We start from the raw sequence: 115,343 nt of genomic DNA, 5'->3' as shown, positions 1-115,343 counted from the left end.
GTGTGATCCGAATGGTGGTTTGCGGAATTTTTTTGCGAATGAAGTGTTTATCCACTTCAATCAGGCCCGCTTCTTCCAATTTGGACAGGTGGCACGACAGGTTTCCTTTTGTCAGCCCGGTCAGTTCCTGCAAAAACAGGAACTCGGCTATTGTACAGGCATACAGAGCGGACATGATAGCCAATCGAGCAGGTTCGTGAACGGTTTTATCCAAACGCGCCAGTTCCTTGAAGGGCATCACGGGGGATCACCTCAGAATAAATGGAAGATCTTAGTTTCATCATAAAAGACAGATCAATTCATTTCAACAACCGGTTTACGATACAAACCAAATGCGAAAAACAATCGGGCTGAAAGCCCGTGATTTCTCATACTTTGATATAATCAAAGCGGACGCATGCTCAATCGACAAAACGAATCCGATCCAGTTGTTGTCGGAGCTGTCCGCGGATCGATTGCAAATAGGCCTGGCGAAGTTGGGTTTGTTCACGCTTTTCTTCCGGGGTTAGGCCTTCGTTTTTTTGTTTGCGGGCCAATTCGTTGATGCGTTGAATCATTTCTTTGGTAATCACGACACTCACTCCTCTTTACACACTTTACCGAAAGTCGCGATGGATGGCAACCCATGAGAAGAAAACCGTGTACATAGAGAAAGGATGATGATCAATATGGTTCAATGGGAACTGTTTCGCGAACTGACACAAACACCTGCGGCGCCCGGTTTTGAACAGGGCTTACGCCGGGTGATTCGCAAACACTTGGAGCCGCTGGCCGATGAGTTGGTGCAGGACCGGTTGGGCAGCTTGTTCGGCGTCAAACGAGGTAACGGAGAACATCCGCGGGTGATGGTGGCTGGACATATGGATGAGGTAGCCATGATGATCACGCGTATTACCGAAGACGGCTTTCTCAAATTTCAGCCGTTGGGCGGATGGTGGAGCCAAGTGATGTTGGCGCAACGGGTGGAGGTCATCAATGAAAGAAGCGAGCGGATCCCAGGAGTGATTGGTTCCGTGCCGCCTCATCTTCTGGACGCGGAAGCACGTAAAAAGCCGGTGGAGATTCAGAAAATGTTTATCGACATTGGTGCACGCGACAAGGATGAAGTGGAATCGCTGGGCATTCAGCCTGGAGACGCAGCCGTTCCTGTTTGCCCTTATGTGGAAATGGCCACTGGCAAACGGATCATGACCAAAGCATGGGACAACCGCTTCGGTTGCGGGATGGCGATCGAGCTGTTGCGGGAACTGAAAGGCACCTCCCATCCCAATACCGTTTATGCGGGTGCCACCGTTCTGGAAGAGGTGGGCGCCCGTGGAGCGAAAACTTCTGCCCAGATGATTGAACCGGATGTGTTTTTTGCCGTAGATGCCGGTCCGGCCGGGGATACACCCGGAATTCGTGACGGGTTCGGAAAACTCGGCAAAGGGGTGGTCATCCGTATCTTTGACCGGACGATGGTCACGCTTCCCGGCATGCGGGAGTTTTTGTTGGATACGGCGGAGTCAGAAGGGATTCCGTACCAGTTTTTCGTCTCCCAAGGGGGAACGGATGCCGGTCAAGCACACCTGACAGGTAAAGGCGTGCCCTCAGCGGCGGTGGGAATCGTTGCCCGTTACATCCATTCCCATGCGTCCGTGGTGGATAAAGAGGATGTGGAAGCGGCCAAGCAATTTTTGGTGGCCCTCGTCAAACGCTTAGACAAGTCTGCGCTGGAGTCAATTCGTGGGCATTGACAACGATAGATACCGGTTCACTCCTAGGAAATTCGAAAAGGGTTACAGGGATTTGGCAATCTCTGGAGAACCCTACAGATAAGTTCCCCCGTTGCCGATTCGGACTGTCCGGAAAGGAGATGAATCGGTTGTCGTTGATCAAGGTGTTGTTGGTGGCGTTTGGGATGACGATCGTACTGTCCCCGATGGTCATCCCTATCCTTCGCCGTTTGAAATTCGGCCAAAGCATTCGGGAAGAAGGACCTCAGGGGCACCTGAAAAAGGCGGGAACCCCGACGATGGGTGGCGTGATCTTTCTAACGTCGATCGTGCTGACCGTCATCCCGTTCGGTCAGCATTGGCTGAAGAGATTGGTTAACGCCGATGTGTTTTTTCTTATATTCGCCACCTTGGGTTACGGCATTTTGGGGTTTCTGGATGATTACATCAAAGTGGTGATGAAACGCAATTTGGGGTTGACCGCTCGACAAAAATTATTGGGTCAGCTTTTCATCGGATTGGTGTTGTTTTGGGTACTGTTAGAAGTGCGTGTATTTCACCCCAACACGATCGGGTACATATTTTCCGTTGGCATACCGGGGACGGACTGGATCATCCACTTGAACTGGCTGTATCTGCCGCTGTTGTTGTTTATCATGATCGCCACTTCCAACGCTGTTAATCTGACGGACGGTCTGGATGGACTGCTGGCGGGAACTGCTGTGGCAGCGTACACCGCTTATGCCGTAATCGGCTGGGTGCAAAGCAATCTTTCTGTCGTCCTGTTTTCAGTGGCTGTGATCGGGGCGTTGCTCGGATTTTTGGTGTTTAATGCGCACCCGGCCAAAGTGTTTATGGGAGACACGGGCTCGTTGGCGCTGGGAGGAGGATTGGCGGCATTGTCCGTCATCACCAAGACGGAACTGCTGTTACCGATCATCGGTGCGGTTTTTGTGGCGGAAGCCTTGTCCGTTATTTTGCAGGTGATTTCGTTCAAATGGCGGGGCCGGCGCATTTTCCGCATGAGTCCGTTACACCACCATTTTGAGCTTTGTGGTTGGTCCGAGTGGAAGGTGGTGGTCGTTTTCTGGATGGCTGGATGGTTGTTCGCGGTGGTGGGGGTGTATCTGGAGGTGTTTGTGAGATAAATGCTTTACCACCGGGATATCGGGTCTGGCATGCCGATCCTGATGTTGCACGGATTCGGTCTGGATCATCAATCGATGATGGGATATATGGAGCCGTTGTTTCAGAAACGGAGCGGTTGGCGCAGAATCTATGCGGATTTGCCGGGAATGGGGAGAACTGGGGAGCTGAACGGGATCGAATGTGCGGATGACATGTTGGGCACCATTTTATCGTTGATCGATGACACCATCGGGAACCAATCTTTTCTGATCGTGGGAGAGTCCTGCGGTGGTTATCTGGCACGGGGCGTTTTGGCCAAAAGGATCTCTCAAGTGGCGGGGATGCTCCTTGTGTGTCCGGTTGTTCAACCGGACAAAAGCAAACGAACCCTGCCAGAGCGTACCGTCTTATATCGCGACGAACCATTTGTGGCCACGTTGACGGACGAGGAGAAGGAGACGTGGGAGTCCATTGCCGTGATACAGGATCGAAGACATTGGGAGATGGTGAAACGAGAAATTCTTCCAGGTGAAAAACTATCCCGTTCACACACTCGTTTTTTGGCCAAGATCAAACGAAACTACGCATTCACATTCAACCCGGACTTGTTGGATTCCCCTTTCCAACACCCGGTGCTGATCGTGACCGGCCGTCAAGATCACATTACCGGGTTCCAAGACGCTTGGTCCCTGGTGGAAATGTATCCGCGAGCCAGTTTTGCCGTGCTCGACGGCGCAGGTCACAATTTGTCCATTGAGCAGCGAGGGACGTTAAGCGCACTGATTGGAGATTGGTTGGATCGGGTGAGAGGATTATGAATGATCAACCTGACATGATGGAAACAATTAACGAAACCCCCCCAATGATTTGGGGATCATTGGGGGGGGGAGGTAAGTTAATGTTTGGCAGAAATTGACGGCCCCCGTTTTCCGTGTTCAAGCAAAAAGGTCAGGAGCAATGCCAACATCAGCATCGTACCGATCATGGAAATGACGCCGTCCCAACCGAATCGGCTCCAGAAGAGACCGCCGCTGGTACCCATCACACTGGAACCGAGATAGTAGAATAACAGATACAACGACATCGCCTGCGTTTTGTATCGGTGTGCCTGTTTTCCCACCCAGCTGCTCACAACCGAGTGGCTGCCAAAGAAACCGAACGTGAATAAGGCTACACCGATGATTTTTACAACCAAATGTTGGTTGATGGTTACGATGGCACCCAATAACATGATGCCAATCCCGTACCATAATACGGTGGATCGCCGGAATCGGTCTGCCAATTGCCCCATCCACGCGGAGCTGAACGTACCGACTAGATAGACGATAAAGATCAAACCGACACTGGTTTGGCTCAAATCATAGGGTGGGGCCATCAACGGATAACCGATGTAGTTGTATAGGGTAACAAAACCACCCATCAGCAAAAAACCGATACCATAAAGACAGATAAGTGCAGGATCTTTTAAGTTACGTAACAATGACGACCCCAATCGACGCCAATTGGTCCGTTTTGGAGAAAAATGGTGCGAATCCGGCAAGTTGTGCCAAAACCACAAACTGATCAGTATACCGATTACACCCATGGTGCCCAGTGCCACATGCCAAGAAAACTGTTCTGTCAGCCAACCTACCACCAGACGACCAGTCAACCCTCCCAATGCACTGCCACCGACATAGATGCCCATCACGCGCCCCATAAATTTGGGGTGAAATTCCTCATTTACATAGACCATGGCGATGGCAGGGAAACCGGCAAGTACGATCCCCTGCAACGCACGAATCACTAATAACAGCGAAAAGCTGGGGCTGAATGCGGCGAGGATCGACAAAACCGAGGAGAGCATCAGCGAAACCGTCATGATGGGTTTGCGCCCTTTCGATTCCGATACCAATGAGATGATCAACATGCACACTGCAAGGGCACCGGTCGTCAGTGACAACGACAGGCTGGCTGATGCGGGTGAGACGTGAAACTGTTTCGCCAACAGTGGAATCAATGGCTGTGTACTATATAATGATGCAAATGTCACAAAGCTACCTAAAAATAGAGCGGAAATCGCTTTTCCATAAACGTTGCTTCCTCTTTCAATATAGTCATCCACTGCGTGTCATCCCTTCCAACGACTCTAAATCATGATCGGATTCACTGTATCATCTTACGCTTGACAGCTCATATTGTCCAATTTATTATTTGCATGAGTTTCATGCGTTTTGGTTATGGAACGGAGGGGATGTACATGGAGTGGCAACAACTTGAATACTTCCAAACGGTTGCACGAGAGCAGCATTTTACCCGGGCCGCAAAAAAGCTTGCCATTTCCCAACCGGCACTGAGCCGTTCGATCGCCCGGTTGGAAGATGAATTGGGTGTGCCGCTGTTTGAGAGATCCGGACGTTCCATTCGCCTCAATCGTTATGGAGAGATGTTTTTGGAGCAAGTGGATGCCGCTCTCGGTCTGATTAACGAAGGTGTGCAAAAACTGCGAGACATGGTGGACCCTGAGCGGGGCACTGTTTCGCTTGCGTTCCTGCATACATTGGGAACACATTTGGTGCCTGATTTATTGGGTTCTTTCCGAAAGAAACACCCGCATATTCAGTTCCAATTGTTTCAGGACGCCTCCTCCGATCTGTTTGAGCGGTTAAAGGCAGGGGAATTGGATTTGTGCCTGTCGTCCGGACCCGTAAAAATGTCGGGTGTGGTGTGGGAGGAATTGTTTCGGGACGAGTTGTACGTGATTGTTCCCGAACACCATCCATTGGCCGATCGGGATGAAATCAACCTGTGGGAGATTGCGGACGAACCGTTTATCTCCCTGAAAAAGGGATACGGCTTGCGCGCGTTGACCGACCGCTTGTGCCGACAAGCGGGGTTTACGCCGAATATCACGTTTGAGGGAGAAGAGGTGACCACTGTGGCTGGCCTGGTTTCCGCAGGATTGGGGGTGGCACTCATCCCGGAAACCGGAGGGGAAGATATGCGCCAAATCCGGCGATTACATGTGAGATCCCCCCATTGTCAGCGTGTGATCGGCATCGCATGGGTGGAAGGGAGGTACCTGTCTCCGGCGGCGAAATTGTTTCGTCAGTTTGTGTTGGACCACTTTCGATGAAGGATGGTCGGGCAAGAGAGCTGAAAGCCATAATTTCTGTGGTAGATGATTGGAGTATCCTTCTTCGAATCGTTCCATAAGCCTTAGTACGCCTCAGGTTATTCGACCATATACTATCCCGACATCCAAATAACGGGAGATGATCTAAATGTACCCCTATGTTTATCATCCATCGATTTGGCATCCTAGATCGATGCGTGCCTACACGTTAGGAGAATGGGGAAGCTCCGGGGAAGACCCAACTTTGATCCAAGACATCGCCAAAGCGATCAGCGGTCAATACAACGCGATCTCTTGTTACGAGAAATTGGCCCGGTTGGCTCCTACGGAGGAAGAGCGGCGACAGATCATGGAGATTCGTCAGGACGAGATCAACCATTACCGGGAATTTTGTCAGATCTACATTCGTCTGACCGGAAAGCAACCTCAGATCACGGCGGAACCCTGTCCGGATGACTACCAGGAAGGACTGGAATTCGCCCTGAAAGACGAACAGAAAACAGTGGACTTTTATCTCGATATCGCCGACAAAACCCGGGACCCTTCCATCAAAAAAGCGTTTACCCGAGCCGCCCATGACGAACAAAACCATGCCGTCTGGTTCCTTTATTTCTGGACAAAACATGGCCGCTGCAGGTGCAAGCAAACGTAACAAAAAACCTCTGTCGGGTCGACAGGGGTGCTTTATTTTTTAATAGGGGTGGAGGGAGTGAAAACGATTATTTTTTGGATAAGCAGAAAGGTGAGCTGATAAATGAGTGTAACAAAGAAAGGAACATTGCAAGTGCCTGGATCCAACCTCTACTACGAGGTGCGCGGAACCGGTCCCGTCCTTCTGATGATCCATGGCGGAGGTGGTGAAGCCGACAAGTTCCTTCATGTCGCTAACCATCTTGCTGACCGGTACACAGTTGTTACCTATGACCGTCGGGGCCACTCGCGAAGCAATCTCACCAATCCGACAGTGGAGACACACAGTGACGACGCTCACCGCCTGTTGGCAAAACTGACCGATGAACCGGCGTGCGTATTCGGAAGCAGCTCCGGCGCATGCATCGGACTCGATCTGTCCATCCGCCACCCCGAGCAGGTACGAGTTCTGATCCCACACGAGCCGATCTTCAGCGATGAGCAGGTACAGGCTAGACAAAGCTTGAAGGACCTGCAAGAAAATATTCTTCGTGAGGGTGTTCTTTCCGCTTTCATGAAGTTTTCGTCAAATCTAAGTATGAACTCCGGCAATCAATCCGATCAATCCAATGATGAGCGAATGGAGCGGATCGTCGTCAATCTAACGTATTTCATCACGTATGAAATCCCGGGAATCCGCAGCCATACATGGGATCCCGATACATTGAGTCCCCCTCAGAGTCATTCTATTTTTTCCAATTAATCGAATACATAAATTATTAATCAATTTAAAATGAGCAGAACAGATTGACAACTGAAATAAACTATTCTACAATACCAGTACGTACTGGTATCAATCAGGGAGTGATCGATCGTGCAACCTTTACTCTTCACCACCAAGATGCCGCAACATGCTCGGGACAAGATCCTGTTTGCCGCTCTGCAGCTCTTTACTTCCAAAGGTTTTCAGGAATCGTCCATCCTGGAAGTGGTGGAGACGGCGCGGGTCTCGAAAACCACCTTTTACAACTTTTTCCGCAACAAAGAGGATCTCCTCGTTCGCCTGTTCGAGCAGCTGGCAGAGGAGATCCTGGATGAGGTGCAACGGGCTGTCCGGGAGGAGAAACAGGCCACCTACAAAGGGTTTGCCGGTATTCGTCGGTACCTGCAATTGTGCACAGAACGAGATTCCGTGGCCCGTCTGTTGTTGATCACATCCGCCGGTGTGAGCGGGGAAGTTGAGGCGGTTCGGCGGAAGGCACATGCCCGTTTTGCTCGCCTGTTTCAACAGACGGCACAGGAGGTCATGCCGGAAAGGGTATCAGAAGCGGAAATCCAGGTGGTGTCTAAGGCGATGGTTGGGGCGATCAATGAAGTGGTGATCCAGCGGGTGGCCGATGGATCGGAAGAGATGGACATCGATCATCTGGCTCGGCTGTTGAATCGGATCGTGGTGAGCTCCTTCACGAATCTGACCGCGGGGCTTTCCATTCCGTCGAGCTAATCGGATTTTTCCCTGATGCGTACCGGTACGCTGGAGAATCTGGAAGGAGGCGTGACCATGTTTACCCGGCAGGGACAGCAGTCTTCCTTGTGTTTTCAACTTTCCCCGGAACAGGAAGAGTTGCGTAAGTGGGCGCACGGATTTGCAGAAAAGGAGATTCGCCCCGTGGCTGCGGAGTACGATGAACGGGAAGAGTTTCCCATGGAAGTGTTCAGAAAGGCAGCCAAAGCAGGCCTGACCAGTTTTGCCTGCCCCGAAGAATACGGCGGCGGCGGGTTGACCAGTGTGATGGCCGCTTGCCTCATTAATGAGGAGCTGTTCTGGGGATGTGCCGGCATCGCCACCTCCATCTCGGCGATCGGGCTTGCAGGTCTTCCCATCTACTACATGGGGACAGAAGAGCAAAAGAAGAAGTGGCTGCCCTATCTCTGTGATCCGGAAAACCCCCGTCTGGGCGCCATGGCGCTGACGGAGCCGGGGGCTGGCTCAGATGTGAAGGCCATCCAGACAAGGGCGGTGTTGGACGGAGACGAGTGGGTTCTCAACGGTCGTAAATGTTTTATCACGAACGGTGGAATCGCCGATCTCTACGTGGTTTTCGCCAAAACCGACCCGGATGCGGGCTACCACGGGGTATCTGCCTTCATCGTTCCCGGAGACACGCCGGGGCTGTCGGGAGGCAAGAAGGAGCGGAAGATGGGGATTCGCGCTTCCCACACCGGCGATGTCATTCTGGAGGATGTCAGGGTGCCACGGGAAAACCTGCTTGGCGAGGAAAACATGGCCTTCTTCGGGGCGATGAAAATGCTGGAGTATTCCCGTCCGGCAGTGGCCGCGGCAGCGGTCGGTGTCGCCCGTGCCGCATACGAGTATGCGTTGGAGTATGCCAAACAGCGGGTACAGTTTGGTCGCCCGATCATTAAAAACCAAGCTATCGCCTTCATGTTGGCGGATATGAAAACCAAGATCGATGCTGCTCGTCTGCTGACGTGGAGAGCGGCAGATCTGGCTGATCGTGGAGAGTCTTGTGCTGTGGAGGGAAGCATGGCCAAAGCTTTTGCGGCGGAGACGGCCATGGAGGTAACCACCAACGCGGTGCAAATCCTGGGCGGATACGGTTACATGCGGGATTATCCGGTGGAAAAATGGATGCGGGATGCCAAGATTCTGTCCATCTATGAAGGTACAACTCAGATTCAGAAAAAAGTGATTTCCGCAGGATTATAAAATATTATTATTAATAAAAAAAGGAGGAATTCATGATGAGCAATCGTTACAGTGCCGACATGAAAACTGCCGAGGTGTTTCAGGAAATTGAAAAACGGATCAATGAGAATCCCAAACCGGTTGAAGGTATTGAAAGCGTTTACCAGTTTGAGCTGAGTGGGGATGACGGAGCCACTTACCAGCTGCACCTGTCCAACGGTAACGCCAAAGTGGTGGAGGGGGAAGCGGCCGCTGCCGATTGTACGTTGCAAATGGATGCCAAGGATTTTAAAGACATGCTGCTGGGAAATCTGAACGGCACGGCGGCATTCATGACCGGAAAACTGAAGATCAAAGGCGATATGAGCAAGGCGATTAAACTGCAGACCATTCTCAGCAAATACGAAGTATGACGACGGGAGCGGGGTGAGGGAGAAGCCGTACGAGGTTCACGATGGGAGGCCGGTGTCCATGAAGCCGAAAAATCTATTGGACATGGTACGGCGAACGGTAAACAGCTATCCGGACAAAACGGCATTGATGTACAAAACCGACGGGTTGTACAAAGGCATCACCTACCGCCAACTATGGAAACAGGTGCGGGATACAGCAGCAGGGCTGGTCCGTCTCGGATTGCGGAGCGGGGATAAAGTGGCCCTCATCTCCGAGAACCATCCCTTTTGGCCTGTGACAGATCTGGCCGTAGCCAGTATGAGAGGGGTAAGCGTTCCGGTGTATCCGACGCTGCCCCCCGATCAAGTGGCTTTTATCCTGAAAAACGCGGATTGCCGGATGGCTGTGGTGGAGGACGAACATCAGCTGGAAAAAGTCCGGGAAGGCGGAGCGGAACTGTCGCATATTGTGGTGATGAAACCGGGTGCGGGTGTCACCGGGGAGAAAGGAATTCTCTCATTTGATACCTTACTGAAGGAAGGCGCCGCACATCCCCTGGAGAATTGGGAGGAAGAGTTGAATCGGATCGACCGCGACCAGCTGGTCACGATCATTCACACTTCCGGTACGACCGGCCGCCCCAAAGGTGTGATGCTTACTCACGGCAATTTTTTGGCCAACATGGAGGGGATTCATTTCTGGTGCCTGGAAGTGCTTCCGGATGATGTTTTCCTCTCCTATTTGCCCTTGTCTCACGTCTTTGAGCGGTTGGCGGGACAATTCGTTCCTCTTTCCGTGGGTGCGACGATCGCTTATGCGGAAAGCACTGACACCATTCAAGAGAACTTGGTGGAAGTCAAACCCACGGTGATGACCAGTGTGCCCCGTTTGTTTGAGAAGGTGTATGCCCGAGTGCAAGAACAGGTCGATGCGGGGACGCCTTTGCGTCGCAAGATTTTCGATTGGGCAATCCGGGTGGGGATGGAGCGGTATGAATACTATCTGCGCACTCCGATCGACGAACTCCTGTTGGGGGGCGGCATGCCTCCCAAATTGAAACTGCGTTGGAAGATTGCCGATCGCCTTGTCTACCGCAAGGTGAAAGAGCGTCTCGGCGGTCGGATCAGGGGGATGGTCTCCGGTGGAGCGCCGCTGAATCCGGAGATCGCCCAATTCTTTTGGGCGATCAACTTGCCGGTATTGGAAGGGTATGGTATGACAGAGGCGGCTCCGGTGATCGCGACCAATCCGATGGTTCGTACGAAGATTGGAACGGTGGGCAAACCGCTGCCCAACGTGGAGGTACGTATCGCTGACGATGGAGAAGTGCTGGTCAAGGGGCCCAACGTGATGAAGGGATACTACAAAAACCCGGAAGCCACCAACGAACAGCTTCGGGACGGGTGGTTGTACACAGGGGATCTGGGGGAGCTGGACGAGGATGGGTACCTGAAAATCATTGACCGTAAGAAAAACCTGATCATCCTGTCCACAGGAAAAAATCTCGCTCCTCAACCCATCGAAAACGCCATTAACAATAGTCCCTACATCGCCCAGTCCGTCCTGATCGGCCACGGGCGCAAATACGTGATCGCTTTGGTGGTGCCCGACTTTGAGAATCTGGCGCCTTGGGCCCGAAAACGGGGATGGTCCACCGAATCCCGGGAGGAGTTGGTCCGCCGCGCCGAGGTGAAAGAGTTGCTACAACGAGAGGTACAACGGCTGACTGCCGGTTTTGCCTCCTACGAGCAGCCGAAAAAAGTGCTCGTGGCGGAAAAGGAATGGACCGTCGAAGACGGTGAGCTCACACCTACCCTCAAGGTGCGGATGAGGGAAATTGAGAAGCGGTACCGAGAAGCCATCGAGCGGGCTTACGACGAAGGAACGCCGTCGAAAACGGAAATGTCCACGGTACACGTATAAATGATTGATTATTCATTCAGTAGATGGGAGGGATGATGGATGACGTATTCGCTGGCAGGGAAGGTGGCACTGGTGACGGGCGCTTCCAGGGGACTGGGCCGTGCGGATGCGCTCGCCTTGGCTCGGGCGGGAGCCGACGTGGTGATTACGGATATCCTTTTGGAAAGTGAAAATAACGAAGAAGTCGCCGAAACATACGGTCCGATCAGTCAGGTGATGCAATCCGCCGGTGTCGTTTATGCTGAAAAAACGGCGGAAGAGATCCGAAACATGGGACGGCGTTCCATGGCCATCCGAATGGATGTGACCGATCGGAAGCAAGTGGAGGAAGTGTTCCGACTCGTAAAGGAGGAGATGGGGGGGATCCACATCCTTGTCAACAACGCGGGGACCTTGGATCACGTCTCCCAGATCGAACACCAGAATGACGCCTTTTGGGAACGGGATCTGAAAGTGAATCTGACCGGCGCCTACAACACCACCAAGGCCGTCTGGCCGATCATGAAGGAGCAAAAATGGGGGCGAATCATCAACATGGCTTCCGTGGCCGGCACGCTGGGTGGTTTCGGTCAGGCAAGCTACTCCACCACCAAGGCGGGTATTTTGGGTTTCACCAAGAGCATGGCTTTGGAAGGGGCCCGCTATAACATCACCGTAAATGCCATTGTTCCTGGGGTTATCAATACAGAGGCCTTTCAGATGATTAATCCCAAGATGAAGGAGCGGATGATCCAGCGCACCGCTTTCAAACGGCCGGGGGAACCGGAGGATATCGCGAATGCCATCTGTTTCCTGGCCTCGGATCACGCTCGCTACATCACGGGGATCGAACTGAACGTCTCCGGCGGAATCGAATTGTTCACCTTTTAGGAGGGATCGGGATGAAGCAGGACAGGGACGCCGTGATCCTGGATGCCGTCCGGACGCCGATGGGACGAAAAAAGGGAATGCTGAGCCGGACGCGGCCCGATGAGATGGCGGCGCACGTATTATCCGGAATCGTCGAACGGAACGGAATCGACCCGGGGGCGGTGGAGGATGTCAAAATGGGCTGTGTCACCCAGATCGGCGAACAGGGTTACAACATCGGCCGCCTCGCCGCACTGATCGCCGGGTTTCCGGTGGAGGTGTGTGGTGTCAGTTCCAATCGGATGTGCGGTTCCAGTCTGGAGACACTGAATCAGGCCGCACACGAAGTGATGGCGGGGATGGGGGACCTGTTCATTGCCGCCGGGGTGGAAAGTATGAGCCGTGTTCCCATGGGGAGCGACGGAGGCAACTTCAGTGAAAAACTGACTGACCGGTATACGATCATCCCTCAGGGATTTTCCGCAGAGATGATCGCCTCCCGTTGGGCGTTGTCCAGGGAGGAACTGGATTCTTTTTCCTATGAAAGTCACCAAAAAGCGATAAAGGCCAGACGAGAAGGGCGTTTCGACAACGAAATCCTACCCATCGAAGTGGAGGATGAAAACGGAAACATCCGACGCATGGAGATGGACGAGACTCCCCGGGAGGATACGGATCTGCAAAAGATGGCCACATTGCAACCTTCGTTTCAGGCTGACGGCGTCGTCACCCCGGGTAACTCCAGCCAGATTTCCGACGGTGCAGCCGCCGTTCTCATCGCCTCCCGCAAAAAGGCGAAGGAGCTGGGCATCCGCCCCAGGGCCCGCATTGTGGCCACTGCCACTGCGGGGGTGGATCCGACGATCATGCTGACCGGCGTGATCCCCGCGACGGAGAAGGTGTTGAAAAAGGCGGGACTTCGGATGGAGGACATCGATCTCTTCGAAGTGAATGAAGCTTTCGCCTCCGTAGTGCTGGCCTGGCAACGCGAAACCGGTGCCCCGTGGGAAAAAGTGAATGTCAACGGTGGAGCGATCGCCCTGGGCCACCCCCTCGGGGCCAGCGGAGCCCGGATCACGGCCACGTTGGTCAATGAGATGGAGCGACGGAAATCCCGTTTCGGCCTGATTACCATGTGCATCGGCTTTGGGATGGCCATCGCCACCATCCTGGAACGGGAGGAGTGAGGGTTATGTGGAAACATTTTCTGGTAGAGAACAGAGATTTCGTCACCACGGTCACCATCAACCGCCCTCCCTATAACACCCTGAGTTTGGGCACGTTAGAGGAGTTGGGCCGGATTCTGGACGACCTGGAAGAGGATGAGGCGACACGGGTCATGCTGCTGACAGGGAGCGGCGATCGTGCATTTTCCGCTGGAGCTGATATGACGGAGTTCGGTCAAGCGGAAGGGGGGCCCGAGGCAACCATCCGCAAAGTACACACTCTGTTCCAGCGCATCGAACACTTTCCGAAACCGATTATCGCCGTCATCAACGGCTACGCGCTGGGCGGGGGATGCGAGCTGCAAATGGCCTGCCATCTGGCAGTGGCTTCGGATCAGGCACGGCTGGGGCTCCCGGAAGTCAAAAGGGGCATTCTCCCCGGTTACGGCGGGACCCAGCGTATGGCGCGGCTGATAGGAAAAAGACGCGCTCTCTATTACATGCTGCGGGGGCAACACATCTCTGCCGAAGAGGCGAAAGCATGCGGTCTGATCAATGAAATTTTCCCTCACGAACAACTCCGTGAAAAGGCCTTTGAACTGGCCGCTTCCATGGCACGGGGCTCCGCACCATTGGCAATGCGAGGGATTATTCGGGCTGTGGGGCGGGGATTGGAACAATCCCTGGAGGAAGGCTTGAACTTGGAAACAGAAGAAATGATGAAGGTGGTCGTCTCCGAGGATGCCGCCGAAGGGATTCAAGCATTCTTCAGTAAACGGGAACCGGCGTTCAGGGGAAGGTAATCCTTCCCTAACGTTACGAAAATACAATGTTTCCTCAAGCTAGATCAAAATCCTTTATGATTACTGATTTATATGATCCGCCAGGCTCTTTATCGACGACGAGTCGAGAAAAGATACCGCGGATCATTTCTTTTCGTTCCTGTCGTGAAGCTCGTTTCCATACATATCGAAGGTTCTTTAATGCTTCTATTAACTCATCACGCGATATCCGGGGTGGTGCTGCTGTTTGCGGGATCAATTCTAATTCCGCTTTTAGCAGTTCCTCTCGCTCCCTGTCTTCCTGGGTTCTTTCCCTTAATTCCTCCAAAGTGATGACATCATTTGCAAACGCCTCTTGCCATTTCCTGCGCCGTTTTTTTATCCGTTTAATTTCCGCTTCAATCTCCTTGATTCGATACTTGGCGTTTCGGGTTCCGGTGGTTTCAGCGGCGGCACTTCTTGGATAATGTATTGCAGTTTCCTCAAATAATGCTTTTTCTACTTTCCCCTCGGACATATCCGGGAGATCACAAATACCATGAGTCAGAAAATCAAGCTGGCCGATCGTTAATATTTTGATCGGTCATTTGGCAACCTTTTGGCACCAATTGGCTATTTTCCCGTGTTAGGATGGTATTGGGGGTTGATGCGACTCACATCGCAATATGTAGGTGGTTGGAGCGGGACCAAAAATGGCTCTGTCGATCCGGAGGGTTGCGTGTCACGCGACTTATTGAGGTAGGTGAGGTGGGGCCGTAAGGGCTAATGTATCTTTAACATCGACCGGATGGGTCGATTATCAGGATACATCGTCTACCAGGGTTCGGAGTTGACCCGGACGAGAGGGTAACCGGGTAAACAACCCTTCTCCCAGGGCCACGTGCCCAACGATCACGGGTTCGATTCCCGTGCAACCACCAAAATGATACCGATAGAGATAAAAAAGCCGGTCGACAATAGATCAAAAAAACCTTACCGAGATGGTAGGGGCCGAGGGTTGTCGTTATAAGACATACAACAGGATATGTAACAGTCTAATCCTGTTGACAAAAATGGGCTGAAAAGTTTACCCCCGCCCCATCGGGCAGGGGTTCCGCCTTTGCATCGAGGCCTTAGTAATTTTGGCCTCATTAATGTCTTGACCAAATTAACAGAAAAAATTCATTAGCTACAGGCGAAAAAAACCGATCGTCTGATCGGTTAATTGAAGAGCTACAGGGAAGCACCTGGAGCTGACAAGCCAGTTTTACTATTTCCTAAAAAATCCAAGAAACCTCTTACATATATTCCATATCGGTTGGATGTTTTTCCAAAGACCCATTATCGATTGAATCGCTTTTGGCATGGGAATGAAATTCAACAATTGTGTCATTAAACCACGGATATTAATTCCTCTCAAAGTAGGTAAAGAATTGGTGGACATTTTTTTAAAACTCCCCTTTCATTTTCTGAGGATAAGTTATTCCAATGTTCTTTTTTGTGGAAGGGCAATAGTTTACAGTCATATGTGCATTTTTTTGAAAAGGTAAATATCCCAAACGTAATTATGTACCTTGACTATGACATTAGCGGTTTCCTAAAGATAAGGGGACAAATAAAGTGATTTGTTATAGGGCAACTTTTGGCAACTTTTTGGCACCATTTGACCGTTTTTCGGTGTTACTATGGTATCAAGGATGGTAGCGAACATCGCAATATGTAGGTGTTTGGAGTGGGGACAAAAATATACAACGGAGGTGAATTTCCTCCGTCACTCGCTCATCTATCCCGCTCCATACACTTATCAGGTAACGGGAAGTCTGCGATGTAGGCCCACTATGGGTCTGCCGAAAGGCTGGCAGGCCCAAAGGTTCGGAGTTAGTCCGAACCCCCCGGATGAGGGTGTCACGGGTGACCAACACCCTCGTACACCCTCATTTGCTTCTTTAAAATTACTCGTTTATATTGTCTTAATCCTCAAAGTGGTCAGTGGGTTGGATGATTGTTTCACAGACAGGGCATTGGATTAAGCTGTTAAGATTAAGATACTGTTTTTTGTCGACTTGAAATACATTACCACATTGACATGCTATGGTTACGATTTCATCCAATGGCTTCACCCACCTTACTCTTGCTTTAGTTTTTGGTCTCTTTAGAGTGGGAAGCATAAGATAACCGTTTGATAAAATTGATAATGCCTTTTTTTGTTTGTGGATCTAGGTACTTCTCATATAAATTGATATTAACCGGATAATTATGACGCTCATCTCTGTTGTTTGAATAATTTATTTTTTTAGCTTCCATAATCGTGTCCTCCTTTGAAGTAATATAAAAGTGTATAAGCGATGTATCTAATTAGACGCGAAAATCCTTTTTCCTTCTTCGTTCATGAACACTTTGTTAATCCAATGTAATCCAAATATATTAAAAAATTATCATTTTAATAAGAGATTAGATATGCGCGCTAGCCTGAGAGTGAGTAGGGGGATTCGATCCGCATAAGGCGCTCGTGGATCGAATCCGCTACAACCCGGATGAGAGGGCAACCGGGATAACAACCCTCTCCCAGGGCCAAAGGCCCAAAAAATTACACCGTAACGTTCTCAAACGACCGCCTTTATTTCGTCGTTCGCTTCCTTTTGGATGACAAGGAGTGGGTAGCCCACAAGACCGAGCCATTATTCGCATTCCTGGGAGTGATTCTTCTGCCGCCAACAGACCCAACAGGGGTCTTTTTTTATTGCCATCCTGGGTTGTATGGTGGGGGCCTAAGTGCCCAACGATCACGGGTTCGATTCCCGTGCAACTCACCAATCCTTTTCTAGCGGTATGTCATGCAGCCTCTTTATCAACAGGAGAAACATGCTCTATCCGATTTTGACATGTGGCGTGTGGAGGATGCCCTTTCTTGTCTTATCAGAAGGTTGATTTACCCTGAAAGACCATGTGGAGAAAAGCAGTAGTCGATCGACTGTGGAAACAAAGTTTCTCGGTTTTAGCTTTATATTTAGAAGAAGAATGCCATGTGTCTGTGAAAAACAATGTAGGAGGGGTTAGTTACCCCTTCTACTGGATTTTTTCTTTAAATCAAGAAGGCTACCGACCTTTCGTTAGATCAGGCAGCCTTCTGACGTTCCGGGTTGGAACTGATTCAAAATGTTGATTAAGGAACGAATATGGAAATAATGGCAGTCTAAAAGAAATGAATCCGAAGAGAGGGATTCAGACGTGCCGGATTGGATTGAAGTCCTATTACGAACCCTTACAACCGTCGTGGTGCTACTGATCTTCACCCGGCTAATCGGTAAAAGACAACTTTCCCAACTCTCTCTGTTTGAATACATCACCGGGATCACGATTGGAAGCATCGCCTCGTATGTTTCATTGGAATTGGACGCCAAGTGGTATTTGGGAATTGTTTCTTTAGCTGTCTGGACGGCTGTAGCCATCGGAATTGAGTATATGCAGCTGAAAGGCAAAACCCTCCGGAGTTGGCTAGACGGACGGGCAACCGTTCTCATCAAGGACGGAAAGATCCTTGAAGACAATTTGAAAAAGGAACGGATTACAACGGACGAGTTGTTGGAGCAGTTGAGAAAGAAGAATATCTTTAAGGCGGCCGACGTGGAGTTTTTGCGATTATGGAAACAAACGGAGAAATCAATGTTCTCCTGAAAAAGGAAAACCAACCTATCACCCCCAAACACCTCGGGATCAAGGTGAGTCCGGAACAAGCACCGCAAGCGGTGATCATGGACGGGAAAATCCTGGACGAGCCTCTCACCGTACTTGGATTAAACCGGAAATGGCTTCACACTGAACTGGAAAAATTAGGGGTCGCGCCAGGTGTGTTCAAGCTGGCTGACGAGAAGAAGAAAAAACTGACACCCGTACAGCAGGAATATCAACAGCTTGCCAAAAGCAAAGAGCCACCCCGGCCAATATTCAAAAATTGTTTCCGTGCCTTCATCGCGGGAGGAACTATTTGCTTGGTCGAACAGGGGCAGCGATCGAATTTTCCTTTATCTCTTCATTGTTCGTCAAGCCAAAGGGATAACAGGATCGAAAAAGACACACGAGCAGACGATGTGGCAACAATATTATGATATTGGTTTGGATCAAAGGATAATACTATTCAAACCAATTAAATACATCAGATTTGTTTTCAAAGGGCTACAAGATAAATGGGAAGTATTGGGGCAGTTTTCCATCGAAATGACACAAACGTTCAAATTTCAATTTCATGAGTCGCCAGATCCTCAGTGTATAGGAACGGACAAAAAAACCAAAATGGTGGTTCAATCGATCCCGCCGATCCGGATGAAACCGGGTAACCAACCCTCTTCCAGGGCCACAGGCCCAAAATACTACGCCGATTTCTCTTGATAACGACTACGTGCCATCGGTTTCCTCCTCTTGGGTGACGGCGGTTGAGGATGTACGCAAAACCACAAAGGGCGAGCCATGATCCGCTGACCCATTAGGGTCTTTTTTTATTATGGGGAGGGGCCTAAGTGCCCAACGATCACGGGTTCGATTCCCGTGCAACCCACCAAAATGATACCGATAGAGATAAAAAAGCCGGTCGACAATAGATCAAAAAAACCTTACCGAGATGGTAGGGGCCGAGGGTTGTCGTTATAAGACATACAACAGGATATGTAACAGTCTAACCTGTTGACAAAAATGGGCTGAAAAGGTACCCCCGCCCCATCGGGCAGGGGTTCCGCCTTTGCATCGAGGCCTTAGTAATTTTAGCCTCATTAATGTCTTGACCAAAATTAACAGAAAAAATTCATTAGCTACAGTCGAAAAAAACCGATCGTCTGATCGGCTAATGTGAAGCTCATAGGGAAGCACCGGGATTACTAACCCTGAGAATAAAGTATTCATCCTATGCTCTGATTAGTACAGAGCTGTGTATAAAATGTGAATAATTTGTGGATAAAGCCCACCTTAAAGTGAGCAAAAAGGGGTGTTAGGCATGTGACAATATTATGTTGGTTTGGATCAAGGGGTGATAAAAATTGGCTTATCCTAAGGTATAAAAATAGCTGACGAGGCCACACATTAGTGTAGTCTCGTCCTCAAGAGGGTGATACGTGGACGCTACCTAGGATTGGTGGGTAACCTAGGTGTGCATTATCATAAACGTTTTAACCCCCGTTCAACCAAGGCTGGTATCGATATACTAGAGAAAACCAGTGGGTGAAAGCATTAGAAGAAAGGGCTTAGGATTCAGCGTTTTTTGCTATAACGTTGAATGGCTGGTTATGCAGCCAGTAGCCAATAATCGCAAAAAAGAGTGAGAAGAGTGGGAGCAGCACCGAAAAACGCGCCTGTTGTCAAAAATAAAAAGCCGTCTTTTCGCAGGAAGGTGGAGAGTATTCTCCGTGAATACCCTGTCCTAAAAGCGGCAATTGAAAATGAACGACAATTGGAGCGGGGGGGGCTTGGGAATCTGTTCCCTTCTTGCACTCCACTATATGAGGAGTCGGTGAGTCGTGGATTTAGTGCGTACCAATCCACTACAGAACGATATGCCATCATCCGGGCCACTAAGATAGTTAGACTCCAACAGATTGAGTGAGCATTGTTAGTGTTGAATCTGGACGAGCGGTTTTTAATCGAAAATCGGTACTTGAATCAATCTCCTGTGGACGACATGATTGTTTGTGATGAGCTTGGGTGGAGTAAACGTACCTATTACCGGATCAAAAAGCGAGCGCTGTACAAGTTGGCAATGGCGTTGAATTTAATATAAGATAAAAGCCTCCTTAGACCCCCATTGGTCTATAAGTTATAAGCCCGCTGATGGTTTTTAACGACCAGTATGGGGTACTTCGTCATTCGATCACGGTAAAAACTTCAACTCTCTGATTGGCGTATCGATCACATCAGGATCATTCAGCGGCGACCATAAGATAAACTGTGTAGCGTCTCCGGAGTTGACTACGGGCGTATTGTTTTTTTGAATAGAGTCTTGCTGCAAGAGCACGTTCACAACGGAGGAATTGACCTCTCCACCGGACGAAACATTGTTCACCTTGACAATTAAAGGAATGATCATGCGTACATCCCCTTTATACGTTCATTTGGTTTGGCTTCTCCCCAACCATAATAGTCGTTTGATAAAAAAATGGTTCCAACCATTTGGCATCGGTATTTAGCCTAGACCAAATGCCTCTATTTGGCAACTTTCGGCAATCGCGACTTATTGATGTAGGTGAGATGGGGCCGGAAGGGTTCGGAGTTAGTCCGAACGACCCGGATGAGGGGCAACCGGGTAAACAACACCCTCCCAGGGCCACAGGCCAAAAAAAACCAAGCCGATTCCTTTTGATAACGACCTGCCATCGGTTTCCCCCTCTCCTTTTGATGACGGCGGTTTAGGATGTACGCAAAACCACAAAGGGCGAGCCATGATCGCTGACCCGTATGGGTCTTTTTTTATTATGGGTTGCTTGGTAGGGGCTAAAGATGCCCAACGATCTCGGGTTCGATTCACGAGCATTGTTTCACAAACGAAACCAACTATTTTTTCCTCTCCACGAAGGAGTGGCCGTCATGCTTGGATCGTGGGTGCTGTTTCGATTTGACGGCAGGGTTCGGTTGGGGTATGTGGATAGAATGTATATGGATTCGGTTTGGATTTATGAACCGGAATGTGGTTGGCATCATACAAGAGCTAGGAAAGGATGTGGCGCTTGCTCCTGACATTCTGCACGACGAAGATCGCGCAGCGTTGATTGATATAGCTTTGGATATGAAAGACCGGGAATGGTTCTATTCCCTGGTCAAGTGAGGGGGTTTCCTCATGGAGTTTCTGTTGAGCTTTGTTTATTTTGGTTTGGCTGCTCATATGCTTGATGCTTTCCGTCATTATTGGCGGGAAGGTGAAATATTTTCAGCTGGTTGGAATCTAGCATGGGGAGCAACAATATTATTAATCGGATTGGCCATTTGATTGAGAGAGTGGTGACATTGTGTTCTGGTTTGGACTGATGATCGGGTTTATGTTCGGTTTCTCTATTGCAGTGTTTGGGGTGTTAGCTTTTTGGATTTATGCTGTGACTCATAGGGGTTGAGGTTGAGGTGGTGGCTATGTAATGGGTAAACGCGGGAAGAAAATCGACGATAAAACCCGTGAGGAAATCAGGGCCTATTATGCAGCGTGTGGGAGTAAAAAGGAGACGGCACGGAAATTTGGGGTATCTCCTTCCACGGTAAAGAGGGTGAGGAGATAGATTCGGAAGAGTTGGAAAAACTTCGAACCCAAAAAATAGCCGATCACATCGATCAGGCCTGGGAGATCATCAATCTATACATGTATCATCTGAAGAAAACGGAAACGCTGCAAAAGGCCACACCACATTCCGCTGCCGTGGTCATCAGGACCATGTGGGACAAGATCCATAAGAAGCGTAAACTTGATCTGAAGGAACAGGAGAACGAGATCAGGCGGCGTGAATTGGAGCGCAAGGAACGGGGATTGTCGGACGAAGCGGTCGAGAAGGTGGTCGATCAGTTTGTCCGTGCTTTGGGCGTTGATCCATCCGATGTGTGGGAGGGAATCGAGAACGAGCGGCCACCGGAGGAAACAGCAGAAGAAACTAAGTAAAAAAAAGAGCGGGGTGAGTCCCCGCAATTACCTGAGAAGAGAGACCTGAAAACGAGGGCAAGGGGATGTTCAGAGCCATGTGAAGACATCCGTCGCCACCAATAGCTCGATGCACTTTTTTATTATAAGTCGAACGCGAAAACTATATCAATGAACAATCTTTGAAATAGATACGCGGTGGCCAACTGACTAGCTGGTCAACTTCCGAGAATCCCAATTGCAGGTATTCAACTAATCGAATCTGGGCCGTTACCTTAAGACGGTGATCTCTTTGATATCTCTTCATAGCTTCTTCCAAGCCAGCTTCAAAAAATCCATCCATTGGTCCATGATAGTATCCAGCCGCTCGCGGCGGTTTTGATCCAAGAGGACCAATGATCCTCGATCTCTACGAACCAGTGTTTTCGGAAGCCCCTCACCCAGACTCAGAATAGGACCTTCAATGTATACCCGGGTTCCCAGAGGAACTTTAGGAAACAGCGTCTTGATATCCCTATTCAGTAAGCGAATACAACAGTGGCTGGCGTGACGGTCGATGGAAAGGGGCCGGTTTGTTGTTGATCGTCAATGACAATACATTGCTGAACCATGGATGGAATTTGGCCGCTTCTTTCATCATAGATGGTTTACGGATAATATACCTCAGGGTAACCGATCGGTTTCCCGAACTGATTCAGCCGTCCACCTACCTGAAGGGGTTTTAAGAGCGTGTTCAAGAGAAGCAGTGTATACGGGTTAAAAACAATGTATTAATCTCGCAGTTGTATGACAATACTAACTGATCGAAAGCACCTAAAAAGCTTGTCCGGGAGATGGCTATATGAAAGTAACATACAAGTATGAAACAGGAGAGTTCAACTTTGTTACAGGGGATAGAGTAAAGATTGTTGTAATCTTCGATGCTCGAGAAGGACAGAACCCAATTTCATACCATGGAGAGATAACAAAGGTTGGGAAAGACGGGTTCTGGGCTGTATTGGACGATGCCAACCCGTGAGCAATTTTTTGCTTTTGTAGAAGTCGAGGGGGTAGGAAGCGAAAATTCGCTAAACTAAAAATTAATTATGGTTGGGTTCCGAATAATCGTCTTTGGGTACGACCGCGGGCACCACGGCGGTCGTCCAACTGTTAGGGAAAATCGTAGCCGGGGCGACCGCTTACGCATCATACTGGGATTGTTACTACTATACGGAAAATCCTGTAATCCGCATCACGAATTTTTCTGCGTTTTGCAAATGTAATTCAGCATAATCCTGCCAGCGTATGATGTTTTCAATAAACGGCTTGTAAGAAGCAACGGCGGCATCCCTCATAACATTTAAACCGGTACGAACGCTACGATCTCTCCGTTTGGCGTTTTGTATGCAGGCGATTAGGGTTTTCAATATTGATGCTTCACGCTCTCCGTTCAGCAACCTTTGCGCTGATCCGGCCGCCGTAATACGATGGTAGGACGCTGGAACAAGATGCGAATGCATTTCTGTATTTCCTTTTAAATCTTTCGTTTCGGGAATATGAAACAATTGTGTGCTCATAGAACAAACCATCTGTTCGCTGTAAAGGCTACTGTACATCTCATCCACAACAGGTTGCCACTTTTCATTTTGTCTCAATAATATTTGCCTCAATAATAACGCCCTCCCAAAAACTAAGATTCGTCCGTAAGATGTTTCAAAAGTTACAAAGGTGAAGTAATCCCGCTAGCACATCTTGTTTCTGTGTTTCCCGATAATACAAACAGTTTATATAGATACCTTAATTGAATACTCATTAGGCACAGAGTAGCGAAGCTCGATTTTGGTATCTCTTACTAAAAAATGGAAAACGACATCAGAAAAGTTCCTAGAAGTATAAGGGGTATAACAATGATTTAGAGTCACTATAGGAAATATTGGGACAAATCGTTGCCGTACCCCTTATACGTTATGATACATTAGAATGAAAAACGAAAAACCAGCTCCTCGAACCCCCCCATAACCTAAGTCGTTCTAATGTAACACAATGAAATGTAGGGGAGGTGCGTTCTTAACCTTCGTGATTAGGTGGTTCTTCGAACCGAGGGCTCTCCGAGGCAGAAGGGGATGGACGGGGAGAGTTCCGGACATCACGAACCTTCTGTGCCTGTTCTGAATAATGGGCACCATCATTACGTTTGTCTAATTTCATTTTCTCTTGTACGAATTTATAAATCTGGTCATAATCTACCGCTTGTTCTAATGCATTGGTTATCGCTTTCTTCAGATCAGAGTCTTTAATGTTATTCATTTCAAAAGCGTCACTTACGATAGCTTGGAAATCAGGTTTCAATTCGTTTTTATTGTTAGATATAGAGGCAGCACCAAGGTATGAGCTGCTAGAAGAGCTGTCCCATGTAGGATGATGTCTTCTTTGTTTCCGTCGATAATAGTAGATTATCTGCGGATTCACCATGTTAGAATCCATATGCCACCATGGGTAATACAAAGCCTTCACTCCTTTTGGTTTTGATGGTTAAACCCGACATTGGTATTGTATGCCCGTCTATCCGCAGAGTCACTGGTGCAAAAGCCCGTTTTTCCATCATACAGGCGTGCACCCAAACCTTACCTGGCTTCTTCTGAAACGGCAAAAGGAACGCTTCGGCTTTGAAAGACGTATCGCTGGATGCTGGATACCTGACGAGTCCAATTTGCCATGTCTTGAAAGAGCAAGGGATGTTTGTCGTCATCGACCACCGACGTTTCCACTCTCAAAAAGGATTGTTTCACAAATGGCATTTCAAGTACGACGCTGAGTCGTGACGTATACATATGTCCGGGAAAACACGAACTGACTTACCGAACCACTAACCGCTAGGAATACCGGGAATACAAATCCGATTCGCAAACATGCCGGGATTGCCCGTTTTTATCCCGGTGCACGCGTTCGAAGAACCATGTGAAAACCATCACATGTCACGTATGGTAAGATGCTAGGGAGAGGATTCACCAAAACCGGTTAAGCGAGCGGGGAAAAGCGATCTACAAGCGAAGGAAAGAAACGATCGAGCGGAGTTTTGCAGCTGCAAAGGAACTACACGGACTTCGATACGCACGGATGAGGGGGCTTGCCAGAGTAACGGAGCAATGCCTCCTTACTGCCGTGTGCCAAAACATCAAGAAAATGGCCTTCCTCCTCTCTGTCCGATTTTCTCTATTTTCTTCCAATCCCCATACAAAATCCAGCGGTTTTTCCGCTGGGTTTGTCAATAACCACCGGGAATTACCCTCCCGGTTATTTTTTTATGTTCGTAAGTGCCCGTATGGCTTCCCTGTTTTCAAGGGTTTTCTTCAAAGCAAAATGTGTTTCTTCTTCCAACCGCTTAAAGTTGGCTTCGATGTCCGCAAGTTTGGCGTCTATCCCATCAAACCGGGCTTCAAATTTCCTTTCAATGCCGTCAAGTCGTGCATCCAGCTTTTGGACGGCTTCCAATATGGCGTTCAACATTTCTTTTTCGCTCATATCGGTTTCCTCCTCGTGTCCCCTCAGTTATTCCATTCTACATGATCATTCATTTATCCCGCCACTTTTCCAAAATTCAATTCTCCCTGCATCAACCGACGAGCATACCGGCTACAGCACGTAACATACACCGTGGCCGGGTGAACAGCGATGATTCGGGAACATTTGACGCATTGGTATTGGATCATGCCTTTCATCTTCTACCCTCCTTAGGAAGCTCCTTTCAATTCACGCAACGCGTTGCGGGCGTGATTCTCCCGGCAACCTGCGATACGTTGGAGTGTCGGTCTACCTGGCCATTTGCCATTTTTCCGGTAAAACTCCTTTGCCTTCTCCTTCACGTATTCCAAATCAGGATTATCTTTCACCAGTTGAAGGTGACGTTTCTTTTTCTCACCACCAGTTTTGGTGGTGTCACCAGTTTTGCTGTTGGTGTTGATGTCACCACCAGCTTTCCTGGCATCACCAGTTTGACTGGTGGAACTGGTGCTGGTGGCGCTGGTGGTGATGGTGGTGTTATCACCAGCGTTGGTTCTGGTGGCGAATGCTTCCTTATTCTCTGTCATCCAGCTTAACAATAACTTGATACAGAGGAGAGGGAACACAGGGGCGCTACCCGCAATGATCCCTTCCTTTCCATCATTCCAGCAAGCGCGCACGTTTGACCACTCAGTAAAGGCGAACCCAAACGCAAAACAAAACCAAACGGGAATCCCGACTTTGATTTGACGAGTGATAGCATTGGATATCACCAGACTGGAGACCGCGAAAAGCGTGTCCACTCCGATCACTGCCATGTGAGCAAACAGGCCGAGAAAACCGACCATTCCTTGAAAAAACTCCAACGTGATGATACGAGATCGCCATGTTGCAAAAGAAAATTATGTAAGCACTGATTACGATAGTGCGGTATAATACCAAGGAAAGACCTCCTTTCATTTTCCATATGAGTCCATATATATGAAGAGCCGGTACGCGACCGGCTCTATTTAACTATTCACTTACTCAGTTTGATTGCTGCCGTTTCACCGGAGAGGAAACCGCCTTGGCCGATAAAGGTAAAGGACTCAACGGGTTTTTCCGGTACATCAAACACGATTTTTCCCGTTTTCGTAGCGTGTGGGTTGATCGGTTTGAGGAAGAACCCGAGCGCATCACCGCCCGTTCCATTAACCCATGTATCCGCTGTCGGATCAGCTTCATATTCCGCACCGTCTTGATCTTTCAACTTAGTCAATGCGGCATCCATCGTGATTTTTTCCTTACCGTTGTTTTTCACTTCCACTTCAACGACTAAGTATTGGCCTGCGCCCGGTTTGTATTCACCGCCCATTGGATCTTTGATTACTTTTTTGGACTCAACGCTGACGACTCGGTATGAAAGATCGCCCGCATTCACGACATCCCCAATTTTCGCCGCCGCTTTCTTTTCACTTATGTTTCCGGTTGAGTCAACCGGATCACCGGTTTGCGCAACCGGAGTTGTATTTGTTCCCGATCCGTCGCCACCGATAGCGGTCACACATGCACCCACCAACAGGAAAAGACCGAAAACAGAACCACAACCAATCATAAGTTTTTTCATAGTTGTTCCTCCTCTGATTCTTCTTGCACTTCCTTGATCATTTCTTCCAAATTCGATTCATAAACATGCCAAATTCTCGAAACTTTAACGCCTTTTAAACGCCCCTCCCGAAGCCACTTTTTGACGGTCACGAGGCTAACAGACAATTGTTCCGCAACTTCATTTGGTTTTAATAACCTTCCTTTTGTCACCCTTCCCCCTCCTATTTAATCGCCACGGTATGAATTTATTAGAGGCCTAATAAACGGTCAAAGCCCTCATATGGATACATATCTGTACATATGAGGGCTTTTCTATCTCGATTTTCCTTATATGGGAGAGGGAAATCAAAGTCTAAATTTGTTGTTTTATAACGATGAGCTTCCTTTTATTCATTCAAACGAAACAACACGTTTCTCCCGATGGCTCCTTATGGCACATTCTATTACCTTGATCACGTCACGGGCTTCCTCAGCGGTGACGGGTGCCGGTTTTTCCGACCGTATGGCCTCGGCGATCCCTTCATAATACGCGTGATAGGTTCCCGGCAGGGTTTCTACCCGTCCTTTTACCGATAACCCGCCAAGCTCCACGGTGAGTTCCCCGTCATACTCTTTCTGACCTATTCCATATCCCGGCTCCCCGGGGACCATTCCCTGTTTCAACTGATCTTCCTGCGGGTCCAGTCCGTATTTGATGAAACTTCCTTTTTCCCCGTGAATCTGAAAGCGCGGACCTTCTCCTCTGACCAGCGATCCGGAATGGAGAACGACCTTTAAACGTCCATAATCCAACACAAGGTGGAAATAATCCACAGTTTGGGCACCTGTCCGTTGCGCCGCCAAGTCGGCCCAGACGGTTCGTGGCGGTCCGAAGAGAACCAATGCTTGGTCGATCAGGTGGGAACCGAGGTCGTACAATGTACCCGCGCCCGGAATGTCGTGCTCACGCCAGCGGTCACGCACTTTCGGCCGATAACGGTCATAGTGAGCCTCATACAAAGCGAGTTCTCCCAGGCACTCCGACTCGATTAACCGCCGTACGGTGAGGAAATCATTATCCCAGCGACGGTTATGGTACACGCTGAGCAGAACGCGGTGTTTTCGTGCCAAATCGATCAGTTCGTCCGCCTCTTCCGTGGTAATGGTAAAGGGCTTTTCCACCACCACATGTTTGCCTGCCGTTATCGCTGCTTTGGCGTACGGATGATGGAGGGTGTTGGGGGTGGCGACCACAACTAAGTCGATGTCCTGTCGTGCTAACAGCTGATCCGTCGTGGAAACGACGTCCACATCCGGAAGATCGCGCAGTACTTTGTCCGGATTGGAGGAAACGACGGCAGCCAGCTCCAACTCTTTTACCTGTCGGATCAACGGGGCATGAAACACCTTGCCCGATAAACCGTAACCGATTAAGCCTACTCGAATGGTCATCCGTTTTCTCCTCCCGTTGCGATCAAAATTTGTACGTCGTGTTGTTCCAATATGTTTCGAAACGCATCGTCCGGCTGTTGTTCCGTCACGATGATGTCGATGTCTTCCCAGGAACAAACGGAGTGGAACAGGGTCTTACCAAACTTGGTGGCGTCCGCCAACACTACGGTTCGGTCCGCACGCCGGATCATTTCCCGTTTGACGAATGCTTCTTCCGGATTTGAACTGGTCAATCCCTCTTCCGTCAATCCGCATGCGCCGAGAAACACCCAATCTACCCGGTATTGGCGAAGCATCTCCACGGTTTGCGTACCGACGATGTTTCGGTGCCAGGGATTCAGTTTTCCGCCTAGCAGATAGACGGTGGCTTGATCACTTTTGCCCAGTGCATCGGCAATATCGATCGAATTGGTCACGGCAACCAAGTCACGGACATAAATTTCTTCCGCTGCGCATTTTACGGTAGTGGACGCATCAAACAACACATAATCACCGTCACGGATCAAAGTGGCAGCCGTACGACCGATCGCCCGCTTGGCTTCATGATGGACACGGTCTTCATAGCGAATAGCCTCACGGGTCAATGTCGGGCGGATGGCGCCTCCCCGTACACGGACGATCAGGCGCTCTTCTTCCAACTTGACCAGATCGCGCCTGGCTGTGTCACGCGATACGCCGAATCGTTCACAGATTTGCTCAATACTGATCTTCCCATGATGTTTCAGGTGTTCCAGAATCGCCAACAACCGCTCTTCCTGTGTCAAATGCATCCCCTTTCATTAAAATCACGTACGTCATTATAAGTGTAATCCTTAATCAATCAGTGTACAAGTCTGCAAATCTAGTTGTTAAATGCACGACGGTTGGCTTGATTATGCAAACGGGCCCTACGCACACCTCCGAACCATCGACAGGGGATCTCATTTTCCTGAAGAAGAGAACTAATATTGCCGATTATAATTCAAAGTAATTGACAAATAGGAATTATCCCTTTATATTGTGAAGTAACATACAGAAACATAAATAAACATTAACAAACATCTTCTATGTTACTTTTTCACATTGACTTTGGGCAGGAGGATCACTCATGTTGTCCGCCGAACGCAGGCAGAAGATCATGCAGATCATCGAGCAGGAGGGCGTGGTGGAAATCAACCGTCTCGCCGAGGAATTCGGCGTTTCGACGATGACGATCCGCCGCGATCTCGATTGTCTGGAAGCTGAACAAAAGATTATTCGCACCCACGGCGGCGCCATGTTGCGTCAGGACAACCTGCGCGAACATCCTTTCGGTTGGAAGGATGAACGAAACGTGGCCCAGAAGGAGGCGATTGCCCGACTGGCTGTCACCCTGATCGGGGAAGGACAGAGCATCATTCTCGATGCGGGATCGACAACGTTGCGTCTGGCTCGGGAATTAAAGCGCTTTCAAGATTTGTTTCTCATCACCAACGATATCAAAATCGCTTCCGAGGTGGTGGATACACCGGGAATCCGAGTCTTGTTGACGGGTGGGGAACTGAAGCCGCAAATCTACAGTTTGGAAGGTCATTTCAGCTTGTCGATGTTGTCTCAGTTACATGTGGATACAGCGTTTATCGGTTGTGACGCGTTCGATGCGGAAAAGGGGGCGATGAGCAACAGTTTGTCCAAGGTGGCGATCAAACAGGCCATGCTGAATTGCGCCCGCCGACGCATCCTGCTGGCGGATGCGAGCAAGTGCGGTCAACGGGCTCTGGCTACTTTTGCTGAATGGGATCAATTCCATGCGATCGTCACTGATGAAAATCTTCCTGTGGAGTTTCAGGAACAGTGCCAACAGTGGGGAATCGAGGTTCTTATAGCCGGAAACGGGGGGAAAGTTCATGCGGAAACTCGTGGTGATCGCGGATGACATCACCGGCGGCAATGCTACCGGCGTGCTGTTGGCCAAACTAGGGTGGAAGGTGTTGACTGTACCGGATCACCAAGTTTCCATCACTGGTTCGCTTGAAGGGCACGACGCCGTCGTGTGGAACGCGGCTACCCGATTGCTACCGGCGGAAGAGGCCGGATTGCGTGTACGCCGCATGACAGAACTGGTCCTCAGTCACGAAAGTCGTCCGCTCTTGGCCAAGCGGATCGACAGCACCCTGCGCGGTTCGATCGGCAGGGAGACGGAAGCTGTATTGCATATGATGCCGCCGGAGACGATCGCTGCCGTGGTCCCCGCATTTCCTGAATCCGGACGTTTTACCAGAGGAGGTGAACTTTTCGTTTACGGTGTGCCGGTACACCAAACCGAGGCCGGACGCGACCCGTTCACGCCGGTGAGGACATCCCGTGTGGTGGACTGGATCCAATCGCAGACATCTCTACCGGTGGGATTGCTGGAGACGGGAAAATACACCATCCAAACGGATTTGCGAAGGGAACTTGACCGTTTGATTGCACTCGGCCACAAGCTGATCGTCTGCGATGCCGAGTCGGATGAGGAAATCGAGAAGCTCGCCGAAGTATGGGCAGGGTTGGATATTCCGGTTCTGCCGGTGGACCCCGGTCCATTCACAGCAGCCTATGCTGCGGCCAAAAACGCGGAGAGAAAACGGATACTGCTCGTCTCCGGAAGTCTGGCGGAAACCGCGCGCAAACAATTGGACTATCTCGAGCAATCCTTTCCGGTCGGAATGATGACGGTAAACGTGGACCGATTGACGGACGGTGCCCAGGACTACATAGCGGAAGTGGTTCACCGTGTAAAAGAGCTGACGGAACAGTTCCAAGTCGTCGGGTTGCGAACCGACGGAGCGCCGACGAACCGGTGTGACGGACACACTGTATCCCAAGCGGTTGCCCGATTGGTGATGAAACTGATTCATCGTTATCCGTTTGACGGGCTGTATTTGTCCGGTGGAGAAGTGGCCTTCACAACTCTTCAAGCCATGGAGGTAAAAGGTTTGCAGTTGATGGGAGAGGTTCTTCCACTTTGTGTGATGGCCAAACTGGTCGGAGGTCCTTTTCAGGGCATGCATATCATCACCAAAGGGGGCTCCGTCGGGGATGAAGCGGCCATTTTGACAAGTGTGAAAGCGCTTTTACGACAGGGAGGAGAAATAAAATGGAACAGAAACGACCCATATTGGGCATTACCATCGGAGATCCGGCGGGTATCGGGCCGGAAATCACACTAAAAGCGTTGCAGGAGAAAGAATTTTACGAGACAGCCAAACCTCTCGTCATTGGGTCCATCCCCGTGTTGGAGATGATACGGGAACGAATCGGAAGTTCGTTGCGCTTCCACCGGGTTCAACATCCCGGAGAAGGGGTGTACACACACGGTACCGTCGATGTATTGGATCTGGACAACATACAGATTGACCGGTTGAGGCTGGGGGAAGTGCAAGCAGATTGCGGACAGGCGGCGTACGAGTACATCCGCAAAGCAACCGAATTGGCCTTGGGAGGAGAAATCGATGCGGTGGTAACGGCACCGATCAACAAGGAAGCACTGAAGGCGGCAGGGGTACCGTATATCGGGCATACGGAAATGTTGGCCGATTTGACCGGTGCGAAACAGGAGATGACGATGTTTTCGGTTGAGAACGTCAAAATCTTCTTTCTCACGCGTCACCTGTCGTTAGTGGAAGCTTGCCGGAAAATCGGGGATCCGGATTTTGTCCTGAGTGGCATCCGGCGATCCTATGCATCCTTGTCCCGCCTCACAGGCGGAACCCCCAAGTTGGCCGTTGCAGGACTCAATCCCCACGCAGGTGAAGGGGGGTTGTTGGGCAGGGAGGAGATTGACGCCATCCAACCAGCGGTGAAACAGGCGCAAGCGGAGGGGATGGATGTTGTCGGGCCGATTCCTGCCGACTCGGTGTTCCATTTTGCCCGGCAAGGTGCGTATGACGCGGTTTTGTCCCTGTACCATGATCAAGGGCATATTGCAGCCAAAATGATCGACTTTGAAAAAACGGTCTCCATCACATTGGGATTGCCCATCCTGCGAACCAGTGTGGACCACGGTACCGCTTTTGATATCGCCGGTCAGAATCTGGCCTCGCCAGTTTCGATGAAGGAAGCGATTCGGGCAGCAGTCGCATACGCAGGCCGATATCAAAACGTGTGAAGGGGGAACTCCCCCTTTCGCTACCTCTTGTTGAAAGCGTTGTCAATCCAGATCGGGAGGGATCATGATGCACGTGTCAAAGTGGATACGGATCATTCCCGTTGCGTTTGTCATGTACATGTTGGCGTACATGGACCGGATCAATGTCGGCGTCTTGCTGCCGGCCATGCAGAAGGACTTGCACCTGTCCGCTTCGGCTGCAGGGGACATCGCCGGTATTTTCTTCTGGGGTTACATGATCTTGCAGATCCCCGGCGGTATTTTGGCCACTCGTTGGTCGGCGAGAAAACTGATTTTCATTCTGATGTTGCTGTGGGGATGTGCGGCGACGGCATCCGGTCTTGTACAAACGGAAGCGCAATTGAAATGGGCGCGCTTCTTGCTCGGTGTGGCCGAAGGAGGGGTATGGCCGGCCGTGCTGGTCCTGTTGGCTTCTTGGTTCACCAACCGGGAACGGGCACGGGCGAACGCCATATGGATGTCCTGTCTTCCGGTATCAGCAATGTTGATGGCACCCTTATCCGGTATATTATTGGAGTATTTTGACTGGCGAACCGTCTTTGTGATCGAAGGACTGCCCCCACTGATCTGGGCTTTCGTCTGGTTGGCGGTCATTAAAGATCGTCCGACCGAAGCAAAATGGATGAATGAAGACGAGCGGAAACAGTTGATGGAAGCGTTGGAAAGGGAGCAAAAGCAAGTCCCAACCAAATCGGGTGGTTTCAGCGATGCCCTACGCAGTCCGTTGGTGTGGGGTTTGGTGTTGATGTACTTCTTGTGGATCACCGGTTTTTACGGTTACACGATGTGGGTACCCAGCGTGGTTGGTACGTTTGCAAAAGATCCTGCTACCATGGGGTGGTTGACGGCAATCCCGTTCGTCTGTGCATTGGTCGCCATGGTGGTGAACTCTCACTGGTCCGACCGACGGATGAATCGGATTCAGCATGTGACGATCCCCTTGCTGATTGCATCTGCTGCAATGATCGCGGGACAATGGGTGGAATTCCCCTTATGGCAGATGGTGCTGCTGTCCATCACGGCCATGGGCGTATATGCTCCCTACGGACCGCTGTGGGCCATTCCCACGGCCGCGTTTCCCGTTTCCGTAGCAGGGGCGGCGATGGGTCTGCAAAATGCGGTCGGCAATTTGGGCGGTTATTTTGGTCCCAAGTTCGTGGGAATGTTGAAGGACGCAACCGGGAATTACCATGCGGGCTTTTATTTCCTGGCAGTTTCCCTCTTGCTTGCTGCCTTGACCACATGGGTGATGGTAAGGGCATCCAAACCCGGCGCCCGACAAACAAAAGAAACATCCATTTGAGACTCCACAAGCCTGAAGGCGTGGGATTCTTGGGTAGTTAGCGCCCTCAGTCCATTTCTGTTTCGGGCAACTCCCAAGTTCAGGGCTGTCTCATCAGCCCGTCCCATGCAGTTAGAAATGTACCCACATGGGCGGCGTACCTGTTACCAGTACGCTAGTTTCTTTATCTCACTCTCATGGTTTTACCCAGCAGGAGAGATTAATTCGCTACTGGAACCCCATACCATGACGTTTTTAAGGAACGAACTAACCCACTACCAGTGGGATGAGCACCGCTCATACGTTCGATTATACCTTCTATTGGTTGTTCTTTCCACCCCAAAAAGGGGTGTCGAGCAACGCCGCCTTTCATCCCACGATTAAAACCGTGGGCTTTCAGGCGGCAGTTCCTGTAAAATGGAACCAGCTCATTTGAAAGGATTGAGTGGCCGATGTGATTCACGTGTGCCCATCCGAACAACGAAATAAAGAAGGAGGGCAAACGTGAACCGGCGATCGTTCCATTGGTTGTGGATCGGTCAATCCTCAGCCAATTTGGGGGATGCGTTTTATACGCTGGCGGTGGTTTCCCACCTATATGAACTGACACACTCAGCAACTTTCGCCGCGATGGTTCCACTCTTGCGGGTAGGCGCGATGTTGGCGGGCGGACTGGTCGCTCCGCTCGTCATGGCCCGTTTCTCTCTCAAAGGAATTTTGTTTTCCTCCCAATGGGGGCAAACGGGCTTGTTGGTCATTTTGTATGGCGCGATATCCGTTTCGGTTTCACACGTCACCGAGATCATGGCGATTTTCGCCGTCATTCTGATGATGGCGTTTTTGGACGGATGGACGGTACCCACCCGCAATGCATTGGTTCCCCGCTTGGTTCCCGAAAACCAGTGGGTCAAGGCGAACGGTTGGTTGCTGACGAGTGACCAGATCGTCCAATTGGTCGGGTGGATCGCGGGAGGAATGTTGTCGGCGGAGTGGGGCGCGAGGGAATTGGTCGGATGGACCTTGGGGATTTTCCTTTTCTCTTCCGTCTCTCTGTGGTGGGTGAAAGATACCGGACAGCCCCGGGAAAGTTTCGACAAGCTTCCCAAGCGGGAGCAATGGCAAATTGGATGGAAAACCCTCTGGACGCGTCGCATCCTGCGTCGTTTGGTGATGGCAGACATATTGGATACGACTGCGGGAAGCGTGTGGGTCGGGGCACTGACTCTCGTGTTTGTCCGGGAAATCCTGCATCGGGGGCCGGAATGGTGGGGATGGATCAACGGCAGTTACTTCTCCGGCATGATTCTCGGGGGTGTGATTGTCGTGCACCTCTCCCGTCACCTGGAGCACAACCTGATCCGGGCGATGGGATGGGGATCATTCCTCGCCGGCGGATTGGTTTTCATCTATGCGTGGAACAGACATCCCGGCGTCGCGCTGGGCCTCTGTCTGCTGATGGGCCTGCCGTATCAACTGCGCGAAACGGCGCGACGCACCCTGTTGCAAAAAAGTGTGGATGAGACGTTGTTGCCGCATGTATTGGCGGCACATGGCAGTCTCATCTACGCGGCGTTTGGATTGTCCGTGTTGGGCATGAGTTTGGCGGCAGATCTGTGGGGAATCCAGACGCCGTACCTCATCAGCGGTCTGATGCTGACAGGAGCGGCGGTCATCGCTCTGACCACCTGTACAAACGAATGAGAGACGATCCAAAGCCGTTTCCGCATGGGAAACGGCTCATTTTATGGACAAGGGACGTGATCTCCGATCTCCCATTCGGCGTCTGCGGCTGTTGCTCGCAACGCGGTTCCGCTACCATCCCGGCGTACTCTCCCATGGAGGAAACTCGCCTGGGAATCGTCAGACACGTGTTGGACTGCGCTGTCAGCAGTCCCAGCGGTTTCCTTCGTATAGACATTTGATATACTATTTTCAAATGAAGAAGAAAGGGTGAGGGGAAGATTGTCATCGGATACGTATCGGTCTATTATGGAAAAAAGTTTCGGTCCTCTGGAAACACGGGTGATGGAAGTATTATGGAGCAAACGGACGGCCACCGTTCAAGAGGTAGTCGATGAGCTGAATGATGAGAAAAACTATGCCTACACCACCATCCTGACCATCCTTACACGTTTGACACGCAAAGGTGTACTGATCCGCATCAAAGAAGGGAGGATGTACCGGTACCAGCCTCGGTATACGAAGGAAGAGTGGGTAAAAAAGGTGACCTCCCAGGCCGTTGAAGGATTGCTCTCCGATTTCGGGGAACTGGCGATCGCCCAGTTCGTGGATACCGTGGGCAACACACCGGATCAGCTGGAAAAATTGAAACGCCTGATTCGGGAGTTGGAGGGGAGAGAGGAGGATTGACCAAAAACGCTTTTGCCTCTCTGCTTCAAATCAGTACGGTTGTCGGAACAACACTGCTGACGGTATGGGTATTGTCGACCGATGCTGTTATCCGAACAGCTATCGATTGGGTTCACCGATGTTGTGGTGTCATCTTTAGGAGCGGGCAGATCCCTGAGATTTATTATCTGTTCACATCGTTGTTTGTGGTGTGGGTGTTTCTTTTCATCTGGCGCGTCCGAACCATGGTCCGCCAAACCCGACTCTTTTTGGACACACTCCTCCCCTTGAAAGTGAATCATCCGGTCCATCCGGTGTTGGTTTTTTTCCAGCAAAAGTATGGAGTTCCGGTCATTGTGTTCGACCATACCCGACCATTGGCGTTTTCTTACGGATGGAAGCGTCCAAATATCGGGATCAGCACGGGGTTGATCCAACTGTTGAGCCCACTAGAGTTGGAAGCCGTGTTGGAACATGAATATCATCACTGTCTGGCGCGTGATCCGCTGAAAATGTTGTTTGCGGCGGGAGCGGCCACAGCTTTCTTTTTTCTGCCGGTCGTATACCGTCTCTGTCAGCGTTATTGTTTGGAAAAAGAGATTGAGGCTGATCGTCGGGCAGCTGAAAAAGTGGGCGCCAAAGCGGTGGCTGCCGCTTTATACAAAATCACCGCTTTTTCGAGTGGGGGACTTTCCGTCATACCGCGGTTTGACCAGGAAGGACAAAACGTCCTACGTGTAAAGGCATTGCTTTCCGGAAAACCCGATTTCCCCAAAATTTCGATAGCGGATTGGATGTGGTCCGGGATCAGTTTACTCCTGTTGGCCGCTGTCATGGCTGATCTGATCAGCGCCATGTCCGTCGGACCGTTTATGCACATTTGTTTGCTTCCGTTGACATGGTAAAAAGATACTACTACAATCGTGTAGTAGTATCTTTTTCTTTGGAGGACGAAAGGAGCTACCAGGATGAAACGACAGTGGATCACAGGATTGCTCGCGTTCGTTTTCGCTGTTTTCGTCACAGGTTGCACAGGAATGTCGCATGATCAGCAATCCCCTTCGCACCAACAACACGACGGACATGAGCAGGATCACACGAAAAAAACGGCGGCGGTAAAAACGAACTGGTCATTTTCACCGCAACAACCGAAAGCCGGGCAGTCTACTTCTCTCTCCATTCAAGTGGTGAAACCGAACGGAAAACCGGTACATGATTTTACCATCAATCACGAAAAAAAGATGCATCTGATTGTAGTCAGCAAAGATCTCTCTTTCTTTAACCACTTGCATCCGCAGTATAAAGGAAACGGATCGTTCCAAGTCAATATACCGTTCCCGGCCGGTGGAGAATATCGGTTGTTTGCCGATTTTCAACCGAAAGGGGACGCCCAGGTGACCCAAATGCAAACCGTCGCGGTGAGTGGTCCTGAGTTGGGCGAAAAACCGATTCAGCCAGATACAGAACTGACCAAAGTGGTGGACGGCAAGAAGGTGACGCTGTCCTTTGATCAGCCGCTGAAGGCGAAGAAACCCGTCATGTTAACATTTTCTTTCCGTGATGTCCAAACGAATCAACCGATCAAAGATTTGCAACCATACTTAGGGGCAATCGGGCATGTGGTGATATTGGATCAGAACGCCAAGGAATATCTGCACGTCCATCCGATGAGCGAAAACACGACGGGTCCAGATGCGCAATTCCATGCAGAGTTTCCTCACAGCGGAGTGTTCAAGGTGTGGGGGGAATTCCAACACCGTGGCAAGGTGTTAACTGTACCGTTTGTCATTCGAGTTTCGTAGGAGCTGCTTGCATCGGCTCCTTTTTTCTATTTTGCCCCCCATTTTCCGACGTTTTCAGCATGTCCCCATCCCTTTCTTCGACCAGTGAATATGCTATTCAACATGATCAACCGTTTTCGGTGAAAGAAAAGGGGGCAAATCATGCGTGATGTCGGGATGGACCATTTAGCGAAAAAACCGGAACATGAGCAGGAATGGACCAATACCGGATTTTCGTCTTGTTGAAGGGCGTATTCCAATACCTCACATTCAATCAGAGGGTCTGGGAGCAGGAACCAATGAAGAGATTGGTTTAACAAAAGAATTATGGCTTATCGGCACACAGGATTTTGGCATCCCATGGATACGTTACGTGACAAAGAGATGTTGGAACAATGGTGGGCCGATGGTACGCCGTGGAAGGTGTGGCAAAAAGAGTGACTGTGAAGTTTTGGCTAGGCAAAAATGTGTTAATAACTGAGCACGGCCGGATTTAAGGGCTCATGGTTATGTCTGTTGGTTGTTGAAAATGGAGGTGCAATTGATTGGATACAGATTGCTTCTCCGTATCATCCGTGTTTGTTTGAACAGTTGCATCTCGACAAGGAGATGCCGTGCATCCAAAAGGATATTCGTGATCCGGACAGGATCAGGGAAGCGATCCAGCAACACCGACCTCATATCATAATTCATTTGGCCACACAGCCGTTGTGCCCCGCTCGTGTCAAGCACCGAACATTTACGGCATCGTATTCTTGTATTCTTGTACGCGATTGTTAAGAGCCGGTTGCCTTCTTCATTCGTTAAATCCCGAACATAAATAGTCATAGATCTCACCCGTTGAAATAAAACAGGCTTTTACAACTTTCGGTACGATGACCCCAAATCCACTATTATCCACCATGAATCAGCCCTTCCGTGGCAGGTTTCGAGGAATAAAATAAAATAACCAAATATTTTAGATCAGTATCTTGATCAGCAGCCCTTGATTTCCGGCGTGATGATGTCGTCATTATGCCACCGGAGAATAGAGCGGATCTGAATCCGTCTGGTTATGCTGAACACGGTAAGTATGTAGTCATACAACAGGGAAGCAGCCGTAGGGTTAACCGATGGAGCTCGGGTAAGGGATCGTGGAGGAAGTCAATGCCGCCCCCAGTAGAACTACATCCATACCAACCGTAAATTAGATTCCTTTATTACTAAAAAAGAGGAGTTTGATTATGAACCATACCGCCGTTATTCACAGCAAATGAAAATGGGAAACCCCCTCATGGATGATCCAATAGCTGTACCCAAAGCAAAAAAATGGAGAGTAGAAGGTGGTATTATGTCCATAAAAAAACACCACGTTAAAAGCAAGCTAGCGGTTGCTTACCAGCTTATTCACACTCCTAAGATCGCCGCCCATATTCCTAAAACAGAGCTACTTTACAAAAATTCGTTGAAACGAATGATTAAAAAATATGATAAGGTCTACCTCAAACCAGACAGGGGAAGAAAATCCAGGGGAGTGATACGGATAGAAAGGTTAAAAGATGACCGATTTAAAATAAGGTACGGATCACACAAGAAATACGCAGATCGGAAGGAAATATGGGAAAAAGTGGATAGTCTTACAAAAGATAAAAAGTACATTATTCAACAGGCCATTGACAGTGTGACAAAGGATCGGCGACACTTCGATCTTCGTTGCCATGTTCTGAGAATCCATGGTAAATGGGTGGTTGGTGGGATTTGCGGAAGGTTGGGGGCGCCGGGAAGTATTGTGACAACATCTCATTTGGGCGGTACCCCGACACCCATCTACACACTCTTTACCCGACATTTGAAATATTCCAGTAAAGAATCGATAAAAATGATCCTGCAATTGAAAGAGTGTGCCCTTAAAACGGTCAAGGTTGTGAGTCAAATGTATCCGAATCTCAAAGAATTCGCCGTGGACATGGGAATCGACCGCAAGAAGAGGATATGGATTTACGAGGTAAATATTGAACCGCTGACTAAGGGGAATTTCAAAATGTTACCTGATAAAACTCTGTATCGAAAAATTCAGCGCATGAGGAAGATCGCAAAGTAAAAGTTTCTTCCCCCCAAAAGAGACATTTGTTTCTGTATTTTAAACCCGTTGATAGGCTTTTTTTATTTTCGTCGGAGTCTAAGCAAATGATTAGGTAAGCACATATAGTAAAGTGATTAATGAAGGTGTCTGGCAAGAGTATTCGATCAATTGCGAGCGAGACGGGCTGTTCCCGTAATATGGTTCGCTATCTCCGTGTATTGGGACTTCCGGAAGGGAAACCCCACCGGATTGAATTTACTTTAGATGAACAGGACAACTTTATCTTACTCCAATTCAAAACCGGCCAAAGATTATTTGTACAAAGCCTATTACCAAGAGACAATCCATAATCCCTTCCTTGCGGGGCTATTTCGCCAAAGAAGGGATGAACCCTTTTAAGATGGATTTGAGGGTCTAATCAGAAATACTTTACTGGTAAACTCAGCAAATGGAGGGTATTGTATGCCACGCTACATCACTGATATTCGTAAGATTGGAGCAATTCCGGAGGATAAGCGTGAAAAACTGAGAGCGATAACGGAAAAATTCGTGTTTCGAATCAATGACTATTATCTCTCCCTAATTGATTGGGAGGATCCCGACAATGATCCGATCTATAAATTGATCATCCCCAATGAACGGGAATTAGACGAATACGGCAAATGGGATGCATCCGACGAACACACCAACTACGTCGTACCGGGCTGCCAACATAAATATGGGACCACGGCACTTCTCCTGGTATCGGAAGTATGCGGAGCTTATTGTCGTTTCTGTTTCCGCAAACGCCTGTTTCGCAACGATGTGCATGAAACCTCCATGGAAGTGAGCAAAGGCGTCGAGTATATCGCCAATCATCCGGAGATCAACAACGTGTTGTTAACAGGCGGAGATTCGTTGATTTTAGCGACCGGGAAAATCAGGCAGATTCTGAAAATGCTCCGTGCAATTCCCCATGTCAAGATCATTCGCTTCGGCACCAAGTTGCCCGCGTTCAATCCGATGCGTATCTACGAAGATGAGGAGCTGCTCCAAACCTTGTCCGAGTATTCCAGGCCTGATACGAGAATCTACATTATGGCCCATTTCAACCACCCGCGGGAATTAACCGACGAAGCGTACCGAGCCATTGACGCTTTACAACGTGCCGGGGTCGTTTTGGTCAATCAGACACCGGTTCTACGCGGAATCAACAACGATCCGGAGGTGCTGGCGGAACTTTTGGACAAACTCTCGTGGGCCGGCGTCACGCCTTACTATTTCTTCCAAAACCGCCCTGTCGCCGGCAACGCCAGTTTCGTTTTGTCTCTCAAAGAGGCCTATGAAGTGATTGAAAAGGCGAAAACCCGTACTTCCGGTCTGGGCAAACGGATTCGCTACGTGATGAGCCACTCTTCGGGCAAGATCGAAATTCTGGGGGTCGATCAGGGGAAAATATACCTAAAGTACCATCAGGCCCGTCATCCTGACTACTACGGTCACTTCATGGTGTTGGACTGTCCCGACCGGGCCACCTGGTTCGACGATCTGCCGGGTGCCCAAGCCATACTGGAAGACCAGAAGTGAGGTGATCGTTTAATTCGAAATACGATGACATACAATTAGTTTGTCCTTTTGAATAATTGAACTTTTGAAATCAAGAAGAAAATGACCAGCACCACTTGGATGCCTTGATTTCTAAGAAACTGAGCTAATATCAGCCAATAATGGCCAGTGGGTTCCAATCCGAAAAGGACGTGCGTTTTCTCATGTTCCGCCTGAAGTGTTCGAATCCACCGAATCAGCCGGTTGAACCCGGCGTATTGCTCCAATTTCAGATTTTGCTTATTCTTCATGTGAAGTACCTCCTAGTTATTGAGGGGTCAGTGCTAGCACCTGACACCCCGTATGTAGCAGGAGGTGCTTCTCTTTTTCAAAACGCCTCTTTATTTTGTTACAGGAATGCTTAGCGTACAGGATACTGGGTTTTTTGTTGTGTCGGATGTGTTAGCTTACAGTAAGGTAGGCCGTCATTCCTCTCCATCTTCCAGCCGGAAGATTCGGGCAACGAATGAATCGCCCTATTTTGACATCCCGTTTTAGTGACATGCTATTGTCCCTTTAACTTTCGCTGCTAGGTAGGTGCTTGACCCAGAAGTCTTTTCTTCCGAACTTCTCCTTTTCTATTAAAAGAGATTTACCGCCTGGTGAGGCGCACATTTTCTTATTTTCGGGACGGTGACCCCAAATTCACTATGAATTAGCCCTTACGCGGCAAGCTCCGAGGAATAAAATAAACAATAAAAATATGTATCAAAGATATCTCGAAGCAAAAAAATGGAGGAGTAGAAGGTGGTATTATGTCCATAAAAAAACACCACGTTAAAAGCAAGCTAGCGGTTGCTTACCAGCTTATTCACACTCCTAAGATCGCCGTCCATATTCCTAAAACGGAGCTACTTTACAAAAATTCGCTGAAGCGAATGATTAAAAAACATGATAAGGTCTACCTCAAACCGGACAAAGGATTTAAATCCAGAGGAGTGATACGGATCGAAAGGTTAAAAGATCACCGATTTAAAATAAGGTACGGATCCCACAAGAAATATGCAGATCGGAAGAATCTGTGGAAAAAAGTGTACCGCCTGACAAAAGGTAAAAAGTACATCATTCAACAGGCTATTGACAGTGTGACAAAGAATCGGCGGCACTTTGATCTCCGTTGCCATGTGTTGAGAATCCACGGTAAATGGGTGGTTGGTGGGATTTGCGGAAGGTTGGGGGCACCGGGAAGTATTGTGACAACATCTCATTTGGGCGGTACCCCGACACCCATCTACAAACTCTTTACCCGACATTTGAAATATTCCAGTAAAGAATCGGTAAAAATGATCCAGCGATTGAAGGAGTGTGCCGTCAAAACGGTCAAAAATGTGAGTCGAATGTATCCGAATCTCAAAGAGTTCGCCGTGGACATGGGAATCGACCGCAAGAAGAGGATATGGATTTACGAGGTAAATATTGAACCGTTAACTAAGGCGAATTTTAAAAAGTTACCTGATAAAACCCTGTATCGAAAAATTCAGCGTATGAGGAAGATTGCAAGATAATTTTCTCTATTTGTTTCTGTATTTTAAGCCCGGTGATGGGCTTTTTTTTTATTTTCGTAGGAGTCTAAGCAAATGATCAGCTCAGTACATATTATAAAAAAAATTAACATAATGGACATATTGGAAAGGATAGAAAGGATAAGGATCGTATGAAAAAAACAACGAGATTAAGAGAAATGATTTCCTCAAAAAATCCGGATTTTATCATGGAAGCGCATAACGGTTTGTCTGCAAAAATCGTGGAAGAAGTCGGTTTTGAAGGGATTTGGGCCAGCGGACTCTCCATCTCCGCGAGTCTGGGAGTCAGAGATAACAACGAAGCTTCCTGGACTCAAGTACTGGATGTTTTGGAGTTTATGAGTGACGCTACATCCATTCCAATCTTGCTGGACGGAGATACAGGATACGGAAACTTTAATAACGCCAGGCGTCTGGTCAAAAAATTAGAGCAACGAAATATAGCGGGCGTTTGCATTGAAGATAAGCTGTTCCCGAAAACCAACTCCTTTATCAACGGCGAATCCCAACCTCTTGCAGATGTGGAGGAGTTTTGTGGCAAGATCAAAGCGATGAAAGACACCCAACTGGACGACGACTTTGTCGTAGTCACGAGGGTGGAAGCTTTTATTGCGGGCTGGGGTTTGAAGGAAGCGTTGCGACGCGCGGAGGCTTACCGGCAATCAGGGGCGGATGCTATCCTCATCCACAGCAAACGATCGGACATCACAGAAATTGAAGCGTTTATGAAAGAATGGAACGGAAGACACCCGGTGGTCATTGTGCCTACGAAATATTATACCACTCCGACGTATCGGTTCCATGAGCTGGGGGTCAATCTCGTCATCTGGGCCAATCATAATGTAAGGGCGTCCATTGACGCGATGAAAAAAATATCGCGGCAAATTTACCAAGAGAAAAGTCTTATCGGTGTGGAAGGCAACGTGGCAACCGTCGACGAGATTTTCCGGCTGCAAGGGGCCGAAGAGCTTCAAGCGGCGGAAAAGAAATATCTTCCCTCTAAAAAAGTTCCGGGTGATCACTGATGCTGCATACGAAAGCATTCGGGGAAGAACTTCGGAAGTTGGGGTATTCATTTTACAGTGGGGTTCCGTGCTCTTTTTTGAAAAACCTGATTAACTACGCCATCAATGAATGCGAATATGTTGGAGCAGCCAATGAGGGAGATGCGGTTGCCATTTCTGACGGAGCCTTTTTGGCAGGGAAAAAAGCCGTGGTTCTGATGCAGAATTCGGGGCTGTCCAACGCGGTCTCCCCATTGGTGTCTCTTAACTATCCGTTTCGGATTCCGGTCCTTGGATTTGTCAGCCTTCGGGGAGAACCGGGAATCCCCGATGAACCACAACATGAGCTGATGGGGCAAATCACGACCGAACTGCTAGATTTGATGCAAGTGAAATGGCAGATTCTTTCACCGGACCTAAATAAGGCCAAACTCCAACTGTTAGAGGCCAATCGGTGGATCGCCAACAACCAACCTTTCTTTTTCGTTGTCAGAAAAGGGACATTTGCTGAGGAACCCCTGAAAAAACAAACGCTTTCCCTTCATTTGAACCGTATCAAAAGGGTGAAAAACGAAGCGTTCACGGACCAATTACCTCGCCGGCATGAAGCACTCCAAATCATCAGCGCATGGAAAGACAACAAAACCGTACTGATTGCCACAACCGGAAAAACAGGTCGGGAATTGTATGAAATCGAAGATGCCCCAAATCACCTGTATATGGTCGGCTCCATGGGATGTGCTGCTTCTCTCGGACTCGGTATGGCGCTAACCCGAAGAGATTTGGATATCGTCGTGATCGACGGGGACGGCTCTTTACTCATGCGTATGGGGAGTTTAGCTACCAACGGGTATTACAGTCCGCATAACATGCTCCATATCCTGCTGGACAATCAAACCCATGATTCAACGGGGGGGCAAAGCACGGTTTCGCATAATACTAATTTCATGGAGATTGCAGCTTCCTGCGGGTACACGAAATCGATTTACATCCACAGCTTGGAAGAATTGAAATCCTCCATCCAGGAATGGAAGCAAAGCAGAGGACTGACTTTTCTCTATATGAGAATTTCAAAAGGCTCCAAGAATCAACTGGGACGCCCCAAAATAAAACCGTATGAAGTGAAAGAGCGATTGCAGATTTTTATTAAAAACAATTTGCCAGATTAACGGAGAGGAAATCCTATGCAGACGGTCAAAAGAAATATTTTGCTGAATCCCGGACCCGCCACAACAACGGACAGTGTCAAATACGCTCAGGTAGTTCCTGATATATGCCCCCGTGAACCCGAATTTGGCCACCTGATGGGTTCCATATCCACAGAACTGACCCGATTGGTTGCAGATCCGGAGCAGTATACCACCGTATTGTTCGGCGGTTCGGGTACGGCGGCGGTCGAATCCATTTTAAGTTCCGTTGTGGATAATGATATTCTGGTCATCATCAATAATGGCGCCTATGGCAAACGGATGTGCGAGATTGCGGAAGCCTATGGGTTGAACTTCCTGGAATTTAACAGTCCACCGGATAAGGGCATCGACTTGACAGCACTGGAAAAATGGATTCAACACTCTCCCAGAAACATCTCCCATCTTGCCGTCGTTCACCATGAGACAACCACTGGTCTGTTAAATGATATCGAGTCAATCGGGCAACTATGTAGGAAACATCGGATCGATATGATCGTAGATGCCATGAGTTCATTTGCCGCCATTCCGATCCAAATGAAGACGATGAATATCAGTTTCCTGGCCTCAAGTTCCAATAAGAATCTTCAAGGAATGGCGGGCATCTCGTTTGTCATCGCGGATAAAAATAAATTGAAATGCATGCAGCACAAAAAACCGCGAAATTATTACCTGAATCTATATGACCAATATCAGTTTTTTTCAAAAACCTGCCAGATGCGCTTTACGCCTCCCGTTCAAACCCTGTATGCTCTCAAACAAGCGATTGTCGAGTTAAAACAAGAAGGGGTGGCAGGGAGATACGCGAGGTACGTCAAGTCCTGGGAAACGTTAACCAAAGGGATTTCCCAGCTTGGATTGAAGTTTATCGTCCCGGAAAAACACCATTCGAAAATCATCACGGCCATCCTCGAACCGGATTGCGATGGATTCGATTTCAATGAAATGCACGACTATTTATACAGGCGGGGCTTCACGATTTACCCCGGTAAACTTGAGCAGTTGAAAACGTTCAGAATCGCCAATATGGGAGATATCACCTACGAAGATATCGAAAGGTTTTTAAAATCGTTGGAAAGTTACCTGATAACCATCAATTATATGAAGGATGGATGATAGATGAACAGCATCCTCAAAAAAAACAAATGGTTGAGATATTCGTTTATGGCGAAGGATGTTCGGTTGGCATCCCATTTGCCGAAAACAAAGCTTCTGACCGCTAAAGCGTTACGGAAAATGATCGCCCGCTACGGACAGGTGATTCTGAAACCTGTCGTTGGGAGACGAGGGTTTGGCGTGATCAAGGTATCACCGTTAGGAGGAAAACATTACCAAATCCACCACGAGAATAAAAAGAAAAAGATTCGAGGGTTCCAAAAGACGTATGACTATATCAAGAGGATGATCGGATCCCGTCGCTATATGGTCCAGCAGCGGGTTCAACTGCCCGAAATCCGTAACCGCCCTTTTGATATACGGGTGATCGTTCAACGACGAAAAAAGAACTCCAATTCATGGAGAGTGACGGGGAAAGTGGCTAAACTGGCGGGAAAAGGTTACATTGTCACGAACAATGCTAGAAGCAAAGGAACCGTGCTAATGGTTGAATCTGCGATCCGAAAATCTTCCCTCAAACATCTTTCCGAAAAAAAAATCCTGTCCAAAATCGAAAAGGTCGCTTTGTTGTCGGCCCGGAGATTGACTTCACGATATCCCAACCATCGTATTTACGGATTGGATATGGGACTGGATAAGAAGGGCCATGTCTGGATTATCGAAGCGAATACGTTCCCAATGCTGACCCACTTCCGTAAAATAAAAGACCAAAGGATGTATCGTCGAATTAAGGCATATAAAAAGGGTACCTCGTAGCCGAGAATTGTACGACTCAATTCCCTGACACGCCCTAGTCCGTCATCAAAAAGACGGCAATCGGACGTTCTTTTCCATTACAGTCAATTTTGTTATTTGGTGCTCGTTCCTCGCGCCCCGTACGAAGCGGTCATAGCAAGCGGGGCTCACGTCCGACTTCCAGTCTATCATGGCAACAGCAGTTTGGTTTTCCATGGGAACAAACTAGATAAAGGTGGGCTATTAGTGAGTAAAGACAAAAGCAATGTGGTCTCTTTGTATCGCATCAAAAGTCAAGGTGCAAATAAATATGCGATTTCCCTTCCTCGACGGCTCTATAAAGCTTCCCAACCGATTGCCGTCTTCAAATTAGGGCAATTGAAGATCCGGGTTCGTTGTTTTCCCAATAAAACATTGAACAAGGTAGGTCTATCTAAGAATTTAATTAAAAAATGCGGGATTGATGAGGATATTTCATGCAACCTGAAAACCAATGGTCCTGTTCTACATTTCGGACCGGTTATTGGGATTTTTGTAACCAAACGACGTATCCAGCAGCTGGTGAAAAAACAAAGTCCCACCTTCAGGGACATTGAAACGGTTAAAGCCAATACCAGCGCAAAAACATTGATTTACTACTTTTCTATTGAGGATGTTCGTCTACCAGAAAAAAAGGTGGTTGGTACCTGGTTTAACCCTCGAAGCGAGAAATGGGAAAGAAGTAATTTTCCTCTTATGGATATTTTATATGATAAGTGCAGTAGAAGAATATCGAGAAAATCCAAAAAGCACGAGGCAATCCGCAAACGATTTCACCAGATGTCCATACCAAGCATTAATGCCCAACATTACTTCGACAAATGGGATCTACACCAAAAGTTGAGCAAGTATGAGGTGATGAAACCGCATCTCCCCAAAACGAAATTATTTAATTTTCAAGAACTAAAAAAGATGTTGTATGAAAGTCCTGTCGTTTACCTAAAAGCCTCTATCGGCAGTATGGGATGTCGGGTGATGCGGATCGAAAAGAGAGAAGACGGTCAATATGAGTATAGTTATTTTCGAAAAATACTCGTTCAAGGGTTGAAAAAGGATTTCTCTGATTTGTATCCGGTAATCAAATCGTTCTTCGGAGAAGATCTTCTCCTAATGCAACATGGTATTCGTACGGTGCAAATCGGCGGTCGAAACGTGGATATGCGGGCCACACTTCAAAGAAATGGAAAGGGGGAAGTTGAAATCAATTCCATTGCGGTTAGATTGGGAGTTAAAGGTTGTCCCATAACCAGTACGCGATCCGGTTCCAAAGTGCTTTGTTTGGATGACTTTCTTAAGAAATTCGGAAAGCATTTTCCAAACACTACAAGGAATAAAATGGATAAATTTTTAATCAAGGTGTATAAGTGTATCGAACGATCATATGGTCCTTTTGGTGAAATGGGGATTGACTTTACTTTGGATGAAAAGGGACAACTGTATCTGATTGAATCCAATTCAAAACCGGCCAAAGATTCGTTGTACAAAACCTATGACAAAGAGACCATCCATAAAGCTTTTTTAAATCCCCTGAATTACGCTAAATTCCTTGCGAGGTTCCAATAAAGAGGGGTTACCGACAGCGGGCAATTCCAGCATCTTTGCGAATCGGACTTGTACTCACGGTATCCTTGGTGGTTGGGTAATCAGTTCGTGTTTTCCCGAACATATGTATACTTCACGCTCAGAGTCGTACTTGAACTGTTTTCGGTCATGGGGAGGTGGCGGCGTTTTTGCTCAAGCAGAGGGCTGACGTACGGGCCGTCTTCCAAGATTCAATTAGCGGCTTTTAACGGGGACGGAGGATCGTCCTAGCTGCAGTAAGGCGGGGACGCCGGAGCCCGAACCCTGGACGGCAATAAGACGTTAGATCTGGTGTAAGAAAAGGGACATGAGGAGGTGGTTCGGCTGTTAGGGAAAGCGGATCTGCGGATCTAGTTGACAGCAGGAGAAGGATATCCGCAATCGGTGTAGCCATGAGGGATGTCCGATCACAAAAAGGAACATGGTGGCGTGGATGGAAACATAAGTTAGAAGATACTCGGTATGAATATTTGTCAAGGGTCTTTCAGTAGCAATTACTCAGCCAGCTGAAAAAACCTTGCCGAGCTTCCCACCCGATTCACTGCCGGGTGGGATTTTTATCTCTATTTAGCTCGGCCCTGTAGTCGCTTCGTATTTTTCATGTGTCAGGATGCAACCCACCCATCAACATTCAGCTCATCCCTGATGGGAATGAAAAGGAATAGTTAATTCATTCATGCCGATCTGAAACAAAGTGATCCACATCACCAAAGCGATTTCAGGTCTGAGTGCTAGCAGTACAGGCACGCCGCCCATATGGGTAACGGTAAGAGCAGTAAAACCGCATGCGGGGGGATGACACATCCCTGATCTTGGTCGTTATCCGAAAAGGAAACGGACTTAGGACGCTAACGAACAAATAATCCCACGGCTTCAGCCTTGCAAGAGGAAATGGTGAAATGACTCTCACAAAACACCGTTACAAAATATTTATTTTGTAACGGTTATCTTAGATGATGATTCATCTTTTCCGTCCCCTGATTTCTGTCCAACCCTGTCAGGATCATCCCCCATTGACGATAAAAGCTGTATTCCAATTATCAATCTGTATCGGTATGGGTCATATCCGTGGAATGCTTGAGCGTTCTCAATCGGTTTCCGTTTCGGATAACGGCCAATTTCAGGGATGTGTCATCACCGTCGTCTGTGGTTCTACGTTCTCGAGATAAGCTCATTTCTAGCATACTTCTATCATCAACGAATCAATAGGTTCTAGATTCCATACGCAGTTCTTACTCCTCCCTTCTCTGCATATTTTTCATATGGACAAGCAGCCTAGGGGGAGAGAAGATGCAAAACTGGTTGTCTCAAAACGATTTCAAATACCGTGTAAAACTAACCGTCTATATCATTATCAGTCTAGCTTTGATGTTTTTCTATTTTGGAGTGTTTACTGAACTGCGGACCGAAAACGTCTCCCATTCCGATTTGTCTAAACTAACCTCTCTTCTTTCGAAGGATAGTTTGTTGCATACTTTCGGGGAGATTCCCTATTTTTTTACTGTTGTTCGGGTACCGAAAGATGAAGCTTGGGAAGCGTTGGTTTCGGAATTGGTAACAGGTGTCAATTTGAAAGATCCGCGAACGTTTCTCAGAGGGGAATTGCCGGAGTTTGACCTCTTTGACACGGACATTGTAGCGGCTGGAAAAGGAGTAGACTATACCGATATCCCAATGGATTTGCCCCCTCCGGCAAATATGCAATCCCATCCGAACAAGGGAGTGCCCCCTCATAAAGAGGATAATGACGTGAATTCACCCACAAAGTCAGAAGAAGAGTCTCCCAAAAACAAAATCGTCTATATTTACAACACACATTATATGGAGTCCTTTTTGCCGGAACTCCATCGGACTAATCCTGATCAGGCTTATGACGTTCAAATCAGCGTCAGATCGGTGAGCCGAAAGCTGAAGGAAGAATTAGAAAAAATGGGGATTGGCACTCAATTTTCCAATAAATTATACACTGGCGTCTACTATCCCCGATTGTATCAGGCCTCCAGAAAGACGGTGCTAACCGCCATGAAACAAAACGGCAATCTGCAGTACTTTATCGACATCCATCGGGACTCTCGAAGGAGAAAAAAAACAACGATAAGATTAAACGGCAAAGATTATGCTCGAATCTGTTTTATTATCGGCGCCCTCAACCCCCATTGGCAGGAGAATAAGAAATTGGCACTTCAACTGCACGATGAATTGGAAAAACTATACCCCGGCGTTTCCAAAGGGGTTTTTGTCAAAAATCACGAGGAAGGAAACGGAGAATACAATCAGTCGATTTCACCGCGAAGCATCCTGATCGAAATCGGGGGTGTCGACAATACGATGGAAGAGGAATATCGATCAACCAAGGCGTTTGCTCAAGCCTTTGCGGCTGTTTATCTTGAAGGCAAAGCCTTGCCCGTAAATGCACAACCAGACGACACTCAACCATAAGCTCTCTTTCGGGTCACGTCATGGGTTTTTGAGCTAAAACGGCTCTATTAAAACCGTTACGGGTGATCTTTCGTTTTCAGGGACACTTCCCACTAAGGGATTCAATTACTCCGGTACGCCGTTAATCTGATTACTGAGGATTTCCCAGCCCCATCGGGCTTACCTCGTACCAGCCTCGGGTCCATTGTGTTTAACACTTATATCTTCAAAGCCTTTTGGCTGCTTTCTTCTACTTTTTCCCGAGAAATGTGCCCCCAGGAAGCGAACGTTTGGGTATTTTTTATTTCTCTTTTCCTTATGATTGATCTACCTGAATTTGCGCACAATAAAAGGTGATAAGGATTTGACAGGAGGAAAAGCATGTTTCGCAAAACTGCAGGAGAAACGCTCGTCGACCTTTTGATCAAATGGGAGGTCGATCACATCTACGGCATGCCGGGTGATTCGATTAATTCCATTATCGAACCACTTCGCAAAGCGCAAGACAAAATCAAATTCATTCAAGTCCGCCATGAAGAAGCGGGAGCTCTTGCTGCGGCCTCGTATGCCAAATTGACTGGGAAACTCGGGGTTTGCCTCGCCATTGCTGGCCCAGGAGCCATCCACTTGCTGAATGGTTTATATGATGCCAAATTGGACCGCGTTCCGGTGCTGGCAATCACAGGGCAAGTTGAATCTGATCTTTTGGGGACAGATTTTTTTCAAGAAGTTAACCTTGAACGGTTGTTTGACGATGTTGCCGTCTATAATCAGCGAATCATGTCTGCAGAACAACTTCCAGCGGTGGTCAATCAGGCCATCCGTACCGCTTATGCAAAAAGAGGGGTCGCGGTGCTGACTGTCCCGGATGACATTCCCACATTTGAAGTGGGAAGAGAAGCCCTACATACAGCTTCCTTACACGTCACCCCGGAGATCTTCCCAAAACAAGATGATTTGGAGAATGCCCTCGGCGTGTTGAATGAAGCCAGACGGCCAGTCATCCTCGCAGGAAAAGGGGCCCGACATGCACGTGAAGAATTGCTTGCGTTTGCAGAAAAATCGGCCGCCCCGATCGTCCTTTCTCTTCCGGCGAAAGGGACCATTCCCGATGAGCATCCCTTATGTCTGGGAGGGCTCGGTCTCATCGGTACCCGTCCGGCTTACCACGCTATGCAAACGGCGGATACTCTGATAATGGTCGGCACTTCTTTTCCATTTACCGGTTTCTTACCCGAAAAAGCCAAAACCATTCAAATAGACACCGATCCGACGCAAATTGGCAAACGGTACCCCGTTGATGTGGGATTGGTTGGTGATTCGGTGAAAACATTGGCCTGGTTCACGAAACGAATCGGGAACCAACCCGACCGGTCCTTTCTTGAAAAGCATCAAGAAATGATGAAAGATTGGCATGACCGACTTAAAAAACAAGAAGTTCAAGAATCCATTCCCCTAAAACCGCAAAGTGTCATCAGGGCACTTCAAAAGGTCACCAGTGAAAATGCCGTTTTATCTGTCGATGTTGGCAATGTGACCGTCTGGGTGGCCCGTCATTTTCGCATGACTAACCAGCAATTCATTATTTCAAGTTGGTTGGCCACACTCGGTTGTGGATTGCCTGGAGCGATTGCTGCAAAGATCGCCTATCCGGACCGGCAGGTTTTTGCCATCTGCGGTGATGGCGGCTTCGGCATGACGATGAACGATTTCGTAACAGCCGTAAAATACGAATTGCCGATAGTTGTAGTGGTCTTAAACAATCAAAAAATTGCTATGATCAAGTTTGAACAGGAAGTCATGGGGAATCTGGAATTTGGTACGGAACTCACCAATCCCAATTTCGCCAAATACGCAGAAGCTTGCGGCGGTGTCGGCTATCGCGTCAAAAAGCCAGAAGAGTTGCTCCCTGCATTTGAACAAGCCGTGTTGCAAAAAAAACCCTGTATTATCGATGTACTCGTTGACCCTGATGAAGCGCCATTGCCACCAAAGATCACGTTCTCCCAGGCCTCCGGCTATGCCAAACACATGATCAAGGCCTTGTTTGAAGAAGGAAAATTGGATCTACCACCCCTATAAAGGACAGTAACGATTCGCGAAATCAAATACCCCCTTAAAGCAGACACACAAGATCATGTCTCGCTAAGGGGGTATTCACTCCTATCTATTGTACATACCCGTTTCGTAGATATGTGGTGCTGAAATTCCCCAAACCATCAAAATACACATCCGTCAGATGAGCGGGATCGGTGGCCATTTCTCCTGCATAGACGGAGCCGTCGTCGTGGTCGTCCCAAGCCCAGGCGGTATGTGCCGCATTATCCTTTCCGTTGTCACCGAGGAATGTGCCCCAGGAAGCGAACGTCTGAGGATCATACCGGTGGCCCCACAATCCGTTGACTTCAAATGTATCCACCAACCGATATTTCACGTTGCGGTCATTGCCGGAGGATGGTACTTCTCCTGTGTACCGATCGGGGTAATATACCACTCCATCTCCACCGGGAAACTCAGATCCGTTCCACGCCTTCACGCCATGCCCTTTGGCTTCTTGGAAAGTGGCAGGTCTTGGGTAGTCGGTGGTGATCATTCTCACAGTCCCATCGATGTTTTCTTGTCCGTCTGTCAAGGGACTGCCAGCCGGGGTGTAAGAGTAGAAATCCAGATGGGCTACAGTCACCATACCTTCCAGTGATCCATATGTACTGCCATCCTTTCGCACGATGACCAAGACACCTTCCATGTCGTTTTCATGGCTGTCCAACCCAAAGTCGGGATAATCCACCCAATCCCTTGGATGATAAAAGCTGTATACCAGGTACCAATGAGTGATGGTTTCGGTGACGGAGTAATAAACCGTTCCCTTCAGACGAGTCGGATCATCATCCTGGTTCTCCCAGTTGTTTTGTGTATTCCAATCGCCGTCATAATCAACTGCAGTCAAGTAATCTGCATCGGCATCAGAATCATCCGTGTCCTGGAAATGGACAGGTGCCCATCGATAAGCAAGGTCCAAGTCGCTGGCTGCCTCCACAGTTGAAGGGTTTGGGGAAAACGTCAACGCAACCGAAGACAACAGCACGCAAATAGCCAATCGAATCCCTTTCACCACTTCGCTCCTCCCCACCTAGTTTTTACTCCTCCTCTTTTCTGAATCAATCCTGGATTCCCTTTTTAACACAAGATAAAAAATTGATGACCAAACGATAAAGAAGAGCACCCCATTTGGAGTGCTCTTTCATCTTCTATAACCCGATATCCGACACGGCATTCTCGCTGAACAATTCCCCGTCACGTATGTACCTGCGCACCATGTTGACTGACTTGTGCCGCGTTTGCTTCATGATCGTCCGTTCATCCTTGCCGGCCATCGCTGCCGATGTAGCCAAACCGGCGCGCAAGCTGTGGCCGGAAAAACGTTGAGGGTTCAGCCCTGCCAATTCTGCTGCTTTTTTGACGATCAAAGCCACGGATCGGTCGGTGAGACGTCTGTTTCGTACCTGTCCGTGACGATTGATCGGACGAAAAACGGGTCCTGTCCGTATACCGGATGCTCTCAACCATTCTTCCAACGCCCGAATGGGACAAGTGTCCGGATGAGAACCGCGGGGAATTCCTACTTTTTCCCCTCTACCCTCCTGGTCCGTTTTGGAGCGGCGCAACAGGATGATCATGCCGCGCGGAACGATTTGGATATCCTCGCAGTCAATGGAGATCAGCTCTGAGCGTCGGAAGCCTCCGGCAAACCCGACCAACAGAAGTGCGCGATCCCGTTTTCCGGTCAATGTATCTGATGGCAGTTCAGCCATCATCCGCCTCAAATCATCCACGAGAATCGGGTCTTTTCCTTCCTGGAAAGTTCCCTTGGCCCGCCGAATCCCAGCCCATACTGTACGTACGATGTAGCTGCTGGTCGGAGTGTCGTAGCCAGCGGCCTGGTGTGCTTGCGAAATGGCAGATAACCTTCGCTGCAACGTGGAGGTTTTGCGCCGGTCCGCCAGGTCGCTCAAATACAACGCCACAGTTTGCGGATCGGCGGGAAGTGGAGATAATCCCCTTTCCCCGCACCAGGTGGTGAAATCATTCCAGTCCGCTCGATAGCTTTTCTTGGTATTAGCAGCCTTGGATTGTTGCGTGTAATCTCTTGCCTTTTCCAATACTTCCCGCAATTCCGTGGAGAGTTCTCCGCTTCTGGTTGTCAGTTGGTTCATGGTTCACCTCTCCATTTCTCTTTCTGTTTCTATTTAAACATAGACCTCCTCAAAATTCAGCAATCGACGGTATCGCGAAATAGTATTTCTCCGTAGGCAGGTCCCCTCTTACCATAAGTCGTTGATGGGGATTGGTTACGATTTTTACTTCGGACGCTTCTAGCAAATCGGGGGAAAAATGGATTTCTACTTTTGAAATATCGAAGTCAAAGCAACTCGTGATCATATGGAGATTTGGGATGCGGCTTCCGATGATGTCGTATAGATGCAGAGTGGTATTGGATCGATTATACACCAGAACGACGTCAAGGGTGGGGGCATAAGCCACTTTCACTTTCGTATCCCCACTCAGCACCTGGAAGAAAAAGGCGCTTTGATGATGGCGGAATCCAAACACATGTGACACGGGTGCCCTCTTATCAAACATCTTTCTAACCATATTGGCATCCTGTTCGTTATGCATGTCCAACTCCATCAGCGGCTTCTGTTTACCTATCTTTTCAACATCCTCACAGATGAAATGGTACTGGGAAAGAACACGGAATCCGAACTTTTGATACATGGCAGGGATTTGTGTATATAAGAAGAAAAGCGGGTATTGGTGTTCGTACCTGCTGAAAATCTCCACGAACAGCTTCCGTATCAAACCCTTCCCCCGATATGAAGGATGGGTCATCACGGATTGTATGCCGGCTGCTTTTACGTTCTGCCCGTTGATCACCAACGGCATATCAAACATACTGACATTCGCTACTACCTTGTTTCCTTTAAAAAAAGAATAAGGGCGGTATGTCGGGTCCCAGTATCCCCTTTCATAAAAGCACGATAAGAAATCGGAAGAGATACCAAACACCATCTCAAAGAGCGCGATCAGTGCCTTCCGCTTCAAGTGATTGTCGCAGTAGGAGTGATCGAAATGCAAGTTGTTCATATTGCACACTCCTTAAACTATCTGAATTAGTTCCTAGCATCACAGTTACTTAGTGAATCTATTTCCTCATCTTCTGAGTTGCTCCTTGAATCAATCTCCGGAAAACCCTGCTACATAGATGTATACCTCACATCTGTTTCGGTACCCTCTCTGTTCCATCATATGACTCTGCCTCCTTCCTCGCTCCAGATTTCGAAGCACATAATTGTATGATCCAACTGAATAGAATTCAGTACCAATTTTTTATCAGCTCGCTGTCTGATAGGCTTTACAGAGGAGGCAGAGTATGTCAAGTTATATCTATCCTGAGTTATCAACTGATCAAATGATTTCGATCATCAGACATGGACTTCCAAAAACCCAAATTCCTAAGAAGATCATCATTGTTGGCGCGGGTATGGCAGGCCTGGTCTCGGCCTCATTGCTGAAGCAAGCTGGACACCATGTTACCATTCTTGAAGCTTCGGATAGGGTCGGAGGACGAGTTTATACGTTGCGAGCCAATTTTAGGGATGGGCAGTATCTTGAAGCTGGCGCGATGCGTATTCCTCATACTCATTTGTTGACTTTGGAATATATAAGAAAATTTCGCCTTCCGGTTAGTCGATTCATTAACACGACTCCCAACGACATTATCTATCTTAGAGGAATCAAAGCTCGTCTAAAGACGTATGAACAGAACCCTGATATTTTCCGCTTTCCGGTAGCCCCACACGAAAGGGGGAAAACCGCTACGGAGTTGCTCCAATCAGCAATAAAACCCGTGACAGATTTTCTTAACCAAAACCCGCGGGAAAATTGGCCTGTGATCGTAAAACGATTGAATCAATACTCGATGGAAGCTTTTTTGAAAGATAACCCGTTTGAAGTGTCGTTATCTGTGGGTGCCGTCGATATGCTCAAAGTACTTCTTTCACTAGAAGGATTTCCGGAGCTTTCTTTCCTGGAACTGTTACGTGAATTATTAATCTTGTTTACCCCTAATATTCGCTTCTATCAGATCACAGGCGGTAACGACCAACTTCCTAAAGCATTTCTCTCTCAATTGAAAGATGATATCCGGTACGGACAAAAGGTGAAGAAAATTGTGCAGCACGACAACCAAGTAACCATTCATTCTTTACATAAAATCCTGGGGCCATCGCAAATCACCGGTGATCTTGCGATTGTGACCATTCCTTTTACAACCTTACAATTTGTGGAGGTCGAACCGGTTAACTCTTTTTCTCATGAGAAATGGAAGGCGATTCGAGAACTTCACTATGTGGGCTCTACGAAGACCGGCATCCAGTTTAAAAACAGGTTCTGGGAAAAGGAAGGTATGTATGGTGGGAAAACGGCTTCTGATCTCCCTATTACGTATACTCAATACCCGAGCGATGGCCTCGGCGAACCAGGACCAGGTGTGATTTTGGCTAGTTATACATGGGAGGATGATGCTGTACCTTGGGATAGTTTGGCCGAAGAAGATCGCTTTGAATATGCATTAAAAAACTTGGCTACTATCCATGGTAAACAGGTATATCGTGAGTATATAACAGGAGTGAGCCACAGTTGGATTCGAGATCCGTATAGTGCTGGAGCTTTCACGATGTTTAAACCATATCAGGCAATGGAACTATCCCCCCATATTTCCACTCCCGAGGGAAGGGTTCATTTTGCTGGCGAACATGCCTCATCTACCCACGCCTGGATACAAGGCGCAATCGAGTCTGGGATACATGTTGCATGGGAAGTCAATGACTTACCAAGAACTTATTTTGGGTCCTAATCAACAAACTGATCATCGATCCCAACTCAACCGTCCCCCACTTCTTCGATATCGTGTGATAAACCAGTCGCCCCCGACGATAAATAAGTCCCCGATTAGCTGAATCAAATTGTACATCAGGAACATTACCGTTTCGCCAAACGCTCCGAGCACCATACTCCCCACCCATGAACCGAGAAAATACCAAAATAGGACAAGGTGGCCCCGCCTTAGTAGGTGCCCGCATATCTTTAGGTGTGATCCGGTTGATCAAACTCCACCTAGACCAACCGTTTCAATGCTCGATCCCCCGTCAGCACCGGCTCATGATACCGGACAAGGCAGAAGGATTGCTCCTCTTTTTCTAACTTCCGATAATAGTACCGTATCGGAAGTTAGCGATAATCATTTTTCGGTTAGCGTCTTGGAAGATTTTGTGATATGTTTGAGTTGAGGTTACAAAATGAGGAGTGAAATTTATGTCGGATATCCCCTTTTCGTCTCGTCTTCCGGAGTCCGTCAACCGAATGATTTCCCGTTTTCCCGATCCGGTACAAGACTTTTTTTGGGAGATGATCAGCGCCGAGCGTTCCCCGCAAACCATCGCCAACTATGCCTACGATTTTGCTCTCTTTTTCGATTTCCTCTACTCACAACAACTCGACTTGGAAAAGGTCACCCCCCAAGTGATCCGACATTTTTTCCGCCGCATCGAAAACGGCTATGAGCGAACAGTACAGGTGAAGGTAAAAAAGAAGAATCCGCATGGTGAAATATACGAAGAGTGGATTGAGCGGAAACATCGAAGAGAAAACTCCCGGGCGGGAAAGCAACGGAAACTGGCTTCCCTTCGCTCGCTGTTCCGTTACTTGGTAAAAAGTCACGTACTCTCCCAAAATCCCCTGGAAGAATATGAGGACGTATCGTTACGCACGCGTAATCGGACCAAAATCCCCGTCTTCTTGACCCGCGAAGAAGCGATCCGTCTGATCGACGCTGTTGCCGCCTATGGAGAGAAACACAATCGCCACCGGCAGATGTGGGTGGAAGCCCGCGATCGTGCGATCATCATCCTTTTGTTGAACACTGGTATGCGTGTATCAGAATTGATCAACCTCAATCTCAACAGCTTTCAAATTGACGGTAACCAAGCCCGTGTGATCGTGATCGGGAAAGGTGGCAAGGAGCGCGTGCTGAAGTTAAATCCGATCGCCATGCACGCACTGCAAGATTACCTCGCATTACGCCCGAAATCGAACATCCCTGTCGAACATCGCGACGCATTGTTTGTCAACCGTAACCATACCCGTATCAGTCGCAAGGCCGTTTCCGAAGCTATTCGCAAATACGCCCGGGAGGCGAATTTACCTCCTAAGGCAGCCAGCATCTCACCGCACAAACTGCGTCATACCTTGGCCACCTTGCTTCTTTCCAACGGCGAAAACCTGCGGGTGGTGCAGGAAATCCTCGGTCATTCCAGTATTCATACCACCCAAATTTACACTCACGTCATCAACCCGGAGAAAGATGAAGCATTGGATCGGTTGGGAAGGTTGTTTTAGGTGAATATGGAGAATTTTAGGATGCGAAAAGGGAACATTTGTACGTCTGCCGTTGGATAAATATTACACACGTTCACAGAGCGAATATGCGGCGATTTCAGCGATTTTAATCCTTTTTGGACAATTGTATTCCCTAAATAAAAAAGGTCGGTTATACGGGGAAATAGAAGGTCATTTTTCTCGTGCGCCCTCAACAAATTCCCATTTATTTCAAGATGGGTGTCACGGGTAGATTTGAACCCGGTGTTGAATCCCTATATGCGCACAAAAATAAAAGGTGTGGCATACCGTTAGAGGGAAGAAGCATTCCGCTTACCGACGTATATTCGTCTTTATACCCGTTACCCCTTAGAGGAGTGATGGTGATGATGAGGCGTTTTAACGATTGGTTGGGGGATAAACTGGCCTACTGGCTCTCAACCATGGGGTGTTTCTATCTCATATCGATCGCCATTCTTGCAACTCTTTTCTTTCAGAGACCAGAAGGTGTACAAGCGTGGCTCATGTTCTGGGTAACCGTCTTCTTTCAAGGTGTTGCACTGCCTGTGTTAGGTTACGTATCCAGAAAGGCTGGAGAAAAGCAGGAACAAATCTTAAACGAAACACATGATGCGGTGATGGATGAATTAGCACTAGTTAAAGAAGAACTGGCGATTGCAAAAGAGGAACTCGAGTTGCTGAAGAAATTGCTTGAAGAACTACATAAACGTAGTCCCGATAAGAGATGATTTCATTTGAATTGATATTTTAACCAGTGTTTAGGCGTCATCGAGGATCTGAGAACAGGATAACCATTTCCCCGGTCATCACGGTATCATCATTATGGTACTCGCTCTATATATTAGTGAAGGAAACAGTCGGGAAGTAAGAAACAGGCGTTTCCCATTCCCCAGACAAACAGGCACTTGCTCTATTATTCGTTATTGATTTAGCTATGGAGTTGGATTTGTTTGTAACACAAACCTGTTTAAGAATCAGATGAGTTGATGTTTTTTTATCAATACATGTCTAGGCGACCACTGCAAACGTGTAACGTCTACAATCAAAACGCAGGGAATGAGGGATCACCTATCGGAGCGCAGAGCGAATTAAGAACCGAGTAATATTTCTTTTAACTGCTTTACTTTATCCGCTTTAAGTGTCCCATATGTAGATCCATTTGTAGAACGTTTTATTAATTCTGCATTTCCGTATTTGTTGAACCAAACTTGATACGTCTCTTTCTCCTTATTGTCGTAATTTATCCAGAAACGGGCATCCTCTTCTCTGGCCATTGATGGAATCGATCCTTTTTTCCAATTGACTTCCTCAACAATAGTCATTACTTTTTCAACCATCGTCGTATCATCAATATTTGTTTCGTATCCATTCGTTTTTTGAATAACAACTTCGCTGGGTTTTTTTGCAGGCATTTCACTACAACCCGTTAACCCGTGCAATAGAACGTAGAAACATACCAAAAACGCAAATATACGCAATTCCATTCAACTCCATAAAATAATGTACCTAAAAAATGAGGTGCGGCTAAAATTCTCAAAATAGAGGCAACCAAGTAAACAACCGATGTTGATCACTTCTCCCCATCATTCCCCCTACACGGGTTGGTTCAAATGATATGCCGATTCCATCCCCGTAAACGTCTGCATTCCGAAATAAACATCCCGGTAGAAATAAGGACCATCGCGGTATTTTAATTATTTAACCCCCTTGAGGCTATGCCCGGACGGCAGCATCGTCTCTTTACGAGGTATATGTAGCTTGTTTGGCTGTTAGGAGGAAGAATTAAGTCTGTAGTGTATATGAATCTTTTTTACAGTTTGTTTTGCAAACCTGTATGTAACATTATTAGATTTGTCGATATCTGCAGCAAAAAGATTGAATCAATTCTACTAAGGAATGTCAAGCTAACAAGGTATTTCCCTAGCTTCGTGCCCCCATAACATGATGGACACACCAATCAAGAAACCTACTTCAAGCCATAGTACAATGTGAAATTTGCCCATCCCTTCCATGATTTCATTTCGGTTTCCCCGCTTTCATCTCGCTCCACATCATATGGAATCATCCAAAAAGGCGACCCTTATCCTCCGTCATCTACCTCTCCTAGCTTATCTTAATAAACCACCCTGATACCGCAATTCATACACTTTTGTATCTTTCACGCGAATTTCCTCATATCCATGAAACCGATCCCATCCTCCCTCCCATCTGTTCAGATAGGTTAGCGGCCCTTTTTCCCAGACTTCCGGTCCCCGATAAGGCACATCCTTTGATCCCAAGCGCAATGCTTCACGCAAAAATGCATAGGTGGAAAGGACCTGCTCCTGATCACTGATGTTGAGCACTCCGCCTCCATAAATCATGGCCCAAATGGGTTGGTCCAAATGATATACCGTTTCCATCCCCGTAAACGTCTCCATACCGAAATAAACATCTCGGTAGAAATAAGGACCATCGCGGTATTCCAATTGTTTGGCCCCTGGTAGCAATGCCGCGACGGAAGCATCGTTTCCTTGGGAAGCATATGTAGCTCGTTTAGCGTTTAGCAGGAAAGAAATGAATTCGTTGTGCACTTGAATCTCCTTCATAGTTTGTTTAGCAAACCTGTATGTAATATTATTCAGTTTGTCGATATCTACAGCAAAAAGATTGAATCAATTCCCTCTTCTTCTACATCATATCATATAGAATGGAATTTGTAACCATAGATAAACAAATGGACAGAAAGGGATCAAAAGAAAAAAATACCAAGATTAAAAAGTATCTCCCCTAGCTCCGTGGTCCCCAAAGCATCACAGACACCCCGATCAAGCTGATCCCTGCTCCAATCCAGTCATAGAAATCGGGAGTCTTCTTGTCGATGAGCCATCCCCACAAAACAGACATGACTATGAACACTCCCCCGTAAGCAGCGTAAACCCGACCAAAGGAAGGAAAAGATTGAAAAGTGGCGATAATCCCGTAGAAGGACAAAGTAAGCCCACCAATCAATCCCCAGTAAAACGGTTTTCCCTCCCGTAACCAAAGCCAGATCATATATCCCCCGCCGATTTCCGCCAACCCGGCAAGAAAAAACAAAAACACTGCTTGAATCATCTTTTGTTTCCACCCTCTCCAATGTTAAACCGGTCTCCAATGGTAAGACCGGTTCTTCATGTGCCGCCACCAATATGTGCCGAATCAGCTAATACAGTATAACCTTTTTTCCTTTAAGTAAATACACATGAAACTGGCAATACGTCTCAAATCCGAGCTTCTTGTATGTGTTTAAACCTGCTTCTCTTGCTTGAAGAACCGCCCATTTATATCCTTGATTCAACGACGCTTCTAGTAAATATTGTGACGTGGAACTCGCCAGCCCTTTTTCTCATTAACGGAAGCGTTGCTACATCGTATACGCCTACAACTATATCATTATAGTAAAGGGCTGTCGTAACAGCTGGTTGCCCATCATAAAAGCCTAAGTAAAACTGAACTGGTGAAGTATCATTAAGAAGATGCTGTCCATAATGATCAAAAATCCCTTGTTTTAAACTTGAATCCATATTAAACCCCTCTACGTATAGATCTCCCCCCCAAAGTGGACATAAATAAGTGGCGGAGGTGCAAATTGACGATAATTTGTTCTCCGGAACACACATTCCGGGGAACTTATGTTTGTTCTTTGGAGCAGATTCGTGTATACTGGAGAAAATGGGAAACATCATCGACTAGGAGTTGAGGGTGATGACAACGCGACTCTCCTCGCGGCAAAAGGCAATCTTGGACTACATAAAGAAATCGGTCAAAGAGAAGGGATATCCTCCGTCAGTTCGCGAAATCGGGGAAGCAGTCGGCTTGGCGTCCAGCTCAACGGTACACGGTCATCTTGCCCGTCTGGAAAAGAAGGGGTTCATCCGACGTGATCCCACCAAACCGAGGGCAATTGAACTTTTGGATCGCGGGGATCTAGAGGAAACGGCCCGCTCTTCTGACACCGTATTGGTACCGCTGGTCGGGAAAGTCACCGCGGGGGAACCCATCACTGCAATCGAGAATGTGGAAGAATACCTTCCTCTCCCTCGTCGCCTGGTCGGCAATGCAGAACGGGCGTTTGTCTTGTCCGTTCACGGAAACAGTATGATCAATGCCGGCATTCTTGATGGTGACCATGTGGTGGTACGACAGCAGAACACTGCCGAAAACGGGGATATCGTCGTGGCGATGACCCAGGACGGGGAAGCCACCGTAAAACGCTTCTACAAAGAAAAGGATCATATTCGCCTGCAACCGGAAAACGACGAGATGGAACCGATCCGTCTGACAAGTGTCAGTATTTTGGGGAAAGTAATCGGGGTATTCCGGGAAATTCATTGAGAGATCCAAGCAGTGGCTGAGGCTTTTGAGACAAACCCAGCGTTATTTCCGCTGGGTTTGATTATGATTCGGGAAATTCTTTTCGATGTTCATTTAGACCCTCTAACTGAGGGGCTTTTTTAGTGTGAAGATTTTTTCTCGGCAAGCGGAGAAACCGACCAAATTGATAGCGATAGTGCGTTTTGCCCGCGCCGTTCGTGAAGGGCGATGGCGGGTTAATCGAATTCGCTTGGAAACTAACCATGGCTCCGGACTTTTGCAGTCAGAAGACTAAGATTGAGTCGCTTGTATAGCGGCTTTCACTGTCTGGGCAAGATTCCTCATATTTCCGACTCCCTGGAAATGCAAATAAATGATGCGTGGTTTTTCATAAATCCAGTGGTTGTGTATGGCGGAAATCTCTAAGTTTCCTTTACGTAACGTATCCAATACAGGAGTAACTTCGCTTTCAAGCAGAGAAAACTCGCCCGTCACCACTGTTTTCCCATGAGTTATTTGTTCAAATGTAGCGATAAACTCCAATTCCATTGTCTCTGGTGAGAGTTTGATCCCCCTGTAAGTAATAGGGATATTACGAGGAATTTCTACCTTACAAACCCCTTTTTCCGCTTTTGCATTCGTACCAAAAATTTGTTCAAGGACTTTACATCCCGTTTTCTCATTACCATAAACCATTTGTATAGGAAAAGAGACGATCATCAAACAAGATGTCAAAATAAAAAATATTTTCTTCACGCAGACCACCTTCATATTTTGTTTAACGTTTATCCTAACCATGTGTGTGTCAGTTATTCAAAAACCAGACATTAATCATGAATAAATTGACGAGAATAAGAAAAGCATGATATTCGAACAAACCATTCGAACAAACCAAAATGGGTGATAAAGATGAGAAAAGCGTATCTGATCTTCATCGCATTGTTCCTACTATCGGCGGGATGCAACACAGCCAAACAAATCGGAGAAGCACCTCCTCGCCCCAAGCAGCTTAGCAATCAGACTGCTCATCCGGAAACAGTACCAATGGAGAGCCGAGGCAGGGTACTCCCTGATAAAAGAGGGGAGAATAATCTCAGATCCAAAACAGCCAAACCTCGCATTGAGTCCATCGGCTTTTTGGAACCGGTAAACCCCGCCCAAGCCGTATCCGATGTCAATGAGGCTGGCCGACATCTGACTTACATCGGTTTTTTCAGTTACCGTGTTCAACCCAATGGAGATTTGATTCCTTTAAATGATGCCGCCCCCTTGGCAGCTGCCAAACGGAACAAGGCAGTCCCGATGTTGGTGATTACCAACTTCGCTCGAGGAAATTTCCAGCCCGATGTCGCGCATCGGATCTTTACCGACCCGATGGCGTCTCGACGGCTGATTCAAAACGTAATCCGTGTCATGAAGCAAAAAGGTTACCGTGCTCTAAACGTTGATTTTGAACACATCCGTGAAAAAGATCGGCAGCTGTACAACGGTTTTTTGGCAACGCTGTTGCCACGGGTCAAAAAGGAAGGATATGTGGTATCCACCGCCTTGGCCCCAAAATCGAGTGACAAACAGGCAGGTCCTTGGCATGGTGCCCATGATTATGCCTTCCATGGTAAAATAGCGGATTTTGTTATTCTGATGACCTATGAATGGGGTTGGACTGGTGGACCTCCCATGGCCGTTTCTCCGATCCCTCAAGTTCGTAAAGTCGTCGATTATGCCGTTTCCAAGATCCCTCGGGAAAAGATTATCATGGGAGCTCCCCTGTACGGTTATGACTGGGTACTCCCATATAAAAAAGGCGGCCCTCCGGCTAAACGGGTGTCGCCCAAGGAAGCCGAGACTTTCGCTTACATGAAATCACTGAAAATCCAATACAATAACCGGGATCAAGCTCCGTACTTCTTCTATACGGATCAGCGTGGAAAAAAACATGTGGTCTGGTTCGAAAACGCACAGAGTGCCCAAGCCAAGTTCAACTTGATCAAGGAGTATCGGCTTCGGGGGATCGGCTATTGGGTTCTGGGAGAGGATTTTCCCAGGAACTGGCCCCTGCTTCAAGATAACTTCATCATCCGCAAGCATTGAGTCCAAAGAAAAACAGCCTGCCGATCATGTTCGGCAGGCTGTTTTTTGCCTTATTGATACTTCTCAACGAAACGTTGAATCCGATCCAACGCTTTTTCCAGTTGTTCCATGGATGTCGCGTACGAAATGCGGATATGATCGGGAGATCCAAAAGCCGAACCGGGGACGACCGCTACTTTTTCTTCGTCCAACAATGCTTTTACCCATGTATCCACATCCTCGAAAGGTGAAGCATCAATGGCCGTGCGCACATTGACGAACGCGTAAAATGCTCCTTGCGGCGGCAAGATGCGGAACCCAGGGATCTCGGACAGCCGTTTCACCACGAAATCGCGGCGTTCCTTGAACGCGGCCCGCATCGTATCCACCGGTTCCTGCGTACCGGTCAATGCGGCAATCGCCGCATATTGAGCGATGGAGGTGGGGTTGGAGGTGCTGTGGCTGGCCAATCCCGTCATCGCCTTGATGATGCGGGCATCTCCAGCAGCATAACCAATCCGCCAACCGGTCATCGAGTAGGTTTTGGACACGCCGTTGATCACAATGGTATTCCGGTAGAAATCCGGCCCCAGACTGGCGATGCTCACATGTTTTTCTTCACCATAAATCAAGTGCTGATAAATTTCGTCAGAAATGATCACCACATCGTGCTCAAGGCACACTTCGCCGAGTGACCGCAGCTCCTCCTCTGTGTAGACCATCCCGGTCGGATTGGACGGGCTGTTGATCAGAAAGGCACGTGTCCGGTCCGTAATCGCAGCGCGCAGTTGTTCCGGTGTGACTTTGAACTGTTGTTCCTCAGTCCCTTCCACGATCACCGGGACACCTCCGGCCAGCTTCACCTGCTCAATATAGCTGACCCAGTACGGAGCTGGGATAATCACTTCGTCACCGGGATCCAACATGACCTGAAACAAGTTGTACAGTGCATGCTTGGCCCCGACTGTAACCACGATCTGATCGGGTTCGTAATTCAAACCGTTGTCTTGACGAAACTTGTCGGCGATGGCTTTTTTCAGCTCGGGTATCCCGCCCGAAGCCGTGTATTTCGTGTGCCCCGCACGCATGGCTTCTTCGGCCGCCTTTAAGATATGTTCCGGCGTGTTGAAGTCCGGCTCGCCAGCGCCGAGGCCGATGACGTCATGTCCTTGTTGTCTCAGTTCTTTCGCTTTAGCGGTGATGGCCAGCGTGGACGAAGGGGTCAGTTGCTGAGCCCGCTCAGAAAGTCTCATGAGTTCTCCTCCTCCAAATCCCCTGGTTTGCTCCATATTGTACTGCAACTGTTGCTGTACATCAATCGCCAACCGTGACAGGAAGTTTATGAGCAACCCAGGTGGTGGATGGTGTATAAAAGCGAGCCTTTCTTCTCGGATAAAGGCTCGCTTTGGTAAACATTACTGTTCAACCAGATTTCGGGTTTCGCGCGCGATCATCAATTCCTCATCGGTCGGAATGACCAACACGGCCACCCGTGAGTTTTCCGTGCTGATGATCCGCTCCTGTTTGGAGCGTTCGGCGTTTTTCTCCCGATCCAACTCTACGCCAAGGAAGGTCAACCCCTTACAGACACGCTCGCGTACGAGCGAAGCATTTTCTCCGACACCGGCCGTGAAAATAATGGCATCCACACCGTCCATGGCCGCCGCATAAGCCCCAATCGCCTTGCGCAGACGATATGTATACATATCCAACGCAAGACGGGCATGATCGTTACCTTCAAACATCGCTTCAGTGATTTCACGCATATCGCCGGACAATCCCGACACGCCCAAAAGACCGCTGTGTTTGTTCATCATGGAATTGACTTCAGCCAGCGTCAATTCCTCCTTGGCCATCACGAACGGAACGATGGCCGGGTCAATGCTGCCACAACGAGTTCCCATCATCAAACCTTCCAACGGGGTCATCCCCATAGTGGTGTCCACGGATTTTCCGTATTGAACGGCCGCAAGACTGGCCCCGTTGCCGATGTGGCATGAAATGAGCTTCAACTCTTCCAACGGACGTCCCAACACTTCCGCCGCGCGCAAGGTTACGTATTTATGGGATGTACCGTGGAACCCGTAACGGCGGATCTTGTACTTCTGATACAGTACCCGAGGCAGCGGATACATAAACGCGTAGTCCGGCATCGTTTGATGGAACGCCGTATCGAATACCGCCACATGTGAGGCATGGGGCAGATGTTGGCGCGCTGCTTCGATCCCGAGCAGGTTAGGCGGATTGTGCAGCGGCGCCAAATCCACGTTGCGCCGGATCTCACGGATGACTTCGTCATCAATAATGACGGATTCAGAAAAGGATTCGCCGCCGTGCACCACGCGGTGGCCAACAGCGGCAACCTCCTCAACACTTTGAATTACTCCTTTTTGTGGATCGGTTAACAAAGAGAGTACTTTGTTCAATCCCTCACTGTGATCCAAGATCTCCGCTGTTTCCACCCACTCATCTCGGCCGGTTACACGATGCGTCAAAATCGCGCTGTCCGTACCGATCCGTTCGACCAAGCCATTGGCCAGAACCGATTCATCCTTCATCTCAAACAACTGATACTTAATGGATGAACTCCCGCAATTGATCACCAGAACCTTCATCGGACATCCTTCCTATCCAACCGTTCTCCATCTTCGTTGTAGCGGAAAAAGCCTTCCCCTGTTTTGACACCGAGATGCCCGGCACGCACCATCTTTTTGAGCAACGGCGCCGGCCGGTATTTGGTGTCGCCGTATTCACGGAACAGACGTTCCATGGCTTTGAGCACGGAATCCAATCCAAAGTGATCGGCCATTTCCAGCGGGCCCATGGGGAATTTGTATCCCCGCTTCATCGCCAGATCAATCTCCTCGGCGGATGCCACCCCTTCCATCAGGGTATGGATGGCTTCATTGATGAGCAGCATACTCAGCCTGGTCGTGACAAAACCGGGCGACTCATATACTTCGATTCCGACCAGGTCCATCCCCTTAACCCAGTTGCGAATCGTTTCAAACGTCTCATTCGACGTTTTGAGCCCGCGGATTATCTCCACTACGTCCACTTTGGCCACCGGATGAACAAAATGAAGGCCGATCACTCGATCTGGCCGTTCAGTCGCAGCGGCGATTTCCGTCAAACTCAACGTGGATGTATTGCTGGCCAGGATTACTTCCGGCCGGCAGATCCGGTCGCATTGTACAAACACATCTTTTTTCACATCCAAATCTTCATAGACCGATTCGATAACCAAATCGGCATTTTTCAGTGATTCAAAGTCCGTCGTGAACCGAATCCGGGAGAGAATCCCCTTCTTCTCGGCAGCCGTAATCCCCCATTTGGCCAGCTGCTTGTCCAAACTGATCTCAATATGATGGCGGGCTTGTTCTGCGCGTTCCGGGGATTGCTCCAGCAGTGTCACCTCAAACCCTTTTTTGGACAACAGCTCGGCAATCCCCTGACCCATCGTGCCACCACCGATCACTGCGATTTCATGAATCGATGACAAGGCACATCTCCTTCCCTTCTACCCGATCTTGGCTTGTACCGGTACCGCTTTTTCCATCATCTTGCGGAATTGGTCTCCGGAAAGCGTTTCTTCCTGCAGCAGCACCTGCAGACATGCGTCAAACAGTTTCCGGTACCGGGCCAGCAGTTCGTACGTTTCTTTATGCAGTGCATGCAAAATCCGGGTCGACTCGTCCTGCATCTTTTCCTTATTGATCCACTCCGGATCGATGATGCCGAGATCGGAAAGACCGGTTTCGATCAAGGTCCGGGTGTATTGGTTGGCTTGCTGGTAATCGTTGCGCGCACCGGTGCTGCGGTTGCCGTAAATCAGCTCTTCAGCAGCCGCACCCGCGAGGCAAATCTTGATCTGGTCTTCGATCTGTTTCCGTGTGTACAGATACCGGTCTTCACCCGGATGCTGGCGTACATACCCCAATGCCTGCCCCCGCGGGGACAAGGCTACTTGCGAAACGGAACCGGGTCGGACCAGCTCCGAGATGATGGCGTGCCCCAACTCGTGAATCGCCACACGCTCACGTTCTTCTTGTGTTGCTTCCCGGTCCGTCTTTTCTCCCATCATCACTTTGTCGATCGCAGCGGACAAATGACGTTGGGTGATTTCCTGACTGTTCTCCCGCATCGCATAAATCGCCGCCTCGTTGGTGACACTCTCCAACTGGGCGCCGGAAAATCCGAATGTCTCCACAGCAAGACGTTCCAGGCTTACATCGTCGGCCAACGGCTTGTTTTGCGTGTGCAACTGGAGGACGTGCAGACGAGCTTTTTTATCGGGCAGATCCACTTCGATCTGCCGATCGAAGCGCCCCGGACGCAGCAATGCCGGGTCCAGCATATCCTTCCGGTTGGTGGCCGCGATCACGAGAATCCGGATGTCTTGATCCGTCGTGATGCCGTCCATTTCCGTGAGCAGCTGGTTGAGTGTCTGATCATACTCACGGTGTTGTGAACCTTCCCGATGGCCACCAATGGCATCAATTTCGTCAATAAAAACAATGCCGCTGGTTTTTTGATTCCGTTTGGCCAACGTCCGCACTTCTTGAAACAATTCACGCATCCGTTGGGCGCCCACCCCGACATACATCTCCACGAATTCGCTACCGGACGCCGATACGAATACCGAATCAGTATAGTGAGCCGCTGCCTTCGCCATCAGGGTTTTCCCCGTGCCGGGCGGACCAGACAACAAAATCCCCTTGATGGGGCGGATGCCGTATTGCGAAATCTGGTCACGGTGGATCAGGAAGTCCAGCGCTTCCTTCAGTTCTTTCTTGGCGCGCTCGTGACCACCGATATCATCGAACGACGTAGTAGGCACCGATGCTTTGCTCTGGACCAACTTTTTCCGGCTCAATGTGAACCCGTTGCCACGCGATTGTGCAAACAGGTACGCTCCCGTGCCAATAGCCAACAACGTCACCAACGGTAAGACACTGTAGCCCAAAGTCAAAAGGAACACGATCAACGCGGAGGCGGAACCGAAGGCAATCGCTTTACCCATTATCCTTCACCCCGGAGTTCGATTTATGCAACGGGAGAACGCGGTAAAGGGTATGCGGCCCACGATGCAGCTCCACGTAGAGGAACTGATCGTCCATCGTAATATCGTAACGGATCTGCATCGATTTGGCCACTGTATCCACCGATTTCGGAATTTGCGAATATCGCGCGTTCACCAATCCTTCCTCAATGCCGAATACCATCCGATTCCAAGCCCGGTTCAACACCGGATCCGGCTTGTCTACCAACTGAATGGTTACCGCGCGTTCTCCAACCATGTTTTTGACACGTTTGTTCAAATATGGAAATTGGTTGGTGAAAGAAAAAGCAGGATCCGTGTTTGCTTTTATCCATACACGATCGGGTTCGATGCGCAATTCGACCAGCTGAAAATGGGGCTCGTGTGTCAGCATCGCCTCGATCGGTTTTTTCAACGCCCACCACTGATAAGCAAAATAGCCTCCAAACAACAAAACTAGCGTGACAACCAAGCTGAGAATCGCAGCCATGACGCGCGTTTTCACGGGTGTCACGTCTCCTCTCTACGATTCTGTCGATCACAATCAGTATATCATAAAATATATATGGTTTGATGGAAGGAATCCCTGGAAAAACCAAAACGGCGGAAATCCGCCGTTTCATCGAACAGGGTGAAACACATAGCGAATGGTCTGTCGTAGATGACCATCGGAACGAATCTCGGCCACCATCTGCTCCAACGTATGAGTTTTCGGCACATACCACAACCGATACCTAACGTCGAAGTGGTGTCCGATGATCTCTGCAAAGTCGCTGGGCGGCGTACCCATCCATTTGCTGAGTATCTTGCCTACTTGACGTTCATTCAGATCCTTCTGAAGCACAATGGTCCGCTTCCCCTGCCACTTGACCGTTCCGATTCGTTCGACCCGCCCCCCTACACGCTGCATCCAGAGCAGGTGATCGCGCGGAGACATTAATCCCAGTTGTCTGGGTGTGGCCGTTTCCTGCGTACCCGACCGTGACAAGTGGATGTGATCCCCTTTTTTGACCACCTGGATTTGTTTTCCCTCGTTTTGCATCGTCCAGTCTTGACCCGATTGTTCTCCGTTCATGGTAACGGTTGCCCCGCTTCCGTTTACTATGAGCTGGAATGCATATTGTTCTTTTGCCAACTGTTTCCCCACAACGGACTGCCAATCCTTCGCTGCCCGGACTTCCACGGATTGTTTGGAGGAAGCGTCGGGCGCTGCTTGAGAACAAGCGGCCAGGAGAATCAGGAGGAAAAGGAAAGGAAGCCGTCGCATGCCAGTCATCCCCCTTCGCCGTTGGTGTCATTCCATTGTATGTTGACAACCAACGGTTCACGACTCCAGCCAAAAGAAAATGCCCGGTTTTACGGGCAATTGGACATACGTACAAAATGTGTTAGACATATTGACTCCGTCTCGGGTGATACTATTCCTGCCTGAGGAGGTGAGCATCATGACTGCTTCCCTTTCCTCCGGTTGGATTTTGGAGGTGCTGAAATCCCATCTGTCCGACGAAGAATGGGACCGGATTCAGACGGTGATGCATGCAGAATCGTGGGCATCCCCTTCCGCCCGCAAACGGCGTTGGCGGACTGAAGAGGAGGAGATCCCCTTACGGTTCACATTGGACATCGATGTAAAATCTTGATCAGTACCTAGTTTGACTACATTTCTCCTGCCTATACCTCTCCCCAATATTTACCTGCCCTCACCGGGCAGGCTTTTTTTAGGGAGCAATCGCCTGAAAAGCCCGATTGGCCTCGTAAATAATCCGTTCTTCATCCAATGTCAGGCATTCGCGATCCTTCATAATCGGCCGCCCGTCGACATAAACGTCTCGTACATCGGTACTGACGGCCGCGTATGCCAAATGGGACTCCACATCATGCAACGGCTGCAAATGAGCTTGGCGCAGTTCCACCGTGATGAAGTCCGCTTTTTTTCCTGGTTCCAACGTGCCGATTTCCCGGTCGAGGAACAACGCTTCCGCACCGTAGATGGTTCCCATGCGAAGGGCCACATCCGCTGTTACCGCCAATGGGTCCTCATTGGCTCCTTTATGGATCAGCGCAGCCAGGCGAATTTCTTCCAGCATATCCACATTGTTGTTGCTGGCCGGTCCGTCCGTCCCCAATGACGGTCGCATCCCATGCGCGAGCATTTTCGCGATCGGTGCGATACCGCTTCCCAGCTTGAGGTTGCTTCCCGGGTTATGTGAGACTTTGACGTCTTTTTCCGCCAACAACGCGATCTCGTCATCTGTCAGATGAACGGCATGAGCCACCAGGCAAGGCAAGTCGAACACGCCCAGTTTATCCAGATGCTCCACGGGACGAACGCCGTACTGATCCACGTTTTGTTGAACTTCAGCGGCTGTCTCCGACATGTGTGTATGAATGGGTAATTGATACTCCGCGGCACTTTCCACGAACCTCCGGATAAAATCTGGTGAACAGGTATACGGAGCGTGAGGGGCCATCATTGTCGTGATCCGACCGTCCGCCTGATTGTGCCAATCTCGGGCGAACTGGACGGCTTCTTTCCATTTGGCCACCTGCTCCTCTTCCGAACAGAGTCCGATCGCACCACGACACAGACGCGCCCGGATACCGGCTTCCACCACGACTTCGGCCACTTGGTCCATGTGATCATACATGTCGAGGAAACACGTCGTACCACCCTTGATCATCTCCAATACGGTCAGCGCCGTTCCCCAGCGAACCTGTTCGGGACCGAAACGAGCCTCCATCGGCCACATTTTTTCTTCCAACCAAGTCTTCAGCGGCAGATCGTCTCCGTATCCGCGCAACAATGACATGGCGGCGTGACCGTGAGTGTTGACCCATCCGGGTAAAATCGCATGTCCGCTCATGTCGATCACTTCATCGTAACCGGAACGATCTTCCGGCACGGGACCGACGTATGTAATTCGGTCGTTTTCCACCGCCAACGCAGCATTGGTCAGTGGTTTTTCCCCGTCCTTCATGGTCAGGATGGTTGCATGGATAAACAAACGTTTCAAAAATAGACGCCTCCCCACACATGAAATGCCAGTCAGAAACCACGATAACCGAAATAGCGCGGAGAAACAAGAGGGCGCTTACTTGGGTATCCATTTCAAAATATCGGTCAGATCGTGCCGCGAATCTTCTGTAAGCATCACGGCGAACAAATCCCCTTTTTCCGTTAGACGCCCATGAATGGTAGCCAGCGTAAACTGTTCAGGACGAACGCCCTTTTTCAATTCTTCCCATGTCAGCGGAGTGGATACCGGTGCACCTTTACGTGCGCGGGGTGAATATGGGGCGATCAGGGATTTGCCGCGCCAGTGTTGCAAGTAATCAAAATAAACTTTGTCTCCCCTGTTTTTCACCGTCCGTTCGATGGTGATCAAACGCGGATATTTTTGGGCGAGATACATCGCGACAAACCGACTTACCCTGCGCGTATCATCAAAAGTGTAACGGCGACGGATCGGCACGTAAACCTGCAGTCCTGTCGCTCCCGACGTTTTGACATACGACGACAGTCCCATGCCGTCCAATACTTCTTTGGTGTAAAGCGCCACTTCCACCACTTTTTCAAACGGCGGGGCGGACGGGTCCAAGTCAAACACGAGTTCGGGAGGTAAGTCCGGGGCGTCCACGCGGTCGAACGATAGGTGAAACTCCAAACACGCCAAATTGGCCAGCCACGCTAACGTGGCCGTATCTTCCAAGAGTATGTATTCCACCTCGTTCCAAGCGGCGGTGCGCACCCAGTCGGGAGCGTGGGACGGCACATTTTTTTGATAAAACGATTTCCCATGCACCCCGTCCGGAAAACGAATCGTCGTCAACCATCTTCCGCGGCAATGGGGCAACATCCACGGCGCCAATCGTGTCAGGTACAACAGATACGACCATTTGGTGATGCCATCCTCGGGATACATCATTTTGTCCGGATTGGAAATTGTCAGTTCTTTTCCTTCCACACGAATCGTGCGTTTCTCTTTCACACCCATGGCGACTTCACTTCCTGCGCCCATTTTTTCGGGACAAACGTCCAAATGTCCCATTCTTACATACATTGAGAATGTGCCTGCACGATTAAGAAAGAAGAGGAGGAATATCAGATGGCGAAAGAAAAGAAAGCCCCAAAGAAAGCGACTGCCCAAGTGAAGAACCAAGAGGAAGTCACCTTGAACGAAAACGAATTCGATTCCCCCGCTTATGACTATGGTCTGGAAGGTTTTTACGGATATCCCGGTTATTCAGATTATCCGTATCCCACCACCAGCGAGTATCCTGTTACGGGCGACGATTTTTATTCTTATGATTACGGAACATACGATTACACGATCGAGACAGTCCCGGGGGATCCGAACGCGCAAACCAGCATATTCCCATTCTTCGGTTTCCCGTTCTTCGGTTTCCCGTTCTTCCGTCCGTTCCCATTCTTCGGATTTCCGTTTTTTTGGTGATTGAAAGTCCAATGTCGCTTCCGACCAAAAAACAAATTAGATCGTGCCGTGATCCGGCCGAAACATACATTGGGAATGTGCCTGAACAACGACGAGGAGGATCGTCCAATGGCAGACCGCTCAAGTGAAGAGCGAAGGCAAAGCCGCCCTGAATAAAACGAATCCGGTTACCCCGCCTATGGCTACGGTCCACAAGGTTATTACGGATATCCTGGTTATTCGGATTATCAGTATCCCGCCACCAGCTAAGGCCTTTTCTTGGGTGGCGAGAGCTCATCCTCTCAGACACGGCATTACCATCATCCTTATTGTCCCCCTTATCATCCGTACTATCCCCCTTACTACCGACGCCCCTATCCGTTCTATCCTCCCTATTACCGCCCCTATACACCATACCCTTCCCCGTCTTACCCCTATCCTTGCTGATACCCGAGACCTTTGCCCGCTATGGCGGGGAATTCATCCTCGCGACAAGCGGGATTTTTTATTTATGGCGACATAGGGAACCCTTTGATGACGGGTGAACGCAACGTTCCATCCGGCGTCCATGAAAGAAACCGTACCTGAACGGTCAACAGCGGCTGTAACCAAACGACTGTTTCCGTTGACGGAAAACGCGGGACGACGGCAACCGGCGGTTTGGACATTTGCAATTGGGGAAGAAATTGAGTTAATATGGTCAGCTCCTGTTGATTCAATCCGGTAGCCGCTTTACCAATATACCGTTCGGGCGCTCCTGCGGGTTCCCCCAAAATCAGTGCATTTACCCGTCCTTGCCGCAAAGTGGCCCCGATCACCGCCGCTTGCATCTCGCGAAAATACTTTACCTTCTGCCATGTGGGATGCTTGTGCCCCACATAATACACACCCTCTCGTTCCTTGATCACGATCCCTTCCATGTCTTTCTTCTTCATGGTTTCAAACAGTGCCGTACCATTTTCATAGTTATCGCAAACATGGATTCGCTTTAATCCGGGAGGAATCAGCCGGGTCAATCGTTCGTAACGTTCCAAGAGGGGACGGTCCGTCCACCAACGTCCGTCGGCAAACAACAGATCAAACACCATATAATACACCGGAATGCGATCCATTAACCGGGACTGGTTGGCCGGAGATCCCAAATCCCGCTTCAACACCCGAAAAAAATCGGGACGACCGTCTTTAAGGGCCACCACTTCGCCGTCGAGTAACACACTCTCACATTCCAACAACGTCAACTCCGCCAACAGATCGGGATATGTCTGTGTCCGTTCGTTTTGCTTGCGATTGTACAACCACCACCCGGATTCATCTTTGCATGCCAGCAGCCGAACCCCGTCCCATTTGACTTGATACCAATACCTGTCGCTTTGGGGAATCGTCGTTTGCAATACCGGCTCCATTGGCTGAATTGCGGGCAGTCTCATATTGCGCCTCCCTCCGCAGTTTAGTCTGCCCCAATCCAGTTGTGGGCCATCCCTCTCGGTAAAGGAGCGATTTTTTCCCATGTGAGCGACAACCTGAGCCTATCGAGTATCGGAAAAGTGCAGCCGCGGGCAATATCCTCCACTTTGCCCGCGGCCTTGAAGCATCAGTTTATGAGTCTTTTTTCCACCACTTCGTCCACTTTTTTGCCAGCCAGTACGGTCCGATCAACAAAAAACGGGGATTGCTGAAAAAAGAAGGTTTTTTTCCTTCAAATGCATGACCGACGAACTGCAAAATCCAGCCCGCCACGAACAGGATGAGGGCGGTTTTCCATTGAAAAAACACCAACGGAATCGAGATCACGATCATTGGGATGCCGAACGCGTGCGTCAATTGGTTGATCGGATGTTGGTGATCCTGTTTGTATTTCTCCAACAATTCAGATAAACGCATGCACCAAACACCTCCCATCTACCGTTTTCGCTTCGTTCCAACAAACTCCCTTCTAAAATGTCCCTCTTGTCCCATATAGATAAAGAAAACGGAGTTCAAAAATGGAGGCGGCCATGAAACCGGGAATCAAACAAATCTTGATGCAGTCCTTTATTTTCACTGCATTGGCGGTAAACGTGATGTTGGGTGCACTGCTTTGGGCGAGGGGGCAAGTGTCTCTGCCGGCCACTGCGCCCACCACCACCGTTCCCGTCTTGCCGGGTGAAAAGGTGGAGGTGCAAGATCGGTTTGAAGGAGCCGAACAACATGGCGACTGGCGGATTGAAACGTATGAGAAGGTGGAGTATCGCTACGACCGTTACGGTCGGTTATTGGAGGTCATTCCCACCGGTGAGAAAACCTATTTACGGTACTGGGACACACAAGAGCGGCCGAAACCGTGAGAACTTATTCCGTTCCGGCCGCCTTCCTTTTTTGAGCCGCATCGATGCTGGCCTTGAGCGCTTCCATCAGATCGACCACTTTTTCCGGTTCAGCTTCTGGTGCTTCCACGATTTCTTCTCCGCGGATTTTCTTTTCGATCGCTTCTTGCAACGTTTCGCGGTAATCGTCCCGATACTTTCCGGGATCAAACGGTGTGGACAAGCTATCGATCAGCTGACGCGCCATTTCCATTTCTTTTTCCGGCAATACCGTCTCTTGCGGTACCCCCGGAACCAATGCCGCGGATCGCACTTCATCAGGGTAAAAGATCGTTTCCATCACCAGACAGTTCTGATACACCCTGACGACCGCCAGATTTTGCTTGGAACGAATCGTGATCTGCGCCACGCCGATTTTCCCTGTCTGTTCCATCGCCTCCCTGAGCAATGTGTACGCTCGTTCCCCGGTATCACCCGGCCCCAAATAATAGGTGCGGTCGAAGAAAATCGGATCGATTTCCCTCAAATCCACAAAGTCGAGAATTTCGATCGCCTTGCGGTTTTCCGGTGCGATCGCCTCCAGTTCCTCTTTTTCCATCAATACGAATTTACCGTCCGCATATTCCACCCCTTTCACGACATCGGCCCACGGCACTTCCTCCTTGCAATAAGGACAGGTTCGGGTATATTGCAATGGTGTCCGGCATTTTTTGTGTAACAGTCGAAACGGCACCTTTTTCTCTTCAGTGGCCGCATACATTTTGACCGGGATATTGACTAAGCCGAAGCTGATCGCACCTTTCCATATGGTATGCATGGCGTATCCCTCCATTCATGTGGACAAATGTTGCCAGCGTTGCCGGGTCAAATCGGGACGTCCATCGATAAAATGGCACAATCCTTCGAAAAAAACGGGTTCTTTCCATTGAACGCAAAGCTGTTGCGCTTGTTGAAACAGCCGGATCGCCTCTGCAGTACGACCCTGTTCCAATAAAATCCGCCCTTTTTGAAAACAACCCATGGCTTGAACGGACGGTACTGACTGCTGCATGACCGCCTCCGCCAGTGATTCTGCCCTGGAGAACTCGTGCAGATGAGTCAGAAATTGAGAACGGATCAACAACCAATCCGGCTGCTGTTTGACATGATCCGGTACCCGAGTCATCATTTGTTCCGCCTTTGCCCATTCACCCTGCTGCATCCACATCCATAATCGAGTGAACAGCAAATCCGGGTTTTGAGGAGCCAAACTTAACCCTTTTTTCAGCCACATCTCGGCATCGGTCGTTTTGCCTAGCGTCCACAGGTTCCAACTGATTCCGTTATAAGCGGCAGGGTTGACGGGGTCATGCGACAGCAACTTCCGATACCACAATAAAGCCTCCTCCGGATTACCCATTTCCTCGTAGTCATGGGCAATCGCTTCCATCACATGGGGATGGCGCGTTTTTTCGTATACCCATATTCGCCAGTACAGGCCGTTTTCCCGCTCCCCTATTTGCTGATAACACTGTGACAGAGACAACATGGCTTCCCAATCTTCCTCATCCAACAACACAGCTTGAAAAAAGTGGCGGATCGCATCTGTGTATTCACCCAGGCGGAAGTGACACGTACCGATGTTGAACCACGTATCCGGATTGTGCTGGTCGTACGACAGCGCCTTGTGAAACACTCGGATCGCCTGGCGGTCATCCCCGCGTTTGACCCGCACACATCCCAGCATATGATGGGCAAAGCCGAGAAAGACGTCATGCGTCGCTGTTTTGGCCACCATTTGGAACTGACGATCTGCTTCGTCCCATTCACCTGACTGAAAATGGCTGAGTGCCAAATAGATCCGTCCGAGCAAAAATTCGGGTTCGTCCTTTACCACTTGGTAAAACGCATCCTCCGCTTGCGCAAACATCCGCAATTGATAATACCCCTGACCTTGTCGAAACTGCCGTACCGATTCCTCGCGCAACCAAAATTCTTCCTCAAACACCTGATCCTGGACAGACAGCTCGGGATGACGCTGAAGCAATCGTGCCATCTGTTCCTCCACCAATGACCATGACTCCAACAAATGTTGGCATACCGTTTGAATTTGGTGAAACCGCTCTTTGAGTCGTTCACGTTCCTGAGCGGAACCGGTGGGATATTGGTCTTCGATTTCAGTTAACCCTTGCAGGATGGTATCGATCCACTGGTGAAACACGGTCATCCCTCCCATCAGCGGTTTTCGCTATGAGTATCTCCCGCGTCCCGTTTTCCATGCTGAAAAAAGGTGGGATCGCAATGGTAAGCCCTCCAAAAACGAAAACAAGCCGCTCCCTGATGGAACGGCTTGTTTCTTACACCATTTGTGACTTGCCCCACAGAGACACGGCGTGGGTTTCTCGCTTCATCTGGAGTGGCAACCAAATCCATCCACGTTTTCGCTCTTTATAAGACCGTACCGTGCACTTCTTCTCCGATCACCGTCTGGATCTCGTTGTTCTCTCCCATAATCGCGATTTTCGGCTGATGACGGGCGATCTCTTCCTCGCTCATCAAAGCGTAGGAGATAATAATCACCTTATCACCCGGCTGAACCAGACGGGCTGCTGCCCCATTCAAACAAATGGTCCGGCTGCCTCGCGGACCGGGAATTACGTAGGTTTCCAAGCGGGCCCCATTGTTGTTGTTGACAATCTGCACTTTTTCATTGGGCAAAATGTCAACACGTTCCAAAATCTCCTCGTCGATCGTCACACTGCCCACGTAGTTCAGATTGGCTTCTGTTACCGTGGCCCGGTGAATCTTGGCCTTCATCATCGTTCGAAACATCATCGGTCCCCCTCTTCCGGCAGAATCAGGTTATCGATCAACCGCGTTGAGCCAAACCGAACTGCCACCGCCATGATAATGCGCTCATTTTTCAAACGGTCAATCGGTTCCAACCGCGGATAGGTCAACACCTGCACGTAGTCGATGTCCGCTAGTGGTTGTGTACGGATTTCTTTCTCCAAAAAAGCAGTCACGTCTGCCGCCCGTGTCAGTGTACCCGCTTCAATTTGCTCTTTTGCCGCTCGCAGTGCCCGGTACAACACGGTCGCTTGCTGTCGCTCTTCCGGCGACAAGTACACGTTGCGGGAGCTCATCGCCAAACCGTCCGGCTCCCGTACTGTCGGACAAGGCACGATCTCCACCGGAAAATTGAGATCCTCTGTCATCTGCTGGATGACCGCCACTTGTTGCGCGTCTTTCAAACCAAAGTACGCCTTGTCGGGTTGGACGATGTGAAACAGCTTCGTTACCACGGTTGCCACACCGTCGAAATGACCGGGACGCGATGCACCGCACAAAGGCTCGGTGATTTGGCGCAAGGTCACGGTGGTCAATGATTCCGACGGATACATTTCATCAACACTGGGCGCAAACAAATAGTCCACACCCGCAGCTTCGGCAATCGCTGCATCTCGTTCCAAATCTCTGGGGTAGCGGTCATAATCCTCATTTGGCCCGAACTGCAACGGGTTGACGAAAACAGATACCACAACCGTGTCGCATTCTTGACGGGCCCGGTCCATCAGACTTTGGTGCCCTCGATGCAAGTAACCCATCGTCGGTACGAAACCAATCGTTCCCGAGCGAAGGGGTCGCAAGGTTTGTCGCAATTCCTGAATCGAATGAATGATCTTCATTTTCTGCTCAATCCCTTACCTCCATACAATGTGGCCATCGCTTCGTCAGAGAGGTGGAACACGTGTTCTTCCTGTGGAAAACGCGTTTCTTTGACAGCTTGCACATAACGACAAATACCTTCCTGCATCACCGCTCCCGCCTCCGCAAACGCTTGGACGAAAGAAGGGTTCACCTCGCTGGAGATTTGCAAGACGTCGTGGAAGACCAGTACTTGTCCGTCACAGTAACGTCCTGCCCCGATTCCGATCGTCGGGATGGTGATTGCATTGGTAATTTCCCGTGCCAACTCCTCCGGCACGCACTCCAATACCAACGCGAACGCTCCCGCCTCTTCCAGCAAACGGGCATCACGGATCAGGCGCTGTGCCGTCTCGGCATCGCGCCCCTGCACCCGGTATCCGCCCAGTTGATGAACCGATTGCGGTGTCAAGCCCAGGTGGCCCATCACCGGAATGCCGGCCGCCACACAAGCGCGTACCACATGCAGGATTTCTTCACCACCCTCGATCTTGACGGCTTTCGCTCCCGCTTCCTGCATCAGGCGTCCTGCGGCTCGAAGCGCATGCTCCGTTCCCAAATGGCTTGTGAGAAACGGCAGATCGGATACGACGAACGCATGTTTCGTTCCGCGGGTGACCGCTTTGGTGTGATGCACCATATCATCGATGGTGACCGGAATAGTGGAATCATACCCCAATACCACCATTCCCAGCGAGTCCCCCACCAAAATCACGTCCACCCCCGCCTGATCCGCCAATTTGGCCGAAGGATAATCATAGGCCGTAATCATGGCGATTTTCTGTCCTTTTTCCTTCATGTCGCGCAACATGCGGGTGGTGACTTTTTTCCGCCCTTCCATCTCGATTCCCTCCGATCGCTCCTGAGCCGAACGGGAACCCGCGAAAGACAAAAAACGCCTCCCAGCCGGAAAAAGGACTGAAAAGGCGTTGGTTTCACCCTTTTCTCTGTCTCCGTCCCTCCCTCAGGCTCAGAGCAGACTTAAAAAACAATTCGGTTGTCACTTATCATGTCCATCAGACCCACACTGACGTGCAACTCCCGAAAAAGGGATATTGCCGTCGAATTAAGGGTAACGCAAAATAGCCGCTTTGACAATCCCCGCTCATACCTGCCGGATGTCCGCCGAGTAAACAGGGACGACGACTCCTTCGTCGGTTTCCAACAATAACGCTCCCGAAGCATGAAGCCCCCTGGCTATACCCTGACGCGGCCCTTGCGGGGTATGAGCCGTCACTGATTGACCGAGCATGCAGGCGAAAGATTCCCAGGAATGGCGAATTGGCTCAAAGCCCTCGGTCAAATACAGATCATACACATGCTCCAATTCTTCCAAAATCGCCGCGATCAGCTTTGCCCGTCGATAGGTGCGCCCACTTTCGGCGGCCAGAGAGGTGGCGATGGTTTTCAAATCCTCAGGGAACGATGCAGCCGGTGTATTGACATTCATCCCGATCCCCAGAACGACATAGTGAATTTGATCCTGTTCTCCTCTTAACTCCGTCAGGATACCGCATACTTTTTTCCCGTCGATCAACAGGTCGTTGGGCCATTTGATGGTGACCGGCAAACCCGTTTCCCGTCGGATGGCCCGCGTTACCCCGACTGACGCCATCAAGGTCAACTGTGGAGCGAGATTGAGCGGGATTTGTGGCTGTAACAACAAACTCATCCAAATACCGGACCGCGGCGGCGAGTGCCATTTGCGCCCCATACGTCCGCGGCCCTGTGTCTGCTCGTCGGCGAGAAACAGGGCTCCCTCCTTCGCACCGGAGCGCACGCCCTGGTGAGCCAGCCACTGCGTCGAATCCACCGATTCCACATAATGAATAGCATGTCCGAACCGTCGCGTGGAGAGCAACGCCTTGATCTCCTCTGGCGCAATCCGATCCGGCTGATACCGGAGACAATACCCCGCTTTCGGTCTAGCTTCGATTTCATATCCTGCCTTCCTCAATTCGTCGATATGCTTCCAGATCGCCGTACGGGTACAACCCAGCTGTCTGCTGATCTCCTCACCGGATACGAATTGATCGGCATGCTCGATCAGTAACGCCAACAGGTGTTCACGGATCTCACTTCCCAAATCGCCTTCCCTCCTCCAACAATCGGGAACGGTCGTTGGGCAACCGTCCCAACGCTACTTGCTCCAGCAGATACGCCAAAGCCTGTCCCACCCATCGACCGGGAGGACGCCCCGTCGCCTGGATCAGGTGGCCTCCGTCAATCGCCAGGTCAGACAGTTGCCGTACAGGCATTTCCCTGGCCCATCTCTCAAACATCATTTCCAGTTGTTCGGCAGTCTCTGTATCCATATGCCCCATCACCCGACTCCACTGTAGAGATTGTAACACCGGTTCCGTCCCGTGTCGGAGAAGGAGCCGTTTCCCCTCAACCGGGGTAATCGGGTGCCAATCCCGACAGTCGAACGCCAACTGATAGATCCGGCTAATAGTTTTTACATCCGCCGATTTCAAACGCAACAACCGCAAATGTCCCGCCGCTTGCTCCGGAGGAACGTGGCAGGCGTGTAACAATAACCCCCATCTGCCTTCGCGGGTGGTAAGACGGTCAAACCGTTCCGCCGGTTGCAGTTCCGCCTTTTGGATCTGGTCCCAGCGGTGAAACGGCGGGAGATGAGGTAACAGCTCCCACTCATGTATATACTGCACCGCGATGGATGGAGACTTCACCGACCACACTTTCTCCAACTCCGCCGTCACCCGTTCCACGGCCAGATGTCTCAGAGTATGGCGCATCCGGCAGATGGCACGGCCCGTCTTGTCAGTGATCCGAAATCCCAGCTGAGCGCTGAAACGAACTGCCCGCAACATGCGCAACGCATCCTCTGCGAATCGCTCTTCCGCGTTTCCAACCGTTCGGATTCGCTTCTCCTTCAAGTCTTTCTGTCCGCCAAACGGATCATACAGGCGCCCCTCTCGGTCCATCGCCATCGCATTGACGGTGAAATCCCGCCGTGCCAGATCATCCTCTAAACGGGAAACAAAGACCACTTTGTCGGGTCGACGATGATCCGAGTAGCCTGTCTCAACCCGAAAAGTGGTCACCTCCACCGGTTGCCCGCGGTGAATCACAGTTACGGTTCCATGCTTCAGACCTGTTGCTGCGGTACGGGGAAACAACGCCTGTACCGTCTCCGGTCGGGCATCCGTTGTGACGTCGTAGTCCTTCGGCTGTTTGCCCAACAACTCGTCACGAACGCACCCTCCGACCAGATATGCTTGATATCCTGCTGACTCCAGACGTTCCATCACCCACAATGCCGCTTTTCGTGGGTCCATCTTCTTCCTCCCTACTCTCACGGCTCAGCCAATACCCGCTGATACAACGCTTCGTATTCATCCGCGATTTTCTCCGCACTGAAGTGTTCCCGCGCCCGTTTCAACCCGTTTTCGGAGAACCGACGGTGCTTGACCGGGTCTGTCAACAACTCCAGTGCATACGCGGCCATCTGGTCCACATCCCCAATCTCCGCCAGGTATCCGGTTTCCCCGTGTTTTACCACCTCCGGCAAACCGCCCGCGTTGGATGTAACGGCCGGAACGCCGCAGGCCATCGCTTCCAGCGCCACCAGTCCGAAACTTTCCTTTGCGGAAGGCAACAACAGCAAATCGGCGAGAGAAATGAGTTGCGCCACTTCATCCTGTTTCCCGAGAAAGACCACTTTCCGATCCAGCTTCAGTTCATTCACCAATTCCGCCACCCGCGGCCATTCGGGCCCGTCGCCCACCAGCAACAGTCTGGCGGGGATTTGGCGCTGTACTTTTTCAAACACGCGGACCACGTCATCCACCCGTTTAACGGCGCGAAAGTTGGAAATATGAAGCAGCAATTTTTCGTCCGGCCTCGCGTACTGGGCCCGGATGTGCGAGACATCGCGTGGATAGTAAACGCGCGGATCAACAAAGTTATAAATGCGTTGGATGGACGAATCCACGCAAAACGACTCACGCGTCTGCTTCACCAGATCATCCGACACCGCCGTCACCGCATCGCTCTCACGTATACCGAAACAGATGATATCCCTGAGAGACGGATCTTCCCCCAATACGGTGATGTCCGTCCCGTGCAGGGTTGTTACCACCCGAAACGCCCCGCCGGTCATCTGTTTGGCCAGATACGCACAAATGGCGTGCGGAACGGCGTAGTGAACGTGCAGAATGTCCAATTGATGGATCTTGGCCACTTGGGCCATTCGGTTGGCCAATGCCAGATCATAGGGCGGATATTTGAATACCGCATAACGGTTCGCTTCTACTTCGTGATAATGGATATGATGATGAAATCGTCCGAGACGAAATGGCATGCTGTACGTGATGAAATGAACCTGGTGGCCACGCTCCGCCATCATCTTGCCCAGTTCGGTGGCCACCACGCCCGAACCCCCGTGTGTGGGGTAACATGAAATGCCGATTCTCATACTGCTGAGGCCTCCTTGTCACAGGAGCCGATCCATCGCCAACGGACGGGTCTTTGCCAAACCCTCCCCGTACAATGCGCGAATTTGATGGCCCCAAAGTTGATCCCGCCCGCGAATCATTGCCAAATAACTGGGATGATTGAGTGGCGTGTCCACTTCGCCCTGAGAGCGGTCAAACTGACTGGCATAGGCCAGGATCGCCTCCATCTTTCGTTCGTAAACATCAGTGATATTGACGATTACGTCTGCGGGTCCAACATCGTTGATAAAGTAATGGAACACTTGTTCCACCCGATGAGCAGGCCAGTCTCCGTCCACTTTCCGGTTGCGGATTCCGGCGTCAAACACCGCTTCCTTCACCATCCGACTGCAAGCCACATGGTCGGGATGACGATCCTTCTCGTACGGAGCCAACACAATGCGCGGGCGCAATCGTCGGATCACCTCAGTCATGCGTCGAATCTGTTCTTCTGTACCTTTCAGCCCCCGATCTGGAAATCCGAGATTGACCCTTTCGGTCAGACCAAGTATGGAAGCCGCTCTTTTTGCCTCTTGTCGGCGCAATTCCACCGTCCCGTTGGAGGAAAGCTCTGCCGCCGTCAGATCGCAGATCGCTACCGAAAACCCTTGGGCCTGATGTTTGGCCAAAATGCCGCCCGCTCCGATTTCCACATCATCCGGATGGGCGCCGAATGCCAAAATGTCCACACGTTGGCCGACTGTCATTGATTCCCCTCCTCTTTTTTGGCGTTGGCCTGATTCACGATCTCCCGCCAAGCGAAATCCCCTTGTTGGATCGAGCGGATCATCACTTCCGCCGACGCGAGGTTGGTGGCCACGGGAATGCCGTGCACGTCGGCCAACCTGAGCAGTGCCAAAATATCCGGCTCGTGAGGCTGGGCCGTCAGCGGATCGCGAAGAAAAATGATGCAGTCCAATTTGTTTTCCGCCACCAATGCCCCGATTTGTTGGTCTCCACCGAGCGGTCCAGATTGAAACCGGTGGACTTGGAGCCCCGTCGCCTCCATGATCTTCTGACCGGTCGTTCCTGTTGCGTAAAGATGATGTTGCTTCAATATATCTCGATAGGCGATCGCAAAATTCACCATTTGCTCTTTTTTTCGGTCGTGCGCGATCAATGCGATGTGCATCGGCTCATCCCTCCCGTGCAAAAGAATGGGCATGCGTAAATAATGCCGGTGTTCCTCCGGTGTGCCAAAACAAGACACGGGAACCGATTCTGCAGCGATGGAACAGATCCAACAGGCCTGCCAATGCCTTGCCGGTATAGATGGGATCGGCGAACAACCCCTCCGACCTGGCCAAAAGACGGATCGCTTCATTACCCGCATCCGATGGAACCCCGTATTTTTTCCCTATGTAGGCGTCTTCCACATGCACTTCCGCAGCCGAAAGACGTCGATCGGAGCCGAGAAACGCCAGAAGATCGTTCGCCATGCGCACAACCACACGTGTCAGCTCATCCGCCTTCAGCCATACGCTGATCCCGATCAGCTTGATGGGGGCGGGGCGAAGCGCCTTCCCCGCCAACAGACCGGCCAACGTACCGCCACTGCCGACAGCAAGTACGATCGACTCCGGATGGGCTCCCACTTCTGACAGCTGATCCAGCAAAACATCCCACGCCCGCTTGTAACCGTAATCCCCGATGGGCGTGGAACCACCTACCGGAATCACATACGGCTTTTTCCCTTTTTGCCGTGCTTCTTCGGCCCATTTTTCCATTTCTTCGAGCAGTGGTTCAGAACCGTACACACCGGTCGTCTTCATCTCCGCACCCAAAATGTGGTCCAACAACAGGTTCCCCTGCTGAATGCCCATGTGCTTCCCGGCAAAACAGAGCCATGCTTCCAGTCCGGCACGTCGCGCACACGCCGCCGTCAGCCGGGCGTGGTTGGACTGCGGGCTGCCACCGGTGATGACCGTGTCGCACCCCTTCGCCAATGCATCGCCAAGCAGATACTCCAGTTTGCGCACCTTGTTTCCGCCAAACGCAATCCCGGTCAGATCATCCCGTTTGACCCAGCATTCCTCCAGCCCGGTCATCCGCTCCAACCCGTGCAAACGGTGCAGCGGTGTTTCTCCCCACATCAGCGGATAGCGGGACAAGTGTGTAGTCACCTTGTCACTTCCTTTATAAATCCAAGATGTTTTCCAGCCCGTATACCAGATGATCCAATTCCATCACTTTCTCAATGGCCAGCTTTACACCCGGCATAAACGACTCCCGGTTCAGCGAATCGTGACGGATCGTCAACAACTGTCCCGGCCCGCCGAATAGAACCTCTTGATGTGCCACGATGCCGGGAAGACGTACACTGTGTATGCGGAAGCCGTCGTAGTAAGCGCCGCGCGCTCCTTCCAACGTCTCTTTTTCCTCAGGATGTCCTTGGCGAAACTCATCACGGACATCCGCGATCAACTCCGCTGTTTTGACGGCTGTACCCGATGGTGCGTCCAGCTTTTTGTCATGATGCAATTCGATGATCTCCACATGTGGCAGATACTTGCTCGCCTTAGCCGCAAACACCATCATCAGCACAGCGCCGATGGCGAAGTTGGGCGCCACGATCGCCCCGATGCCCTTTTCGCGACAACGTGCATCCAATTCGCGCAAATCCTCCCGCGACAGGCCGCTGGTGCCGATCACGGGGCGAACTCCCGCTTCCAACGCGATTTCCGCATGACGCCGCACCGCATCCGGTGTGGTGAAATCCACCAGCACGTCGGGACGGTCTTTGGCTATCGCTTCTTCCACCGATCCGGTAAATGTCACGCCCAATTTGCCGATGCCCGCCACTTCTCCCACATCTTGTCCCACTGCGGAACGGGCAATGCCGCTGACCAGCGTCATTCCCTCTTCCCGATACAACAACTTTACCACTTCTTGTCCCATGCGGCCGCTCGCTCCGGCCACCGCTACACGAATCTCGCTCATCGATTGCTCCCTCCCATGTATGCGCTCATGCTTCGTTTTTCGATTCGATGCGGGTCCAGCGATTGGCGTCTCGCGTGTTGTATTTGTGCATGACGCGGTCAAACGCCTCTTCCAAATCAATTCCGAGTGAATTGGCGAAACAGATGATAATAAACAGGAGATCACCTAATTCCATATCGATGCTGTTCTCTGCTTCACCCTCTTTTTTCGGCTTTTCTCCGTAGCGGTGATTCACTTCCCGCGCCAGCTCGCCCACTTCCTCCGTCATGCGGGCCAACATGGACAACGGTTGAAAATACCCTTCCTTGAACTGACGAATATATCGGTCCACTTCTTGCTGCATATCGTACATTGTTTTACGTTCCATTCTGAGAACCCTCCTCAATCTCCTACATGTTACCTCATTTTGAGACGGGAAGACAAATCCCTCATCCACCCTTTACAGATCCTCATTGATGCCGCAATAAACCCCCTTGTATAATATAGCAGGTGAGAAACTGGGCATTTTAAATATGGAAACAAAGCAAAGGCGGGATCGTATGAAAAAACACGTCAAAAACATTGCACTTATCTTGTTGGGTGCTTTTATCTATTCTGTCGGCGTCAATTACTTTGCCGTCAATAATCGACTAGCCGAAGGTGGTTTCACCGGTTTGGCACTGTTGGCGCACTATCAATTGGGTATCTCACCGGCGCTCTTTATTTTCCTCCTCAATATCCCGCTTTATTTCATCGGGTACAAAGTGTTCGGGAAACAGACGCTCATCTACACCCTGATCGGCACCAACGCCTCGTCTTTGTTTTTGGAACTGACCAAAGGATGGGGCAGTCCGCTCGATGACCTGCTGTTGGCCGCCCTGTATACAGGTGTACTGGTGGGCGTCGGATTGGGGCTGATCTTTCGGGTTGGAGGGACTACCGGTGGTGTCGATATCATCGCCCGTCTGTTGAACAAGTATCTCGACTGGAGCATCGGACGCACGTTTTTTCTGTTCGACCTAGGCGTATTGACGCTGTCCTATGTGTATATCGGCCGGGAAAAAGCGATGTATACCATGGTCGCCGTCTTTGTTGGTGCACGCGTCGTCGACTTTGTCGTTGAAGGATTGAATGCTGCCAAAGCGGCGACCATCATCTCCAACTCCGCCGTCGCTATTTCCAACAAGATCACCAAAGAAATGGACAGAGGTGCCACTTTGTTAAAAGGGAGAGGCGGATATACCGGTGTGGACAAGGAAGTCCTTTACGTGGTCGTCAACCGGAACGAACTGCCTCGGCTCAAACAAATCGTCCACTCCGTTGATCCGTATGCGTTCGTGGTCGTCCACGATGTACGGGACGTTTTGGGAGAAGGGTTTACTTACGACAGCCCCGAGGAAGCCAAAACGCAATGACCCCCGTCCAAAGCGGGGGTTTTTTGTTGAAGCACAAAATCCAGCCTGTTTTACGAATTTCTAGATAGGTGCATCTGACATGATTGTTTGGAGGAGGAAAAATGAATAAGATTCACTTTCTTTTTATGTTTCTTTTTGTCTATAGCATGACAGTCATTTTTGAGTATCTAAAGTGTTACCTAGTAAAATGGGACTTTCCGTTTGAGCCCCTTTGTTTGGATCCACTGGGTAAATAGATTGTTCCCAATTCCGGTTTCGGTTATGGTTGTTGGGATTGAGATTCTTTGGGAACGAAAAAAGAAAAATGAAGCACAATAGTATTACGTTACGGTAGATGCACCGCCCGATACTTCTTCCAACCGACATAAGTCAGCACGGACACGATCACCCCGCCTACCATCAACATGAACGAGACGATCGGCATGTCCCATTCACCGTAGACAGCTGTTACCTGTTCCTCCGGTCCGTAAAACAGCGGATTCAGCATCTCGCGCAAACGACTCACTCCATCGCGCAGCAACGCGGGGTTCCACGTCGGCCGCGATTGATTGCGCAGAAAGGCCAAAACCGAATCCACCTTGGTCACTGTCGTCGGGGTACGTGAGATCACGATGGCGGGGCGTATCAGACGATAATGATTGAGCAGGGCATCAACCGCCATGCGCGCACGCACTTGATTCCCTGTGTTGATCGCCCGGTCGATAGCGGTCAAATCCCGTTGCAAAACCGAGTAATACTGTCTCCACAGTGGCTGATTGGGATGCGTCAACGCATCAAATGCCATTCGCATACGAAGCGCCGCCGCCATCAATGTGGTCGGGTTGGGGCGTACTCGGTTCAACTCCTGTTCCATTTCCACCAACGTTTGCGACAACGTGCGAATCTGCTCCACCGACAATCCGAGGGGAGACAGATTTGCACGGGAGAAACTGCGCGAAAGCACTGTCAACGCATCGCGTGCGGCCAATAAATCCCCCCGCTGCACCAACTGATACACTCGCTCTGCCTGACGTGCCCACTGCATCGGTTGCGTTTGCTCCATGGCGAATGCTGATTCTGATCCATAGCTGTGCAATATGAAGAAACTGCTCCACAATATGACCAACAAGCCGATCCATCTCTTCCACATGTGAACCTCTCCCGATTTAAGGAAAATTCCTTGTCCATACAGTCTATTCGGAGAAATGGACGAGATATGTATGTATTTTTTCGGAACAGGGTCGGTTTCATTTCCTTTGGGGGAATTGAAAAAGAAACGAATGTAGTTTGTGAAGCAAACTGGTTTTAATTATGTACCCAAATAAATAAGCCGTTTCCCGCAAAATCCATCGGAATCGGCTTCCATGCTTTTTAAGAGTGAGGAGAATTTGAGTGTGTTGTTTCAATATTTGTGTTCCGCCGGTCAGGCATGCTGGATTAGCTAATCTCACTCTTTGAAAGACCCAACGGGGTGACGATCCCATCCATGCTCATCGAATTTTTTTCTTGATGGTAACTTTGAAGACCTTTCTCCCCCTTTTGACTGGCCCACCGTCGGAGAGTCTCACGTTCACCTGAATAGGAGAAGACAGGAACGCTATAGCCGCATGACGTTTTCACTTCCTGTACGTTTACATACATGATTTGGCGTGCTCCCGGAAGGAGATCAAAGTGATGAATCAATTGATTCCATTCAGATGAATCAGGTAATATCACACGCCCCCTTCCATACAAGCGCAGAATCATGGGAGGACCTTCAAACGAAACAAACATCAACGTGATCCTTCCATTCTCCTTCAGGTGGGCACTTGTTTCGTTTCCACTACCTGTCAGGTCCAGATAACCCACTTCTGTTGGCGAAAATATGCGCAGCACATCATATCCTTTCGGAGAGATATTGATGTGTCCCTCTTCACTTAAAGGAGCGGAACCCACAAAAAATATGCGCTGTTTCTTAATGAACGCTTCATGCTCCGGAAGTAAAGCCGAAAAAAGCATTCCCATACCGATCCCCCTTATCTGAACGAGAATTTTTATTCAATATATCATACTGATGAGATTTCAATCAGACCGAACCTTCAAACCATACGGATTTTCCGGTAACAGGTTGATCATAGGTGATGACGAAATGCAAAACTGTCGGAGACGATGACGGATTGATGTATTGGTGGGGTATGTCACCATTGAAGCGGATGACATCATGTTCGTAAAGTTGATACCGCTCACCGTCGATTTCCACGTCCAGCCGGCCAGACATCACCGTGACAAATTCCACCACACCATGCGGATGTGCCTCCGATCGGTAGGTGCCGTGTGGCTGCAAGTATCCCCGGTACAACTCAAACACATGCGGTTGATGCGAACGGAAAACAGGCTCAACGACAAACATTTCATCGGGATCCGACAAGACAATCCCCTCTCTCTTTCTGGAGACGGCCACATCCGTCTCCACCGATAACAAGGCAGTTACGGGAACGGATAAACCATTGGCGATTTTCCAAATCACCGAGAGAGTCGGATTGGCTTCACCGTTTTCAATTTTGAGTAGCGTCACTTTACTGATCCCGATTTGCCTGGCTAACGCTTCCATACTCAAACCACGATGAACACGGATTTTGCGGAGATTGGCTCCCACCCGTTTTCCGATATGCTTCTCTTCCCATGGATTTTCCATCTTGTTGTATTCCCTCCAAGTACACAGCAAAATGACGTTTTCTTTCGATCAGTTTGTATATTATAATGATCCAAAAGATAAATAAAGTATACCGACACGATCAAAAAGGGGTGATACCCATAGCAGAAAAAACACACACCCAATCAATCTCGGCGAGATCGGAATTTACCGCAGGGGTATTGTCGGCCATTCCCATCGTGGTGGGATACCTTCCCATCGCTGTTGCGTTTGGCATGATCGCCCAGCAGGCCGGAATCCCGCCCCTTTTGTCCGTCTGTATGTCGGGCTTGGTTTATGCCGGCGCCAGCCAGTTTATGGCCGTCAATATGCTATCGACGGGAGCTGGATCGTTGGAAATCGTGCTGGCGACGTTCGTATTGAATTTCCGCCATTTTGTGATGGGATTATCCCTGATGAACAAGCTGAAAAAGATGCCCGCTGCATGGAAAATGGCCGTCTCCAGCGGTATCACGGACGAAACCTTCGCTGTCGCTTCCTTGCAAAAAGAAACGATCGGCAAGTGGTTTCTCGCGGGACTGATCCTCACTTCCTATACCACTTGGGTGATCGGTACCCTGATCGGTGGATTGTTATCTCAGGTCATTCCCCCGAGTATCAGTGAAAGCATGTCTATAGCGCTGTACGCCATGTTTATCGGATTGCTGATCCCGGCGGTCAGGGACAACGGAAAATGGGGGTTGATCGCCTTGGTCAGCATGGGGCTCAATACGGTGTTGGGCTTGTTTCTCAGCAGCGGTTGGTCGATCGTGTTGTCCACCGTACTGGGAGGATTGGCCGGAGTTTGGTTGATGAGGAGGAAAAAGGGATGACAGACCATCTACTGCTCATCATTTTGGGCATGTCGGTGGTGACACTGATCCCCCGATGGCTTCCCGTATGGATCATGGATCGTATCACATGGCCTGAATGGGCACGGGAATGGCTCGACAGTATCCCGTATGCGGCCTTGGGAGCATTGATCTTTCCCGGAATTATGTCCGTCGCCGAAGGAGAACCGTGGATCGGTCTGACTGGGGGGATCGTTGCCGCAATCCTGGCGTATTGGCGACTGCATATTATGTATGTCGTTTTGGGGTCGATATTGGCCGTGATGGTGGCGAAAGCGATCTAAGATCACCCGGCGGACAAACGGGATTGCCGCCGGGTTTCGTTCCACTTGTGGGATGAAAATAAGGATACATTAAGTCTGTGATACAAACTAGTTTTTGTTTTTCAATTGAGAGACATCTGACATTTGGGCATTTCACTGCGCATTTTCCGGACGTTCCCGCCACACCTGCTCCAGAATGAGTGCGATCAGCGTTCCCACCATCAAACCGTTGCCCGTTACATTTTGGAGAACTGACGGCATGTGCACAAATACTTCGGGGGGCAGAAACATGACACCTGTACCCAACGAAATGGAGACACCGATGATCGTCAACCGTCTCTGGTCCGGTTCCCGACTCCACAAGGCGCGCAGACCGATGCCGACCATTTGGGTGAACGAGGCCAGCATCGCTGCATACGCCACTGGCCCCGGCAACATCGCAAGAAACGATGTCAGGATGGGGAAAAACGAAACGATCACCAAAGAGGCGCAAGCCATCATGAACGGCAAGAGCCGTTTCTGGCCCGTCATCTGAATAAAACCGGCGGATATGGACAATGGGACCATACCGACAGTGGAAAACAATGCGGACACCGCATTGGACAGACCGCCGACCCAACTGCTGCGATTAAACGTTTGGATTTCTTCACCCTTGAATCCCACTACTTGTCGGACAGCGGACACACTGGCCACCACATTGGACAGCAACACCAGTGCCATCATCACTCCCGTCACTATCAATCCGAAATCCCACCGTGGCAAGCCCCATGCAAAAAGTGTAGGGAGCCGGAACGGAGCTGTCACATTCGTTCGTTCATGCCACCCAAGCAGGACGAATACCAGCCAACCCGCAGCAATCCCGATCAATACTGCGTAACTTTTAACAAATCCCTTTCCCCAGATTGACAATCCGAGCACTGAAAGGAACACGCCAAAAGCCGTTAACGCCATTCCGACAGACATAGGGTGTACCCGGTCACCAATGCCCAGCATCCCTTTTAAAAACGTCCCGCTCAATTGGATGGCCAGCAACAACAAATTCGTACCGATCACCAAGGGAGAAAACAGGGACAAGATCCGGCCCGTCCATCCCGATATCCCCAGCCAAAACAGGGCCGCTCCCGTCACCAACATGGCTCCCTCCAACGCTTGCAACGTCGTGGAGGCCGATGCACCGGCCTGAACAGAAGAGAGACCGAGGATGACGAAGATTCCCAACCACAGCCCTGCCGGTCCATCCGCCACAGGCAGACGATGACCCCACCGGCCTTGCAAGAACGATGTCAGACCCACCACGAACAACGTGCGCTGCATCAGATCGGCCACCTCCACCGGAGATAAGCGGTAAATCTGACCGATGATGACCGGTAGGGCCAACGCATTGGCCAATAGAAATACCAGCCATTGCAACGATTCCATCAACGTATCCCACATGCTGAACGCCTTGCGCATCCGGTTCGCCTCACTCTTTTTTCGATTATCGAAAAATAAGTATATCACGCGATCATGATTGCCGTCACCTTGAGGGATCGGATAAAATAGTATTTGAATATGTGATCAAATAATAAGAAATGAAGTGAGGAGACAACATGAACCAAATCAAAGCATTGCCACCACTGGACCCACATATCGTCGAGGCGGCCTCGCAAACGTTCAAGGCATTATCCGACCCAACCCGACTGAAGATTTTGCATCTGTTGTCGATCGAAGAATGCTCCGTCAGTCGGATCGCCGAACAGCTGGGACTGACTTCATCGGCCATCTCCCATCAACTGGCCTACCTTCGCACCTTGCGCCTCGTCAGACATCGCAGGGAAGGACACACTATTTATTACAGCTGCGATGACGATCACGTGCTGACATTGCTGAGACAAACGGTTGAGCATGTGACACATACATCGAAATAGGGGGTTAACAATGCACCACCATCATCATGGACATCACGACCCGTTCGAACAACGGATCCAAAACAAAAAAGGATTGTCCGTCGCCTTGGTGATAACGGCCGCCATCATGTTTATGGAAATTGCAGGGGGGATTCTCTCCAACAGCTTGGCGCTGCTTTCCGATGCCGGACACATGTTCAGCGACACCGCTTCTCTTGCCTTGAGTCTGTTGGCCATTTGGTTTGCCGTCAAACCCCCTTCTCCCCGCAAAACTTACGGTTTTTACCGGTTAGAGATTCTTGCCGCTTTGATCAACGGGATCGCCCTGTTTGTTGTTGCTGGCATAATTTTGTGGGAAGCATACCAACGCTTCTTAAACCCTCCGCAAGTCGCTGGAAATACCGTTCTGATCGTTGCCTTCATTGGGTTGATCGCCAATCTGGTCTCTGCGGCGGTCCTCATCAAAACGAGCGACATCAAGGAAAACCTCAACGTCCGCAGTGCCTACCTCCATATCTTGGGAGACGCCCTGGGGTCGGTAGGCACCATTGTCGCTGGACTTCTGGTCACCTTTTTTTCATGGTACATAGCCGACCCGATCATTAGCGTGTTCGTCGTGCTGTTGATTCTCAAAAGCGCCTGGGGCGTCATCCGGGATACTACCCACGTTCTGATGGAAGGGGCGCCCGTGACCATTGATCAGGATGAATTGAAGCGGACGTTGATGGGGATCGACAAGGTGATCAATGTGCATGACCTGCACGTATGGACGATCACATCAGGGCTGGACTCCCTTAGCTGTCATTTGGTGATCGAGGATGACGGCGACAGTCAGCGGATTCTGCAGCAAGCCGTACGAATCATCGAAGATCGGTTTCAGATTCGTCACACCACGATCCAGGTAGAAACATCGCACATGCGACACGCTGAACTGGAAGTGTAACCTGATTAAAGGGGTCGAGACAACAATTGGTCCCTTACGGATGGATCTGCTATATTATTGATGGTGACATCGGTCACGGGTGGGAGAGGGTCTATCAAGGAAAGAAGGTAGGAGATTGCGGAAAAGATTGTGGGAACGATTTGCTCTTCACAAACACCAAACCACGTGGAAACAGGAAATACTGGCCGGTTTGACTTCATTCTTCACAGTTGCTTACATCATCGTGATCAATGCGGCCATTTTGGCTGATGCGGGCATTCCGATGCAGGCGGGGATCATCGCCACCGCACTGACCGCGTTTGTGGGATGCATGCTGATGGGATGGTGGGCCAACGCGCCGATCGTGTTGGTTCCCGGTATGGGCGTCAACGCTTTTTTCTCCTACACCGTCGTACAATCTATGCATCTGACTTGGCAGGAAGCGCTCACTGTTGTCTTCCTGTCCGGCTTGTTGTTCACTGTCGTCTCGTTTTCCCCGCTTGTCGACTGGCTGAGTCAAGCAGTACCGTCCTCCCTCAACGCCGGCATCAGTGTGGGGATCGGATTATTTTTGACATTGATCGGGCTGCAAAAAGGCGGCATCGTAACCGCCAACGATTACTCCATGATCGCCATGGGCAGCTTGGCCGAGCCGCGTGTCATCGTGACGCTGATCACATTGCTGCTGATCGTCATTTTGATGATTCGCGGTGTACGCGGCAACTTCCTGATCGGCATTCTGTCCGGTAGCGCGTTGGCAGCCGGTTGGGGGTTAATCGAGCGATCCGGCGGGACGGAAGTGGCACTGCAAACCTATTGGAAAGTGGCGGGATCGCTCACCACTGAGGGATGGGATCGCCTGCCGTTCTGGATCGCCACCTTCTCATTGACGCTGATCATCGTGTTTGAAAACATGGGACTGCTTCACAGCATGTTACCTCGGAAAGAACAATTTGGCCGTTCTTTTCAGGCCAATGCAGTATCAGCCATGACAGCCGGATTGCTGGGCACCAGCTCCACCGTATCCACCGTGGAGAGCGCTGCCGGAATCGCGGCGGGCGGACGGACAGGAATCACGGCGATCACCGCCGGTGTGCTGTTTTTGGTGTCCCTGCTTTTCCTGCCTTGGATGAAATTGATCCCCCCAAGTGCGGTCGCCCCCGTTCTGATCGTGCTCGGAGGACTGATGTTGGGCAACGTTCGCCGGATCCCGTGGGATGATATGAGTGAATGGTTCCCCGCTTATCTGATCGTCGCCGCCATTCCGCTGACTTACAGTATTGCGGATGGCATGGCTTTCGGGTTTATCGCCTATCCGGTGTTGAAAGCCGCCAAAGGTCAAGCCAAGAGTGTGCCGATACCACTGTACTTGATCGCAGGACTTTTTCTGCTCAGTTTTCTCTTGCGAATTTGGGAATGACAAAACCCCTGCACCCGTTGGGTGCAGGGGCAACTGGAACCTTCCCTGCATGAGCAGGGGGGTTTTTGTTTTCTGGTGAGAGGAATGATGCGGACGGGGTTCAAACATGCAACAACAATTGTGCGATCGTAAAATAGATGATCAATCCCGTACCGTCCACCAACGTACTGATAAACGGTCCGGAAACCACGGCGGGATCAATGCGCAGCCGGTGCAGTACCAACGGCAGGATGGCCGCCACGAAAGAGGCCCAGATCACGATGGCCAGAGCCGACAAAGCCACCACCATGCCGATGTCATAAGAAACACCCAACAGATAGGCGCGCAAAAAACCGACCAATCCCATGGCAACACCCAAAAAGACACCGACCATCAATTCTTTTCTAACCACCCGAAACAGATCCGAAAACTGCACTTCTCCCATCCCTAATGCCCGTACCAACATACTGACAATTTGGGAACCGGTGTTACCGCCTGTCCCGATCAACAACGGTACGAAAAAGGACAGAGCGATGATCTTGGACATGGCTTCGTTATAATGGCTCAACACATTGGCCGTATAGGCACCGCCCACAAACAGAAACAACAGCCATCCGATCCGTTTGCGAAACAATCCCCACACCGATGTTTTGAAATACGGTTCGGTCAGGGGTTGGCTTCCCCCCAGCTTTTGAAAATCCTCCGTTGTCACTTCCTGGATCACATCGATTAAGTCATCGACCGCGATAATCCCAATCATCCGCTTTTGCGCATCGATCACGGGCAACGCCACAAAATCGTAGCGGAACAACAGCTCTGCAGCTTCTTCTTGTTCCGTGTCAGCAGTGACGGCAATCACGTCTTCCGTCACAATTTCGGACAACCGTGTCCCGGGTGGGGCCAGAATGATCTCCTTCAAAGAGACGACACCCACTAATTCGCCACGAACATTGGTTACGTAGATATAGGAAATGATTTCCGCCTCATGTCCTACTTTTCGAACGTGATTCAGCGTTTGTTCCACCGTCCAGCCTTCGCGAGCAGAAATATAGTCGACCGTTGCCAAACTTCCCGCCGTATCTTCGGGGAACGTCATCAACGTGTCGATCTTTTTTCGATAATCTTCAGGGAGCAGGTCCAACAGCCGAGCCGCCTGCAAGGGATGAATGGCCAGCAACATGTCCACAACCGTGTCGGAGGACATCCGCTTCAACAAAGGAGAAGTGATCTCATCCTCCAAATGGTGCAAAATGCGATATTGCAATTCGGGTTCAATATACTCCAACGTCTCCGCCGCAACGGACAACGGCAACTTCGAGATCAACCGAAGCTGCTCTTGGTGGTCCATCTCACGAAGCATCTCAGACAGGTCATACGGTTGCAACGAACTGACGCGTTCGGCCAACGCTTCTTTGTCCTCTATCGCAAGAACGGCTCGGATTTCTTCCAACGCTTCTGTTTTCATCCCTCTCACCCTCCTTGGCTACCGTTCGTTCATTTATCATTCCCTCCTGTGTCCAAGAAAGGAACAACTTTTTCAGTCCAAACAAAAAACCCCTCGTCAACGAGAGGGTTTTTTGCAAAAAACATCTACCCGAATACCGCATCAACGCGACATTCGGTTGCAACCACTCCCTCGTTGAGTTTTAGCACTATACGGCATAGGTCGGCCAGTGATGCCTCCCAGCTACATTAAAAAAGACCTTAATCCGATCTTTTTTGTTGACCCATTGGCGTCTCTCGACATTTTTGGGCAGTAGCCTGTCTCCGTATAGGAGCCTCACCTAACAGAGGAGTCCGCTATTCGATTTTGTCAAAACCCAGCGTTAATATACATGGAAACCAACCGAATGTCAATGATCAATCCATGGCCGCTTCGTTAAGTTTTCGTTTGGGCGCGTTCACTGTCGACGATCAAACAACCGGACCAAATCCCATTTGCGCTCCTGTCGTTCGCTCAGACCCAGACGAGCGAACAACACCAGGCTGATCACGCTCAATCCTACCGTAAAAACAGCGATCGGGTGATCCCAATGTTGCAGCCAGGGCGGTAACCAAGGATGGATATCCAACCCGTAATCAAGCACATCGTTGAGTAACACCCAAACTCCAGCCAGAACCAGATGAAACAGTCGGTATGTAAAAAATCGGCTGTACAACACCGCTTCCGCCGCCATTCCCAAATGAGACGTCATCAGCATCCAGTCCGTCCAGTGCAACGCCTGAAAGAAAGGAGCCGGCGCCACCCATGCGCTCAAGAGAATCATCGCCACCGCCCAAATTCCGTATTTAAACAGCGTCACTGCCGCTAATGCTTCCAAAAGCGGACTGCGACGCCCCATGATATACAACAGCAGCACCAATGTGAACAGTGTGCTGGCTGTGGGACTGTCCGGTACGAACAACTTCAGCCAGCCCTCTGTCATCTCCAACTGCAAATGGTACCAATAAAAGCCGTATACGGAGCCAAGCGCATTGATCACCAGCATGCTCCACAAAAACCACCGTCGATCCATTTGCTCCATCCAAAAACGCCACCAAACCTTCATACCGTTTCACCCTGTCTGTTTCATCGTGTTAAGTAGCAAAAAAGGTGATCATGACGACCACCTTTTTAGACTCTTCCCTTATTATTTCTGTTTCGCCAGCCATTCGGCCAGCTTTTCCTTTTCGGCTTCCGTTCCTTGGAACATGCCGGGCGGCATCGGCCCAAGACCTTCGTTCATGATTTTGATAATCTCTTCCTTGTTGTGACGTTTTCCCACACCGATTAGGGTCGGACCGTTTACCCCCTGTAGTTTTTCTCCGTGACACTGCACGCAGGCCTGCCGCTTGTAAATTTCGTAACCGGGATCATTGGGAGCCACGATGGAACCTTTCGGACCACCCAATTGAACCGGCGGCGGCTGGGTGGCGAGCTGTTTCTCGTGCTCATCATATGCCGCCCAGGTCAGAACGACGGTGGCGACCAGTGCGAGCAACATGAGCCCCGTCGCGACTGGTCGACGCAACGGACGACGTTCCGGACTGCGATCCAGCCACGGAGCCAAAAGCAGTGCGGTAAACGCGATACCGGGCAAAATCACGGTACCGATGACAACGTAAGGTCCGCCTGCCCATTTAAACTTCAGCAGTTGGTACAAGAACAGGAAGTACCAATCCGGCACCGGGATAAAGCTGGTATTGGTCGGATCAGCTAGATCACCAAGCGGTGGCTCTTCAGCCATGACAGCCGACATAAATCCCACGAGGACGACAACCGCAACCATCCATTCCTTCAACAAAAAGTTTGGAAAAAACGGTTCTGTTTTCCCGGGGTACTCGGAGTAATCTTTCGGATACATCTTCGGGCGATTGGCACGAATGCGCGAATCGCCTACATAGATGATTTCTTTGTCGCCCTCACCATGTTGATGTGCCAATGATTTTCCCCCCTAACGCGTGAGCATTATAGCGGCCCGGAAATTCCTTGTCTCCGGATCAGCAGGAAGTGAGCACCCAAGAGAGCCAGCAGGACCGCAGGGAGGAAGAATACGTGCAGTGCGAAGAATCGAGCGAGCGTTTGCGCTCCGACGATGTCTCCCCCTTGCAGGAACGTGGCGATGTACGGGCCGATAAAAGGAACCGATGCCGCGATTTGCACCCCTACTTTGGTGGCGAAATACGCCTTATTGTCCCAAGGCAACAGGTAACCGGTAAAGCCGAGCCCCAACATCACGAAGAAGATCAGCATCCCGATCACCCAGTTGAACTCACGGGGATTTTTGTACGCTCCGGTAAAAAAGACGCGCAGGGTGTGAAGGAACAGCATCACGATCGCCACACTGGCTCCCCAGTGATGCATTCCCCGGACGATGGACCCGAAGGCCACTTCGGTCTGCAAATATTTCACACTCGCGTGAGCGTTCACAATATCCGGCACGTAATAGAGGGCCAAGAACATACCGGACAAAATCTGAATCACGACAATAAAAAAGGTTAACCCACCAAAGCAATAAATAAAAGCTGAGAAATGGTGAGCCGGGTTCACATGCTCCGGAACCTCGTGGTCGGCCACGTCACGCCACAGCGGAGTGATGTCCAGCCGACGGTCCAACCATTCGTACATGCTTCGCAACATTCTTGCCTACACCCCGCTTCGCGGTTTAATCTTGCCGAGATACAACTTGCCGTTTTCCACCTTGGTTTCATAGGTGTCCAACGGCGCCGGCGGCGGTGTTCCTGGGATGTTGACCCCGTTCTCGTCGTAGCGCCCGAAGTGACAGGGGCAGAAATACTGATTCTTAAATTGCGGGTTCCCGTTCCACATCACGGTGCATCCCAAGTGCTTGCAAATCGGAGAAAGCGCCAGAATTTCGCCGTTCGGTGATTTCCGAATCCACGCGGTAAGCGTTTCCCCTTCTTTGGGTTCGTACCAACCATCCTTCCGGTGGACCTTGAATGTGACAGCCCGAGGTTCTTCGCTAAACTCATTCAAGTCACCGACTTCTACGAACTGACTGCCTTCTCCCTTTTTCAGCATGGGATCGATGGCAAAGCGCACCATCGGGAACAACACGCCTGAGGCAAGAAAACCGGCTGTACCCGCCAACGTGTATGTAAGAAACTGACGGCGGGACACACCGGATTTCTGCCGTCCCTGTTCTTTGCTCACGACTCGTCCGACCTCCCTCTATGCGGGTTAAACGTCCACCGGACCGGAACCATCTAGCTTACTAGGACATATCCATGATAGCCAACCGTCTCATTGAATGTCAAGAATTCGGAGTCTTCCGTATCGCTTGATGACCGAATCGTTAAAAAGGTGTAACGTTTTCCATGCTTTCTTTCTATACTGTTTCCCTGATTCGCTCTCTTCATTCAGTTGATCCCGTTTGCCAAAGCCGGACGATGCGATCCTGCAAATGTTTCGTTTCCGCTTGAATGTCTTGATCCGACACCAACTTGTGCACGGCTACTCCGGCCAGCAACATCGTGATGGGATCAGGACTTTGAATCTCTTCCCACTCTTCTGCCAGATCCTCCGGTACGATCAGAATCAGATGGTGAAACAGGGAATCTCCCAATTGTGTCAGAACACTCTCCACATAAGCTTGTAATGTCTTCGGACTGGTGCCGCTGTACGGAATCGGCGGCAAAAGCAGCACCCGCCCCGTCAACGACTGCTCCAGATGGTCCGCCACCGCACTGATCCCCAATGCCTCTTCCAGCTTCGGTTGTTTCTCCTCTAACCGCAGCCGGAAGACCGGCAGAAGCAGCGTATCCAAAAAAGGAGCATACCGCCTCCATTCGGTCGCATCCAATTGACTCCACTTCATCGATTTCCCTCCAACAAAAAATTGCTCGGCTTCCGCCGAGCATTATATCGAAGTTAGCGATTGAATTCCAGCAGGTTCTTCCATTCTTCTGTCAGCTGTAAAAACGCCGCTTTATTTCCTTCGGCCAACGCCTGATCAATTTGACGATAAAGGTGTTTCTTTTGAAATTCCTGCACCGCTTTATCGAGGATCATCTCCGCCATCAGACTCAACATGGGCTCTTGAACCAAGTCTGGTTTTTCCATGGGATTTCCCTCCAATACAGCGGCATATTCGGGACAGGTTGCCCTGCCTTTGAAGCTCAGTCCGATGTAGATTTCTTCATCGGGATAGGAACGGATATCATAAAACGCCGTTTCGACGTCGGTATGCACCCTCCGATTCTTTTGGAACCGAAACGCGGGCATTTGGGAACATCTTGTGGAGATCAACAAAGTCTTGGGCAAACCGCGTAAATTGTCGACAAAATGAACCCGTTGGAGCAATCGCTCTTCCGAGGAAAGATAGCAAAGCAACCAGGAAGCCTCCCGTTTCTGGAGCTCATAGTGGGTCAAAAACCACTCGATGAACTCTTTTTTCTCGGATGCCGTCACGCAGTCGCTCATCGTTCATCCCCCCATCCCGCGATTGAAAATTGAGATATCTTGTTATTTTATTTATTCCATGGGAACCGGTAAGTTTCCTTCCGACAAGCGAAAATTACCGAGAGTGAGAAGGACGAAAAAAATCTTCTTCAATCTCCTGTTCACCCAAGCCGGAACCTTGTTCCAAAAAGCGACGTCCCAACGGTGTCGTACGAACCAGCCAACCACCACCGGAGCCTTCACCCAAGCGCACCAGCCCCAAATAAAGCATCATTTTCAACAGACGGTGAAATAATTGTTCTCTCGTCTCATAGTAGTAATCGTGTACCCACCCTTCCAGAGCGAGAAGGAGATCGGACGATGACATCCAACGGTCACCTGCCAGTAAATCGACCCACCGGATCAACACCGGCAAATAGGGTAACGGGTGTCGATACAGACGAATCCAGAAGCGGATCATCTCAGTTACTTCATCGGTACATTCAGTTACTATTTTCCCCGCACCCAGTTCCGTTAAACGAAGGTATCCGTCCAATTCTTCCGCGATATATCCCTGATAATACGCATAATCGTAAATCAGGGAAAAACGGTCCGGATATTGATGATAGCGACGCCCAAAACCGAACCGGTATCCCTTTTTCATAATCGGTTCTTCGCGAACCGCAAATTGTGCCAACAACTGGCGTTGCTGTTGCCGGTAGATCGCACCATCAGATGTCAATTGGACGATATGTTGAGAAACAAAAGACAAAAACCGGTTCAGATCCTGTTGGATCAATCCTTGTTCATCCCGGTAGACCGTCGGTTCAGGTTGATCACTGGATAGCGACTGCCGTTTCAGTTCCGCCATTACGCGCATCACACGTTGCCGAAAATCGAGAGGCACCCGATACAATTGGCGGGAATCGGACGTAACTCCGGGAAACAGCCAACCTGACCGCAATCCTTTGCCCACCAATTCGCGCGGTTTCCCCTCGGTTTTTCCCCACGCCATCCGCTCTTTGCTCAGCAAGTCTTCCATGCTGTACACTTCCCGGGAATCAAGGCAGAGCAACTGCAAAAAACGCCGCTCCTCCTCTTCCATCCCGCGCACCAACGCGATCAAAACGGAAGAACTCCCCAAATAGCGAAGCAACGAACAGATCAGATGATGTTTGGAATGAGCATCGCCATCCACCCCATAATGCTCCTGCATACGCCGTAATTGTTCGATATCCGCGTAAGTCAGCAAATCCGCCAGGTTCACCACGATCCCTCCATCCCAACTTTTTCCTACTCCTTATCATGGACGAAATCGGTGAACCTTACACGTCCGACCATTCTTTATAAATGCTGTGTTTCGTCACGCCTGGTTAGCGTGAGGTTGATATAGAGTGGGAGTCGGTTTGTGAAGCAAACTTGTTTATGAATTTCGGAGATAAAAAAATCGCACGATTCTTCGTGCGATCTTGTCTCCGTGCCGGTTAATCGATCGGAACAAAATATATCGAGGCCGTGTCCTGCGCTACCTGGTTCGGAGCGGCCAAGACCCGCTTCCCTACAAGGTACAGGTGGAGCGATTGATTACAGCCTGCCGGTATTGCCCCTCCTTCTACTACATACGCTTCGACCAGAAACGGTTCTCTTCATTCGCTGGTAAAGAGTCGATAGCAATTTGGAACCTTTTATGGTGTTTTTCCACCTCTTCCGTTTCACGCACACGCAACACCCGCCCGATCGTCATCAAGCCTGTACACACCATCCACGTTGCCAGGGAGGAAAGACGGATATCCGGCAGGAACAGGTGCACACCATCCCCCAACAAGCCAGTCCAGCTTTCACGGATGGTGGCCGTCCAAGGCAATAAGGGGACAAAAAAGACGGCATGCAACAGCGTATCCATCGCCAATACCGAAGCCAACGACAAACCATATACCTGGTTGGAAACGGAGCCCAACCCCACATACACCATCACGGTTACCACGGCGACAGCAATATGCGTACCGATCAGCATATTGGAGGCCGAATCACCCGAACCGAACCACTGCCATATGAGAAAGGGAAACACCCATTTTTTCAACAAAAGCAGCATACCGATGGCAAAGACCGCTTCCATCACCCACATATGCGGTTTCTCTTTCATCCGACTCCCTCCCCTGCCACAGATGTATGAAAAATGGGACAAAAAAAGAACCGCCTTACGGCGGCAGGCACAGAACGTGCACCAATGGATAGGAGTGGAGAGAAACCATACTGTACTTTCATTATAGCATACCATATAGGAAGGTCAACAGGTAATTCCTAATTTTCTGTTTTCTAAAACGAGAGAGTCAATCATACAAAACTGCCACAACCAACGGAGAGATTCGGGGCGGGATATCATCCCACAGGAAGTATGGGGATGCGCTCCCAGCCGGCTGTTCGAACTGGCACTTCAGGGGTCGGGAAAAAGAAGGGTGACCTTTTTCCCATGAGAGACCTTTGAGCTGGCGAAATAGATCGAGAGGAAAAAGGTGCACCCGAATCAGCTGAGTTCCCGAATCAATCCCAAGCTTTGCCCGTTATGCTCCCAATTGTTCCAGAAGTTCGGCGAAACCAGGGAAAGACACATCGATGGCAGTCGCATTTCGCACGGTCACTTCATCCGAGGCCGCCAGACCGGCGATCGCCATCGCCATCCCGATACGGTGGTCGCCGTGGCTGTCGCAGACGCCGCCTTTTAAACGGGTTGGACCGTAGATGATCAAACCATCGTCCGTCTCCTCCACTTGGGCGCCCAATTTGCGCAACTCCGTCGTCGTGGTGGCGATACGGTTCGTCTCCTTCACCTTCAGTTCGGCTGCATCCTTGATGATCGTCGTCCCTTCCGCCTGAGTAGCCACTACGGCCAATACCGGGATTTCGTCAATCAAGCGCGGGATGAGATCGCCTCCCACTTCAACGGCACGAAGACCGTCCGCTGACACCGTCACATCCCCGACTGGTTCACCGCACCATTTCCCTTTCGGCTCCACCAACACTTCGGCACCCATCATGCGGAACACATCCAAGATGCCGGTTCGGGTCGGGTTGAGTCCCACATCCCGCACCTTCACACGACTGCCCGGCACCATCAGCGCTGCCGACCAAATGAACGCCGCCGACGAAACATCACCGGGTACCCGGACGTATTGACCTGTCAACGATTGACCTCCCTTGACGGCCACCCGACCGGGCTCGGCTTCCAGATCCACACCGAAAGCCTGGAGCATCCGCTCCGTATGATCCCTGGAAACAGCCGGTTCCCGCACCACCGTCGTTCCTTCCGCCTGTAGACCGGCCAGCAGGAGACACGATTTCACTTGAGCGCTGGCTACCCGGCTCACGTGCTCAATTCCCTTCAAATGCCCTCCGCGAACAGCGAGCGGCGTAAACGAACCACCCTCCCGGCCGTCAATGAACGCTCCCATCTCCCGCAACGGTTGCACTACACGTCCCATCGGACGGCGCGCAATGGAATCATCCCCGGCCACAGCGGAGAAAAACGGGCGTCCAGCCAAAATACCGAGCATGAGGCGGATGGTCGTACCGGAATTGCCCACATCCAACCATTGGGCCGGCTCGCGCAAGCCTTCCCATCCCTTCCCTTTGATCAGTACCGTCGTGGGGGTCTCCCGTTCGATCTCCACGCCCAACCGACGGAAACACGCGATGGTACTGAGACAGTCTGCTCCAGGCAAAAAACCTTCCACCCGCGTAGTCCCCTGCGCGATGGCTCCAAACATCACCCCGCGATGGCTGATGGACTTATCCCCCGGCACCCGGACCGATTGGTGAAACGGCCGTTTGGGGGTGGATCGGATGATGTCCATGGTTCTCTCCCTCCCGCACTTATTCGATCACTATATAATTGGCCTGTTTGAGCACCGCCACCGCTTGTGTCAAATCTTCTTCGGTGCGGAACGACAATCGGAGCACACCGACTTCTTCCTCACGGTTTTCCATCACACCGATGTTACTCAAGTTGATGCCGTTTTTCCCCAGCAGTGTCGCCACTTCTCCGATCATTCCCGGACGGTCGGGGACATTGACGTAGCATTCATAGGGGCGCAGCAGGATGCCTTTTTTCCTGTCGGGCAACTGCTCTCTCAGGCGTCTTGCCCGGTCGAACAACGCCTCCACTTCCTGCGCGTCACCCGCTTCAATCGCCTGGCGAAATCGCTGCATCTCCTTCAACCAGTCGTCCATTAACGACAACACCGTATGGCGGTTGCTCATCAAAATATCCCGCCACATCACGGGATGACTGGCGGCAATGCGCGTCAAATCCCGGAAACCTCCCGCCGCCAACCGGTGGAACCACTCGTTTTCCTCATTGTAGCGCCCCACCTGGTTAACCAAACCGGCCGCGATCACGTGCGGCAAATGGCTGATCGCCCCTACCACCCGGTCATGATGATCCGGATCCATGATGACCAATTGTGCACGTGTGGCCACCTGCAACAAACGGCTCAACCGTTGCATATCCACCAACGATGTTTCCGGTGTTGGCGTCAATATGTAATACGCATTTTCAAACAGCAACGGATCAGCCGCTTCAACGCCTGAGCGGTGAGAACCGGCCATCGGATGCCCGCCGATGAAAGTGACACCGACCCGGCTCAGCTCCCGACCGTGCCGGACGATCTCCCCTTTGGTACTGCCGACATCCGAAATGATGCACCCCGGTTTAAGCGGCATCTCTCGCAATTGTGCCATCAGACGGGAAATCAGCCCGACGGGAACGGCCAAAAACAGATAATCGGCGTCTTTGACCGCTTCCGCCAAATCCGTGGTTCCTTCATCAATGACTCCGGAGGCGCGGGCCAATTCCAAGGACCTTTCGGAAACATCACAGCCGCAAACCGTGTACTCCGTCCGCTCCTTGATACACAAAGCAAGGGACCCGCCGATCAGACCGATCCCGATGACCGTCACTTTCCCTTGATTCAACGGACTTCGTTCCTTTGCCTTCCCAGACAGACTGCCAATGCGTCCAAGAAGCGGGCGTTTTGTTCAGGTGAGCCGACTGTGACCCGGATGTACGTCGGATAGCCGAGCGCCTCTCCGGAACGGACGATGATACCTTGTTTCAAAAGCGATTGAAACACTTCGTCCGCCGGCTTACCCGTATCCAGCAACACGAAATTCCCGTGTGAAGGGAAATGATGCAATCCCCATTCGTGCAACTGGCGGCTGATCGTCTCCACCCCTTCGCGGTTGAGACGGCGGCAGCGCTCCACGAACGCCTGGTCTGCCAATGCAGCACGGGCAGCCCGTTGCGCCAGACGGTTGACGTTGAACGGTTCGCGAACGCGGTTCAGCTCCGTCACCACATCCGGGTGACCGATGCCGTAACCGATGCGGAAAGCGGCCAACCCGTAAATCTTGGAAAACGTGCGCAAAATAAACAACTGCGGATAGCGATCCAAAAGTGATACCGTATCCGGGTACGCAGGATCGGTCACATATTCATAATAAGCCTCATCCACAACGACCAGCACATGCTCCGGCATCCGGTCGAGAAAACGGACCAATGCGTCCCGAGCCACAATCGTGCCCGTCGGATTGTTGGGATTGCAAATCCACACGATACGTGTCCGTTCGTTCACAGCCGATGCCATCGCCTCCAGATCATGCGTACCGTCAACCAACGGCACTTCCACCGGTGTGGCGCCCTCCATCCGCGTCAATGTCTCGTAACGCGGAAACGTCCGATCCGCCATCACCGACTCGCACCCCGGCTCGAGGTAAGCACGGGCCAACATCTGGACGACTTCGTCCGAACCGTTACCGAAAATCAAACGGGCTTCGTCCACACCGAGATGACGGGCCAGCTCCCGACGCAAATCAGGCGCCGTCCCCTCGGGGTACATGGCAAAAAATTCCCGTTCGGCGGCCAGCGATTCCCACACCGCCGGCGAGCAACCGAACGGATTTTCATTGGATGCCAGCTTGATCACTTCTTTTAATCCCAGTTCCCGTTTTACTTCTTCAAGCGGTTTTCCCGGCTGGTACACAGGCAAACCGCGGATAGCTGCTTTCGGTTTCATACCATGGTTTCCTCCCCGCCGTTTTTCTCTCTATCTTACTCTGTTTTGAGCTCCCTGACAAATTCACGGATCTCAGCGAGGGCTTGTTCCCGTGTGGCATGATTTTGCAAGGCTTCCCGGCGTTCACCGATCAAGCGCACCAACGCGCTGCCCACCACGACGGCATCAGCGTGGCGGGAGAAACGGCGGACGTGTTCTGGACGCGAAATCCCGAATCCGATCGCAGTGGGAACCGGACTCACACGCCGGACTTCTTCCAAAAACGCGTCAACGTCCTTGGAAAATCCGTCCCGTATCCCCGTCGTTCCCAGAGAGGAAACACAATAGACGAATCCCTGCGCCTGCTCGGCGATCATACGGACCCGTTCCCGCGACGTCGGCGCCACCAACGGGATCACATCCAATCCTTGATCGGCGCAGGCAGTACGCAATGCTTCGTTTTCCTCCACCGGAAGGTCTGGAACGATCACCCCATCGATTCCTGATTCGCGTGCCCTTTTCGCAAACCGGTCAAAACCCAACTGTATCAAGGGATTCACATAAGAGAACAAAACCAATGGAATACGCACACCCGACTCGCGTGCCGTTTTGGCCAATTCCAACACTCGAGACAAATTCATCCCGTGGGACAACGCCCGGGTGGCCGCTTCCTGAATCACCGGACCATCGGCCAACGGATCGGAGTACGGGACACCCAATTCGACCACAGCCACCCCTTCTTCGTCCAATATGCGGAGCAAATCCAGGGACGTTTCCGGGTCGGGATCTCCCGCCACCAAAAACGGAATCAATCTGACCTCTGACGGTTTCCGCAACGCTTGTTCAATGGCCGTCATCGCCGTTTCGCCTCCTCCGCCCGAATCGTCTCCACGTCCTTATCTCCGCGTCCCGACAGGCAGATCAACACCGACTGCTCCCGCGGCAACGTACGGGCCAGGCGAACTGCCTCCGCCACCGCATGTGCCGACTCCAGCGCGGGCAGGATGCCTTCCGTCCGGCAGAGCAGGCGAACCGCATCCAACGCTTCTTCGTCAGTGACCGAAGTGTAACGAACCCGTCCGGACTCCTTCAGATGGGCGTGTTCCGGTCCCACGCCGGGATAATCCAGCCCGGCGGAGATCGAGTGAGCCGGTATCACTTGACCATGTTCATCCTGCAACAAATAGCTGAACGAACCATGTAACACACCCGGTTTCCCCTGGGACAGCGTCGCCGCATGCCGACCGGTGGACAGGCCGTGACCGGCCGCTTCCACTCCGTGCAGTTGCACCTCCTGATCCGCCAAAAACGCGGCAAACATGCCAATCGCGTTGCTTCCGCCACCGACGCAGGCCACCACATGATCGGGAAGTCGGTGTTCGCGGTACAAAAACTGCGCCCGTGCTTCATCACCGATGACCCGTTGGAATGTGCGCACCATCTCCGGATAAGGATGCGGCCCCACTACCGAACCGATCATATAAAACGTGTCTTCCACGTGTGTCACCCAATGACGGATCGCTTCACTGGTAGCATCCTTGAGCGTCCGGGTCCCTGAACGAACCGGTACCACTTCCGCCCCCAACAACTCCATGCGGAACACGTTTAACTGTTGTCGGCGAACATCTTCTTCTCCCATGAATACCTTGCATTCCATCCCCAACAGGGCGGCAACCGTCGCTGATGCCACACCATGTTGACCGGCTCCGGTCTCGGCGATCAGTTTCCTCTTCCCCATCCGTTTGGCCAAGAGCGCCTGACCCAACGTGTTGTTGATCTTATGTGCACCCGTGTGGTTCAAATCTTCCCGTTTCAAAAAAAGCCGGGCGCCGCCCATATATTCCGTCAACCGCTGGGCATACGTCAGTGGTGTGGGACGGCCGGAGTATTCTTCCAGCAGCGTCCGCAACTCCTCGTGAAATGAGGGATCGGCGATCGCTTCCCGAAATGCCGATTCCAACTCGTTTAACGCGTACATCAATGTCTCAGGAACAAAACGACCGCCAAACCTGCCGTATCTGCCGTTTTGATCAACTTGGGTTGCCAATGGGAGTTCGGTTTTCACCGGCTTTCACCCTTTCCACAAACGCCTGGATTTTTTCGGGGTCTTTTCTTCCGTTCGTCTCCACACCGCTGGATACGTCCACCCCGTCGGGACGATACTCGGTGACCAGTCGTTCAACATTGTCCGCCGTCAAACCGCCCGCCACCCATACGGCACACGGCGTTTCCCGCCAAATCCGTCGGATCTCGGGAATCCGTTCCCAGGAAAACGACTGCCCTGACCCGCCGCCGGCGGAGTCGAACAATGCGGTATCAATCCACTGTGCATAGGCATCCGGGTCAGGCAAGGGACCATCCGAATCGACGGAGAACGCCTTGATCACGTCCACACCGCATGTTTCCTTGATCAGGCGGCAATATGCCGGAGATTCGTCACCGTGCAACTGAACGGCGGAAAACGGATACCGCTTCAACCATCGTTCGGCTTCTGTAAGTGACGCGTTTTGCAACACAGCCACCGCTTTGACAGACGGAGGAAGCGCAGCCAACAAACGGGGCAACCGCGTTTCCGGTACAGTACGCCTACGCCCCGGAACCAGGATGACACCTGCCGTATCCACATCCAAGCCGTAAAGCGTCTCGGCATCCGCTTCCGTTTGCAAGCCGCAAATTTTCACCGATGTTCGCACGAGATCGCCCCCGTCAGCAATGCACGTACCGCTGATTCCGGATCATCCTGCCGCATCAGGGATTCCCCCACCAGCATGCCGTCCACGCCGTAAGCCGCCGCCCGTGCCACATCTTCCGGTGAAGCGATGCCACTTTCGGTGATGACAGGAATCGAGTCGGGCAACAAGGGACGTAACCGTTCCGTGGTGGCCAAATCCGTCACAAACGTCTGCAGATCTCGGTTGTTGACCCCCAATACGTCCGGCCTTGCCGCCAACGCCCGGTCCAATTCCTCTTCCCGGTGTACCTCTATCAACACTTCCAAACCCAGTTCGTGAGCCCTGCGGGACAACGAGACCAAACGCTCCTCATCCAAAATGGCCGCGATCAGGAGAATCGCATCCGCCCCGATCAGCCGGCTTTCCACCACTTGACTTTCATCCAGCAAGAAATCTTTTCGCAGCACCGGGATGTTGACCGTTTGCTTTACCGCTGTAAGGTAATCCGCCCGGCCACGGAAAAACGTCTCATCGGTCAGCACCGAGATCGCGGCGGCGCCTCCTCGTTCATAACCTGCTGCGATTTGAACAGGATCGACCGTTTCCCGGATCGTACCCTTCGAAGGCGAAGCCGGTTTCACCTCTGCGATCAAAGCCGGGACACCCCCCGTCCGCTTCATTGCCTTCGCCAATGATCGAACGGGCAGCATGCGTTCGGCCCGTTTCGCATCTTCCGATGTCAGGCGGTTTTTCAGCCGCTGTACTTCTTCCCGTTTCACTGATACGATTTTGTCAAGAAACACGCGTGCACACCTCCACCGAAAACCGAACCATCTCCTCCAACTGACGCAGCGCCGCTCCTTCGTCGATCGCCCGGGCGGCCACCCGCACACCTTCGTCCAAACTGCCCACCTGATCCCCCACCCACAGCACCGCTCCGGCATTGGCCAAGACGATGTCCCGTGGCGCCCCCCGTTCGCCGGCGAACACCCGACGGATCAAGGCAGCGCTGGTTTGTGCATCGCCGCCAGCCACCTCTACTAGCGGTGCAGAGGTCAAACCCATTTCCTCAGGTGTTATCGTATACGTGCGGACATGACCGTTTCGCACTTCGCTCACCCGTGTCGGGCCGGATACGGAGATTTCGTCCAAGCCGTCCATCCCGGCCACCACCATGGCCCTTTTAATACCCAACATCAGCAATACGCGAGCGACCGTTTCCGTCAAATCAGGGTCGTACACGCCGACCAACTGGCGACGAACCCCGGCCGGATTGGCCAGCGGTCCCAGCAGATTGAAACAAGTGCGAAATCCGAGGGCTTTTCTCGCCGGCATCACATGTCTCATAGCCTGATGATACAGCGGCGCGTACAGAAAACAGATCCCCGTCTGTTCCAACATGGCGCGTGCAGCATCGGGTGTGGTGGAAATCTGTACTCCCAAAGCTTCCAGCACATCGGCACTGCCGCTTTTGGATGAGACGGCCCGGTTGCCGTGTTTGGCCACCTTCACCCCGCAAGCGGAGGCGAGAATCGCGGCGGCGGTGGAAATGTTGAACGTACGACCACCATCGCCGCCCGTTCCGCATGTGTCCACAGCGTCGGTAGCAGGTTTTTCCCAACGCAGTGCCCGAGTGCGAAGACTTTCTGCCATTCCGGCCAACTCTTCGGCCGTTTCCCCCTTCATGCGCATAGCGGTCAGCAAACCGGCCACTTGCTCCGGCTCCCACAGACCGCTCATCAATTCATCCATCACATGACGAGCTTCGTCACGTGACAAATCATTTCCTTCCACAACGCGGGTCAATAATGCAGGCATCTGTATCCCCCCGGTCGATGATGTGCGAACTGACGAGACGACCGGCAGGAAGAGAACAGAGGAGCAACAGGAGGATCAATGAGGAAAATAAAAACGACCAAAGCGGAGGCGCTTTGGTCGGAGTTGTCCGTTTTCGTTTTCACTCCGCTCCGCTCTGCTATGCTCTTCCCGTCTCGTCTCCATCTCGGCTCAACTCGGCTTACTCATCACTGTATCGGAGAATCCGTCGGGTGTCAATGACTCATTTTTCGTCAAATCCGGCCGCAGCACCCGGGCATCGCGCAAATATACGTGTTCGATCTCCTCTTGACCCCGATTCGTATTGATCAGCATCAAGAGTCGGATGCAGCGCGGCAGACTTCCCGGCACTGGAATTTCGTTGGCACAAAGCAAGGGCACCATCTCCCATCCCGGCATGGACCGGATCGCCTGCGCCGGAAACGTCGCGTTCAAATCGGTCGTCACTGTGAAGAACACGCAGGCAATATCCTCCGGTGTCGCCTGATTGCGCCGGATCATCTCCCGCAACAGTTCCTCCGTCGCGGACAAAATC

General features: G+C 50.4%; 122 protein-coding genes, 3 pseudogenes and 1 riboswitch (2 of these 126 only partly in view). Of the genes and pseudogenes, 55 read left to right on the top strand and 70 right to left on the bottom strand.

Annotated elements, in window-relative coordinates; all coding sequences use genetic code 11:
• Together KI215_RS08465 and KI215_RS08460 are read right to left on the bottom strand one after the other, a co-directional pair.
• Window positions 1-238, bottom strand: partial view of a transcriptional regulator gene (locus KI215_RS08465; RefSeq protein WP_246512290.1) — the 5' portion only. The gene continues 95 nt to the left of window position 1, outside the view; 238 of the gene's 333 nt are visible here — the first part of the coding sequence; the start codon lies at window positions 236-238; its stop codon lies off the left edge, out of view.
• A gap of 163 nt (window positions 239-401) precedes the next feature.
• On the bottom strand, window positions 402-572 hold the full coding sequence (locus tag KI215_RS08460) for a DUF896 domain-containing protein (protein ID WP_420830096.1): 171 nt from the start codon (window positions 570-572) through the stop codon (window positions 402-404).
• An 87-nt stretch (window positions 573-659) separates the two neighbouring features.
• Here KI215_RS08460 and KI215_RS08455 point away from each other — a divergent pair, with 87 nt between their 5' ends.
• The 3 genes from KI215_RS08455 to KI215_RS08445 all read left to right on the top strand — a co-directional run bounded on the left by KI215_RS08455 (window position 660) and on the right by KI215_RS08445 (window position 3,661).
• Window positions 660-1,736 (top strand): M42 family metallopeptidase, encoded by a 1,077-nt coding sequence (locus tag KI215_RS08455; protein WP_212772330.1) that lies wholly within the window; start codon window positions 660-662, stop codon window positions 1,734-1,736.
• 119 nt (window positions 1,737-1,855) lie between these two features.
• Window positions 1,856-2,863: a phospho-N-acetylmuramoyl-pentapeptide-transferase gene (gene mraY, locus KI215_RS08450; protein WP_212772329.1), complete on the top strand. Its 1,008-nt coding sequence runs from the start codon at window positions 1,856-1,858 to the stop codon at window positions 2,861-2,863.
• Entirely contained in the window at window positions 2,864-3,661 is a 798-nt protein-coding gene (locus KI215_RS08445; protein ID WP_212772328.1) for an alpha/beta fold hydrolase, read from the top strand.
• 77 nt (window positions 3,662-3,738) lie between these two features.
• On the opposite strand, the gene KI215_RS08440 is transcribed toward KI215_RS08445, so the two are convergent.
• Window positions 3,739-4,947 (bottom strand): MFS transporter, encoded by a 1,209-nt coding sequence (locus KI215_RS08440; RefSeq protein WP_212772327.1) that lies wholly within the window; start codon window positions 4,945-4,947, stop codon window positions 3,739-3,741.
• A gap of 135 nt (window positions 4,948-5,082) precedes the next feature.
• Here KI215_RS08440 and KI215_RS08435 point away from each other — a divergent pair, with 135 nt between their 5' ends.
• The 10 genes and pseudogenes from KI215_RS08435 (at window position 5,083) to KI215_RS08390 (ending at window position 14,432) form a co-directional block, all read left to right on the top strand.
• Window positions 5,083-5,958 (top strand): LysR family transcriptional regulator, encoded by an 876-nt coding sequence (locus KI215_RS08435; protein ID WP_212772326.1) that lies wholly within the window; start codon window positions 5,083-5,085, stop codon window positions 5,956-5,958.
• Window positions 5,959-6,151: 193 nt separating this feature from the next.
• On the top strand, window positions 6,152-6,610 hold the full coding sequence (locus KI215_RS08430) for a ferritin family protein (RefSeq protein ID WP_212775132.1): 459 nt from the start codon (window positions 6,152-6,154) through the stop codon (window positions 6,608-6,610).
• Window positions 6,611-6,712: 102 nt separating this feature from the next.
• Window positions 6,713-7,315, top strand: a pseudogene (locus KI215_RS08425) (alpha/beta fold hydrolase); the annotation flags it as partial.
• Window positions 7,316-7,462: 147 nt separating this feature from the next.
• Complete coding sequence (locus KI215_RS08420; RefSeq protein WP_212772324.1) at window positions 7,463-8,092, top strand: TetR/AcrR family transcriptional regulator; 630 nt, start codon at window positions 7,463-7,465, stop codon at window positions 8,090-8,092.
• 87 nt (window positions 8,093-8,179) lie between these two features.
• A complete protein-coding gene (locus KI215_RS08415; RefSeq protein ID WP_212775131.1) occupies window positions 8,180-9,319 on the top strand; it encodes an acyl-CoA dehydrogenase family protein in 1,140 nt (379 codons plus the stop codon).
• Between the two features lie 35 nt (window positions 9,320-9,354).
• Window positions 9,355-9,711, top strand: a complete 357-nt coding sequence (locus KI215_RS08410) for an SCP2 sterol-binding domain-containing protein (protein ID WP_246512062.1) — start codon at window positions 9,355-9,357, stop codon at window positions 9,709-9,711.
• Between the two features lie 58 nt (window positions 9,712-9,769).
• The gene (locus KI215_RS08405) at window positions 9,770-11,614 is read left to right on the top strand and encodes an AMP-dependent synthetase/ligase (RefSeq protein ID WP_212772323.1); all 1,845 of its coding nucleotides are present in this window, start codon (window positions 9,770-9,772) and stop codon (window positions 11,612-11,614) included.
• A gap of 39 nt (window positions 11,615-11,653) precedes the next feature.
• A complete protein-coding gene (locus KI215_RS08400) occupies window positions 11,654-12,484 on the top strand; it encodes an SDR family NAD(P)-dependent oxidoreductase (protein WP_212772322.1) in 831 nt (276 codons plus the stop codon).
• A gap of 11 nt (window positions 12,485-12,495) precedes the next feature.
• The gene (locus KI215_RS08395) at window positions 12,496-13,650 is read left to right on the top strand and encodes a thiolase family protein (protein WP_212772321.1); all 1,155 of its coding nucleotides are present in this window, start codon (window positions 12,496-12,498) and stop codon (window positions 13,648-13,650) included.
• A gap of 5 nt (window positions 13,651-13,655) precedes the next feature.
• Window positions 13,656-14,432, top strand: a complete 777-nt coding sequence (locus KI215_RS08390) for an enoyl-CoA hydratase/isomerase family protein (RefSeq protein WP_212772320.1) — start codon at window positions 13,656-13,658, stop codon at window positions 14,430-14,432.
• A gap of 34 nt (window positions 14,433-14,466) precedes the next feature.
• Here KI215_RS08390 and KI215_RS08385 read toward each other — a convergent pair whose 3' ends face one another.
• Together KI215_RS08385 and KI215_RS08380 are read right to left on the bottom strand one after the other, a co-directional pair.
• Window positions 14,467-14,928 carry a hypothetical protein gene (locus KI215_RS08385; protein WP_212772319.1) on the bottom strand — a complete coding sequence of 154 codons (462 nt, stop codon included), beginning with the start codon at window positions 14,926-14,928 and terminating at the stop codon, window positions 14,467-14,469.
• Window positions 14,929-16,526: 1,598 nt separating this feature from the next.
• The gene (locus KI215_RS08380) at window positions 16,527-16,694 is read right to left on the bottom strand and encodes a hypothetical protein (protein WP_212772318.1); all 168 of its coding nucleotides are present in this window, start codon (window positions 16,692-16,694) and stop codon (window positions 16,527-16,529) included.
• Between the two features lie 924 nt (window positions 16,695-17,618).
• On the opposite strand from KI215_RS08380, the pseudogene KI215_RS08375 reads away from it, so the two are divergent.
• From KI215_RS08375 to KI215_RS16305, 3 genes and pseudogenes are all read left to right on the top strand, one after another.
• A pseudogene (locus tag KI215_RS08375) lies at window positions 17,619-18,232 on the top strand (DUF421 domain-containing protein); the annotation flags it as partial.
• 70 nt (window positions 18,233-18,302) lie between these two features.
• Window positions 18,303-18,776, top strand: coding sequence for a hypothetical protein (locus KI215_RS15940; protein WP_246512317.1), 474 nt, complete (start codon window positions 18,303-18,305; stop codon window positions 18,774-18,776).
• A 1,213-nt stretch (window positions 18,777-19,989) separates the two neighbouring features.
• Window positions 19,990-20,154: an ArpU family phage packaging/lysis transcriptional regulator gene (locus KI215_RS16305; protein WP_212772317.1), complete on the top strand. Its 165-nt coding sequence runs from the start codon at window positions 19,990-19,992 to the stop codon at window positions 20,152-20,154.
• Window positions 20,155-20,244: 90 nt separating this feature from the next.
• On the opposite strand, the gene KI215_RS08365 is transcribed toward KI215_RS16305, so the two are convergent.
• Window positions 20,245-20,460, bottom strand: a complete 216-nt coding sequence (locus tag KI215_RS08365; RefSeq protein ID WP_212772316.1) for a hypothetical protein — start codon at window positions 20,458-20,460, stop codon at window positions 20,245-20,247.
• 501 nt (window positions 20,461-20,961) lie between these two features.
• Here KI215_RS08365 and KI215_RS08360 point away from each other — a divergent pair.
• The 4 genes from KI215_RS08360 (at window position 20,962) to KI215_RS08345 (ending at window position 22,011) form a co-directional block, all read left to right on the top strand.
• Window positions 20,962-21,195, top strand: coding sequence for an IDEAL domain-containing protein (locus KI215_RS08360; protein WP_212772315.1), 234 nt, complete (start codon window positions 20,962-20,964; stop codon window positions 21,193-21,195).
• Window positions 21,196-21,207: 12 nt separating this feature from the next.
• Window positions 21,208-21,357 carry a hypothetical protein gene (locus KI215_RS08355; protein WP_212772314.1) on the top strand — a complete coding sequence of 50 codons (150 nt, stop codon included), beginning with the start codon at window positions 21,208-21,210 and terminating at the stop codon, window positions 21,355-21,357.
• 142 nt (window positions 21,358-21,499) lie between these two features.
• Window positions 21,500-21,637 (top strand): helix-turn-helix domain-containing protein, encoded by a 138-nt coding sequence (locus tag KI215_RS16300; RefSeq protein WP_212772313.1) that lies wholly within the window; start codon window positions 21,500-21,502, stop codon window positions 21,635-21,637.
• An 11-nt stretch (window positions 21,638-21,648) separates the two neighbouring features.
• Window positions 21,649-22,011 (top strand): cyclase family protein, encoded by a 363-nt coding sequence (locus KI215_RS08345; RefSeq protein WP_212772312.1) that lies wholly within the window; start codon window positions 21,649-21,651, stop codon window positions 22,009-22,011.
• A gap of 142 nt (window positions 22,012-22,153) precedes the next feature.
• Here the strand turns inward: KI215_RS08345 and KI215_RS16295 are convergent, their stop codons facing one another.
• Together KI215_RS16295 and KI215_RS16290 are read right to left on the bottom strand one after the other, a co-directional pair.
• On the bottom strand, window positions 22,154-22,387 hold the full coding sequence (locus KI215_RS16295) for a peptidoglycan-binding domain-containing protein (RefSeq protein ID WP_420830190.1): 234 nt from the start codon (window positions 22,385-22,387) through the stop codon (window positions 22,154-22,156).
• Entirely contained in the window at window positions 22,294-22,548 is a 255-nt protein-coding gene (locus KI215_RS16290; RefSeq protein ID WP_212775129.1) for a L,D-transpeptidase, read from the bottom strand. Before KI215_RS16290 ends, KI215_RS16295 begins: the two co-directional genes overlap by 94 nt.
• A gap of 283 nt (window positions 22,549-22,831) precedes the next feature.
• Between KI215_RS16290 and KI215_RS08330 the strand changes: the two genes are divergently transcribed.
• Window positions 22,832-23,008: a hypothetical protein gene (locus tag KI215_RS08330; protein WP_212772310.1), complete on the top strand. Its 177-nt coding sequence runs from the start codon at window positions 22,832-22,834 to the stop codon at window positions 23,006-23,008.
• A gap of 187 nt (window positions 23,009-23,195) precedes the next feature.
• On the opposite strand, the gene KI215_RS08325 is transcribed toward KI215_RS08330, so the two are convergent.
• Window positions 23,196-23,639, bottom strand: a complete 444-nt coding sequence (locus KI215_RS08325; RefSeq protein ID WP_338048291.1) for a hypothetical protein — start codon at window positions 23,637-23,639, stop codon at window positions 23,196-23,198.
• Between the two features lie 397 nt (window positions 23,640-24,036).
• The gene (locus KI215_RS08320) at window positions 24,037-24,474 is read right to left on the bottom strand and encodes a hypothetical protein (protein ID WP_212772309.1); all 438 of its coding nucleotides are present in this window, start codon (window positions 24,472-24,474) and stop codon (window positions 24,037-24,039) included.
• A gap of 161 nt (window positions 24,475-24,635) precedes the next feature.
• Here KI215_RS08320 and KI215_RS15935 point away from each other — a divergent pair.
• Window positions 24,636-25,158: pseudogene (locus tag KI215_RS15935) on the top strand (transposase); the annotation flags it as partial.
• Between the two features lie 105 nt (window positions 25,159-25,263).
• On the opposite strand, the gene KI215_RS15930 reads toward KI215_RS15935, so the two are convergent.
• The 7 genes from KI215_RS15930 to KI215_RS08285 form a co-directional block, all read right to left on the bottom strand.
• On the bottom strand, window positions 25,264-25,491 hold the full coding sequence (locus KI215_RS15930; protein WP_246512316.1) for a hypothetical protein: 228 nt from the start codon (window positions 25,489-25,491) through the stop codon (window positions 25,264-25,266).
• Window positions 25,492-25,544: 53 nt separating this feature from the next.
• Window positions 25,545-25,688, bottom strand: a complete 144-nt coding sequence (locus KI215_RS08310) for a hypothetical protein (protein WP_212772308.1) — start codon at window positions 25,686-25,688, stop codon at window positions 25,545-25,547.
• A gap of 12 nt (window positions 25,689-25,700) precedes the next feature.
• Window positions 25,701-26,318, bottom strand: coding sequence for a hypothetical protein (locus tag KI215_RS08305; protein ID WP_212772307.1), 618 nt, complete (start codon window positions 26,316-26,318; stop codon window positions 25,701-25,703).
• A 170-nt stretch (window positions 26,319-26,488) separates the two neighbouring features.
• A complete protein-coding gene (locus KI215_RS08300; protein ID WP_212772306.1) occupies window positions 26,489-27,076 on the bottom strand; it encodes a DUF4352 domain-containing protein in 588 nt (195 codons plus the stop codon).
• A complete protein-coding gene (locus KI215_RS08295) occupies window positions 27,073-27,267 on the bottom strand; it encodes a helix-turn-helix domain-containing protein (RefSeq protein ID WP_212772305.1) in 195 nt (64 codons plus the stop codon). The genes KI215_RS08300 and KI215_RS08295 overlap by 4 nt, the downstream gene beginning before the upstream one ends.
• 180 nt (window positions 27,268-27,447) lie before the next feature.
• Window positions 27,448-28,488 carry an oxidoreductase gene (locus KI215_RS08290; RefSeq protein ID WP_212772304.1) on the bottom strand — a complete coding sequence of 347 codons (1,041 nt, stop codon included), beginning with the start codon at window positions 28,486-28,488 and terminating at the stop codon, window positions 27,448-27,450.
• Window positions 28,485-29,258, bottom strand: a complete 774-nt coding sequence (locus KI215_RS08285; RefSeq protein ID WP_246512061.1) for a DeoR/GlpR family DNA-binding transcription regulator — start codon at window positions 29,256-29,258, stop codon at window positions 28,485-28,487. Before KI215_RS08285 ends, KI215_RS08290 begins: the two co-directional genes overlap by 4 nt.
• 317 nt (window positions 29,259-29,575) lie before the next feature.
• On the opposite strand from KI215_RS08285, the gene KI215_RS08280 reads away from it, so the two are divergent.
• From KI215_RS08280 to KI215_RS08230, 11 genes are all read left to right on the top strand, one after another.
• Window positions 29,576-30,382: a DeoR/GlpR family DNA-binding transcription regulator gene (locus tag KI215_RS08280; protein ID WP_212772303.1), complete on the top strand. Its 807-nt coding sequence runs from the start codon at window positions 29,576-29,578 to the stop codon at window positions 30,380-30,382.
• Window positions 30,354-31,658, top strand: a complete 1,305-nt coding sequence (locus tag KI215_RS08275; protein ID WP_212772302.1) for a four-carbon acid sugar kinase family protein — start codon at window positions 30,354-30,356, stop codon at window positions 31,656-31,658. Before KI215_RS08280 ends, KI215_RS08275 begins: the two co-directional genes overlap by 29 nt.
• Window positions 31,586-32,596 carry a 4-hydroxythreonine-4-phosphate dehydrogenase PdxA gene (gene pdxA, locus KI215_RS08270; protein WP_212772301.1) on the top strand — a complete coding sequence of 337 codons (1,011 nt, stop codon included), beginning with the start codon at window positions 31,586-31,588 and terminating at the stop codon, window positions 32,594-32,596. The genes KI215_RS08275 and pdxA overlap by 73 nt, the downstream gene beginning before the upstream one ends.
• Window positions 32,597-32,663: 67 nt before the next feature.
• Window positions 32,664-33,920 (top strand): MFS transporter, encoded by a 1,257-nt coding sequence (locus KI215_RS08265; protein ID WP_212772300.1) that lies wholly within the window; start codon window positions 32,664-32,666, stop codon window positions 33,918-33,920.
• 483 nt (window positions 33,921-34,403) lie between these two features.
• Window positions 34,404-35,600, top strand: coding sequence for an MFS transporter (locus tag KI215_RS08260; protein ID WP_212772299.1), 1,197 nt, complete (start codon window positions 34,404-34,406; stop codon window positions 35,598-35,600).
• Between the two features lie 288 nt (window positions 35,601-35,888).
• Window positions 35,889-36,269 carry a BlaI/MecI/CopY family transcriptional regulator gene (locus tag KI215_RS08255; protein WP_212775125.1) on the top strand — a complete coding sequence of 127 codons (381 nt, stop codon included), beginning with the start codon at window positions 35,889-35,891 and terminating at the stop codon, window positions 36,267-36,269.
• Window positions 36,266-37,153: a M56 family metallopeptidase gene (locus tag KI215_RS08250; RefSeq protein ID WP_212772298.1), complete on the top strand. Its 888-nt coding sequence runs from the start codon at window positions 36,266-36,268 to the stop codon at window positions 37,151-37,153. Before KI215_RS08255 ends, KI215_RS08250 begins: the two co-directional genes overlap by 4 nt.
• A 63-nt stretch (window positions 37,154-37,216) precedes the next feature.
• On the top strand, window positions 37,217-38,050 hold the full coding sequence (locus KI215_RS08245; RefSeq protein ID WP_212772297.1) for a hypothetical protein: 834 nt from the start codon (window positions 37,217-37,219) through the stop codon (window positions 38,048-38,050).
• A 456-nt stretch (window positions 38,051-38,506) separates the two neighbouring features.
• Complete coding sequence (locus tag KI215_RS16285) at window positions 38,507-38,809, top strand: NAD-dependent epimerase/dehydratase family protein (protein ID WP_420830189.1); 303 nt, start codon at window positions 38,507-38,509, stop codon at window positions 38,807-38,809.
• A gap of 493 nt (window positions 38,810-39,302) precedes the next feature.
• Complete coding sequence (locus KI215_RS08235) at window positions 39,303-40,109, top strand: YheC/YheD family protein (RefSeq protein ID WP_212772295.1); 807 nt, start codon at window positions 39,303-39,305, stop codon at window positions 40,107-40,109.
• Window positions 40,110-40,553: 444 nt separating this feature from the next.
• Window positions 40,554-41,657: a KamA family radical SAM protein gene (locus KI215_RS08230; RefSeq protein ID WP_212772294.1), complete on the top strand. Its 1,104-nt coding sequence runs from the start codon at window positions 40,554-40,556 to the stop codon at window positions 41,655-41,657.
• Between the two features lie 35 nt (window positions 41,658-41,692).
• On the opposite strand, the gene KI215_RS08225 is transcribed toward KI215_RS08230, so the two are convergent.
• Entirely contained in the window at window positions 41,693-41,926 is a 234-nt protein-coding gene (locus tag KI215_RS08225; RefSeq protein ID WP_212772293.1) for an IS110 family transposase, read from the bottom strand.
• 504 nt (window positions 41,927-42,430) lie between these two features.
• Here KI215_RS08225 and KI215_RS08220 point away from each other — a divergent pair.
• The 8 genes from KI215_RS08220 (at window position 42,431) to KI215_RS08185 (ending at window position 53,360) form a co-directional block, all read left to right on the top strand.
• A complete protein-coding gene (locus tag KI215_RS08220; RefSeq protein WP_212772292.1) occupies window positions 42,431-43,180 on the top strand; it encodes a YheC/YheD family protein in 750 nt (249 codons plus the stop codon).
• A 149-nt stretch (window positions 43,181-43,329) separates the two neighbouring features.
• On the top strand, window positions 43,330-44,223 hold the full coding sequence (gene aepX / locus KI215_RS08215; protein ID WP_212772291.1) for a phosphoenolpyruvate mutase: 894 nt from the start codon (window positions 43,330-43,332) through the stop codon (window positions 44,221-44,223).
• On the top strand, window positions 44,223-45,371 hold the full coding sequence (gene aepY, locus KI215_RS08210; protein ID WP_212772290.1) for a phosphonopyruvate decarboxylase: 1,149 nt from the start codon (window positions 44,223-44,225) through the stop codon (window positions 45,369-45,371). The genes aepX and aepY overlap by 1 nt, the downstream gene beginning before the upstream one ends.
• A gap of 15 nt (window positions 45,372-45,386) precedes the next feature.
• Window positions 45,387-46,505 carry a 2-aminoethylphosphonate aminotransferase gene (locus tag KI215_RS08205; RefSeq protein WP_212772289.1) on the top strand — a complete coding sequence of 373 codons (1,119 nt, stop codon included), beginning with the start codon at window positions 45,387-45,389 and terminating at the stop codon, window positions 46,503-46,505.
• A 3-nt stretch (window positions 46,506-46,508) separates the two neighbouring features.
• Complete coding sequence (locus KI215_RS08200) at window positions 46,509-47,261, top strand: YheC/YheD family protein (RefSeq protein ID WP_212772288.1); 753 nt, start codon at window positions 46,509-46,511, stop codon at window positions 47,259-47,261.
• Between the two features lie 225 nt (window positions 47,262-47,486).
• Window positions 47,487-48,842 (top strand): YheC/YheD family endospore coat-associated protein, encoded by a 1,356-nt coding sequence (locus tag KI215_RS08195; RefSeq protein ID WP_212772287.1) that lies wholly within the window; start codon window positions 47,487-47,489, stop codon window positions 48,840-48,842.
• 1,308 nt (window positions 48,843-50,150) lie between these two features.
• The gene (gene spoIIP, locus KI215_RS08190; RefSeq protein ID WP_212772286.1) at window positions 50,151-51,299 is read left to right on the top strand and encodes a stage II sporulation protein P; all 1,149 of its coding nucleotides are present in this window, start codon (window positions 50,151-50,153) and stop codon (window positions 51,297-51,299) included.
• Window positions 51,300-51,659: 360 nt separating this feature from the next.
• Entirely contained in the window at window positions 51,660-53,360 is a 1,701-nt protein-coding gene (locus tag KI215_RS08185) for a pyruvate oxidase (protein ID WP_212772285.1), read from the top strand.
• A gap of 85 nt (window positions 53,361-53,445) precedes the next feature.
• Here the strand turns inward: KI215_RS08185 and KI215_RS08180 are convergent, their stop codons facing one another.
• The 3 genes from KI215_RS08180 to KI215_RS08170 form a co-directional block, all read right to left on the bottom strand.
• Complete coding sequence (locus tag KI215_RS08180; RefSeq protein ID WP_246512059.1) at window positions 53,446-54,390, bottom strand: NPP1 family protein; 945 nt, start codon at window positions 54,388-54,390, stop codon at window positions 53,446-53,448.
• Window positions 54,391-54,526: 136 nt separating this feature from the next.
• The gene (locus KI215_RS08175) at window positions 54,527-55,492 is read right to left on the bottom strand and encodes a site-specific integrase (RefSeq protein WP_212772283.1); all 966 of its coding nucleotides are present in this window, start codon (window positions 55,490-55,492) and stop codon (window positions 54,527-54,529) included.
• Between the two features lie 49 nt (window positions 55,493-55,541).
• The gene (locus tag KI215_RS08170) at window positions 55,542-56,423 is read right to left on the bottom strand and encodes a GNAT family N-acetyltransferase (RefSeq protein WP_212772282.1); all 882 of its coding nucleotides are present in this window, start codon (window positions 56,421-56,423) and stop codon (window positions 55,542-55,544) included.
• A gap of 286 nt (window positions 56,424-56,709) precedes the next feature.
• Here KI215_RS08170 and KI215_RS08165 point away from each other — a divergent pair, with 286 nt between their 5' ends.
• The 3 genes from KI215_RS08165 (at window position 56,710) to KI215_RS08155 (ending at window position 60,463) form a co-directional block, all read left to right on the top strand.
• A complete protein-coding gene (locus tag KI215_RS08165; protein WP_212772281.1) occupies window positions 56,710-58,194 on the top strand; it encodes a flavin monoamine oxidase family protein in 1,485 nt (494 codons plus the stop codon).
• A 458-nt stretch (window positions 58,195-58,652) separates the two neighbouring features.
• Entirely contained in the window at window positions 58,653-59,735 is a 1,083-nt protein-coding gene (locus KI215_RS08160; RefSeq protein WP_212772280.1) for a tyrosine-type recombinase/integrase, read from the top strand.
• A 365-nt stretch (window positions 59,736-60,100) separates the two neighbouring features.
• Window positions 60,101-60,463, top strand: a complete 363-nt coding sequence (locus KI215_RS08155) for a hypothetical protein (RefSeq protein WP_212772279.1) — start codon at window positions 60,101-60,103, stop codon at window positions 60,461-60,463.
• Window positions 60,464-60,823: 360 nt separating this feature from the next.
• On the opposite strand, the gene KI215_RS08150 is transcribed toward KI215_RS08155, so the two are convergent.
• The 3 genes from KI215_RS08150 to KI215_RS08140 form a co-directional block, all read right to left on the bottom strand.
• Window positions 60,824-61,147, bottom strand: a complete 324-nt coding sequence (locus KI215_RS08150) for a YhfM domain-containing protein (RefSeq protein WP_212772278.1) — start codon at window positions 61,145-61,147, stop codon at window positions 60,824-60,826.
• Window positions 61,148-61,843: 696 nt separating this feature from the next.
• Entirely contained in the window at window positions 61,844-62,308 is a 465-nt protein-coding gene (locus KI215_RS08145) for a DUF5680 domain-containing protein (protein WP_338048290.1), read from the bottom strand.
• Window positions 62,309-62,504: 196 nt separating this feature from the next.
• Window positions 62,505-62,831, bottom strand: coding sequence for a YnfA family protein (locus KI215_RS08140; RefSeq protein ID WP_212772276.1), 327 nt, complete (start codon window positions 62,829-62,831; stop codon window positions 62,505-62,507).
• 630 nt (window positions 62,832-63,461) lie between these two features.
• On the opposite strand from KI215_RS08140, the gene lexA reads away from it, so the two are divergent.
• On the top strand, window positions 63,462-64,091 hold the full coding sequence (lexA, locus tag KI215_RS08135; RefSeq protein WP_212772275.1) for a transcriptional repressor LexA: 630 nt from the start codon (window positions 63,462-63,464) through the stop codon (window positions 64,089-64,091).
• Window positions 64,092-64,361: 270 nt separating this feature from the next.
• Here the strand turns inward: lexA and KI215_RS08130 are convergent, their stop codons facing one another.
• A complete protein-coding gene (locus KI215_RS08130) occupies window positions 64,362-64,826 on the bottom strand; it encodes a DUF1259 domain-containing protein (RefSeq protein WP_212772274.1) in 465 nt (154 codons plus the stop codon).
• A gap of 153 nt (window positions 64,827-64,979) precedes the next feature.
• Between KI215_RS08130 and KI215_RS08125 the strand changes: the two genes are divergently transcribed.
• The gene (locus KI215_RS08125) at window positions 64,980-66,161 is read left to right on the top strand and encodes a glycosyl hydrolase family 18 protein (RefSeq protein WP_212772273.1); all 1,182 of its coding nucleotides are present in this window, start codon (window positions 64,980-64,982) and stop codon (window positions 66,159-66,161) included.
• A 50-nt stretch (window positions 66,162-66,211) separates the two neighbouring features.
• Here KI215_RS08125 and KI215_RS08120 read toward each other — a convergent pair whose 3' ends face one another.
• The 6 genes from KI215_RS08120 to KI215_RS08095 form a co-directional block, all read right to left on the bottom strand.
• Window positions 66,212-67,393, bottom strand: coding sequence for a pyridoxal phosphate-dependent aminotransferase (locus tag KI215_RS08120; RefSeq protein ID WP_212772272.1), 1,182 nt, complete (start codon window positions 67,391-67,393; stop codon window positions 66,212-66,214).
• 162 nt (window positions 67,394-67,555) lie between these two features.
• Entirely contained in the window at window positions 67,556-68,755 is a 1,200-nt protein-coding gene (locus KI215_RS08115; RefSeq protein WP_212772271.1) for an acetate/propionate family kinase, read from the bottom strand.
• Window positions 68,752-69,642, bottom strand: coding sequence for a 3-hydroxyacyl-CoA dehydrogenase family protein (locus KI215_RS08110; protein ID WP_275956691.1), 891 nt, complete (start codon window positions 69,640-69,642; stop codon window positions 68,752-68,754). Before KI215_RS08110 ends, KI215_RS08115 begins: the two co-directional genes overlap by 4 nt.
• Window positions 69,643-69,660: 18 nt before the next feature.
• Complete coding sequence (locus KI215_RS08105) at window positions 69,661-71,163, bottom strand: AAA family ATPase (RefSeq protein ID WP_212772270.1); 1,503 nt, start codon at window positions 71,161-71,163, stop codon at window positions 69,661-69,663.
• Window positions 71,156-71,686 (bottom strand): hypothetical protein, encoded by a 531-nt coding sequence (locus tag KI215_RS08100; protein WP_212772269.1) that lies wholly within the window; start codon window positions 71,684-71,686, stop codon window positions 71,156-71,158. Before KI215_RS08100 ends, KI215_RS08105 begins: the two co-directional genes overlap by 8 nt.
• A gap of 114 nt (window positions 71,687-71,800) precedes the next feature.
• Window positions 71,801-72,448, bottom strand: a complete 648-nt coding sequence (locus KI215_RS08095) for a hypothetical protein (protein ID WP_212772268.1) — start codon at window positions 72,446-72,448, stop codon at window positions 71,801-71,803.
• Between the two features lie 178 nt (window positions 72,449-72,626).
• On the opposite strand from KI215_RS08095, the gene KI215_RS08090 reads away from it, so the two are divergent.
• The gene (locus tag KI215_RS08090; RefSeq protein ID WP_205494821.1) at window positions 72,627-72,821 is read left to right on the top strand and encodes a hypothetical protein; all 195 of its coding nucleotides are present in this window, start codon (window positions 72,627-72,629) and stop codon (window positions 72,819-72,821) included.
• 78 nt (window positions 72,822-72,899) lie between these two features.
• Here KI215_RS08090 and KI215_RS08085 read toward each other — a convergent pair whose 3' ends face one another.
• Window positions 72,900-74,159, bottom strand: coding sequence for an amidohydrolase (locus KI215_RS08085; protein ID WP_212775123.1), 1,260 nt, complete (start codon window positions 74,157-74,159; stop codon window positions 72,900-72,902).
• A 114-nt stretch (window positions 74,160-74,273) separates the two neighbouring features.
• On the bottom strand, window positions 74,274-75,176 hold the full coding sequence (ligD, locus tag KI215_RS08080; protein WP_212772267.1) for a non-homologous end-joining DNA ligase: 903 nt from the start codon (window positions 75,174-75,176) through the stop codon (window positions 74,274-74,276).
• Window positions 75,177-75,287: 111 nt separating this feature from the next.
• On the opposite strand from ligD, the gene KI215_RS08075 reads away from it, so the two are divergent.
• A complete protein-coding gene (locus KI215_RS08075) occupies window positions 75,288-75,635 on the top strand; it encodes a hypothetical protein (protein ID WP_212772266.1) in 348 nt (115 codons plus the stop codon).
• Window positions 75,636-76,123: 488 nt separating this feature from the next.
• Here KI215_RS08075 and KI215_RS08070 read toward each other — a convergent pair whose 3' ends face one another.
• Window positions 76,124-77,041: an ATP-dependent DNA ligase gene (locus tag KI215_RS08070; protein WP_212772265.1), complete on the bottom strand. Its 918-nt coding sequence runs from the start codon at window positions 77,039-77,041 to the stop codon at window positions 76,124-76,126.
• A 169-nt stretch (window positions 77,042-77,210) separates the two neighbouring features.
• Window positions 77,211-77,495 carry an Mpo1-like protein gene (locus KI215_RS08065; RefSeq protein ID WP_212772264.1) on the bottom strand — a complete coding sequence of 95 codons (285 nt, stop codon included), beginning with the start codon at window positions 77,493-77,495 and terminating at the stop codon, window positions 77,211-77,213.
• A 113-nt stretch (window positions 77,496-77,608) separates the two neighbouring features.
• Here KI215_RS08065 and KI215_RS08060 point away from each other — a divergent pair, with 113 nt between their 5' ends.
• Window positions 77,609-77,938, top strand: coding sequence for a hypothetical protein (locus KI215_RS08060; protein ID WP_212772263.1), 330 nt, complete (start codon window positions 77,609-77,611; stop codon window positions 77,936-77,938).
• 4 nt (window positions 77,939-77,942) lie between these two features.
• Here KI215_RS08060 and ku read toward each other — a convergent pair whose 3' ends face one another.
• From ku to KI215_RS07995, 13 genes are all read right to left on the bottom strand, one after another.
• Window positions 77,943-78,734 carry a non-homologous end joining protein Ku gene (gene ku, locus KI215_RS08055; RefSeq protein WP_212772262.1) on the bottom strand — a complete coding sequence of 264 codons (792 nt, stop codon included), beginning with the start codon at window positions 78,732-78,734 and terminating at the stop codon, window positions 77,943-77,945.
• 15 nt (window positions 78,735-78,749) lie between these two features.
• Window positions 78,750-80,117: a tetratricopeptide repeat protein gene (locus tag KI215_RS08050; protein WP_212772261.1), complete on the bottom strand. Its 1,368-nt coding sequence runs from the start codon at window positions 80,115-80,117 to the stop codon at window positions 78,750-78,752.
• 227 nt (window positions 80,118-80,344) lie between these two features.
• Window positions 80,345-80,728: an aspartate 1-decarboxylase gene (gene panD / locus KI215_RS08045; protein ID WP_212772260.1), complete on the bottom strand. Its 384-nt coding sequence runs from the start codon at window positions 80,726-80,728 to the stop codon at window positions 80,345-80,347.
• Complete coding sequence (gene panC / locus KI215_RS08040) at window positions 80,728-81,585, bottom strand: pantoate--beta-alanine ligase (protein WP_212772259.1); 858 nt, start codon at window positions 81,583-81,585, stop codon at window positions 80,728-80,730. The genes panD and panC overlap by 1 nt, the downstream gene beginning before the upstream one ends.
• Complete coding sequence (gene panB / locus KI215_RS08035; RefSeq protein WP_212775122.1) at window positions 81,582-82,445, bottom strand: 3-methyl-2-oxobutanoate hydroxymethyltransferase; 864 nt, start codon at window positions 82,443-82,445, stop codon at window positions 81,582-81,584. The genes panC and panB overlap by 4 nt, the downstream gene beginning before the upstream one ends.
• 264 nt (window positions 82,446-82,709) lie before the next feature.
• Window positions 82,710-83,690, bottom strand: a complete 981-nt coding sequence (locus KI215_RS08030) for a biotin--[acetyl-CoA-carboxylase] ligase (RefSeq protein ID WP_212772258.1) — start codon at window positions 83,688-83,690, stop codon at window positions 82,710-82,712.
• Entirely contained in the window at window positions 83,680-84,906 is a 1,227-nt protein-coding gene (locus KI215_RS08025) for a CCA tRNA nucleotidyltransferase (RefSeq protein ID WP_212772257.1), read from the bottom strand. The genes KI215_RS08030 and KI215_RS08025 overlap by 11 nt, the downstream gene beginning before the upstream one ends.
• A gap of 17 nt (window positions 84,907-84,923) precedes the next feature.
• Window positions 84,924-86,045: an N-acetyl-alpha-D-glucosaminyl L-malate synthase BshA gene (gene bshA / locus KI215_RS08020; protein WP_212772256.1), complete on the bottom strand. Its 1,122-nt coding sequence runs from the start codon at window positions 86,043-86,045 to the stop codon at window positions 84,924-84,926.
• 18 nt (window positions 86,046-86,063) lie between these two features.
• Window positions 86,064-86,771, bottom strand: coding sequence for a bacillithiol biosynthesis deacetylase BshB1 (bshB1, locus tag KI215_RS08015; RefSeq protein ID WP_212772255.1), 708 nt, complete (start codon window positions 86,769-86,771; stop codon window positions 86,064-86,066).
• Window positions 86,768-87,196, bottom strand: coding sequence for a methylglyoxal synthase (gene mgsA, locus KI215_RS08010; protein WP_212774989.1), 429 nt, complete (start codon window positions 87,194-87,196; stop codon window positions 86,768-86,770). Before mgsA ends, bshB1 begins: the two co-directional genes overlap by 4 nt.
• A 4-nt stretch (window positions 87,197-87,200) precedes the next feature.
• Entirely contained in the window at window positions 87,201-88,187 is a 987-nt protein-coding gene (locus KI215_RS08005) for a 1-aminocyclopropane-1-carboxylate deaminase/D-cysteine desulfhydrase (RefSeq protein ID WP_212774988.1), read from the bottom strand.
• Window positions 88,188-88,200: 13 nt separating this feature from the next.
• Window positions 88,201-89,004 (bottom strand): 4-hydroxy-tetrahydrodipicolinate reductase, encoded by an 804-nt coding sequence (dapB, locus tag KI215_RS08000; RefSeq protein WP_212774987.1) that lies wholly within the window; start codon window positions 89,002-89,004, stop codon window positions 88,201-88,203.
• A 25-nt stretch (window positions 89,005-89,029) separates the two neighbouring features.
• Window positions 89,030-89,371 carry a nucleotide pyrophosphohydrolase gene (locus KI215_RS07995; RefSeq protein ID WP_212774986.1) on the bottom strand — a complete coding sequence of 114 codons (342 nt, stop codon included), beginning with the start codon at window positions 89,369-89,371 and terminating at the stop codon, window positions 89,030-89,032.
• 172 nt (window positions 89,372-89,543) lie between these two features.
• Between KI215_RS07995 and KI215_RS07990 the strand changes: the two genes are divergently transcribed.
• Window positions 89,544-90,398 carry a YitT family protein gene (locus KI215_RS07990; RefSeq protein WP_212774985.1) on the top strand — a complete coding sequence of 285 codons (855 nt, stop codon included), beginning with the start codon at window positions 89,544-89,546 and terminating at the stop codon, window positions 90,396-90,398.
• Window positions 90,399-90,723: 325 nt separating this feature from the next.
• Here KI215_RS07990 and KI215_RS07985 read toward each other — a convergent pair whose 3' ends face one another.
• The 3 genes from KI215_RS07985 to KI215_RS07975 form a co-directional block, all read right to left on the bottom strand.
• Entirely contained in the window at window positions 90,724-91,527 is an 804-nt protein-coding gene (locus KI215_RS07985; protein WP_212774984.1) for a sporulation protein YpjB, read from the bottom strand.
• 287 nt (window positions 91,528-91,814) lie between these two features.
• Window positions 91,815-92,381 (bottom strand): pyridoxamine 5'-phosphate oxidase family protein, encoded by a 567-nt coding sequence (locus KI215_RS07980; protein ID WP_212774983.1) that lies wholly within the window; start codon window positions 92,379-92,381, stop codon window positions 91,815-91,817.
• A gap of 61 nt (window positions 92,382-92,442) precedes the next feature.
• Window positions 92,443-93,051, bottom strand: coding sequence for a helix-turn-helix domain-containing protein (locus KI215_RS07975; protein WP_212774982.1), 609 nt, complete (start codon window positions 93,049-93,051; stop codon window positions 92,443-92,445).
• 179 nt (window positions 93,052-93,230) lie between these two features.
• On the opposite strand from KI215_RS07975, the gene KI215_RS07970 reads away from it, so the two are divergent.
• On the top strand, window positions 93,231-93,881 hold the full coding sequence (locus KI215_RS07970) for an AzlC family ABC transporter permease (protein WP_246512247.1): 651 nt from the start codon (window positions 93,231-93,233) through the stop codon (window positions 93,879-93,881).
• The gene (locus tag KI215_RS07965; RefSeq protein ID WP_212774980.1) at window positions 93,878-94,183 is read left to right on the top strand and encodes an AzlD domain-containing protein; all 306 of its coding nucleotides are present in this window, start codon (window positions 93,878-93,880) and stop codon (window positions 94,181-94,183) included. The genes KI215_RS07970 and KI215_RS07965 overlap by 4 nt, the downstream gene beginning before the upstream one ends.
• Window positions 94,184-94,315: 132 nt before the next feature.
• Here KI215_RS07965 and KI215_RS07960 read toward each other — a convergent pair whose 3' ends face one another.
• Window positions 94,316-95,614, bottom strand: coding sequence for a purine/pyrimidine permease (locus KI215_RS07960; RefSeq protein ID WP_212774979.1), 1,299 nt, complete (start codon window positions 95,612-95,614; stop codon window positions 94,316-94,318).
• 137 nt (window positions 95,615-95,751) lie between these two features.
• Here KI215_RS07960 and KI215_RS07955 point away from each other — a divergent pair, with 137 nt between their 5' ends.
• The 3 genes from KI215_RS07955 to KI215_RS07945 all read left to right on the top strand — a co-directional run bounded on the left by KI215_RS07955 (window position 95,752) and on the right by KI215_RS07945 (window position 98,390).
• Window positions 95,752-96,069, top strand: coding sequence for an ArsR/SmtB family transcription factor (locus KI215_RS07955; protein WP_212774978.1), 318 nt, complete (start codon window positions 95,752-95,754; stop codon window positions 96,067-96,069).
• A gap of 10 nt (window positions 96,070-96,079) precedes the next feature.
• Window positions 96,080-96,991 carry a cation diffusion facilitator family transporter gene (locus tag KI215_RS07950; protein WP_212774977.1) on the top strand — a complete coding sequence of 304 codons (912 nt, stop codon included), beginning with the start codon at window positions 96,080-96,082 and terminating at the stop codon, window positions 96,989-96,991.
• Between the two features lie 115 nt (window positions 96,992-97,106).
• Complete coding sequence (locus KI215_RS07945) at window positions 97,107-98,390, top strand: NCS2 family permease (RefSeq protein ID WP_212774976.1); 1,284 nt, start codon at window positions 97,107-97,109, stop codon at window positions 98,388-98,390.
• 100 nt (window positions 98,391-98,490) lie between these two features.
• Here the strand turns inward: KI215_RS07945 and mgtE are convergent, their stop codons facing one another.
• The 18 genes from mgtE to aroH form a co-directional block, all read right to left on the bottom strand.
• The gene (gene mgtE, locus KI215_RS07940; protein ID WP_212774975.1) at window positions 98,491-99,834 is read right to left on the bottom strand and encodes a magnesium transporter; all 1,344 of its coding nucleotides are present in this window, start codon (window positions 99,832-99,834) and stop codon (window positions 98,491-98,493) included.
• A gap of 160 nt (window positions 99,835-99,994) precedes the next feature.
• Window positions 99,995-100,168: riboswitch (M-box (ykoK) riboswitch) on the bottom strand.
• A gap of 102 nt (window positions 100,169-100,270) precedes the next feature.
• Window positions 100,271-100,918 carry a DUF1405 domain-containing protein gene (locus KI215_RS07935; protein WP_212774974.1) on the bottom strand — a complete coding sequence of 216 codons (648 nt, stop codon included), beginning with the start codon at window positions 100,916-100,918 and terminating at the stop codon, window positions 100,271-100,273.
• Between the two features lie 81 nt (window positions 100,919-100,999).
• Entirely contained in the window at window positions 101,000-101,791 is a 792-nt protein-coding gene (locus tag KI215_RS07930; protein ID WP_246512246.1) for a menaquinol-cytochrome c reductase cytochrome b/c subunit, read from the bottom strand.
• Between the two features lie 26 nt (window positions 101,792-101,817).
• Entirely contained in the window at window positions 101,818-102,489 is a 672-nt protein-coding gene (gene qcrB, locus KI215_RS07925; RefSeq protein WP_212774973.1) for a menaquinol-cytochrome c reductase cytochrome b subunit, read from the bottom strand.
• A gap of 6 nt (window positions 102,490-102,495) precedes the next feature.
• Window positions 102,496-103,023, bottom strand: a complete 528-nt coding sequence (locus KI215_RS07920; protein WP_246512245.1) for a QcrA and Rieske domain-containing protein — start codon at window positions 103,021-103,023, stop codon at window positions 102,496-102,498.
• Between the two features lie 202 nt (window positions 103,024-103,225).
• Window positions 103,226-103,687, bottom strand: a complete 462-nt coding sequence (locus tag KI215_RS07915) for a DUF2487 family protein (RefSeq protein ID WP_212774972.1) — start codon at window positions 103,685-103,687, stop codon at window positions 103,226-103,228.
• 53 nt (window positions 103,688-103,740) lie between these two features.
• Window positions 103,741-104,292, bottom strand: coding sequence for a ReoY family proteolytic degradation factor (locus KI215_RS07910; RefSeq protein ID WP_212774971.1), 552 nt, complete (start codon window positions 104,290-104,292; stop codon window positions 103,741-103,743).
• 94 nt (window positions 104,293-104,386) lie between these two features.
• A complete protein-coding gene (locus KI215_RS07905) occupies window positions 104,387-105,517 on the bottom strand; it encodes a hypothetical protein (RefSeq protein WP_212774970.1) in 1,131 nt (376 codons plus the stop codon).
• A 348-nt stretch (window positions 105,518-105,865) separates the two neighbouring features.
• Window positions 105,866-106,393 carry a hypothetical protein gene (locus KI215_RS07900; RefSeq protein WP_212774969.1) on the bottom strand — a complete coding sequence of 176 codons (528 nt, stop codon included), beginning with the start codon at window positions 106,391-106,393 and terminating at the stop codon, window positions 105,866-105,868.
• A gap of 418 nt (window positions 106,394-106,811) precedes the next feature.
• The gene (aroA, locus tag KI215_RS07895) at window positions 106,812-108,092 is read right to left on the bottom strand and encodes a 3-phosphoshikimate 1-carboxyvinyltransferase (protein WP_420830188.1); all 1,281 of its coding nucleotides are present in this window, start codon (window positions 108,090-108,092) and stop codon (window positions 106,812-106,814) included.
• Between the two features lie 28 nt (window positions 108,093-108,120).
• Window positions 108,121-109,221 carry a prephenate dehydrogenase gene (locus KI215_RS07890; protein WP_212774967.1) on the bottom strand — a complete coding sequence of 367 codons (1,101 nt, stop codon included), beginning with the start codon at window positions 109,219-109,221 and terminating at the stop codon, window positions 108,121-108,123.
• Window positions 109,218-110,321, bottom strand: coding sequence for a histidinol-phosphate transaminase (gene hisC / locus KI215_RS07885; protein WP_212774966.1), 1,104 nt, complete (start codon window positions 110,319-110,321; stop codon window positions 109,218-109,220). Before hisC ends, KI215_RS07890 begins: the two co-directional genes overlap by 4 nt.
• A 35-nt stretch (window positions 110,322-110,356) precedes the next feature.
• Window positions 110,357-111,157: a tryptophan synthase subunit alpha gene (gene trpA / locus KI215_RS07880; RefSeq protein ID WP_212774965.1), complete on the bottom strand. Its 801-nt coding sequence runs from the start codon at window positions 111,155-111,157 to the stop codon at window positions 110,357-110,359.
• On the bottom strand, window positions 111,154-112,365 hold the full coding sequence (gene trpB / locus KI215_RS07875) for a tryptophan synthase subunit beta (protein WP_246512244.1): 1,212 nt from the start codon (window positions 112,363-112,365) through the stop codon (window positions 111,154-111,156). Before trpB ends, trpA begins: the two co-directional genes overlap by 4 nt.
• Entirely contained in the window at window positions 112,331-112,993 is a 663-nt protein-coding gene (locus KI215_RS07870; RefSeq protein ID WP_212774964.1) for a phosphoribosylanthranilate isomerase, read from the bottom strand. Before KI215_RS07870 ends, trpB begins: the two co-directional genes overlap by 35 nt.
• Window positions 112,978-113,775: an indole-3-glycerol phosphate synthase TrpC gene (gene trpC / locus KI215_RS07865; protein ID WP_212774963.1), complete on the bottom strand. Its 798-nt coding sequence runs from the start codon at window positions 113,773-113,775 to the stop codon at window positions 112,978-112,980. The genes KI215_RS07870 and trpC overlap by 16 nt, the downstream gene beginning before the upstream one ends.
• A complete protein-coding gene (gene trpD, locus KI215_RS07860) occupies window positions 113,765-114,790 on the bottom strand; it encodes an anthranilate phosphoribosyltransferase (RefSeq protein ID WP_212774962.1) in 1,026 nt (341 codons plus the stop codon). The genes trpC and trpD overlap by 11 nt, the downstream gene beginning before the upstream one ends.
• Before the next feature lie 189 nt (window positions 114,791-114,979).
• Window positions 114,980-115,343, bottom strand: the 3' portion of a protein-coding gene (gene aroH / locus KI215_RS07855; protein WP_212774961.1) for a chorismate mutase. It continues 56 nt past the right edge of the window; only the last 364 of its 420 coding nucleotides appear in the window; the start codon falls outside the window, past its right edge; it ends in the stop codon at window positions 114,980-114,982.

Source organism: Polycladomyces abyssicola (genome assembly GCF_018326425.1).
Classification (GTDB): domain Bacteria; phylum Bacillota; class Bacilli; order Thermoactinomycetales; family JIR-001; genus Polycladomyces; species Polycladomyces abyssicola.
Note: the sequence above shows the minus strand (reverse complement) of the source record. Positions and strands in the feature narration are given on the sequence as shown.

Excerpts from the sequence above, each read along its gene's own strand:
- KI215_RS07990 (WP_212774985.1), top strand. The coding sequence starts at position 89,544 with ATGAAAAAACACGTCAAAAACATTGCACTTATCTTGTTGGGTGCTTTT.
- mraY (WP_212772329.1), top strand. The coding sequence starts at position 1,856 with ATGAATCGGTTGTCGTTGATCAAGGTGTTGTTGGTGGCGTTTGGGATG.
- KI215_RS08385 (WP_212772319.1), bottom strand. The coding sequence starts at position 14,928 with ATGTCCGAGGGGAAAGTAGAAAAAGCATTATTTGAGGAAACTGCAATA.
- KI215_RS07995 (WP_212774986.1), bottom strand. The coding sequence starts at position 89,371 with ATGGAACGTAAAACAATGTACGATATGCAGCAAGAAGTGGACCGATAT.
- KI215_RS08095 (WP_212772268.1), bottom strand. The coding sequence starts at position 72,448 with ATGCGACGGCTTCCTTTCCTTTTCCTCCTGATTCTCCTGGCCGCTTGT.
- KI215_RS08185 (WP_212772285.1), top strand. The coding sequence starts at position 51,660 with ATGTTTCGCAAAACTGCAGGAGAAACGCTCGTCGACCTTTTGATCAAA.
- KI215_RS08075 (WP_212772266.1), top strand. The coding sequence starts at position 75,288 with ATGGCGAAAGAAAAGAAAGCCCCAAAGAAAGCGACTGCCCAAGTGAAG.
- KI215_RS08160 (WP_212772280.1), top strand. The coding sequence starts at position 58,653 with ATGTCGGATATCCCCTTTTCGTCTCGTCTTCCGGAGTCCGTCAACCGA.
- KI215_RS15930 (WP_246512316.1), bottom strand. The coding sequence starts at position 25,491 with ATGAGCGAAAAAGAAATGTTGAACGCCATATTGGAAGCCGTCCAAAAG.
- KI215_RS07955 (WP_212774978.1), top strand. The coding sequence starts at position 95,752 with ATGAACCAAATCAAAGCATTGCCACCACTGGACCCACATATCGTCGAG.
- KI215_RS08435 (WP_212772326.1), top strand. The coding sequence starts at position 5,083 with ATGGAGTGGCAACAACTTGAATACTTCCAAACGGTTGCACGAGAGCAG.
- KI215_RS08025 (WP_212772257.1), bottom strand. The coding sequence starts at position 84,906 with ATGGACCCACGAAAAGCGGCATTGTGGGTGATGGAACGTCTGGAGTCA.
- aepX (WP_212772291.1), top strand. The coding sequence starts at position 43,330 with ATGAAAAAAACAACGAGATTAAGAGAAATGATTTCCTCAAAAAATCCG.
- KI215_RS08120 (WP_212772272.1), bottom strand. The coding sequence starts at position 67,393 with ATGAGACTTTCTGAGCGGGCTCAGCAACTGACCCCTTCGTCCACGCTG.
- KI215_RS08330 (WP_212772310.1), top strand. The coding sequence starts at position 22,832 with ATGAAAGTAACATACAAGTATGAAACAGGAGAGTTCAACTTTGTTACA.
- KI215_RS08405 (WP_212772323.1), top strand. The coding sequence starts at position 9,770 with ATGAAGCCGAAAAATCTATTGGACATGGTACGGCGAACGGTAAACAGC.
- KI215_RS08285 (WP_246512061.1), bottom strand. The coding sequence starts at position 29,258 with ATGCATTTGACACAGGAAGAGCGGTTGTTGGCGATTCTGGAACACCTG.
- KI215_RS08065 (WP_212772264.1), bottom strand. The coding sequence starts at position 77,495 with ATGCGTTTATCTGAATTGTTGGAGAAATACAAACAGGATCACCAACAT.
- KI215_RS08070 (WP_212772265.1), bottom strand. The coding sequence starts at position 77,041 with ATGAGACTGCCCGCAATTCAGCCAATGGAGCCGGTATTGCAAACGACG.
- KI215_RS07935 (WP_212774974.1), bottom strand. The coding sequence starts at position 100,918 with ATGAAGGTTTGGTGGCGTTTTTGGATGGAGCAAATGGATCGACGGTGG.
- bshA (WP_212772256.1), bottom strand. The coding sequence starts at position 86,045 with ATGAGAATCGGCATTTCATGTTACCCCACACACGGGGGTTCGGGCGTG.
- KI215_RS07985 (WP_212774984.1), bottom strand. The coding sequence starts at position 91,527 with ATGTGGAAGAGATGGATCGGCTTGTTGGTCATATTGTGGAGCAGTTTC.
- KI215_RS08205 (WP_212772289.1), top strand. The coding sequence starts at position 45,387 with ATGCAGACGGTCAAAAGAAATATTTTGCTGAATCCCGGACCCGCCACA.
- KI215_RS08380 (WP_212772318.1), bottom strand. The coding sequence starts at position 16,694 with ATGGAAGCTAAAAAAATAAATTATTCAAACAACAGAGATGAGCGTCAT.
- aepY (WP_212772290.1), top strand. The coding sequence starts at position 44,223 with ATGCTGCATACGAAAGCATTCGGGGAAGAACTTCGGAAGTTGGGGTAT.
- KI215_RS07965 (WP_212774980.1), top strand. The coding sequence starts at position 93,878 with ATGACAGACCATCTACTGCTCATCATTTTGGGCATGTCGGTGGTGACA.
- KI215_RS08200 (WP_212772288.1), top strand. The coding sequence starts at position 46,509 with ATGAACAGCATCCTCAAAAAAAACAAATGGTTGAGATATTCGTTTATG.
- KI215_RS08445 (WP_212772328.1), top strand. The coding sequence starts at position 2,864 with ATGCTTTACCACCGGGATATCGGGTCTGGCATGCCGATCCTGATGTTG.
- KI215_RS08085 (WP_212775123.1), bottom strand. The coding sequence starts at position 74,159 with ATGAAGGACGGGGAAAAACCACTGACCAATGCTGCGTTGGCGGTGGAA.
- KI215_RS08400 (WP_212772322.1), top strand. The coding sequence starts at position 11,654 with ATGACGTATTCGCTGGCAGGGAAGGTGGCACTGGTGACGGGCGCTTCC.
- KI215_RS08150 (WP_212772278.1), bottom strand. The coding sequence starts at position 61,147 with ATGCCTGCAAAAAAACCCAGCGAAGTTGTTATTCAAAAAACGAATGGA.
- KI215_RS08090 (WP_205494821.1), top strand. The coding sequence starts at position 72,627 with ATGACTGCTTCCCTTTCCTCCGGTTGGATTTTGGAGGTGCTGAAATCC.
- KI215_RS07950 (WP_212774977.1), top strand. The coding sequence starts at position 96,080 with ATGCACCACCATCATCATGGACATCACGACCCGTTCGAACAACGGATC.
- panC (WP_212772259.1), bottom strand. The coding sequence starts at position 81,585 with ATGAAGATCATTCATTCGATTCAGGAATTGCGACAAACCTTGCGACCC.
- KI215_RS07975 (WP_212774982.1), bottom strand. The coding sequence starts at position 93,051 with ATGGAAAATCCATGGGAAGAGAAGCATATCGGAAAACGGGTGGGAGCC.
- KI215_RS07960 (WP_212774979.1), bottom strand. The coding sequence starts at position 95,614 with ATGCGCAAGGCGTTCAGCATGTGGGATACGTTGATGGAATCGTTGCAA.
- pdxA (WP_212772301.1), top strand. The coding sequence starts at position 31,586 with ATGGAACAGAAACGACCCATATTGGGCATTACCATCGGAGATCCGGCG.
- KI215_RS08290 (WP_212772304.1), bottom strand. The coding sequence starts at position 28,488 with ATGACCATTCGAGTAGGCTTAATCGGTTACGGTTTATCGGGCAAGGTG.
- KI215_RS08365 (WP_212772316.1), bottom strand. The coding sequence starts at position 20,460 with ATGATCATTCCTTTAATTGTCAAGGTGAACAATGTTTCGTCCGGTGGA.
- KI215_RS07980 (WP_212774983.1), bottom strand. The coding sequence starts at position 92,381 with ATGGGAATGCTTTTTTCGGCTTTACTTCCGGAGCATGAAGCGTTCATT.
- KI215_RS08390 (WP_212772320.1), top strand. The coding sequence starts at position 13,656 with ATGTGGAAACATTTTCTGGTAGAGAACAGAGATTTCGTCACCACGGTC.
- KI215_RS08395 (WP_212772321.1), top strand. The coding sequence starts at position 12,496 with ATGAAGCAGGACAGGGACGCCGTGATCCTGGATGCCGTCCGGACGCCG.
- qcrB (WP_212774973.1), bottom strand. The coding sequence starts at position 102,489 with ATGTTGCGAAGCATGTACGAATGGTTGGACCGTCGGCTGGACATCACT.
- KI215_RS08310 (WP_212772308.1), bottom strand. The coding sequence starts at position 25,688 with ATGAAAGGCATGATCCAATACCAATGCGTCAAATGTTCCCGAATCATC.
- KI215_RS08220 (WP_212772292.1), top strand. The coding sequence starts at position 42,431 with ATGTCCATAAAAAAACACCACGTTAAAAGCAAGCTAGCGGTTGCTTAC.
- KI215_RS08280 (WP_212772303.1), top strand. The coding sequence starts at position 29,576 with ATGTTGTCCGCCGAACGCAGGCAGAAGATCATGCAGATCATCGAGCAG.
- KI215_RS08155 (WP_212772279.1), top strand. The coding sequence starts at position 60,101 with ATGATGAGGCGTTTTAACGATTGGTTGGGGGATAAACTGGCCTACTGG.
- KI215_RS08275 (WP_212772302.1), top strand. The coding sequence starts at position 30,354 with ATGCGGAAACTCGTGGTGATCGCGGATGACATCACCGGCGGCAATGCT.
- mgtE (WP_212774975.1), bottom strand. The coding sequence starts at position 99,834 with ATGAAAACAGAAGCGTTGGAAGAAATCCGAGCCGTTCTTGCGATAGAG.
- KI215_RS08125 (WP_212772273.1), top strand. The coding sequence starts at position 64,980 with ATGAGAAAAGCGTATCTGATCTTCATCGCATTGTTCCTACTATCGGCG.
- KI215_RS07910 (WP_212774971.1), bottom strand. The coding sequence starts at position 104,292 with ATGAGCGACTGCGTGACGGCATCCGAGAAAAAAGAGTTCATCGAGTGG.
- mgsA (WP_212774989.1), bottom strand. The coding sequence starts at position 87,196 with ATGCACATCGCATTGATCGCGCACGACCGAAAAAAAGAGCAAATGGTG.
- hisC (WP_212774966.1), bottom strand. The coding sequence starts at position 110,321 with ATGAAACCGAAAGCAGCTATCCGCGGTTTGCCTGTGTACCAGCCGGGA.
- ku (WP_212772262.1), bottom strand. The coding sequence starts at position 78,734 with ATGCATACCATATGGAAAGGTGCGATCAGCTTCGGCTTAGTCAATATC.
- KI215_RS08430 (WP_212775132.1), top strand. The coding sequence starts at position 6,152 with ATGCGTGCCTACACGTTAGGAGAATGGGGAAGCTCCGGGGAAGACCCA.
- KI215_RS08230 (WP_212772294.1), top strand. The coding sequence starts at position 40,554 with ATGCCACGCTACATCACTGATATTCGTAAGATTGGAGCAATTCCGGAG.
- KI215_RS08170 (WP_212772282.1), bottom strand. The coding sequence starts at position 56,423 with ATGAACAACTTGCATTTCGATCACTCCTACTGCGACAATCACTTGAAG.
- KI215_RS16300 (WP_212772313.1), top strand. The coding sequence starts at position 21,500 with ATGGGTAAACGCGGGAAGAAAATCGACGATAAAACCCGTGAGGAAATC.
- KI215_RS08300 (WP_212772306.1), bottom strand. The coding sequence starts at position 27,076 with ATGAAAAAACTTATGATTGGTTGTGGTTCTGTTTTCGGTCTTTTCCTG.
- KI215_RS08175 (WP_212772283.1), bottom strand. The coding sequence starts at position 55,492 with ATGAACCAACTGACAACCAGAAGCGGAGAACTCTCCACGGAATTGCGG.
- KI215_RS08245 (WP_212772297.1), top strand. The coding sequence starts at position 37,217 with ATGAAACGACAGTGGATCACAGGATTGCTCGCGTTCGTTTTCGCTGTT.
- bshB1 (WP_212772255.1), bottom strand. The coding sequence starts at position 86,771 with ATGACAGTCGGCCAACGTGTGGACATTTTGGCATTCGGCGCCCATCCG.
- KI215_RS08115 (WP_212772271.1), bottom strand. The coding sequence starts at position 68,755 with ATGAAGGTTCTGGTGATCAATTGCGGGAGTTCATCCATTAAGTATCAG.
- KI215_RS08305 (WP_212772307.1), bottom strand. The coding sequence starts at position 26,318 with ATGGTCGGTTTTCTCGGCCTGTTTGCTCACATGGCAGTGATCGGAGTG.
- KI215_RS08355 (WP_212772314.1), top strand. The coding sequence starts at position 21,208 with ATGGAGTTTCTGTTGAGCTTTGTTTATTTTGGTTTGGCTGCTCATATG.
- trpD (WP_212774962.1), bottom strand. The coding sequence starts at position 114,790 with ATGCCTGCATTATTGACCCGCGTTGTGGAAGGAAATGATTTGTCACGT.
- KI215_RS07900 (WP_212774969.1), bottom strand. The coding sequence starts at position 106,393 with ATGAAAGAGAAACCGCATATGTGGGTGATGGAAGCGGTCTTTGCCATC.
- trpA (WP_212774965.1), bottom strand. The coding sequence starts at position 111,157 with ATGACGGCCATTGAACAAGCGTTGCGGAAACCGTCAGAGGTCAGATTG.
- KI215_RS07915 (WP_212774972.1), bottom strand. The coding sequence starts at position 103,687 with ATGAAGTGGAGTCAATTGGATGCGACCGAATGGAGGCGGTATGCTCCT.
- lexA (WP_212772275.1), top strand. The coding sequence starts at position 63,462 with ATGACAACGCGACTCTCCTCGCGGCAAAAGGCAATCTTGGACTACATA.
- ligD (WP_212772267.1), bottom strand. The coding sequence starts at position 75,176 with ATGGGTGTGAAAGAGAAACGCACGATTCGTGTGGAAGGAAAAGAACTG.
- panD (WP_212772260.1), bottom strand. The coding sequence starts at position 80,728 with ATGTTTCGAACGATGATGAAGGCCAAGATTCACCGGGCCACGGTAACA.
- KI215_RS08410 (WP_246512062.1), top strand. The coding sequence starts at position 9,355 with ATGAGCAATCGTTACAGTGCCGACATGAAAACTGCCGAGGTGTTTCAG.
- dapB (WP_212774987.1), bottom strand. The coding sequence starts at position 89,004 with ATGAGCGAGATTCGTGTAGCGGTGGCCGGAGCGAGCGGCCGCATGGGA.
- panB (WP_212775122.1), bottom strand. The coding sequence starts at position 82,445 with ATGGAAGGGCGGAAAAAAGTCACCACCCGCATGTTGCGCGACATGAAG.
- KI215_RS08165 (WP_212772281.1), top strand. The coding sequence starts at position 56,710 with ATGTCAAGTTATATCTATCCTGAGTTATCAACTGATCAAATGATTTCG.
- KI215_RS08060 (WP_212772263.1), top strand. The coding sequence starts at position 77,609 with ATGAAACCGGGAATCAAACAAATCTTGATGCAGTCCTTTATTTTCACT.
- KI215_RS08255 (WP_212775125.1), top strand. The coding sequence starts at position 35,889 with ATGGAAAAAAGTTTCGGTCCTCTGGAAACACGGGTGATGGAAGTATTA.
- KI215_RS08105 (WP_212772270.1), bottom strand. The coding sequence starts at position 71,163 with ATGGGTAAAGCGATTGCCTTCGGTTCCGCCTCCGCGTTGATCGTGTTC.
- KI215_RS08235 (WP_212772295.1), top strand. The coding sequence starts at position 39,303 with ATGGATGATCCAATAGCTGTACCCAAAGCAAAAAAATGGAGAGTAGAA.
- KI215_RS08455 (WP_212772330.1), top strand. The coding sequence starts at position 660 with ATGATCAATATGGTTCAATGGGAACTGTTTCGCGAACTGACACAAACA.
- KI215_RS08225 (WP_212772293.1), bottom strand. The coding sequence starts at position 41,926 with ATGAAGAATAAGCAAAATCTGAAATTGGAGCAATACGCCGGGTTCAAC.
- KI215_RS08140 (WP_212772276.1), bottom strand. The coding sequence starts at position 62,831 with ATGATTCAAGCAGTGTTTTTGTTTTTTCTTGCCGGGTTGGCGGAAATC.
- spoIIP (WP_212772286.1), top strand. The coding sequence starts at position 50,151 with ATGCAAAACTGGTTGTCTCAAAACGATTTCAAATACCGTGTAAAACTA.
- KI215_RS08265 (WP_212772300.1), top strand. The coding sequence starts at position 32,664 with ATGCACGTGTCAAAGTGGATACGGATCATTCCCGTTGCGTTTGTCATG.